The organism is Saccharibacillus endophyticus (assembly GCF_013185185.1).
GTDB classification, from domain to species: Bacteria; Bacillota; Bacilli; order Paenibacillales; family Paenibacillaceae; genus Saccharibacillus; species Saccharibacillus endophyticus.
In genome coordinates, this window is sequence record NZ_JAAZWE010000001.1 from 288,358 (window position 1) to 403,700 (window position 115,343).

At 54.2% G+C, this 115,343-nt stretch carries 95 protein-coding genes (2 of these 95 only partly in view); 80 read left to right on the forward strand and 15 right to left on the reverse strand.

Annotated elements, in window-relative coordinates; genetic code table 11:
- The 17 genes from HRQ63_RS01400 to HRQ63_RS01480 form a co-directional block, all read left to right on the forward strand.
- Positions 1-212 carry the end of a phosphodiester glycosidase family protein gene (locus HRQ63_RS01400; RefSeq protein WP_229714035.1) on the forward strand. Its footprint begins 778 nt before the window's first position, so 212 of the gene's 990 nt are visible here — the last part of the coding sequence; its start codon lies off the left edge, out of view; its stop codon occupies positions 210-212.
- A gap of 3 nt (positions 213-215) precedes the next feature.
- A complete protein-coding gene (locus tag HRQ63_RS01405) occupies positions 216-1,229 on the forward strand; it encodes a bifunctional glycosyltransferase family 2/GtrA family protein (RefSeq protein WP_172238020.1) in 1,014 nt (337 codons plus the stop codon).
- Between the two features lie 143 nt (positions 1,230-1,372).
- Positions 1,373-1,828 (forward strand): hypothetical protein, encoded by a 456-nt coding sequence (locus HRQ63_RS01410; RefSeq protein WP_172238023.1) that lies wholly within the window; start codon positions 1,373-1,375, stop codon positions 1,826-1,828.
- A 24-nt stretch (positions 1,829-1,852) separates the two neighbouring features.
- On the forward strand, positions 1,853-2,371 hold the full coding sequence (locus tag HRQ63_RS01415) for a hypothetical protein (RefSeq protein ID WP_172238027.1): 519 nt from the start codon (positions 1,853-1,855) through the stop codon (positions 2,369-2,371).
- Between the two features lie 50 nt (positions 2,372-2,421).
- On the forward strand, positions 2,422-3,234 hold the full coding sequence (locus HRQ63_RS01420) for a class I SAM-dependent methyltransferase (RefSeq protein WP_172238030.1): 813 nt from the start codon (positions 2,422-2,424) through the stop codon (positions 3,232-3,234).
- Between the two features lie 171 nt (positions 3,235-3,405).
- Complete coding sequence (locus HRQ63_RS01425) at positions 3,406-5,406, forward strand: heparinase II/III family protein (RefSeq protein WP_172238033.1); 2,001 nt, start codon at positions 3,406-3,408, stop codon at positions 5,404-5,406.
- A 47-nt stretch (positions 5,407-5,453) separates the two neighbouring features.
- A complete protein-coding gene (locus HRQ63_RS01430; RefSeq protein ID WP_172238036.1) occupies positions 5,454-5,915 on the forward strand; it encodes a DIP1984 family protein in 462 nt (153 codons plus the stop codon).
- A gap of 266 nt (positions 5,916-6,181) precedes the next feature.
- Entirely contained in the window at positions 6,182-6,565 is a 384-nt protein-coding gene (locus tag HRQ63_RS01435) for a hypothetical protein (RefSeq protein ID WP_172238039.1), read from the forward strand.
- A gap of 163 nt (positions 6,566-6,728) precedes the next feature.
- Entirely contained in the window at positions 6,729-6,950 is a 222-nt protein-coding gene (hfq, locus tag HRQ63_RS01440) for an RNA chaperone Hfq (RefSeq protein WP_172238042.1), read from the forward strand.
- A gap of 166 nt (positions 6,951-7,116) precedes the next feature.
- The gene (locus HRQ63_RS01445) at positions 7,117-8,487 is read left to right on the forward strand and encodes a dihydrolipoyl dehydrogenase family protein (protein ID WP_172238045.1); all 1,371 of its coding nucleotides are present in this window, start codon (positions 7,117-7,119) and stop codon (positions 8,485-8,487) included.
- Between the two features lie 139 nt (positions 8,488-8,626).
- Positions 8,627-9,409, forward strand: coding sequence for a DeoR/GlpR family DNA-binding transcription regulator (locus tag HRQ63_RS01450; protein WP_229714093.1), 783 nt, complete (start codon positions 8,627-8,629; stop codon positions 9,407-9,409).
- An 87-nt stretch (positions 9,410-9,496) separates the two neighbouring features.
- Positions 9,497-11,257: a class I mannose-6-phosphate isomerase gene (locus tag HRQ63_RS01455; RefSeq protein ID WP_172238051.1), complete on the forward strand. Its 1,761-nt coding sequence runs from the start codon at positions 9,497-9,499 to the stop codon at positions 11,255-11,257.
- A 12-nt stretch (positions 11,258-11,269) separates the two neighbouring features.
- Positions 11,270-12,205, forward strand: a complete 936-nt coding sequence (locus HRQ63_RS01460) for an ROK family protein (protein WP_172238054.1) — start codon at positions 11,270-11,272, stop codon at positions 12,203-12,205.
- 41 nt (positions 12,206-12,246) lie between these two features.
- Positions 12,247-14,712: a glycoside hydrolase family 38 N-terminal domain-containing protein gene (locus HRQ63_RS01465; protein WP_172238057.1), complete on the forward strand. Its 2,466-nt coding sequence runs from the start codon at positions 12,247-12,249 to the stop codon at positions 14,710-14,712.
- Positions 14,713-14,758: 46 nt separating this feature from the next.
- Positions 14,759-16,426, forward strand: a complete 1,668-nt coding sequence (locus tag HRQ63_RS01470; protein WP_172238060.1) for an extracellular solute-binding protein — start codon at positions 14,759-14,761, stop codon at positions 16,424-16,426.
- A 5-nt stretch (positions 16,427-16,431) separates the two neighbouring features.
- On the forward strand, positions 16,432-17,322 hold the full coding sequence (locus HRQ63_RS01475; RefSeq protein WP_172238063.1) for an ABC transporter permease: 891 nt from the start codon (positions 16,432-16,434) through the stop codon (positions 17,320-17,322).
- A gap of 15 nt (positions 17,323-17,337) precedes the next feature.
- Complete coding sequence (locus HRQ63_RS01480; protein ID WP_172238066.1) at positions 17,338-18,219, forward strand: carbohydrate ABC transporter permease; 882 nt, start codon at positions 17,338-17,340, stop codon at positions 18,217-18,219.
- Between the two features lie 97 nt (positions 18,220-18,316).
- Here the strand turns inward: HRQ63_RS01480 and HRQ63_RS01485 are convergent, their stop codons facing one another.
- A complete protein-coding gene (locus HRQ63_RS01485; RefSeq protein WP_172238069.1) occupies positions 18,317-18,601 on the reverse strand; it encodes a hypothetical protein in 285 nt (94 codons plus the stop codon).
- 369 nt (positions 18,602-18,970) lie between these two features.
- Between HRQ63_RS01485 and HRQ63_RS01490 the strand changes: the two genes are divergently transcribed.
- Entirely contained in the window at positions 18,971-20,563 is a 1,593-nt protein-coding gene (locus HRQ63_RS01490; protein WP_172238071.1) for an acetate--CoA ligase, read from the forward strand.
- Between the two features lie 76 nt (positions 20,564-20,639).
- Here the strand turns inward: HRQ63_RS01490 and HRQ63_RS01495 are convergent, their stop codons facing one another.
- Complete coding sequence (locus tag HRQ63_RS01495) at positions 20,640-21,422, reverse strand: AraC family transcriptional regulator (protein ID WP_172238074.1); 783 nt, start codon at positions 21,420-21,422, stop codon at positions 20,640-20,642.
- 20 nt (positions 21,423-21,442) lie between these two features.
- Positions 21,443-22,018, reverse strand: coding sequence for a LysE family translocator (locus tag HRQ63_RS01500; protein ID WP_172238078.1), 576 nt, complete (start codon positions 22,016-22,018; stop codon positions 21,443-21,445).
- 235 nt (positions 22,019-22,253) lie between these two features.
- On the opposite strand from HRQ63_RS01500, the gene HRQ63_RS01505 reads away from it, so the two are divergent.
- Positions 22,254-23,153 (forward strand): DMT family transporter, encoded by a 900-nt coding sequence (locus HRQ63_RS01505; protein ID WP_172238081.1) that lies wholly within the window; start codon positions 22,254-22,256, stop codon positions 23,151-23,153.
- Here the strand turns inward: HRQ63_RS01505 and HRQ63_RS01510 are convergent.
- Complete coding sequence (locus tag HRQ63_RS01510) at positions 23,083-23,676, reverse strand: GNAT family N-acetyltransferase (RefSeq protein WP_172238084.1); 594 nt, start codon at positions 23,674-23,676, stop codon at positions 23,083-23,085. The two genes, HRQ63_RS01505 and HRQ63_RS01510, sit on opposite strands and share 71 nt — an antisense overlap.
- 121 nt (positions 23,677-23,797) lie before the next feature.
- Here HRQ63_RS01510 and HRQ63_RS01515 point away from each other — a divergent pair, with 121 nt between their 5' ends.
- The 8 genes from HRQ63_RS01515 to HRQ63_RS01550 all read left to right on the forward strand — a co-directional run bounded on the left by HRQ63_RS01515 (position 23,798) and on the right by HRQ63_RS01550 (position 30,903).
- Complete coding sequence (locus HRQ63_RS01515; RefSeq protein ID WP_172238087.1) at positions 23,798-24,109, forward strand: DUF3219 family protein; 312 nt, start codon at positions 23,798-23,800, stop codon at positions 24,107-24,109.
- Between the two features lie 21 nt (positions 24,110-24,130).
- Positions 24,131-24,598: a DinB family protein gene (locus HRQ63_RS01520; RefSeq protein WP_172238090.1), complete on the forward strand. Its 468-nt coding sequence runs from the start codon at positions 24,131-24,133 to the stop codon at positions 24,596-24,598.
- Between the two features lie 59 nt (positions 24,599-24,657).
- Positions 24,658-25,590, forward strand: coding sequence for a LysR family transcriptional regulator (locus HRQ63_RS01525; protein WP_172238093.1), 933 nt, complete (start codon positions 24,658-24,660; stop codon positions 25,588-25,590).
- A gap of 42 nt (positions 25,591-25,632) precedes the next feature.
- A complete protein-coding gene (locus HRQ63_RS01530) occupies positions 25,633-26,757 on the forward strand; it encodes a 5-methyltetrahydropteroyltriglutamate--homocysteine S-methyltransferase (protein WP_172238096.1) in 1,125 nt (374 codons plus the stop codon).
- Positions 26,758-26,992: 235 nt separating this feature from the next.
- Positions 26,993-28,138, forward strand: a complete 1,146-nt coding sequence (locus tag HRQ63_RS01535) for a 5-methyltetrahydropteroyltriglutamate--homocysteine S-methyltransferase (RefSeq protein ID WP_172238099.1) — start codon at positions 26,993-26,995, stop codon at positions 28,136-28,138.
- Between the two features lie 636 nt (positions 28,139-28,774).
- Entirely contained in the window at positions 28,775-29,182 is a 408-nt protein-coding gene (locus HRQ63_RS01540) for a hypothetical protein (protein WP_172238102.1), read from the forward strand.
- A gap of 301 nt (positions 29,183-29,483) precedes the next feature.
- A complete protein-coding gene (locus HRQ63_RS01545; RefSeq protein ID WP_172238105.1) occupies positions 29,484-29,966 on the forward strand; it encodes a GNAT family N-acetyltransferase in 483 nt (160 codons plus the stop codon).
- Between the two features lie 70 nt (positions 29,967-30,036).
- On the forward strand, positions 30,037-30,903 hold the full coding sequence (locus HRQ63_RS01550) for a DUF4362 domain-containing protein (protein ID WP_172238108.1): 867 nt from the start codon (positions 30,037-30,039) through the stop codon (positions 30,901-30,903).
- A 76-nt stretch (positions 30,904-30,979) separates the two neighbouring features.
- Here HRQ63_RS01550 and HRQ63_RS01555 read toward each other — a convergent pair whose 3' ends face one another.
- Positions 30,980-31,807, reverse strand: a complete 828-nt coding sequence (locus HRQ63_RS01555) for an AraC family transcriptional regulator (protein WP_172238111.1) — start codon at positions 31,805-31,807, stop codon at positions 30,980-30,982.
- Between the two features lie 213 nt (positions 31,808-32,020).
- Between HRQ63_RS01555 and HRQ63_RS01560 the strand changes: the two genes are divergently transcribed.
- Entirely contained in the window at positions 32,021-33,739 is a 1,719-nt protein-coding gene (locus tag HRQ63_RS01560; RefSeq protein WP_172238114.1) for a glycoside hydrolase family 2 protein, read from the forward strand.
- Positions 33,740-33,895: 156 nt separating this feature from the next.
- Here the strand turns inward: HRQ63_RS01560 and HRQ63_RS01565 are convergent, their stop codons facing one another.
- Positions 33,896-35,536: a diguanylate cyclase domain-containing protein gene (locus HRQ63_RS01565; RefSeq protein ID WP_172238117.1), complete on the reverse strand. Its 1,641-nt coding sequence runs from the start codon at positions 35,534-35,536 to the stop codon at positions 33,896-33,898.
- Positions 35,537-35,779: 243 nt separating this feature from the next.
- On the reverse strand, positions 35,780-36,211 hold the full coding sequence (locus tag HRQ63_RS01570) for a VOC family protein (protein WP_172238120.1): 432 nt from the start codon (positions 36,209-36,211) through the stop codon (positions 35,780-35,782).
- 268 nt (positions 36,212-36,479) lie between these two features.
- Between HRQ63_RS01570 and HRQ63_RS01575 the strand changes: the two genes are divergently transcribed.
- From HRQ63_RS01575 to HRQ63_RS01585, 3 genes are all read left to right on the forward strand, one after another.
- Positions 36,480-38,318 (forward strand): assimilatory sulfite reductase (NADPH) flavoprotein subunit, encoded by a 1,839-nt coding sequence (locus HRQ63_RS01575; protein WP_172238123.1) that lies wholly within the window; start codon positions 36,480-36,482, stop codon positions 38,316-38,318.
- Positions 38,319-38,387: 69 nt separating this feature from the next.
- On the forward strand, positions 38,388-40,115 hold the full coding sequence (cysI, locus tag HRQ63_RS01580; RefSeq protein WP_172238126.1) for an assimilatory sulfite reductase (NADPH) hemoprotein subunit: 1,728 nt from the start codon (positions 38,388-38,390) through the stop codon (positions 40,113-40,115).
- A 263-nt stretch (positions 40,116-40,378) separates the two neighbouring features.
- A complete protein-coding gene (locus tag HRQ63_RS01585) occupies positions 40,379-41,374 on the forward strand; it encodes an NADP-dependent oxidoreductase (RefSeq protein ID WP_172238129.1) in 996 nt (331 codons plus the stop codon).
- 16 nt (positions 41,375-41,390) lie between these two features.
- Here HRQ63_RS01585 and HRQ63_RS01590 read toward each other — a convergent pair whose 3' ends face one another.
- Positions 41,391-41,984: a TetR/AcrR family transcriptional regulator gene (locus tag HRQ63_RS01590; protein ID WP_172238132.1), complete on the reverse strand. Its 594-nt coding sequence runs from the start codon at positions 41,982-41,984 to the stop codon at positions 41,391-41,393.
- A gap of 426 nt (positions 41,985-42,410) precedes the next feature.
- Here HRQ63_RS01590 and treC point away from each other — a divergent pair, with 426 nt between their 5' ends.
- The 3 genes from treC (at position 42,411) to treR (ending at position 47,093) form a co-directional block, all read left to right on the forward strand.
- Positions 42,411-44,120: an alpha,alpha-phosphotrehalase gene (gene treC / locus HRQ63_RS01595; RefSeq protein WP_172238135.1), complete on the forward strand. Its 1,710-nt coding sequence runs from the start codon at positions 42,411-42,413 to the stop codon at positions 44,118-44,120.
- Positions 44,121-44,159: 39 nt separating this feature from the next.
- Positions 44,160-46,220 (forward strand): PTS system trehalose-specific EIIBC component, encoded by a 2,061-nt coding sequence (gene treP / locus HRQ63_RS01600; RefSeq protein ID WP_172238138.1) that lies wholly within the window; start codon positions 44,160-44,162, stop codon positions 46,218-46,220.
- Positions 46,221-46,367: 147 nt separating this feature from the next.
- On the forward strand, positions 46,368-47,093 hold the full coding sequence (gene treR / locus HRQ63_RS01605) for a trehalose operon repressor (protein WP_172238141.1): 726 nt from the start codon (positions 46,368-46,370) through the stop codon (positions 47,091-47,093).
- A gap of 78 nt (positions 47,094-47,171) precedes the next feature.
- On the opposite strand, the gene HRQ63_RS01610 is transcribed toward treR, so the two are convergent.
- Positions 47,172-48,059, reverse strand: a complete 888-nt coding sequence (locus HRQ63_RS01610) for an amidohydrolase family protein (RefSeq protein WP_172238144.1) — start codon at positions 48,057-48,059, stop codon at positions 47,172-47,174.
- Positions 48,056-51,253: a GNAT family N-acetyltransferase gene (locus tag HRQ63_RS01615; RefSeq protein ID WP_172238147.1), complete on the reverse strand. Its 3,198-nt coding sequence runs from the start codon at positions 51,251-51,253 to the stop codon at positions 48,056-48,058. The genes HRQ63_RS01610 and HRQ63_RS01615 overlap by 4 nt, the downstream gene beginning before the upstream one ends.
- Before the next feature lie 228 nt (positions 51,254-51,481).
- Between HRQ63_RS01615 and HRQ63_RS01620 the strand changes: the two genes are divergently transcribed.
- The 6 genes from HRQ63_RS01620 to HRQ63_RS01645 all read left to right on the forward strand — a co-directional run bounded on the left by HRQ63_RS01620 (position 51,482) and on the right by HRQ63_RS01645 (position 59,304).
- Entirely contained in the window at positions 51,482-52,756 is a 1,275-nt protein-coding gene (locus HRQ63_RS01620) for a S1C family serine protease (RefSeq protein ID WP_172238150.1), read from the forward strand.
- Between the two features lie 131 nt (positions 52,757-52,887).
- Positions 52,888-53,367, forward strand: a complete 480-nt coding sequence (locus tag HRQ63_RS01625; RefSeq protein WP_172238153.1) for a CBS domain-containing protein — start codon at positions 52,888-52,890, stop codon at positions 53,365-53,367.
- Between the two features lie 352 nt (positions 53,368-53,719).
- Complete coding sequence (locus tag HRQ63_RS01630; protein WP_172238156.1) at positions 53,720-54,652, forward strand: EAL domain-containing protein; 933 nt, start codon at positions 53,720-53,722, stop codon at positions 54,650-54,652.
- A 52-nt stretch (positions 54,653-54,704) separates the two neighbouring features.
- Positions 54,705-55,670 (forward strand): GGDEF domain-containing protein, encoded by a 966-nt coding sequence (locus HRQ63_RS01635; protein ID WP_172238159.1) that lies wholly within the window; start codon positions 54,705-54,707, stop codon positions 55,668-55,670.
- A 582-nt stretch (positions 55,671-56,252) separates the two neighbouring features.
- The gene (locus tag HRQ63_RS01640; RefSeq protein ID WP_172238162.1) at positions 56,253-56,954 is read left to right on the forward strand and encodes a response regulator transcription factor; all 702 of its coding nucleotides are present in this window, start codon (positions 56,253-56,255) and stop codon (positions 56,952-56,954) included.
- Complete coding sequence (locus HRQ63_RS01645) at positions 56,941-59,304, forward strand: sensor histidine kinase (protein ID WP_172238165.1); 2,364 nt, start codon at positions 56,941-56,943, stop codon at positions 59,302-59,304. Before HRQ63_RS01640 ends, HRQ63_RS01645 begins: the two co-directional genes overlap by 14 nt.
- Positions 59,305-59,582: 278 nt before the next feature.
- Here the strand turns inward: HRQ63_RS01645 and HRQ63_RS01650 are convergent, their stop codons facing one another.
- Entirely contained in the window at positions 59,583-60,494 is a 912-nt protein-coding gene (locus HRQ63_RS01650) for a LysR family transcriptional regulator (RefSeq protein WP_172238168.1), read from the reverse strand.
- 125 nt (positions 60,495-60,619) lie between these two features.
- On the opposite strand from HRQ63_RS01650, the gene dapA reads away from it, so the two are divergent.
- The 10 genes from dapA (at position 60,620) to HRQ63_RS01695 (ending at position 74,227) form a co-directional block, all read left to right on the forward strand.
- Positions 60,620-61,519 (forward strand): 4-hydroxy-tetrahydrodipicolinate synthase, encoded by a 900-nt coding sequence (dapA, locus tag HRQ63_RS01655; RefSeq protein ID WP_172238171.1) that lies wholly within the window; start codon positions 60,620-60,622, stop codon positions 61,517-61,519.
- A 216-nt stretch (positions 61,520-61,735) separates the two neighbouring features.
- Complete coding sequence (locus HRQ63_RS26245) at positions 61,736-62,059, forward strand: glycoside hydrolase family protein (protein ID WP_308809898.1); 324 nt, start codon at positions 61,736-61,738, stop codon at positions 62,057-62,059.
- Entirely contained in the window at positions 61,978-63,150 is a 1,173-nt protein-coding gene (locus HRQ63_RS01660) for a family 43 glycosylhydrolase (protein ID WP_308809899.1), read from the forward strand. Before HRQ63_RS26245 ends, HRQ63_RS01660 begins: the two co-directional genes overlap by 82 nt.
- Before the next feature lie 148 nt (positions 63,151-63,298).
- On the forward strand, positions 63,299-64,282 hold the full coding sequence (locus tag HRQ63_RS01665; protein WP_172238174.1) for an ABC transporter permease: 984 nt from the start codon (positions 63,299-63,301) through the stop codon (positions 64,280-64,282).
- A gap of 15 nt (positions 64,283-64,297) precedes the next feature.
- Positions 64,298-65,179, forward strand: a complete 882-nt coding sequence (locus tag HRQ63_RS01670) for a carbohydrate ABC transporter permease (RefSeq protein ID WP_172238177.1) — start codon at positions 64,298-64,300, stop codon at positions 65,177-65,179.
- A gap of 96 nt (positions 65,180-65,275) precedes the next feature.
- Positions 65,276-66,841, forward strand: a complete 1,566-nt coding sequence (locus HRQ63_RS01675) for an extracellular solute-binding protein (protein WP_172238180.1) — start codon at positions 65,276-65,278, stop codon at positions 66,839-66,841.
- Between the two features lie 114 nt (positions 66,842-66,955).
- Positions 66,956-68,692 (forward strand): sensor histidine kinase, encoded by a 1,737-nt coding sequence (locus tag HRQ63_RS01680; RefSeq protein WP_216673833.1) that lies wholly within the window; start codon positions 66,956-66,958, stop codon positions 68,690-68,692.
- Positions 68,689-69,417: a response regulator transcription factor gene (locus HRQ63_RS01685; RefSeq protein WP_172238186.1), complete on the forward strand. Its 729-nt coding sequence runs from the start codon at positions 68,689-68,691 to the stop codon at positions 69,415-69,417. The genes HRQ63_RS01680 and HRQ63_RS01685 overlap by 4 nt, the downstream gene beginning before the upstream one ends.
- 47 nt (positions 69,418-69,464) lie before the next feature.
- Positions 69,465-71,873, forward strand: a complete 2,409-nt coding sequence (locus HRQ63_RS01690) for a glycoside hydrolase family 31 protein (RefSeq protein ID WP_229714036.1) — start codon at positions 69,465-69,467, stop codon at positions 71,871-71,873.
- Between the two features lie 80 nt (positions 71,874-71,953).
- On the forward strand, positions 71,954-74,227 hold the full coding sequence (locus HRQ63_RS01695; protein WP_172238189.1) for a glycoside hydrolase family 95 protein: 2,274 nt from the start codon (positions 71,954-71,956) through the stop codon (positions 74,225-74,227).
- 24 nt (positions 74,228-74,251) lie between these two features.
- Here HRQ63_RS01695 and HRQ63_RS01700 read toward each other — a convergent pair whose 3' ends face one another.
- Positions 74,252-75,451, reverse strand: a complete 1,200-nt coding sequence (locus HRQ63_RS01700; RefSeq protein WP_172238192.1) for an acyltransferase — start codon at positions 75,449-75,451, stop codon at positions 74,252-74,254.
- 108 nt (positions 75,452-75,559) lie between these two features.
- Between HRQ63_RS01700 and HRQ63_RS01705 the strand changes: the two genes are divergently transcribed.
- On the forward strand, positions 75,560-76,153 hold the full coding sequence (locus tag HRQ63_RS01705; protein WP_172238195.1) for a GNAT family N-acetyltransferase: 594 nt from the start codon (positions 75,560-75,562) through the stop codon (positions 76,151-76,153).
- An 87-nt stretch (positions 76,154-76,240) separates the two neighbouring features.
- On the opposite strand, the gene HRQ63_RS01710 is transcribed toward HRQ63_RS01705, so the two are convergent.
- Complete coding sequence (locus tag HRQ63_RS01710; protein ID WP_172238198.1) at positions 76,241-77,200, reverse strand: DMT family transporter; 960 nt, start codon at positions 77,198-77,200, stop codon at positions 76,241-76,243.
- 160 nt (positions 77,201-77,360) lie between these two features.
- Here HRQ63_RS01710 and HRQ63_RS01715 point away from each other — a divergent pair, with 160 nt between their 5' ends.
- The 20 genes from HRQ63_RS01715 to HRQ63_RS01810 all read left to right on the forward strand — a co-directional run bounded on the left by HRQ63_RS01715 (position 77,361) and on the right by HRQ63_RS01810 (position 102,143).
- On the forward strand, positions 77,361-78,251 hold the full coding sequence (locus tag HRQ63_RS01715) for a LysR family transcriptional regulator (protein ID WP_172238201.1): 891 nt from the start codon (positions 77,361-77,363) through the stop codon (positions 78,249-78,251).
- Positions 78,252-78,350: 99 nt separating this feature from the next.
- Positions 78,351-80,201 (forward strand): glycoside hydrolase family 35 protein, encoded by a 1,851-nt coding sequence (locus HRQ63_RS01720; protein ID WP_172238204.1) that lies wholly within the window; start codon positions 78,351-78,353, stop codon positions 80,199-80,201.
- Between the two features lie 360 nt (positions 80,202-80,561).
- Positions 80,562-81,938 (forward strand): AraC family transcriptional regulator, encoded by a 1,377-nt coding sequence (locus HRQ63_RS01725; RefSeq protein WP_172238207.1) that lies wholly within the window; start codon positions 80,562-80,564, stop codon positions 81,936-81,938.
- A 112-nt stretch (positions 81,939-82,050) separates the two neighbouring features.
- Positions 82,051-83,532, forward strand: coding sequence for a response regulator (locus tag HRQ63_RS01730; protein WP_172238210.1), 1,482 nt, complete (start codon positions 82,051-82,053; stop codon positions 83,530-83,532).
- A 59-nt stretch (positions 83,533-83,591) separates the two neighbouring features.
- On the forward strand, positions 83,592-85,340 hold the full coding sequence (locus HRQ63_RS01735) for a sensor histidine kinase (RefSeq protein ID WP_229714037.1): 1,749 nt from the start codon (positions 83,592-83,594) through the stop codon (positions 85,338-85,340).
- A gap of 2 nt (positions 85,341-85,342) precedes the next feature.
- Complete coding sequence (locus HRQ63_RS01740) at positions 85,343-86,890, forward strand: response regulator transcription factor (RefSeq protein WP_172238216.1); 1,548 nt, start codon at positions 85,343-85,345, stop codon at positions 86,888-86,890.
- A gap of 189 nt (positions 86,891-87,079) precedes the next feature.
- A complete protein-coding gene (locus HRQ63_RS01745; RefSeq protein WP_172238219.1) occupies positions 87,080-88,729 on the forward strand; it encodes a type 2 periplasmic-binding domain-containing protein in 1,650 nt (549 codons plus the stop codon).
- Between the two features lie 207 nt (positions 88,730-88,936).
- Entirely contained in the window at positions 88,937-89,836 is a 900-nt protein-coding gene (locus tag HRQ63_RS01750; protein WP_172240483.1) for an ABC transporter permease, read from the forward strand.
- 19 nt (positions 89,837-89,855) lie between these two features.
- Positions 89,856-90,761 carry a carbohydrate ABC transporter permease gene (locus HRQ63_RS01755; protein WP_172238222.1) on the forward strand — a complete coding sequence of 302 codons (906 nt, stop codon included), beginning with the start codon at positions 89,856-89,858 and terminating at the stop codon, positions 90,759-90,761.
- A gap of 24 nt (positions 90,762-90,785) precedes the next feature.
- Entirely contained in the window at positions 90,786-91,799 is a 1,014-nt protein-coding gene (locus HRQ63_RS01760) for an endo-1,4-beta-xylanase (protein WP_172238225.1), read from the forward strand.
- Between the two features lie 111 nt (positions 91,800-91,910).
- Positions 91,911-92,915: a glycoside hydrolase family 43 protein gene (locus HRQ63_RS01765; protein WP_172238228.1), complete on the forward strand. Its 1,005-nt coding sequence runs from the start codon at positions 91,911-91,913 to the stop codon at positions 92,913-92,915.
- 492 nt (positions 92,916-93,407) lie between these two features.
- Complete coding sequence (locus HRQ63_RS01770) at positions 93,408-94,358, forward strand: phosphate ABC transporter substrate-binding protein (protein ID WP_172238231.1); 951 nt, start codon at positions 93,408-93,410, stop codon at positions 94,356-94,358.
- A gap of 83 nt (positions 94,359-94,441) precedes the next feature.
- A complete protein-coding gene (pstC, locus tag HRQ63_RS01775; protein WP_172238234.1) occupies positions 94,442-95,365 on the forward strand; it encodes a phosphate ABC transporter permease subunit PstC in 924 nt (307 codons plus the stop codon).
- Entirely contained in the window at positions 95,362-96,258 is an 897-nt protein-coding gene (pstA, locus tag HRQ63_RS01780; RefSeq protein WP_037288078.1) for a phosphate ABC transporter permease PstA, read from the forward strand. The genes pstC and pstA overlap by 4 nt, the downstream gene beginning before the upstream one ends.
- 13 nt (positions 96,259-96,271) lie before the next feature.
- Positions 96,272-97,039, forward strand: coding sequence for a phosphate ABC transporter ATP-binding protein PstB (gene pstB, locus HRQ63_RS01785; protein WP_037288081.1), 768 nt, complete (start codon positions 96,272-96,274; stop codon positions 97,037-97,039).
- A gap of 239 nt (positions 97,040-97,278) precedes the next feature.
- Complete coding sequence (locus HRQ63_RS01790) at positions 97,279-98,154, forward strand: (2Fe-2S)-binding protein (protein WP_172238237.1); 876 nt, start codon at positions 97,279-97,281, stop codon at positions 98,152-98,154.
- Entirely contained in the window at positions 98,151-98,717 is a 567-nt protein-coding gene (locus HRQ63_RS01795; RefSeq protein ID WP_172238240.1) for a metallophosphoesterase family protein, read from the forward strand. The genes HRQ63_RS01790 and HRQ63_RS01795 overlap by 4 nt, the downstream gene beginning before the upstream one ends.
- A gap of 550 nt (positions 98,718-99,267) precedes the next feature.
- Entirely contained in the window at positions 99,268-101,250 is a 1,983-nt protein-coding gene (locus HRQ63_RS01800) for an LTA synthase family protein (RefSeq protein ID WP_172238243.1), read from the forward strand.
- 35 nt (positions 101,251-101,285) lie between these two features.
- The gene (locus HRQ63_RS01805) at positions 101,286-101,894 is read left to right on the forward strand and encodes a DNA-3-methyladenine glycosylase I (RefSeq protein WP_172238246.1); all 609 of its coding nucleotides are present in this window, start codon (positions 101,286-101,288) and stop codon (positions 101,892-101,894) included.
- Between the two features lie 93 nt (positions 101,895-101,987).
- Positions 101,988-102,143, forward strand: coding sequence for a hypothetical protein (locus HRQ63_RS01810; RefSeq protein ID WP_169833783.1), 156 nt, complete (start codon positions 101,988-101,990; stop codon positions 102,141-102,143).
- Between the two features lie 96 nt (positions 102,144-102,239).
- Here HRQ63_RS01810 and HRQ63_RS01815 read toward each other — a convergent pair whose 3' ends face one another.
- Positions 102,240-103,892, reverse strand: a complete 1,653-nt coding sequence (locus tag HRQ63_RS01815) for a putative bifunctional diguanylate cyclase/phosphodiesterase (protein WP_172238249.1) — start codon at positions 103,890-103,892, stop codon at positions 102,240-102,242.
- Positions 103,893-104,099: 207 nt separating this feature from the next.
- Here HRQ63_RS01815 and HRQ63_RS01820 point away from each other — a divergent pair, with 207 nt between their 5' ends.
- The gene (locus HRQ63_RS01820; RefSeq protein WP_172238252.1) at positions 104,100-104,819 is read left to right on the forward strand and encodes a general stress protein; all 720 of its coding nucleotides are present in this window, start codon (positions 104,100-104,102) and stop codon (positions 104,817-104,819) included.
- A 125-nt stretch (positions 104,820-104,944) separates the two neighbouring features.
- Here the strand turns inward: HRQ63_RS01820 and HRQ63_RS01825 are convergent, their stop codons facing one another.
- Positions 104,945-106,153, reverse strand: a complete 1,209-nt coding sequence (locus tag HRQ63_RS01825) for an MFS transporter (RefSeq protein ID WP_172238255.1) — start codon at positions 106,151-106,153, stop codon at positions 104,945-104,947.
- Between the two features lie 237 nt (positions 106,154-106,390).
- Between HRQ63_RS01825 and HRQ63_RS01830 the strand changes: the two genes are divergently transcribed.
- From HRQ63_RS01830 to HRQ63_RS01865, 8 genes are all read left to right on the forward strand, one after another.
- Positions 106,391-106,813, forward strand: coding sequence for a hypothetical protein (locus HRQ63_RS01830; RefSeq protein ID WP_172238258.1), 423 nt, complete (start codon positions 106,391-106,393; stop codon positions 106,811-106,813).
- A 123-nt stretch (positions 106,814-106,936) separates the two neighbouring features.
- Entirely contained in the window at positions 106,937-107,659 is a 723-nt protein-coding gene (locus HRQ63_RS01835; RefSeq protein ID WP_172238260.1) for a YebC/PmpR family DNA-binding transcriptional regulator, read from the forward strand.
- Positions 107,660-107,868: 209 nt separating this feature from the next.
- On the forward strand, positions 107,869-109,347 hold the full coding sequence (gene rhaB / locus HRQ63_RS01840; protein ID WP_172238263.1) for a rhamnulokinase: 1,479 nt from the start codon (positions 107,869-107,871) through the stop codon (positions 109,345-109,347).
- Positions 109,344-110,621 carry an L-rhamnose isomerase gene (rhaA, locus tag HRQ63_RS01845; RefSeq protein WP_172238267.1) on the forward strand — a complete coding sequence of 426 codons (1,278 nt, stop codon included), beginning with the start codon at positions 109,344-109,346 and terminating at the stop codon, positions 110,619-110,621. The genes rhaB and rhaA overlap by 4 nt, the downstream gene beginning before the upstream one ends.
- A gap of 492 nt (positions 110,622-111,113) precedes the next feature.
- Positions 111,114-111,953, forward strand: a complete 840-nt coding sequence (gene rhaD, locus HRQ63_RS01850) for a rhamnulose-1-phosphate aldolase (RefSeq protein WP_172238269.1) — start codon at positions 111,114-111,116, stop codon at positions 111,951-111,953.
- Positions 111,954-112,055: 102 nt separating this feature from the next.
- Positions 112,056-112,508, forward strand: a complete 453-nt coding sequence (locus HRQ63_RS01855) for a chemotaxis protein CheW (RefSeq protein ID WP_172238272.1) — start codon at positions 112,056-112,058, stop codon at positions 112,506-112,508.
- Positions 112,509-114,102: 1,594 nt separating this feature from the next.
- Positions 114,103-114,672, forward strand: a complete 570-nt coding sequence (locus HRQ63_RS01860; RefSeq protein WP_229714038.1) for a GNAT family N-acetyltransferase — start codon at positions 114,103-114,105, stop codon at positions 114,670-114,672.
- A gap of 223 nt (positions 114,673-114,895) precedes the next feature.
- Positions 114,896-115,343: the 5' portion of a biliverdin-producing heme oxygenase gene (locus HRQ63_RS01865; protein ID WP_172238275.1), read on the forward strand. Its footprint extends 152 nt past the window's final position; the window shows 448 of its 600 coding nt (coding positions 1-448); its start codon is at positions 114,896-114,898; the stop codon falls past the right edge of the window.

Below are 115,343 nucleotides of genomic sequence, written 5' to 3' on the forward strand. Positions count from 1 at the left end.
TCGTCGTCGACGGCCGTTCGAGCGACAGCCGCGGGATGACGCTGGACGAGCTGGCGAGCGTCATGCAGGGGCTCGGCGCGACCGAAGCGTACAACCTCGACGGCGGCGGTTCCTCGACGATGTATTTCATGGGCCGGGTCGTCAACAATCCGCAGGGCGAGAACAAAGAACGCGGCGTCAGCGATATCCTGTATGTCAGCGAGGGGGAATAAGCCATGACCATTCTGATCCCCTCCTACGAACCCGACGTCCGTTTGCTCAATCTGATCGTCAAGCTGCAAGAGTACGGTCCGGGCGATATCGTCATCGTCGACGACGGCAGCGGTCCGGCTTACCGGGGCATTTTCGATTCGGCAAAAGCCTACGGCTGCACGGTGCTGACGCATACGCATAATCTGGGCAAAGGCTGCGCGCTCAAAACCGGTTTCCGCCATATCCGAGAATGGGATTCGCAAGAAGCCGTGATCTGCGCCGACAGCGACGGACAGCATCTGCCGCATGATATCAAGCGCGTCGTCGACGCGATCCAGCTCCATCCGTCGGCGGGCATGGTGCTCGGCAGCCGCAAGTTCACGGGCACCGTGCCGCTGCGCAGCCGTTTCGGCAACAGCGTAACCCGAGGCGTGTTCGCGGTCGCGACCGGCAGCAAGGTGTACGACACCCAGACCGGACTGCGCGGATTTCCGCATCATATGCTGGATTGGTTGTGCGAGATTCCGGGCGACCGTTTCGAGTACGAGATGAATATGCTGCTTGCGGCACGGCGCGAAGGGTACGCGATCCGCGAAGTGTTTATCGAGACGGTGTACCTGGAAGAAAACAAATCGTCGCATTTCCGCCCGCTGGTCGACTCGATGCGGATTTACCTGCCGATCCTGGCGTTCAGCGCATCGTCCGCCGCTTCGGCGATTATCGACTTCACGCTGCTGTTCCTTTTCCAATACATGACGCATAATTTATTCTTCTCCGTCGTGGCCGCAAGGCTGTGCAGTTCGATCTTCAACTACTCGATGAACCGCAAATACGTCTTCGGCGGCAAAAACGCGGCGAAAGTTCGCAAGTCGATGCCGAAGTATTTCTCGTTAGTGGTATTGGTGCTGCTGCTCAATTACGGATTGCTGTACTTCTATAACGAACAGTTGATTTTACCGCTAGCGGTGGCGAAGATTTTGACCGAGGTGTCGATTTTCGTATTCAGTTTCTGGGCGCAGCGGCGGTTCGTGTATTGAGGGTGCATTGAAACACAAGCTTCTCCGGCTGCCCGTCGGAGGAGCTTTTTGCGTGATGCGTCGATTTAACAAACGATTTTGTTTTTGAAGCGTTTATAATAAGGAACAAGATATTTATGGGCAAAAGAATGGAGGACGGATCAATGAGCGAAAAAAGAAAAATGTGGATATGGCTGCTGATTCCGTTTCTGTACGGAGCACTATCTTTCGTATTATCTTGGGTTGTTCCTCCGCTTGTGGCACAGATCGTGTTCGGTGCTTTTTGGCTATGGGTCGGCATGCGATTCGCGCGTTTGAGCGGCAGTTCGATCAAAAACTTCGTATGGGGAAACAGTTTGTGGTTGATCTCGTTTTTGCTATTGATATGGCAATTCGTGCTGGTGGAAGATGAGAACCGGAATATGGCGATCGCCGCCGTCAGTCAAAACTATATGCTGTCTTTTGTTCTGTCGGGTGCTTGGATATACCGGTTATTCGATACAACCATAATTCAAACTACGCCTATCATGATCTTGGCTTACACCGTCATGTTTGCGGTGTTCGCGATCGGGTTCGTGTGGGGAAAAATCAAAAAGAAAACGCAAGTCGAACATGTCTGACGACTTGTCTGAATAGGAGGCAGTATGAGAAGAAAAATTCAAGTTCTATTCGTGGCGGCCTGCGCCGCCATGATCGTAAGTGCCTGCGCCGATCCATCGTTCGAAACAGAACCGTCAACGGCTTCTTCAACGTCCGATACAACGGAAAAAACGGAAAAGCAGCTAAATGAAACCCCGTTAGCCAATAACAATACGCCCGAGATGACTTCCGGCGTGAATATCGATTGGGACGATATCGACAGTCCGCTTTGGAACGAAGAGATGCGGGAAGAGCTCGAAACCGTTCTGCATGCAATCGTCGATAAAGACGCGGAAGCGTTAAATAAGGGTTTGGGTCCCGATGTACAAGGCGTTTTCGATTACATGCTCCAAAACGAATACGATTTTCAAGAAGTGAGCTCGATTCATGAGGAATACGGAAAAGTTCTGGTTCAGGTGGGTTCTATATTGGGATTGGAAGGCGAAACGCCCAAGCCGTACAATTGCACGTTTTATTTCGAGCAGGATGAAACGGGAGAATGGCGAATTGTTTCGATAGACTGAAGCTGAATGCAGTATCAGCATTACAGAATGAGATAGGAGACTATGATGAGATGGACCACTTAATCACCTACTACAGCGCCTTCGACGAATGGGGCAGATTACAGCGCGAACCGCTCGAATTCACCATTAACCTTCACCACATCTTTGCACACCTGCCCACTGCGGGCCGCATCCTGGACAACGGAGCCGGACCCGGTCAATATTCAATGGCGCTGGCCGAAAAAGGCTACTGCATGACGCTGACCGATTTGACGCCGAGGTTGGTCGAGATCGCGGAAGCGAAAGCAAACGACCTCGGCCTGCACGGCAGCTTCGACGGTTTCCATACCCGAGATGCCCGCGATCTGGACGGACTTCCGGACGAGCGCTTCGACGCAGCTTTGCTGCTCGGCCCGATGTACCATCTGCAAGAGGAAAAAGATCGCGTCCGCGCCATTCAAGAACTGCATCGCGTGACGAAGCCCGGCGCGACCGTGTTTGTGGCATTCATGCCTCGAACCGCTTTTTTACGCACATCACTGGCTCAGCCGAATAACTGGAAACCCAATCATACGGCTGAAGGATTGGACCGATTGATGACCGCAGGCGCTTTTGACCATGCCGACGAAGGACGATTCACGGGCGCTTATTATTTCGGCGTGAGCGAGATTGCCCCTTTCATGCACGCGCAGGGTTTTGAAAGTATCAAAACCATCGCATCCAGCAGCGTTGCAGGCGCGATAACACCCGAGCAATGGGACTACTGGCGCCAGCGCGGCGAGGAAGAGTTCAACCGAGTCGTGCAGCATCTCATCGACGTATCGGACGACCCGCATATTTTAGGCATGTCGCCGCATGTGCTTTACATCGGAAGACGAACATAGAGCCTGCGCAAATTGCAGCAACCGTACAAGCAAAAAAAGCGTAAACAAGAACCCGGGAACGTCTCCGGGTTTTTGTTTTGCGGCGTGTCCGATTTATGCAGGATTTCCGCTGCAAAACGAGAAGTACATACGATTGATAACGCTACCAAATAACGATCAAGGAGGATCGTCATGATTGCCTACCATCGTTTGAGAGAAGCTATACTGCGGGTAGAACGTCGACCGAATGATTTGACCGGAGCCGCGATTACGCCGGAGAAGCTGGAGCAGATCCGCTCTTCGCAACATCTGCGGGAACTGTTGGACGAGATCCGGGCGGAGGCGACGCTTGGCGTAACCGAGCCGCTACCTTCACTGGATTTCGATGTGTTCAAAACGTTTCACGAAAAGGGCACTCGTCTGGAATACGAACAACCGTATTTCCGTCGTCGCGCACGCTTGTTATCCCTTTCGCTTGCTTTGCTGATCGACGGGGATGACGAGTATCGGACCGCTTTGCAGCGAACGGTCTGGGAGATTTGCGGGGAGTACAGTTGGGCGATTTCCGCTCATTTGCCTTATGGCGCGGACGAAGCGGGAGAGGATCGACTTCCGCCTGACCGCATTGTCGATCTGTTCGCCGCCGAGACTGCCCATGCGTTGGCGGAAATGTTGACGCTGGTGGGCGATCAGCTGCATCCTTGGATCGTGCAGCGGGTTCGCGGCGAGATCGAACGCCGGGTATTCGAGCCGACTTTCCGGAATGAACGGCCGTTCTTCTGGTTCTCGGCGGATCACAATTGGTCGGCTGTCTGCGCGGGGGCGGTCGGCATGGCAGCGATGCTGTTGATTGAAGATCGCGAGCGGCTGGCCTGGGCGCAAGCCAAAATTGCTGATGCGATGGACAGTTTCCTGTCCGGTTACGGCGACGACGGCTGCTGCATGGAAGGCGCCGGTTATTGGACGTACGGCTTCGGCTATTACGTCTATTGGGCGGAAGTGCTGCATACTTACACAGACGGTCAACTGGATTTGCTGCAAAACGGCAAGGTACGCCGAATAGCCGAATATGCGGGCAGCGTGGCACTGACTTTACCCGCCTGCGTGAATTACTCGGATTGTTCGTCGGAGATTCGCCTGCATCCGGGGTTGATCAGCCGCCTGCAAATCCGAATCGGAATCAGTGCGCCGGTCGTCGTCAAGCCCCCTTCTTTCCATGACGATCATTGTTACCGTTGGCCGCATCAGGTACGCAATCTGCTCTGGTCGGAAGAGCAAACGGTCGAGGAAGTTCCGCCGTCCGGAACGATTCGTTTCCCGGATGCGGGTTGGGTGATCGACAAGCGGAGTACGTCGGCCGGATTATTTGCTTTTTCGGCTAAAGGCGGAACCAATGACGAACCGCATAATCATAACGATCTGGGACACTTTATCGTGCATGCGGCGGGGGAGACGCTGCTTGCGGATCTGGGACCGGGCATGTACACGCAGGAATACTTCAGCACTGCCAGATATGAACATCTGCATACCTCGTCGCTCGGACATTCGGTTCCCGTCGTGAACGGCTGCGTGCAAGAAAGCGGGAAAAGGCACCGGTCCGAGATTATCCGCAGCGTAAGCAATGGCGATCGTCTGCATTTTGACCTGGATCTGACGCAAGCGTATGGAAAAGCAGCAGGTCTGTCGTCGTATATTCGGCACTTTACCTGGACATGCCAAGGCGGCGTGCCGTCTGCCGTATTGGAAGTTCGGGACGTGTTCGAATTCGTAACGGAAAAGGCAGATCCGGAATCCAGGTTGGCCGAGGTACGTTTAGCGGCAGCCGACGAAGCACGTTTGCAAGAAGACGGACACCCGCTGATCGAGGACGAATCGGCTCCGCTGACGGAAGGAGGCTCCGGGCACCGCGTAACCGAACATTTTATCAGCCTATATCGTCCGGAAACCGAGCCGGGTTCGATCATCTGGCAGGGCGAGCAAGGTCGGGCTGAATTGCAATATGATCCGGCATGCTTCGAAGTAGTCGTGGAGGAGCTGGATACGCGTAAGCACTTGGGTGAAAAGCAGCAAGTTTACCGAACGGCACTCGTAGCCACTCGATTAAAACGCAGATTCGTTGCCGAATGGACGCTGCGCTGTTCGACCAAGCAGGAGAAGCATCATCCTGAGGGTGAAGTGGCATCTTCCATCTAATATTAGTTATAATGAAACGGTCAATAAACAGACAAGGAGGCGGTTCCATGAGACTGGCGGAAGCGCTGGTACAACGTGCCGATCAGCAGCGAAAAATCGCCCAATTGAAGCAGCGGCTTGAACGTGTCGTGAAGGTGCAGGAAGGCGATGTTCCGGCGGAAGATCCGCATGTGCTGCTCGCCGAATTGCATGAGACGATCGGCAGCTTGAGCGAACTGGTGAAAAAGATCAACAAAACCAATTCTTTTACCAATTTCAGCGAAGGCAAGACGTTAGCTGACGTTCTGGCCGAGCGTGATCGGATCATGCAGGAACGCAGCGCGCTGAACGAAATTCTGGAAGCGGCTTCGGTCAGGCAGGATGTGTTCAGTCGTTCGGAAGTCCGTTTTTACCGCACCATCGAAGTCTCTGAGCTGCAAAAGAAAGTCGACGAGTTATCCAAGTCGTACCGCGAACTGGATTTTAAAATTCAGGAGAAGAACTGGACGGTTGATTTGATCGAAGGCTGACTTTATTGAGTTGTCTATTGAGCTATCCATCGCGCAAGCAGGTAATCCGCATCATCGAAGCGAGCATAACCCCTCAACGGGCATGTTGAAAATGGATCGGGTGCCGGGCCAAGCCCGAATAACTAACCTTTTAGCCCAATACCGTAACAAAAGTGCGTGCACGGATGTATCGGGAACTTCTTATTGTAACTACCGTATGCTGGTCGATGAACGGATGAGGGCGGGTCAGGGGATTTGCGCGAAATGTTGGAAGCGGAGGGATCGTATTGCGAACACGAGTCATAGGGGCAGCGGTCGGTTGCATAGGGCTGGCTGTGCTTCTGGCCGCGTGCGACGAATCGGAGCGACAGAAGACGACGGTTCAATCGCAGGCGGCGGAAGTCAAGCCGAAAAAAAGTGCAGAGGCTGCTTCGCTCCCGGATAGCGGATTAAGTTGGTCAACCTTCGACGAATATCCGTACGAGGATATCGGTTCGGGATTGCATATTCGAATCTACGAGATCGGCGGAGGCGAGCAGTTGCGGGTAAGCGGCACAAGCATGAAGCTGAACCCGACGGGCATTGCGCGGATTCGCCGCGACGGAACGGAGACGACGATCAAAAGTCAGGAAGAGTGGGAACGCGTACGGGAACAGATCGCCATGAACTGATTCCGGTAGCGCGTTCTTTTTTTATATAAGCATAGCTTCACGCTAACAAAAATTTCATTATCGAATTTTTGAGAACGGGGGGCTTTAAATGGTATAATGGCTGGGAGCCGATCCGAACAAGCACGGAGAAACTCATCCCAATACATCAGAGAGAGGGATCACAATGGCTAACGGACCAACAGCAGGTTTTCAACAAGACGATCGGCTTCAGCAGCTGAGCGAGAACGCAATCGATTGCACGGTCATTACCGTAAACGGAGCACGGATTCAAGGCAAGATCGAAGCGTTCGACCGTTTCGTGATCGTCGTTCGTACGCCCGCCAGCAAGCAGAGCCTGATTTACAAGCACGCCGTTTCGACGATTGTCGAAGGCATGGGTAAATAACGAGTGATCGCAAAAAAAAGGCCCGATGAAGCGGAACGCAACCTCCGTTTCTCGGGCCTTTTACGTGCGTGCGGCAAACCGACAGCATCGGTAGCCGGAGATTCGGGTAATGAGTAGCAGAAGAGAGAGCAATACCCATCATACACAGAGAGCAGGGAACTTTTCTATGACATCATCATCTCAAACCCATTTCGACCTGATCGTACTCGGAACCGGCAGCGCGGGACAAAGCGTCGCCACTTCGTGCCGGGAAAAAGGCTGGAGCGTGGCGATCATCGATCCGCTTCCGTTCGGCGGCACTTGTTCGCAGCGCGGCTGCGATCCCAAGCGCGTACTGGCCGGAGCAGCCGAAATTATCGCGCGCAGCCGGAATTTGAAAGGCAAAGGAATCGTCAGCGAGAACGCGCTCGACTGGTCGGATCTGATGGCCTTCAAAACGACGTTCGTCGAAGACATTCCGGAATCGACCGAAGAGAAATTCAAAGAAGCAGGCATTCATTACGTACACGGCACGGCTTCTTTTACGGACACGAACAAAATCCAGGTCGGCGAGCAGGAGCTAACCGGCGGAAAAATCCTGATCGCGACAGGCGCCAAGCCTGCCACGCTCGATATTGAAGGCGAAGAGCTGCTGATGAACAGCGCGGGATTCCTCGACCTGGAAAAGCTGCCGGAAAAGATCGCATTCATCGGCGGCGGCTACATCTCGTTCGAATTCGCGCATATCGCGGCCGAAGCCGGAGCGGAAGTGCACCTGATCCACAACAACGACAAGCCGCTCAAAAACTTCGATCCCGATCTGGTGGAAGCTTTGGTGGACAGCATGAAGAAGCTCGGCGTTAACTTCCATCTGAATACGAAAACGGAGAAAATCACGCAGTCGGGAGACCTATTCGTATTGGAAGCGAAAGAAGAAGGCAAGTCGCTTCGCTTGGAAGTCGGAGCCGTGATCCACGGAGCCGGACGGGTGCCGAATATCGACGAGCTGGATTTGGAAAAAGGCGGCGTCGAAGCGGATAAAAAAGGCGTAACCGTAAACGAACAAATGCGCAGCGTCAGCAACCCCGGCGTTTACGCCGCGGGCGACGTATCGGGTTCGCCAGGGCTTCCGTTGACCCCGATCGCCGGGCTCGAAGCGCGTGCGGTGACGGCGAACTTGTTGAACGAAGGAAACAAGACGCCGAACTATACGGCTACGCCGTCCGTCGTGTTCACTTATCCGATGCTGGCTTCAGTAGGCATGACCGAAGCCCAAGCGAAGGACAGCGGCAAAGACATTAAAGTCAACCTCTTCGACATGTCCGGTTGGTACACCTACAAGCGCATGGGCGAGAAGCACAGCATGGCAAAAGTCATCCTGGACAAATCCGACGGTTCGATCCTGGGAGCACACGTGCTGAACAGCAACGCCGAGCATCTGATCAATTACTTCACGATCGCGATGCGGCACGGCCTGACGGCGGAGCAGCTCGGCGATACGCTGTTCGCTTATCCGTCGGACGGCAGCGACGTGCAGTATTTGTTGGAATTGGAGTAATTTTTGCCAAGCTAAAGTAGAGACGCCCCTTGGTCAACCTGCTTTTTGAAACGAACGGGTTCCGTGCCGCTTTCCTATAGCTTGCTGCCCATCTCAATGTTCGTTTATGTTAGAATAGGAACAAAGAGAGGTGTCGAAAATGCTGCCGCTGCAAAGAAAACAGGAATTGGCCGCTTATCTGGCGGACAAAGGCGCCGCTACGCTGAAAGAAATGAGTCTTCGGTTCGGCGTTTCGGAAATGACGATCCGCCGCGACCTCAATATGCTGGAGCGCGAAAACGTGATCCGGCGATCTCACGGGGGTGCCGTGTATCAAGGCATGACGTTGCCGGCGGAACGTCAGGAACCGGCAATTCCCGACAAGGAAGCGGCCAACCGGGAAATCAAAGAACGTTTGGCCGCGTATGCCGCCCGTCATTTCGTGCGAAGCGGCGATACGATCGCGCTCGAAAACGGAACGACCGTATCGCGCATGGCCGAGCACTTGGGACATCTGGATGAACTGACGCTGTTGACCAACGGGATGGATACGTTCAACCTGTTTCGTCCCCACGTCGATTCAAAAAGAACGATGATCAGCAGCGGAGGCATTTTGCGAGGGAAATCGGGGACGTTGGTCGGACCGGAAGCGGAAAAGTTTTTCTCGCATTACCACGCCGATACGCTATTCTTGTCCGCCCTTGGATTCACGGTCGAAACCGGCTTCACCGACCCTAATTTGTTGGACACGCAGGTTAAAAAAACGATGCTCCGTTCGGCTCGCAAAGTGGTGATGCTGCTCGATTCTTCCAAAGTGGGTCAACGCTTTTTATCTCCCGTCGCTTCACTTGGCGAAATTGATATCCTGATTACCGACGAAGGCATGGATCGCGCAACCCGGCAAAAGATCGAACAAAACGACGTGGAACTTCACGTCGTTTAATTTTTTGCTTATTTGCGCAATTTAATGTTCGTTTGTGTTAATTTGTGTTATATTATGATAAATCAATCGAAAGGAGTGGGAATCGATATGTCACCAGGCTACGATAAAGAACCTTTTATCGCGATTCGGGGAGTCACAGACCAAGCCTGGACGGGATACGAAGAGATCGGGCGGGAGCTTATTTCGGCAGTCGGGGCAACAAGAACGGGGAAAACCGTGATCGTGCTGGAATGTTATCCGGGCGTACGGCAGGAGGAAATCGAGGGCGGTTTGCGCGAAGCGTTCGAACCTGTCATGCCGACGACGGTTATACGGGCCGAGGAGGCGGCGTTGAGTCCACGGCAAGTCGATCGCAAAACGAAGCGGTATATGACCGACGATCGCGTGTTCGGTTATATGGCGCCGTTCCGCATCGATGAATTTTATGACGCGGACAAAATCGACGAACTGCGCGAAAAGATTCGATCGGCGGAAAACGGAATCGTGCTGGTCGTCGGATTCGGCGCTTCGCTGATCGCGCGCGGCGACCTGCTGCTGTATGCCGATCTTCCGAGATGGGAGATTCAGCAGCGGTATCGAAGCGGGGAAACGGGCAGTTGGCGAAGCGAACATAAGGAACGGGACCCGCTGCGGCTTTTTAAACGCGGATTCTTTTTCGAATGGCGGATGGCGGACCGGCTCAAAAAAAGACTGTTGCAAGGCATCGATTACTATTTGGATACCGCTGCGTCAAACTCGCCGAACATGCTTACCGGGCATGCGCTGTTCGAAGGCATGAAGCAGGCATCGCGTCGGCCGTTTCGTTTGGTTCCTTATTTCGATCCCGGCGTTTGGGGCGGGCGATGGCTGGAAAAGCATATCGGGCTGCCGCGACGCGAGCATCCGTATGCGTGGGGATTCGACGGCGTACCGGAAGAAAACAGCCTATATTTTCGTTACGGAACGATTCGCGTGGAACTACCGGCGATCAATTTGGTGTTTTTCGAATCGATCGCGCTGCTGGGCGAAAAGGTCTATACGAGATTCGGCGCGGAATTTCCGATCCGATTCGACTTTCTCGATACGATCGGCGGGCAAAATTTGAGTCTTCAGGTACACCCGACGACCGAATACATTCGCGAGCGCTTCGGCATGACCTACACGCAGGACGAAAGCTACTACGTGCTCGATGCCGCGCCCGGCGCGAAGGTTTATCTCGGCTTGCGGGAAGGCATCGTGCCCGGCGAGATGCTGGACGATTTGCAAAAAGCGCAGGACGGCCGGGCGCATTTTCCGGCGGAACGGTACGTCGAGGCGTATCCGGCGAGCAAACACGATCATTTTTTGATTCCCGCCGGTACGGTTCACTGCTCCTCGGCCGGATGCATGGTGCTGGAGATCAGCGCGACGCCTTATATTTTCACGTTCAAGCTGTGGGATTGGGATCGATTGGGGCTTGACGGCAGTCCCCGTCCCGTTCATACGGAACATGGAGCCAACGTGATCCGTTGGGACCGGACCACCGACACGGTTCGCGAACAATGCGTCAATGCGGTTGCGGCCGTAGCACAGGGCCCGGGATGGAAAGAAGAACGAACCGGACTGCACGAGCTTCAGTTTATCGAAACGCGGCGTCATTGGTTTTCCGAACCCGTCGTGCACAAACAAAATGGAAGCGTTCACATGCTTAATCTGGTCGAAGGCGAAGAAATCACCGTGGAAAGTCCTACAAACATGTTCGATCCTTTCGTCGTGCGGTATGCGGAAACGTTCATCATGCCGGCCTCGGTGTCCGCGTACACGATCCGTCCTAGCGGTCCGAGCGAAGGGCAAACGGTCGCCACGATCAAAGCCTATGTGCGCGGATAGGAGGCTGCGGTCATGGCTTCGACGGTAATCATCGCGCTGGATGTCGGAGGTACGCAGGTCAAAGCGGCCGCGGTCATCGGCGGAGAAATCGCATCGCATACCATCGGCTACCATGATTCGCGGGCCGACCGCCCGGTCGGCCCGTTGATCGAACATTTGGTTTCAATTTTCGCGGAAACGCTCGCCAAAGCCGGTCCCGACGCGGTCGCGGACGGACTCGGGCTCGCTTTTCCGGGACCGTTCGATTACGCGCAAGGGGTCAGCCTTATCCGGGGACTGGGCAAGTTCGACGGCTTGTACGGGCTGCCCGTCGGGGAGCTGCTGCGGCGCGGGCTGGCCGGCGACGAACGCACGCGATACAGGTTGGCTCCGCATTTTCGCATTTTGTTCGAGAACGACGCTGCCCTGTTCGGACTCGGCGAATCGCTGCCGGGAGGAGCGGCCGAACGCGCCGGACGCGCGGTCGGGCTGACGATCGGGACAGGGCTGGGCTCGTGCTTTTTGGAGAACGGACGCTTGATCAAGCATCGAAGCGACGTGCCGGACGAAGGCTGGTTGTACAAGACGCCGCACGAAGAAGGCATCGCCGACGATTACGTTTCCCGAAAAGGCATGTTGAGCTTGGCCGACGCTTTGGGGCTGGATTCGTCTATTGACGTTCGGGGACTCGCCGGGCTTGCGGATGCCGGGGACGAAAAAGCACGGAAGTCGTTCGAGGAATTCGGTCGCCGCGCTTTCGTCGTCTTGGGTCCTGCGCTGCTGGAATTCGGGCCTCATATCGTCGTGTTCGGCGGACAAATTTCCAAAAGCGCTCATTTGTTTCTTCCCGCTTTTGCCGCGGAAGCTTCGCGGGCGGGACTGAACGCGCAGCTTCGAATCAGCGCCGATACGCTTCGAGCCGCGCTGCGGGGGATCGATGTTCTTTTGAGAGGAAGCCTGTTCGAATAAAATCCGCACCATCAAATTCAAGACGCGATCGGGGGTACCCTATGCAAACCGGAACGAAAAAATGGAAGATTTACGTCATTCATCATTCCCATACGGATATCGGCTACACGGAGCGCCAAGAGAAGATCGAGCAGTATCACGTCGATTTTATCCGGCAGGCTTTGGAAATCTGCGAAGCCGCGCGAACGGAAAAACGTCCCGAATGGCAGGGCTTCAAGTGGACGTGCGAAACGTTCTGGGCGGTCGAACGGTTTTTGGAAAGCGCGTCGGAGCAGGAAAAAGAGGCATTCGCCGACGCGCTGCGGCGGGGAGACATCGAGCTGTCGGGCAGTTATTTGAACATGACGGAGTTGGCCGGGTACGACCTGCTTCGGGAAATGGCGTCGAGGGCCGGAACGTTCGCGGAACCGCTGGGCGTCAAGGTCCGGTCGGCGATGACGGCGGATATCAACGGATACAGCTGGGGATACGCGCAGGCGCTGGCCGACGCGGGCGTCGAAAACCTGCTCAGCTGCATCCATACGCATCACGGCATGTACGCGATCGGCCGCAAGCAGTTTCCGTTTTATTGGGAAACGCCCGGCGGTCAAAGGCTGCTCGTATGGAGCGGCGAGCATTACATGATGGGCAACGATCTGGGGCTGAATCCCGACGGGATGCTGTCGTATACCGTCCAGGACGAACATCGGATATGGGGCATCGCCGAAGACCCTATGAAAGTAGCGGAACATCGCATATCCCGCTATCTGGAGCAGTTGGAGAAGGAAGGCTATCCGTACGACTTCGTGCTGCTTAACGTGATGGGGCTGCTGCGGGACAACGCGGCGCCGAACGGACGGATCATGAGTTTTATCCGGGAATGGAACGCCGAGCACGGCGATGCGGCCGAGATCGAGATGACGACGCTGAACCGGTATTTCGATCTGCTGCGGGAGCAGGAATTCGAGATCCCCGTATACAGGGGGGATTGGCCGGATTGGTGGTCGGACGGCGTCGCTTCGACGGCGATGCACACGCAGATTTTCCGCGGCGCGCAGCGCACGCTGTCGCTAGTCGATCGCTTGGACCGGCAGCGCGGCGAACAAAAAGAAGCCGACGATACCCGGGAAGCCCGGCAGCAGCTTTTGATGTACGCCGAGCATACGTGGGGCTACCATTCTTCGATCTCCGAGCCGTGGCATCCGATGGTGCAGGAGTTGGCGGTACGCAAAGAAGCTTATGCCGCCGGAGCGAGCCGCGCGGCATTCCGCTGCCTGGACGCAAGGCTCAAGGACCGCGGAGACGTCCTGCTGCGGGCGGGGCGGACTTTTACGTACGCCGCGTTGAACACGTTCGATCGTCCGGTGACCGATCTGGCCCTTTTTTATCTGGAAGAACAATGGGAAGCGGATTATTTTCGGGACGGTCTTGAAGTGGTGGACGAACAAACGGGACAGGTCGTGCCGCATCAGCAGGAAGCCGTCAGCCGCGGGTATCAGATCGCGATCATGGCCAGCCTGGAAGCCGGAGAAGAGAAGCATTACTTGATCCGGGAAGCTTCGAAACCTGCCGCCGGGCGCACGACGAGCAGTACCCGGTTGGTCGGAGCCGACCGCGTGCACGATATCCGGGACCTGATTCCGCCGCTCGCGAAAGAACCGGGCAGCGGCATCCTCGTTACGCAAAACGGCATCGAATCGGCCGACACGAAAATTTCGTGGCGCCAGGGGGAAGGCATCGTGTCGTGGATCGACAAAAAGACCGGCGCGGAAATGATCGACGGCCGTCAGGAGCACGGCGCGTTCACTCCCGTTTACGAAGTGACCGAAGGCGAGCGCGGCGATCAGATGACGGTTCGAAGAATCATGGGGCGCAACCGAAAAGGCATGAACGTCCGCCGCTCCGCCGGAACGCTGATCGGCGTCAAACCGATCGCGAACGGCGCTTTGTACGCGATCGTCGAGCTGACGTACCGGGTAGAAGGCATGGCGCATTATTCTTTGTTCCTCAAAGCGTACGTCGGGCAGCCTCGCGTCGACGTGGCCGTGCGCATACACAAAAACAGCGTGTGGGAGCCGGAGAACGTGTATATTTCGCTGCCTTTTGCCGGTCCGGACAGCGGCCAACTCTGGCTCGACAAAGCGGGTGCCCCGATTCGGCCGGGCATTGATCAGATTCCGGGAACGTTGACCGATTTTTACTGCATCCAGGAAGGTTTGGCTTTTGCGCGAGAAGACGGCGGGCTTGCGTTGGCGACGCCCGATACGCCGCTGATCCAGACCGGACCACTGGATTTCGGCGAACGCAAAGTGCATGGGCAGCAGTCTGCGGACGACGTGCCGTCGCTGTATGCCTGGGCGATGACGAATTACTGGGAAACCAATTTCAAAGCGACGCTGGGCGGGTTTTACGAATTCCGGTATACGCTTCAATGGGGAGAACCGTTTCATCGGGCGGAATCGGCGCTTGAAGCCAATGCGAGCGTAAATACGGGAACGACGGCGTTCCGTCGCCGTTCGAACGGATGAGCCGCACGCAGGTCGCAAGGCAACCTAATCAGGGGAGGAAACCGGCATGAACGCGAAAAAATGGCTGGCTTTGTTTTGCGGAAGCGCGCTGCTCGGAGCGACGGCGTGCAGCGGGGGCGGATTGATGGGAAGCGACGAACCGGCCGTCAGCGATTCCGCGCAAACCCGATCGAACGTGACGGGAGAAGACGGACCGTTTGCCAAGTATGACGAGACCGTGAAGCTGACGCTGGGACGGCAGGGCGTTTCGGGCAACAATCTGCCTGACGGAGACACGTTAGAAGATAACGAATATTTGAATTACGTGGAAAAAAGATTGAACGTGGAGATCGGATACGACTTTTCGATCGAGGATTTGGAAGCGTACAATCAAAAAGTGACGCTCGCGATCGTCAGCAACAAAATCCCGGATGTCATGGTCGTCGACGAGCAGCAGTTTCAGCGTTTGGCGAAAGCGAACATGCTGGCCGATCTGACGGACGTTTACGAGCAGTACGCGTCGCCGCTGATCAAAGAGTATTACGGTTCGTACACCGACGACCGGGTACTGGAAACCGGTCGCATCGACGGAAAATTGTATGCGCTTCCGAACACGAACATCGACGGAAGCTACCAATTGCTTTGGGTGCGCAAAGACTGGTTGGACAACCTCGATCTTCAGCCGCCGAAAACGATGGACGAGGTAAAAAGCGTCGTCGAAGCTTTCATGCGCGACGACCCGGACGGCAACGGAAAAGACGATACGATGGGACTTCTCGGAGATACGGCGGTCGTGGGCGACGGAGGCTTTTTCACGTTCGATCCGGTCTTCAACGCCTATCATTCTTATCCGGGCAGTTGGTTCAAAGACGACGCGGGCAATATCGTGTACGGTTCGACGACCCCCGAAACCAAGCAGGCGCTCGGCGCGCTGCGGGACCTGTACGCGGAAGGCTTGATCGACAAAGAATTTTTGACCCGCAAATGGGAAGACAACGCCGGGCTCGTATCCAGCGGACGCGCGGGCATCCTGTTCGCGCCGTGGTTCGCCGGATGGGCCATGTCCGACGCGGTCAAAACCGATCCGAACGCGGATTGGCTGCCGCTCGCGGTACCGCTCGACGAAGCCGGGAAACGCAATATCGTGCCGTCTGTACCTGCCGGATCGTTCCTGGTCGTCAATAAGCAGACGGAACATCCGGAAGCCGTATTGAAGATACTGAATACGGAGTACGAAGGCATCCGGCTGCTTGATCCGGCCGCGCAGGAACTGTACAAAGGCCAAGGCGTCGGTTGGTTGAATTATCCGCTCAACCTGCAATTGGATTATCAGGATTCGCTGGCGCGGGATATCCCGATCTACGACCGGGCTCTGGAAGACGGGAACACGGAAGGGCTGCCGGAACGCATCCTGCCGCGCGTGGAGTCGGTACTCAAAAACGCCGAGAATCCGAAGCGGGACATCGCCGCTTATGCGGATACGCTTGCTTACTACACGGCGGCTGCCGTAACCGGATCGAAAGAGTTGAACAAGGTCGAACCCGTATTTTACGGCAATACCGAGACGATGCTCAAACGCGGCTCCAATTTGGAAAAGTTGGAAAACGAAACATTCCTCAAAATCATTACCGGAACCGCTCCTTTGGACGAGTTCGATACGTTCGTGACGACATGGAAATCGATCGGCGGCGACGCCGTTTCCAAAGAAGTCGCGGATATCGCGAATAACCGGTAACCGCCATGAAAAATCGCGCGTTCATCGGTCATTACCATCTGATGCTGCTGCCCGGAATCGCGCTCCTGCTCGTGTTCAGCGTGATTCCGATGCTCGGCATCGTGATCGCTTTTCAGGATTTTCAACCGACGCTGGGCATTTTTCGTTCGGATTGGGTCGGCTGGGACAACTTCCGCTATATGTTCTCGCTGCCGGACAGCCGTCTGATTTTCGTCAATACGCTGGTCATCGCTTCGCTCAAAATCGTGTTCGGCATGCTGGTTCCGTTCGTGTTCGCGCTGCTGCTGCACGAGGTCATCCATATCAAATTCAAACGGATCGTGCAAACGGTCGTCTATTTGCCGCACTTTATGTCATGGGTCATCCTGTCCGGCATTTTGATCAACATGCTCAGCCTCGAAGGAATCGTCAATCAGATCGTCGGCTTGTTCGGCGGGGAACCGATTTTGTTTTTGCAAAGCAATTCCTGGTTTCGGGGAGTGTTGGTCGCGAGCGACGTGTGGAAAGAGTTCGGGTTCAACACCATCATCTACATCGCCGCGCTGACCGGAATCAATCCGAACTTGTATGAAGCGGCGGCGATCGACGGCGCGAACCGTTTTCAACGGCTGATCTACATCACGATTCCGGGCCTGCTGCCGACGATCATTTTACTGGCGACGCTGAGCCTGGGCAACGTGCTGAACGCGGGTTTCGAGCAGATTCTCAACTTATATAACCCGATCGTATACCAATCGGGCGATATCATCGACACGTACGTGTACCGCGCGGGTCTTCAGGAAGTGCAGTACGGGTTGGCGACGGCGGTCGGCCTGCTCAAATCCGTGGTCAGCTTCCTGCTCATTGCCGTTTCGTACACGCTGGCCGCCCGCTTCGCCAATTATCGCATCTTTTAAAAGGAGGGAACGGCCATGATCCGCGGAACGAACCGGTTCGTCGATTGGACGATCTACCTCATTTTGACGCTCGTCGCTTTCGTGTCGATCGCGCCGATCGTCAATACGCTGGCGATTTCGTTCAGCGGCAAAATCCCGGCCATGTCCGGTCAGGTATTTTTTTGGCCCGTGGAATTCAACCTTAGCGCTTACGAATCCATTCTCAGCGACCGCGATTTTTTCGTCGCGTTCGGCGTGTCGATTCAAAGGGTCCTGCTGGGCGGCGCAATCAACTTCATCATCACCGTCCTGATGGCGTATCCGCTGTCAAAGCCTGCCAGGATGTTTCCCGGACGCAACGCGTACATGTGGTTCGTCATTTTCTGCATGCTGTTCAGCGGCGGTTTGATCCCGTGGTACATGACGATCTATTCGTTGGGATTGCTCGATACGATCTGGGCGCTTGTTTTGCCGACCGCCGTGCCGATCTTCAACGTGATTCTGCTGATGAACTTTTTCAGGGGCATTCCGAAAGAACTCGAAGAGGCGGCGAATATCGACGGAGCCGGTCCATGGAAAACGCTGTTTGTCGTATTCCTGCCGATCTCTCTGCCGTCTCTCGCCACCGTGACGCTGTTTTCGATCGTAGGCCATTGGAATGCTTTTTTCGACGGGATGATCCTGATGCAGCACAAAGAAAACTGGCCGCTGCAAACGTATATCCAACAGCTCATCATCAGCGTCAATTCGATCATGAACACGACCGATCCCGAAGAAATCCGCCGGCTGACCAATATGTCCAGCCAACTGCTCAACTCCGCCAAAGTCATGGTATCGATGGTTCCGATTCTGCTGATTTATCCGTTCCTGCAAAAGTATTTCGTCAGCGGAATCGTGCTCGGAGCGGTGAAGGAGTAAGTTCCCGAATCTTGAACGGCCCGGTCCGCTTTTCGGCGGCCGGGCTGTTCGTCTGTCCATCGCGTTCCGCTTCCGTTTCGAAATGAATTTGCCCTCTTCAACGAGCCGCAAGTTCTTTCTCGGCCGCCGAATCATAACGCTGCCAAGGAATCGATGCTGCGCCCAGCTCGTCAAGATACGCCACGTACTGCGAATCTCCGCAATACTTGGGAACGCCGTCCGCATCCTGCGACATCAGAACGATCGGCATGTCCGGAAAATAAGGCTCGTACTTCGCCGCTGCTTCTTCGCAAGTCCCCGAAAATCCGAGCACATGCAGCTTCACCGCAACCACCGCGAACTTCCCGCCCTGCCGTTCCATCACTGCGCCGTCAAAACTCATCTTATTCGCCTCCGATTAAAATAGGTTACACCTTTATTAAAACAGATTCGAAATTTTATGTTGTGAACCATATCACAAATTATAATAAAAATTGCAAACGTTTTAATATCTTGTCAGACTTAAATCAATGGATTGCGAGAAGCTAAAACGCGCATGGTTCAAGTGCGTTTTAGCTGGGCGTAATCCAACTTTTATATCTGACAAGGTATAAATTTGAAATGTAATCGCTCTCCGCTTCCGCAGATGACACCTGTCACTTAACACCTGGTCCTAATACATGCTATACTAAAAACCATTCACTCCTAAGAGCGGACAGCTGCTTATCAGTGTCAATTTCACCACTAAGTTTTCACAAAGGAGAAGGATCGGATGAACTACAACGAATGGGTAGCCCCCGAACGCTATAACATGACGGAAGAAATGGAGCGCCACGCACCGGACAAGATCGCGCTCAAATGGCTCGGGGAAGGCGAAGAGAAAGCGGAAATCACGTACGGCGAGCTGCTGAAGCAGGCGAACCGTCTGGCCGGAGGCCTTGCGCAGCAAGGGCTGCAAAAAGGCGACAAGGTGCTGGTTACGGTACCGCGCCGGATTATCGCTTACGTTACTTATCTCGCTTGTCTGAAACTCGGCTTGGTCATCATTCCGTCTTCGGAAATGCTTCGCGCCAAGGACCTCTCGTACCGCCTGCGCCACTCGGAAGCGCGCGCGGTCATCTCCTGGCCGTCGGTGACGGGCGAAGTGGACCGGATCGAAGACGAACTGCCGGAGCTGAAGCATCGCATTCTGGCTACGGAAGCCGGAGACCTGTCGACGCAGGAAGGCTGGTTGAACCTGAATGCTTTGATGGAAGGCCAAGCCGATACGTTCGAGTCCGTGGAGACGTCGCGCGACGATATGGCGATCCTGGCGTATACGTCGGGAACAACGGGAAATCCGAAAGCCGTCGTGCATACGCACGGCTGGGGATTCGCGCACCTGCGCATTACCGCTTCATGGCTGGATATCAAGGAGACCGATACGGTCTGGGCGACGGCAGCTCCGGGCTGGCAAAAATGGATCTGGAGTCCGTTCCTGTCCGTGCTCGGAAGCGGAGCGACCGGATTCTTCTACAGCGGATCGTTCGAACCGAAGCGTTATCTGCATCTGCTTCAGGATTATAAAGTCGGCGTGCTTTGCTGTACCCCGACCGAATACCGCCTGATGGCGAAAACGCACGGGCTGGACGAATACGACCTGACTAATCTGCGCAGCGCCGTATCGGCGGGCGAACCGCTCAACCAGGAAGTCATCAACGTATTCCGCAAGCATCATAACCTGACCATTCGCGACGGCTACGGCCAGACCGAAAGCACGCTGCTGATCGGAAATCTGGTCGGCTCGGAGATTCGTCTCGGCGCGATGGGCAAATCGATGGCGGAAGGTTTAGCGCTGGTCGTCGACGACGAAGGCATTCCTGTAGCCCCGGGCGAAGTCGGAAATATCGCCGTGCACGGCGAGCTGCCGGCTTTATTCCGCGAATACTTCAAAGACCCGGATCGCAAAATGCAGTCCATGCGCGGCGAATACTTCATTACCGGCGACCGCGCGAGCCTTGACGAAGAAGGGTACTTCTGGTTCGAAGGCCGCGGCGACGATATTATCATCAGCTCGGGCTACACGATCGGACCGTTCGAGGTGGAAGAAGCGTTGATGAAGCATGCGGCGGTCAAGGAATGCGCGGCGGTCGCGAGTCCCGACGAGATTCGCGGCAGCATCGTTAAAGCGTTCGTCGTCCTGCGCGAAGACGCGGAAGGCACGCCGGAACTGATCAAAGAACTGCAAACCCATGTCAAAGAATGGACCGCTCCTTACAAATACCCGCGCAAGATCGAATTCGTGACCGATCTGCCGAAGACCGCTTCGGGCAAGATCCGCCGGATCGAACTGCGCGAGCAGGAGAAGCGGAACGCTTCGAATTGATTTTCCCAATCGCATAAATAAAAAGCGGCTCCGCGTCGTTAGACGCAAGGGCCGCTTTTTGATTGGTCATTCGCCTTTATTTCAGCAGATGGCATAAATACTCGTGGGCGGTTATTCCGTAAATGCTTTTAAAGTGCCGATTGAGATGCGTAAGATCCGTTAGGCCGCATGCAGCGACAGCCGCATAGACGTCTTTTTCTTTTTCGATAATATGCTTGGCTCGTTCAATCTTGGCATTCAGGAAATATTGATAAGGAGAGCTTCCGACCTGGGATTGAAACATACGGATGAATTGATATTTGGACAGCCCCAATGCAGTGGATACCTTATCCAGCTGCAATACTTCGCTCAAGTCGGCATGCAGCAGTTCCTTAGCTTTATTGATCAGCCCGCTCTCCTTCCTTTGGGAAAACACATCAGTATTCATACGGGTCAAGCGCTCAGCTAACAACATCGTAAGCTCCGTGCACCGCGCCTCGTCTTGTTTGCCGGAAATAGCGGACCCTAAGTTTAAAATAGCTGTGCGCAATGTTCGATCATAAACAATCGGTTCATCGAAAAGAACAAGTTCTTTTTGCCCGGCAGCATCCAACATGACTTGAGGATCGATATAAAGCATCACGTAATCCAAGCCTTGGCGATCATGAGCGGTTCCGTCATGGGCTTGCTCGGGGTTAAACAACATTACGCCGTTTTGATGAGACAATTGCAGCGCACCGTCCATCGTATATTGCTGAATGCCGCGTAACGTAACGCCGACTGCATATTCCTGATGAGCGTGTTTTTTATACGAAAAATCGGTTATGCTGGCGGATAACATCGTAACGTCGGCCGATTTGCGGTAAACGAATTTGTCCATTTGCCTTACCTCCTGTTACGTCAAATCCAGATCATGGCGGTAGCGTACAATAACAAAAGAGCCATCACGAGCTTGGTCGCAGTGTCATGTTTTTGCAGGAACGTTTTGAACAGTGTACCGAAACCGAGCCAACTTGCAAAGGCCAGAGATCCGATTAGCGTGACGGAAGCCACTGCCCAAACGACCGAATGGACTGAGGTGTAATAGGGCAAAACGAAGCTGGGAATAACCGTAGCCGTGAACAAAACGACCTTTGGATTAAGAAATTGCATAAGAAAACCGGCACGAAGCGAGCCCGTTGTTTCCGATGTATCTTTTTCATGACCATTTTGTAGGATTTTATAGGTGAGATAGAGCATATACAAAGTTCCCAGTACGCGCATCACAGGTAGCAACCGAGGCAAGATCGTGGCTAACGCCGTATTCAACATCGCCGAAAGAACGAGTAACAATCCAAAAGCGAGTGTTGCGCCGTACACATAACGGAGAGCCTGGCGTGTCCCGGAGCTTTTGAGCGTAGACAGGATCATAATATTCGTAGGGCCCGGTGTAAAAGTAACGATAAAGCAATAAAGTAAAAAAGAAGCGGTATTCATGCGACTTACTCCCTTCGATGTCTTTTGACATCTATCCTAGATCTGGTTCGCTTCGGGATATAGTACATTATTGCAGTTTCGATTTTTAAAGGGACGCCCTGTATTAAGGAAAACGAAGATATTTCGATACTTTTAAGTGATATCCATGTACATTTTTCTTCGTAACGCTGATATTATTATATTCGGTCGGCGCAAGCCGAAAAAGAGAGAACTTGGTTGGGAGACTAGAGAGAGCATGAAAAAATCAATTGCAATTCCGCTGACGATCTCGATTATCGCGATTTCGTTTTCGGCCATTTTCGTGAAATGGTCGGACGCGCCGTCTTCGATCATCAGCATGTACCGAATGTGGTTCGCGTGCATTCTGATGCTGCCGATCGTCTGGGTCAAGCGGGGAGAGTTTAAAAAGCTCAGCCGGAAAGAAGCGTTTCTGCTGATCTTTTCCGGATTGTTTCTGGCGATGCATTTCGCGTTATGGTTCGAATCGCTCAAGCTGACCACCGTCGCGAGTTCCACGATCATTTTGGCGCTTCAACCGCTCGTCTCGCTGCTGGTCGGATTCCTGCTGTTCAAAGAACGCACCACGCGGGCCTCGATCGCGGCGCTCGCCGTGGCGACGTTCGGAGTCGGCTTGATCGGATGGGGCGATATCGGGCTGAGCGCGCAGGCGATCCGCGGCGATATTTTGTCGTTCTTATGCGTGATCGCGGTAGTGGGTTACTTGTTTATCGGACAGAATGCGGTGAAAAAAGTATCGCATTGGATCTACAGCTTCAGCGTTTTCTTCTCGGCGGCTGTTTTTTTGACGATCTTCAACGTCGCGACGACGCAGGAGTTTTTCGCTTATCCGGCCAAAGAATGGGGCGTGTTCGCGCTGCTCGCGGTCGTGCCGACGCTGTCGCATATCATTAACAACTGGCTGCTGAATTACGTGAACGCGACGACGATTTCCATGAGCATCCTGGGCGAGCCGGTCGGCGCTTCGCTGCTGGCGGTATGGCTGCTCGGCGAGCATATGACCGTGATTCAACTCGTGGGCGGCGTGCTGGTATTGGCGGGCATGTCTATGTTCCTGATCCGTCAATCGAGCGCGGCCCGTCCGGCATTGGAACGATCTTCGGACGCGCCAGCATAGACAGCGGAAACCCCATAAACCGGCTGTACAGACGCAGGTATTCCTCGCGTCCGACAGGCCCTCCGATCACGAGCGCTTCGTACCAGACGCCGAATTCTTTCATTAAAAACCCGGAACCGGCATAGCCGTTGCGCACGTAAAATTCGCGTCTGCGCAATCGTTCTTCCGCGTTCGGCGAATCTTTTTCCGCGGCCTCGATATTGAGCACGATCCGGCTGTCCGCGTACGTCAGGCGAAGCTGTTCCAAAATTCGGCTGCCGTAGCCTTTCGACCGAAGCGCCGGATCGATCGCCAGATACATGACGAATGCCAGATCGCGATCGCGGGATAAGGACAGATAGGTGAATCCGATGAACGTATCGTCTTCGTAATAAGCGGTAAAATCGACGAAGGGCTTCCGTGCTTTCCTGAGAAGGATCGACATGGGGGCCCTTTCGTTTGCGGGAAAAGCTTCTTCATATAACATTTTGATTGTAGGAAGAGCAGGAGACTGCTTGGTGATCGCTTCGGTTCGTAAATGCATAAGAAGGCTCCTTTTTTTCGAATAGGATCTGTTCTTCAAGTGTAAAGCTATGGAAACCCGGCCGCAAATCCTTTATAGTAAAAATGCTTTTACATAATTCGAGTACCGAGGAGGCGATACGATGAATACCGAAAGCACGAACATCGAAATCCGGATCGACGAGCGAACATTCGACGTGGCCGGATTGCGGGAATTTGCAGTCGAAGGACCGGATGGTCGCAAGCGGCGGGCGTTCGCCTTCGATTTTAAGGTGACGCATGAAGAGTACCACGACGTGGCGACGCTGCTGTACAAAGGAACGTTTCGCCTGCGCATTCCGCAGCTTGCATTCGACGGCGAGACGGACATGCATAACTATTCGACGTCGCTTGATAATTTGTATGAAAAAGACGCGGTCGGCGATTATCATCTCGAATTGGCCGAGCGCTTGTAACGATCAAAAAGGAGGCAATTCATGACGGAACGCGAGATTTTTCTGGAACAGCTTCAAGCTTGCCGCAGCAAAAACGGATGGTTCACTTCGATGGCCGCCGCGATCAAAGGATTAACGCAAAAGCAGGCCGATTGGAAAAGCAACGGGGAAATGAACAGCGTGCACGAGACCGTGCGCCATTTGGACTTTTACAATAAACGGTACCTGAATCGGTTTCTCGGTCAGGACGTTCCGTCCTTCGAAGGAGACAACGACGATACGTTCGAACCTTTGGACGGCGCAGAAGGCACATGGGCCGAAGCGCTGCAAGCCTACGACGCCACGATGGAAAGCTGGATCGAAGCGGTGGAACAGGCCGAAGACGGTAACTTGGAAAAATGGGCCGGCGACCTGACTCATTTGACGATGCACAATGCTTACCATATCGGCCAAATCGTATTTATCCGCAAGCAGCAAGGCTCGTGGGACAAGAAATACGGCGTCAGCTAAATGCGCATGAACGCCATGAATAACCGGGAGCATGGGTCTCGGAAAGCGGGGGAACGGAATTGACTTTACAGCAGCTCAGGTATGCAATCGAGGTGGCGGGCTGCGGCTCGATCAACGAAGCGGCCAAACGCCTGTTCATCTCGCAGCCGAGTCTGTCCAACGCGATCAAAGATCTGGAGCAGGAACTCGGCATTACGATTTTCGATCGGACCAATCGGGGCATTACGTTGTCGGCGGACGGCGTCGAGTTTATGGCGCACGCCCGGCAGATCGTCGAACAGGCGGAACTGCTGGAAGGCCGCTACAAAAACAAACGCCGCACGGCGGTACATTTTTCCGTGTCGACGCAGCATTACGCTTTCGCATCCGAAGCGTTCGCCGCATTGATGGAAGGCAGCGACGAAGAGGAGTATGCGTTCTCGCTTCGGGAAACGCAAACTTCGGACATCATCGAAGACGTGCGGACGCTGCGGAGCGATCTCGGCATCCTTTATCTATGCGATCGGAATGCTCGGGTCATGAACAAAATGTTCAGCGACGGAAGCCTTAAATTTACGCCTCTATTCAATACGCAGCCGCATATCTTCGTCGGCGTGTCGCATCCGCTCGCGCGTCGCGGGATGGTTACGGTGGAGGATCTTCAGCCGTATCCGTACGTCACGTTCGATCAGGGGGAAAATAGCTCGCTGCATTTCGCGGAAGAGATGCTGAATTTGCCGGAGGCGGCGCGCAGCATTAAGATCAACGACCGCGCCACGTTGACCAGCTTGCTTGCGAGCACGCATAGTTACACGGTCGGAAGCGGCATTTTGCCTGCGGAGCTTGACGGTTCGGTGTTGAAGTCGGTGCCCGTCGAGACGGGCGAACTGTTCACGATCGGCTGGATTGCGCACAAAGACCGGCGTCCGAGCCGGGTAGCGGCTTCGTATGTCGAGCTGCTCAACGATCTGGTGGCACGGCGGTATTTTGCGGCCAACCAGTTCTTATTCTAGTCGGGTCAGACTCATTTTTATTCAAGAATTCGGGAGGAACGTATGCAAAGTCCAGTGATCGGCACAACCAGAACAAACCCGCCTTTTCGCTGCGATCTCGTCGGCAGCTTTCTGCGGCCGCCGGAGCTGATTGAAGCCCGGAAGCTGCATCGGGAAGGAGCGCTTACGGACGAGGGGTTAACGGAGCTTGAGACGGCAGAGATCATTAAGCTTATCCAGCGTCAAAAAGAAGCCGGGCTTCCCGTCGTCACCGACGGCGAGTTCCGGCGCTCATGGTGGCATCTCGATTTCTTTTTCGGCGTTGAAGGCACGGAAAAGATTGATCTGAATGCAGCCGCAGGTCGCGTGGATGCCAAGCAGCGGGCAGAAACATTTCGCGTAGCGAATAAAATCTCGTTCGGTGACCACCCCATGCTGCGGCATTTCGAGTCCTTGCGCGATCTAGCGGCGGGAAGCGGCATGATGCCTAAAATGACTATTCCTTCGCCGGCCCTGTTCCATTTCGTTCAGCGTTACAACGGCGGGGATGCGTACGAGGGAGACGAAGAACTGTTCGCGGACATCGTGCAAGTGTACCGGGATGCGATCCAAGCCTTTTACGATGCGGGTTGTCGATACTTGCAGCTTGACGATACATCTTGGGGAACGCTGTGCAGTTTGCTGCATCGTACGCAGCTTCGCAGCCAAGGCACGGACCCGGATCGGCTCGCGGCCGATTACGTGCGGCTGATCAACGAATCGATCGCCGAGCGTCCGGACGATATGGTCATTGCGCTGCATGTCTGCCGGGGGAATTTCCATTCGACATGGTTCGCTTCGGGCGGTTACGAACCTGTGGCGGAAGCGTTATTCGGCGGCTGCAAAGTCGATGCTTTTTTCCTGGAGTACGATAACGAGCGTGCGGGAGGCTTTGAACCGCTGCGCTTTATCCAGAATCAATACGTCGTGCTGGGTTTGGTCACGACCAAGCATGGCGGTTTGGAAAGCAAAGAAGTGCTGAAATCGCGCATTGCGGAAGCTGCTTCTTTTGTTCCGATCGATCAGCTCTGCCTAAGCACCCAGTGCGGCTTCGCTTCGACCGAAGAAGGCAATCTGTTGACCGAAGACGAGCAATGGGAAAAAATCCGACTCGTTGCGGAGACGGCTGCGGAAGTGTGGCCGGGTTAAGCCTGTTTGCGTCGCAATCTGCACATAAATCCGACTGCTATACCCCGTTATACGAATCGCGTATAACGGGGTATAGCTTTTTGGCGTTATGCGGGCTTTTTTTGAAAGTGGTATAGTGAGTTTTAATATTACCGTCCAAGCAAGCAAGTTGAGCCTTGGCGGTTAAAGGTTTACTGGACGATACACTTGCCTAAACATGAAACTATATTGCATATTCCCGAGGAGGAACTTATCCATGAGCACGATTTTCGAGCAAGCCGTTCAACGCGACACCGTACCTTTCCGTCACGACATCGTGGGCAGCTTCCTGCGTACGCAAGCGATCAAGGATGCGCGGACCAAGTTTGCCGCAAGCGAGATCGATGCAGCGGCTCTGCGCAAGATCGAAGACGAAGAGATTATCAAGCTGGTTGAAAAGCAAAAAGAAGTCGGTCTCAAAGGCGTAACGGACGGCGAATTCCGTCGTTCATGGTGGCACCTCGACTTCTTCTGGGGACTCGGCGGCGTTAGCAAGAAAGCATCGGATACGGGTTATCTGTTCCATGGCGTAGAATCCCGCGCGGAAACGGCTCTGCTGATCGGCAAAGTCGGCGAAGGCGCCAAGCACCCGATGGTCGAGGACTTTAAATTCCTAAAAAGCGCAGCCGGCGACGACGTCGTAGCACGCCAAACGATCCCGGCTCCGGCGCAGCTGCTGTTCGAACTGTTCCGCGGCGACAACATCAAGACGGTGGACGAGTTTTACCCGAACCGTCAAGATCTGTATACGGATGTCGCGACGGCTTACCGCGATGCGATCCTGGCCTTCTACGAAGCCGGATGCCGCAACATCCAACTCGACGACTGCACATGGGGCGCGCTGAGCGACCGTCAGTTCCGCGCGATGCAGGAAGAAGCAGGCGTCGATATCAACGAGATGGCAAAAGGTTTCCTGTTCGTCAACAACCTGGCGATCGAGAACCTGCCTGCCGACCTCGTCGTGACGACGCACGTATGCCGCGGCAACTTCAAATCGACTTACGCGGGCGAAGGCGGCGGCTACGATCCGATCGCGGAAATCTTGTTCGGCGGATCGAACGTATCGGCCTTTTACCTGGAATACGACAGCGAGCGCGCAGGCGGCTTCGAGCCGCTGAAATACGTTAAAGACCAACAAGTCGTGCTCGGTCTGTTCAGCTCGAAATTCGGCGAGCTCGAAGACAAAGAGCAGATTCTCAAACGGATCGAGGAAGCTGCGCAGTACGTGGACATCAACCAACTGTGCGTCAGCCCGCAGTGCGGATTCGCTTCGACGGAAGAAGGCAACGTGCTGACGGAAGAGCAGCAGTGGGCGAAACTTCGTTTTGTGAAGGAAGTCGCAGAGGAAGTATGGGGAGCTTAAAACCCCTGTTCGTTGAGGAAGCTTAGGGCGCGCTGCGGGAGAAATTCGTTCAAGTCGCTGTCTCACCCGAAAATTGAAGTTTGAATGTGCATTCAAACTTCAATTTTCGGGTTCAAAGGCGACTTTCACTGAATTTCTCCCTCCGCTTGAAGCTTCTGTTAAGGACAGGACTTTTTTAAGGGAAAAGAAAAAATAAACAAAAGCATAAAATGAAAAAGTCTCGGTTCTTTCGACCGAGGCTTTTAAGTTATCGAAAACAAGTGACGTAACTGGAAGGGAGAAGACGTAGAGGGAAGTTCAGTGAAGGAGCGCCAGCGATCGCCTTTGAAATCGGGAAAATTCCACTTTGAATTCAATCCTTTTCCCGATTTCAACACGCGACCTACAGCCTTTCGGAGAAAGGCACATCGGAAGCATTCGCTAACGAACTTCCCTCGGAGTCTTCTCCCTTCCAACACCTACGTCGTTTTTTCGAAAACCGCAAAAGTTTCGGTTCTCACAGCCGGGACTTTTTTTATGGGGAGAAAAAGAGTAGAATAGGGAACCAAATAGACCGACAGCGTGGGCGTACAAAAGAATCGAGAGAATCGGATTCAAGTCCAAGGAGCTGCAAGGAAAAGGAGCGAAGAGAATTCCATGAATGTTCATGTTCCCGATAATGCCCGGCGCGATCTGGCGCTGGTTGGCTGCCCGCAGTGTATGTTTCGGTTCGAAACGCCGAACTACCGCTTGGGCATGCGTCATAGATGTCCCGAATGCGAAGCGGCGATCAAGCCCAAATATGTACGCAGGGCGCAGGATTGCGGCTATTCGCTGAGCTTTCATACTTTCCTGCAACTGCTGACGATGCGCCCGTATCGCGATGATATTGTGCCATTGATCGGGGCTTGGTTCGGTTATGAGGCGGAGTACGAGGGACGATCGTTGACGATACGCAATGCGGCCGGACGGGCGGTGGATGTGGAGCAAATGCATGAGATGATTCAGACCAGCAGCCGGTGGCAGGAGATTTTGTATCGGAAGGCCGGGAAGTTTTTTAGATAGGTTTTAAAATTGAGCTGAATGCTTAAGGTAAGTTTCTAATAAGGGTTTAATGAGGGCTATTGAGACTTGAATCTTCAATAGTCCCTTATGGCATGCACGCAAACTCAACGCCCGCACCTTGACCTGCCTTTTCGCCCTCTGCGGATGTCTACTTGAAGCGTGTAGTCATCTAACAATGGCGGCGTCATTTTCCTTTTGCTCCCGACGGAGTTTGCGTACATGCCCCTGGGAAATAATTAACAGTTTATATAACTGGCCTCAAAATGATTATGTTACAATTTACGACGAGAGGAAAATAAGAATGATCAAAACTTATTCCGATAAATATAAAGAAGAAGTTGTTAACCTGATATTGCATGTACAGAACGTTGAATATGCAGTGGGGATCAGTGCCGAAGAACAGCCGGACATTTTGGATATTCAATCTGCCTACATAAAAAGCGGAGGAAATTTTTGGGTGGCTTTGAATGCTAATGATGAGGTCATAGGTTCTATAGGTCTGCAAAAGAAAACAAACGAGGTTGCTGTACTGAAGAAGTTTTTCGTCTATAAAGATTACCGCGGTAAAGAGTTAGGGATTGGTGCAGAACTATATCAAGCTTTAATCGATTTTACTAAACAACAGGGTTTTTCAAAGGTGATTTTGGATACTCCTTCCAAAGCGACCCGGTCACACGGTTTTTACAAAAAGGTAGGATTCAAAGAGATTTCTAAAGAAAATTTGACTATTACATATGATTATCCTGATAGGGATTCGCTTATTTTTGAATTGGATTTACGTTGATGTCACTCTTTCCTTTCTGAGTGCAACTCTTTTCTTCTTTCGAGCGTCCAGAAAGACAGGAGGCGTCACCATGCCCAAAACCATCTTATCCATCTGCATGCTTTGCTCATTGTTCCTTCTAAACGCCTGCACGCCGAACGAAACGTCATCCCGGGAGTCTGTCGAAGAACAACCCGCCCAAGCAGTTGCTCCGATCCTGCAGCCCGCGGACAACGAAGTCTTCGTCAGCCGCAACTTGGACTTCGGTCGGATCAATCCTCGAGTCCATCTCAAACTCGAAGGCGAAGAATCGGTAGAAGCCTTCCGCGAAGCCGATCGGACCAAGCATCAGCTGCTGGGAGAGATGGACGTCAGGCACCCTGATTTTGACCTGGTTTTCAATAACGACGGCGAGATTCGGGAACTGCATCTGTGGCTGCCGGACAATGAAGAGGATCGGGGAATGGTGACGGAGATCGACAAGACGGGAACGGGTTATCAATTGACCCCGAAATCGACGCAGGTTCTGCGGGGGCTGATCGAAGATTATCGTTACGATTACGAGCAGGCTGTAGACAATGGCGATATCGTTCAAATTTTTGGGGAAATGTACAACTTCGATAAGTGGGAAGATTTTCTGACCGATATCGAACAATCCCGACCTGCTTCCGTTCAAAGGGTCGGTTACACTATCGAGGGTGATCCGATCTTCGATAATCTCGACTTCGACGGGCAAAGCATACATTATGTCTCCGAAAATACGATGGATCGATTCGGCTTGCCGAAGAAAGAATTCGACACCTGCGAAAAAGTCATCACCGAACCGATTCCGGCAGAACACAACACGCCCGGAATCGTTTACCGGCTTGACGGATGTTCCGGAACGGACGGCGGCCTGAACGAGAACTTTTGGTTCGCGATACCTGATGAAGCCGAAAAAGTAGAGCAACACGGTTGACGCCGACTCCGGCAGCTTCCCCGAAATGAACGGAAATCCGCCATTCAAACGATACCCATGACGGATTTTTCCGATTTCAAGCATGCCCGCCCTGACTTTCTTTCCGAAACACGGACGGCGACACGCCTTTGCTCTTTTTAAACGTCCGGCTAAAATGAAACTCGTCGCCGTACCCGCAAGCTCCGGCGATCGCATGCAGCGTCAAGTCGGTATACAGCAGATAACGCTCGGCCTGTCGCAGACGCAGATTGGACAGAACCTGCTTGGGCGTTTCTCCCGCATAACGAAGAAACAGCTTGCGCAGGTAAGAGACGGATACATGCAGCTCTTCGGCCAGACGTTCCGCGGTCAGCGTCTCCGCATAGCGCAGTCCTATCACTTGCAGCCCTCGTTCGAACAGAACGCGGGCTTTTTCCTTTTCCTGCGAAAGGTCACCATGCAATCTGGCGATCAAAGTGAGCAGCACGGCATTCGCTTCAAGCTCTCGCGCAGGCAATCCTATGCTCCACAGTTCGACCAGCCGATTCAACGCCGCATCCAGCTCGATAGCCGCTTCGCCCGAAAAAGCCGTCGAATGCGCGATTTCCAGCGTAGACACGGAGGAAGGCGTCGGCCAAATCTCGGATTTGCCGGATAAGCGAACAGCGTCGAACAGAATCATCACTATCTCGAGCCCTTGATCGCCCACGGCGGCCATGCGCATATTCAACCCCGTCTTCAGATAAAAAAGATGCCCGCCCTCGACCTCATACGTTCCCTCGTCCGATTGGAACTTTCCTTTTCCCGAACGTACCCAATAAAAGCTATGTACCGCTGTCGTGCGACGGATATCCGTCCAGCCCGGCAACGTATGTTTGTCCGCCGCCCAGCCGATTCTTACCGCAAGCTCGTGCAGATCGTTCATGACGTTCCTCCTTTCTCCGCATTCGTCTTTTTTATCAGTATAGGAGGATCGCCAGCGGAAGCCAAGTTGGATTCGAATCATTTTTGACATGAAACGGATCGAAATAAGCATGGAGAAAACGAACGTCCTTGCATAAAATAAGCCTGAAAAGCATGAAACAGAACAATAAATCAGGCATACGGAAAAATCAAAACAGACATGGAGGGAATCGAAATGATCCGTTTGTTCGACACGCATGAGATTCGTCCGATCAAAGAATTGGAAGGGATGTGGGAGTTTCAACCCGTTAATCGGGTGGGAGAAATTCCGGCTGAAATGAATTACCGGTTACCCGTGCCCGGTTGTTGGGAGTCGCATCCGAAGTTCGGCACCTATCAAGGCATCGGCTTGTATCGTCGAACCATCCGAACCGAACGCCGAACGCATCTGCGTCTGGAATTCAAAGGCGTGAGTCATACGGCGGACGTTTATTTTGACGGAAAAAAGGTTGCTCACCATTACAATGCCTATACGGCGTTCGAAGCGATCATGGTCGATGTCGAACCGGGAGAGCATGAAATTCGTCTTTACGCGGACAACTCTTTCGGCGAGCAATCGGCGCTGCATGTCGAGAACGATTACTACACTTATGGTGGCCCGATCCGTCCGATTGCGTTGGAAGAGATTCCGGACGTACATATCGAACGAGTCGCCTTTTTCCCGGAATTCAAACAAGGGGTCTGGCGTGGACGCTGGCAGGCAAAGGTTCGCAATCTGGCCGCCGAGGCGCGCGAAGTCGAGCTGCTGCTCGGATTAGACGGGCTGAACGCGATCGGGGAAACGGTACGGATCGACGCACAATCCAGCGCAACCGTCGAGCGAACCGAAGCTTACGAGGCAGCAATGCCATGGAACCCGGAAAAGCCGAGTTTATACACGCTTCGGGTTCAACTGCGGCAAAACGAAGACGTCTTCGACGACTGGATCGACCGTGTCGGATTCCGCAGCGTTGATACCGAAGGCGGAGAGCTACGGGTCAACGGAAAGGCCGTCCTGCTAAAAGGCGTAAACCGCCACGAAGATCATGCGATTGCCGGCGCGGCTTTTTCCTTCCCTGATTTAGCGCGGGATATCGAGCTGATTGCAGACCTCGGCTGCAACTCCGTGCGAACCAGCCATTATCCGAACGACGAACGTTTCTTGGATCTGTGCGATGAAATGGGCATATTCGTCTGGGAAGAAAACCATGCGCGCGGCTTGACCGAAGAGCAGATGCGCAATCCGAATTTCAGAAAACAAAGCGAGGCCGTCACGAGGGAAATGGTGGAGCAGCACCGCAACCATCCGGCGATTATCATCTGGGCGATCCTGAACGAGTGCGCCAGCGATACGCCGTACGGCCGCACCGTATACGAGAGCGAGCTCTCGCTGATCCGCAGCCTCGATTCGACGCGCCCGAGATCGTTCGCCACGCATCATCGGAACCGCGATATCTGTCTGGACCTGGCCGATATCATCTCGTTCAATCTATATCCGCTCTGGTATACCGACGAAGATCCGGGCGAGCTGATGCGGCAGGCGAGAGGATGGGCGGACGAACTCGGCGGCGCGGGCAAACCGATGATCATCAGCGAATTCGGCGCGGACGCCTACTATGGGTTTCGCAGCCGCGATCGGGTAAAAGGTTCGGAAGAACGTCAGTGCGATATTTTGGAAGAAAATCTAAAAGCCTACCTCGCCGCGGACTCCCCGCTCTCCGGCGTCTATATCTGGCAGTTCAGCGATTGCCGCGTAACCGAAGCGACAGGATGGCTGCTTTCCCGAGGCTGCACGCGCAACAGCAAAGGGCTGGTCGACGGCTATCGCCGACCGAAGCTGGCTTACGACACCGTTCAAGCTTATTTCAAAGCAAAAACAACGGAAGAGAAGTCCACAGAGAAGCAGCGTGCATGATCGACAACGGCCTAGCGCCATGACCGCACTGCATCCGAGGTTTGAGGCGGCGAACCGTCGGTTCGATTCGCACGCAAACTTCGACCTCCTTTATCGAATAGAATTTTGGCAATAACAAAAGCGCGATCTCCAAGTCTCTGGGAATCGCGCTTTTAATCACCCCGGCGTAACGTCTTCCTCGTGGAACGTCACTCGATTTTTACCCGCCTTTTTCGACAAATACAAGCATTCGTCCGCGGTCTGAATCACTTCGGTCACGCTGTGATTGCGGCGCGTATAGAAGGCAACCCCGATGCTGCATCCGATCGACAATTGATTCATTTCCACGATAAACGGATTATTGATCAGCTTCAGCACTTCATTGGCCAGCTGCTCGGCTTCGGCATGAGCGTCGAGAAGCGTGCTGCGCATGATCAGCAAAAATTCATCCCCGCCGAGACGAACGGTGATGCCGTCCGGACGCGTAGTCGTTTGAAGACGCTGCGCAACCTTTTTCAACAAAACATCGCCGACTTGGTGGCCGAACGTATCGTTGATCTTTTTAAAACCGTCCAGATCCAGATACATCAAGGCCAGCGTCTCCGAAGCGGGGTCGAAGCCTTCGATCGTTTGCTCCAAATAACGCTCCAACGCCATGCGGTTCGGGAGTTCCGTAAGTTGATCGCGAAGCGCGGCGTTTTCCATGTGACCGAGCGCGTTTTCCGTGCGAAGCAAGGAATCAAGCAAACTGCGCAGAGCGCGCGACAGGCTCAGGATATCGTTGAAACCTCTCGTCTCCGGAATCTCCGGCGCGCCGCCTTGACGAATCCGATCCGCGGCACGGGTCAGCTTGCGAATCGGGCGGGAGATGAATTCTGCGGTCAATAGGCCGATGCCTGCAAACAGAACGGAAGCGAGTACGGCAGCTATGATGATGTCCTGCTGAATTTTATTGACCGGTGCAAAGGCGACGGACTCCGGTTGGCGAACAAGCACCGTCCAGCCGAGTCCCGGGTAATCGAGATAGCCGTCGCCGGAAGCGTAACCGGTCAAATAATTTTTTCCGTCCGGCCAACGTTCAAGCACCCAGGAGTTCAATCCGCCCTGTGCGCTGCCGACGCTGCCGAGATTGACCGGGCGACCTGCCCAGCCGTCCGGCCCGAGCAGCACCGTATTGTCTTGCTTGCTGACGATGAATAGCTCAAAATCTTTGTCGTGGTCGATTTGCGGCCCGAGGAGTGTCCGTTCGACTTCTTTCGCCCATTCCCAACTCAGATGCGCAGCCAGAACGCCGACGGTATCTCCCGCATCGTTTTTAACGGCGTAGCTGACATCGACGAATTGAAGAGGTTCGCCGCTCGGATTCGGGAGCAATTTGGCGAGAAGCACCGCTTCATGAACGTCTCCGGTGAAAAAGCCTTTGATGCCTTCCGTGAATACAGGGCGTTCCGCAATGTTGTTGCCGACCAAAATACCGTTCGTCGCCGCTAACACTTCTCCTTCGGCATTCGTGAATCCGATCCAGGAAAATGAGGAGAAGCTGGATTGCAATTGATCAAGCAGCACCTGAATAGCCGCTGGATCCGAAGTGTCTTTGAGCGGATCGAGTTCCGTCAATAACTTCACCTCGCTGGCGCGAGACCACATGAAATTATCCATTTTGTCCGACATCTGATAAGCCGTTCCGGCCAGGGAATCCCCGATTTCTTGCTCAATGGCAGCAGTGGAACGTTGGCTCATCAGAGAGCCTAGGGTCGCGCTAAGCAGAATAACGAATGCGACAAAGATCAGAGCCAGAAAAGTTCTTATTTTAATCATTCAACACCCTCCGCAAGCCATATACCAAATTCTTTACTACCTATATCGTGCGAAGGTGACCGAATATGAAGAGATTTTGAAGGATTTATCAGAAAATTCGACAAAAATTGCGTAAATCGTCGAAAAACATGTGTTAATCGGTACATATCAAGCAAAATGAGGCGAAAAGGCGCAAAAAAAGACGCTTCTCCGAAGATGGCGTCCGAGAACTTTAAAGTCGATATTGACGCATATAAAGAAAACTCAGGCCTTGGCCGGAGGCACGTTAACTTGGAAAAAGACGCCGAATTTATCGACCACCTGACCGTAAGCAGGACTGAAAAACGTTTCTTGCAAAGGCAGAACGATCTTGCTGTCGCCTTCGCACAGAGCGTCGAAAATCTCGCGTGCGCGCGCGGCGTCCTCGATGCCGATCGAGACGGTCACATTGTTGCCGATCTGATAAGGCATGCCCGGGTACGTGTCCGACAACATCAGCTGCTGCGAACCCGCGACTACCCGCACGTGCGTGATCCGCGATTTGACTTCTTCGGGCGCGGGGCCGTTCGGGCCGTCGGGCATATCGCCGAAAGTCATTTTGTCGACGACTTCGCCTCCGAGGGCATCGGCATAAAAGTCGGCAGCTTCTGCGGCATTGCCGTCCATCACCAGATAGGGAACCCATTGCATACTCATGATCGGTTCAGCTCCTTTTAATTGAAGTCATGCTTTCCGTTTCATTCTACAAATCGAACGCGTGTTTGTGAAGATTTATTTTTTGTTAACCAATTATCAGAAAAACTGATGAATGTCATAAAATGAATCGAATTGACCCCTTTTTGCCTGTATGATACCGTCAAGGTAGCAAAATAAATTCTGATCGAATAACTAGGAATTCAAATGATCGGCAGACCATCGAGACCATGAATCGATAAGAAGTAAGCCGTGCGAGGTGGACAAAACCATGGAATTGAACGTAACCAACAGCCCATTTAATCAACAGCAGACTGAACTGCTCAATCAACTTCTCCCTACCTTGAACGGCCATCAGCGAATCTGGTTGACCGGCTATCTGGCGGCTCAAGCCGCAGTCGGCGGGGAAGCGCAAGCTCCGGGCCAAGCTATCTCCCCTGCTGAAACTACCGTAGCTGTGATCCCGGCACAACCTGCCGCTCCGCGCGAAGTTACCATCCTGTTCGGTTCGCAGACCGGCAACGGCAGCGGACTCGCCAAGAAGCTGGCGAAGCGTCTGGACGAGCAGCACGTGAAGACGGAAGTGCTGTCGATGTCGGACTTCAAGCCCGCGAATCTGAAAAAGCTGGAAAATCTGCTGATCATCGTCAGCACGCACGGAGAAGGCGATCCGCCGGATAACGCGCTGGCTTTCCATGAGTTCATCAACAGCAAACGCGCACCGAAGCTGGACAGCCTGAACTATTCCGTGTTGGCGCTCGGCGATACCTCTTACGAATTCTTCTGCCAGACGGGCAAAGATTTCGATAGCCGATTGGCGGAACTGGGCGCTTCGCGCCTGGTTGACCGAGCGGATTGCGACGTGGACTTCGACGAGACCGCGGGCGAATGGATGAAGGCGGTAACGGAATCGCTGAGCGCGACTCCGGCCGCTGCGACGACCGCGGCGGAATCGGCGGCTCCGCTCAGTGCCGATCCCGAATCGGAATACTCGCGCAGCAACCCTTTCCGGGCTGAAGTGCTGGAGAATCTGAACTTGAACGGTCGGGGTTCCGCGCGGGAGACGCGCCACCTGGAGCTGTCGCTCGAAGGATCGGGACTGACCTACGAACCGGGCGACAGTCTCGGTGTTTACCCGGAAAATCATCCGCGTCTCGTGGACGAAATCATCGAAGAGATGGGATGGAATGCGGAAGAACAAGTGGCAACAGGCAAAAGCAGTACTGCCGCATTGCGGGAAGCGCTGCATCATTATTTCGAGATTACGGTATTGACCAAGCCGCTGATCGAACAAGTGGCAAAGCTGACGGACAACGAGCGGCTGTTGAAACTGGCTTCGCCGGAATCGGCCGAAGAGCTGCGCGCTTACCTTGGAGAGAACGATCTGCTGGACCTGATTCGCGACTTCAGCCTCAAGGGATTGAGCGCGGCGGAACTGACAAGCCTTTTGCGCAAAATTCCGGCCCGCTTGTACTCGATCGCCAGCAGCTCGAAAGCCACGCCGGACGAAGTGCATCTGACGGTGCGCACCGTGCGTTACGCTTGCGGCGGACGCGACCGTTACGGCGTCTGCTCCGTGCAGATGGCGGAACGGCTGGAGCCGGGCGACGCGCTTCCGGTATTCGTGCAGCATAACCCGAACTTCAAGCTGCCGGAGAACCCGGATACGCCGATCATCATGATCGGACCGGGTACGGGCGCGGCGCCTTTCCGCTCTTTCCTGGCCGAACGCGAAGAGACCGATGCGCGCGGCAAAACATGGATGTTCTACGGCGACCAGCATTTCGCGACGGACTTCCTGTACCAGACCGAGTGGCAGCGTTGGATCAAAGACGGCGTGCTCACAAAGATGGATGTCGCTTTTTCCCGCGATACGGCCGAGAAGGTGTACGTCCAACATCGCATGATGGAGAAAAGCCGAGAGTTGTACGAATGGATCAATAGCGGAGCCGCGGTGTACGTCTGCGGCGACGAGAAAAATATGGCTCACGACGTGCATGGAGCTTTGGAAACGATCATCGCGCAGGGCGGCGGCTTGAGTCCCGAACAGGCTTCGGAGTACCTCCTTCGCATGCAGCAGGAGAAGCGTTACCAACGCGACGTATATTAATTTCAAAGCACGGACATACGGACATATAGATGGAAAAGGGCCGTTGGAAAGCGAAAGGGGAAGCTTGATATGACGCAGCAAACCGAATGGAAAAAGTATCCGCCGCACGATCGGCCGCATAGCGATGTCGAAGATATTAAGCGCAACAGCGATTATTTGCGGGGCAGTCTCGTCGAGACGTTGAAAGATCCGTTGACCGGTTCGATTCCGGAAGACGATAACCGCCTGATGAAGCACCACGGCAGCTATATGCAGGATGACCGCGACTTGCGCAACGAACGCAGCAAGTCGAAGCTGGAGCCGGCTTACCAGTTCATGCTGCGCGTTCGCGCCTCCGGCGGCGTGGTCACGCCCGAGCAGTGGCTCATGATGGACAGCATCTCGCATAAATACGGCAATGAAACGATCCGCCTGACGACGCGCCAATCGTTCCAGCTTCACGGCGTGCTCAAGTGGAATTTGAAAAATACGATCCGCGAAGTCAACGACGCGCTGCTCAGCACGCTTGCGGCCTGCGGCGACGTTAACCGGAACGTGATGTGCAATCCGAATCCGTACCAATCCGAGGTGCATTCCGAAGTCTATGAATGGGCGGACAAAGTCAGCCGTCACCTCGATCCGCACACCCGTGCTTATCACGAGATCTGGCTGGACGAGGAAAAGGTCGTGGACAGCCGCGAGCAGGACCCGGAGCCTATTTATGGACCTGTATATCTGCCGCGCAAATTCAAGATCGGCATCGCCGTCCCGCCGTCCAACGACGTCGATGTGTTCTCGCAGGATCTGGGCTTGATCGCGATCGTGGAAAACGGCAAATTGGTCGGCTTCAACGTCACGGTAGGCGGCGGCATGGGCATGTCGCACGGCGATAACAAGACCTATCCGCAGCTCGGCAAGCTGATCGGCTTCATTACGCCGGAGCAGTCTATCGATCTGGCGGAAAAAGTCGTGACGATTCAGCGCGACTACGGCGACCGCGCGGTGCGCAAACACGCCCGCTTCAAATACACGATCGACGACCGCGGACTGGATTGGTTCGTGAACGAACTGCATACCCGCCTCGGCTGGGAACTTCAAGCGGCGCGCGACTTCAGCTTCGACCATAACGGCGACCGTTACGGTTGGATCAAAGGAAGCAACGGCAAATGGCATCAGACGCTGTTTATCCAAAACGGACGGATTGCCGACTTCGAGAACTATCCGCTGATGACGGGCTTGCGCGAGATCGCCAAGGTTCATGACGGCGACTTCCGCCTGACCGCGAACCAGAACTTGATCATCGGCAACGTCAGCAGTCAGAAAAAGCGCAAAATCGAAGCCCTGATCAAACAGTACAACTTGACGGACGGCGCGCATGATTCGGCTTTGCGCCGCAGTTCGATGGCCTGCGTGGCGCTTCCGACCTGCGGTCTGGCCATGGCCGAATCCGAACGCTATCTGCCGGGATTGATCGATAAGCTGGAGCCGATGCTGGAAGAAGCCGGCTTGCGCGAAAAAGAAATCGTGATCCGCATGACGGGCTGCCCGAACGGCTGCGCGCGTCCGATGCTGGCGGAATTGGCCTTTATCGGCAAAGGACCGGGCAAATACAATATGTATCTCGGCGGCGCGCATGACGGAGCGCGTTTGAACAAGCTGTACAAAGAAAATATCGGCGAAGAAGAGATCTTGTCTTCGCTCAAGCCGATTATCGGACGTTATGCGAAGGAACGCCTGGACGGCGAGCATTTCGGCGACTTTACGGTACGTTCGGGTTACGTGGAAGCCGTTCATGACGGACGGCAGTTCCACGCGTGATCGAACCAAGCCGACTCGATCGGAAATGATCCGGTCATGCCGGGCGATTTGAAGTCCGAAGCACTGGGAAAGACGAAAAGCAGGGCCGCCGCGCCGACTGCTTTTCGTCTTTTTTTGTCGATTCAACGTATCGAAATGCCGAACGCTCAACAAATCGCTTGTCTTTGTCGATTGTATGTCTCCGACGTCCGTTTTACGCTAAAAAGGCAAACGGCACCGATTCGGAGGCCGTCACTATTCGATAACGGAAAGAGGTCGTTCATATGGGAAATCAACAAATTGCAGACGGTTCGCACAAGACGATGAAAGCCGCGTTGTATCGCGAATACGGAGGTCCGGAGCAAGTCGTGGTAGAACGCGTTCCGATGCCGGTTCCCTCCGCCGGGGAAGTATTGGTTCGGATCGCGGGCAGCGGATTCAATATCGTGGACAATGTGCTGCGAGCCGGTTATATGAGCGGTCAATTTCCGCAAGTCTTCCCGTTCGTGCCCAACATCGAATTGTCCGGCACGGTCGCGGCGGTCGGTGAAGGCGTCACGCGCTGGAGCGCGGGCGACCGCGTGTATCAATCCAGAACGTTGATCCAAAGCGGAGGCGCGGCGGAATATGCGATCGCCGAAGCAGGCGGCTTGGCGGCGGCGCCGCAAACGCTGGATTTGGCCGACGCGGGCGGCGTGCCGCTGTGCGCGCTGACCGCTTGGCAAGCGCTGTTCGAACACGGAGCTCTGAAGGCCGGGCAGCGGGTGATGATTGTGGGGGCGTCAGGCAGCGTCGGGCATTACGCCGTTCAGTTTGCCCGGAATGCGGATGCTTGCGTGATCGGGATCTCGTCCGCTTCTTCTTCGGCACAGGTCAAAGAGCTGGGCGCGGACGCAGTGCTCGATTATGCGGAGGACGATTGGATGCGGACGATCGTCGAACCGCTGGACCTGATCGTCAACGTATCGCTGGCCGAGCCGGATCAGGTCAACGCTTGGCTGCCGCTGCTTCGCGAAGGCGGGGCGCTGATCAGTGCTTGGTCGCCTGTCGACGAAGAAACAGCCCGGCGCCACGGCGTCACGGGCAAACTGATCCATATGCACGGCGATGCCGGACAGTTGGCGGACATTACGCGGCTGATCGACGACGGCGTGGTGAAGATCCGCATCGACGAACGCATCGGATTGGACGGCTTGCGCGGCGTGCATGCGCGAAGCGCCGCAGGGAAGCTTCGCGGCAAAGTGCTGGTCATTCCCGCGGAAACCGGAGAGCACGTTTAGGCGCGAAGTCGAACGTCTAACGCAAAATACGCTGCATCGCCATCAATTCGTTGTAAATCAACGCCAACTCCTCGGCTGATTCGTTTTGCCCCCGTTCCAGCCAGGCTTCCGTGATGCCGAGCAGCAGCGAAGCGGTATAAGCCGAAAAATAATCGGGAGGAACGGAAGGGTGCCGCTCGAAAATACGACTGTTGTCCAGCTTTCTGTGAAAGCTTCGGATAACGGTCTTTTTGAGTTTCGCGGGAAAACCTGCTTCTCCTTTTTTGCCGGACAGAAGTTCGAACAGTTCGGCATGGCTGGCGAAATAAGCAAAGATCGCGGCGAATTGCGGATAAGGCTTTTTTTCCAAATGATAGCGGTAAGTCTCCCCGAAATCGATCGCCACAATCAGAACTTGACGGAATCCTTCTAACAACTCGTTTTGGATCTGTTCCATCAGGTCGTATTTGTCCGAAAAGTGCAAGTAAAACGTTCCGCGATTGATTCCCGCTTTTTCTACGATTTGGCGGACAGTCACTTTGCCGAAACCCGATTCTCGGACCGATGCGATAAACGTTTCGCGGATGGCTGCTCGGGTTCGATCGTTCATTTGTTGGTGGATGGACGGCATATTTCGCTCCTTTGACAGCCGGATTCTTTTCTCCATTTAAACATGAAACCCGAACGGTACAAACAGCGAAAAAGCAACTTTGCGAAAAAGCCGCCGGCTCGATGTTCTTTTTTTATCGGCTTCATGTCTTGAATTTGGGGTAATGGAAAAAATAGAGGGCTTTTTAACTTGCAACAAGAAAATTCTCGAAAAATGTTTGCTTGCTTTGTCGGCGGGTTATATATTACACAGGTTGACTTCTTGTATATACAAGGTTACAATTCTTTTAGAAACATACTTGTATATACATGAAGGGTATCATACGTTGGATTTATTTACGCTGCGGGTCAAACGCGCTCAACGTATCGAGGCTGTGGATATTCGCTGTCTGCGAACGGACTTCCGAAAAGTCTGCGGCCTCTGGGAATACCCGAAGGAGGTACGCAGATGGCAACCAAGAAGTCGAATAACCAAGCGGAATGGTGGCGCAGATCGGTCGTTTACCAAGTGTATCCGCGCAGCTTCAACGATACGACGGGGAGCGGAGTCGGCGATATTCGGGGACTTACGAAAAAGCTCGACTACCTCAAGGATCTCGGGACGGACATCGTCTGGCTGCAGCCGGTATACGATTCGCCGCAGAACGACAACGGCTACGACGTATCGGATTACCGTTCGATCGACCCGATGTACGGAACGATGCAGGACTTCGACGAATTGACGGCCGAATTGAAAGCTCGCGATATGCATCTGATGCTGGATATCGTGGTCAACCATTCGTCGACCGAGCATGTCTGGTTCCAAGAGTCGCGCAAGTCGAAGGATAACCCGTACCGGGATTACTACATCTGGCGCGACCCGGCTCCGGGCGGCGGCGTTCCGAACAACTGGCAGTCCAAGTTCGGAGGCTCGGCTTGGCAGTACGACGAAGCAACGGGGCAATACTTCCTGGCGCTGTTCGACAAAACGCAGGCCGATCTGAACTGGGAGAACGAGAAGGTTCGTCAGGAAGCCGCAGATCTCATGCGTTTTTGGGCAGACAAAGGCGTTGACGGTTTCCGAATGGACGTCATTAACCTGATTTCCAAAGACCAGGATTTCCCGGATGACGACGGCTCGATCATGACGGGAGACGGAAGACGGTATTACACGGACGGACCGAGGGTGCATGAATACATCAAAGAGTTATATGAGCGGGTATACGGTCCGTACGATCTGATCACCGTCGGAGAAATGTCGTCGACGACGCTTCAGCACTGCATTCGGTATTCGAATCCGGAAGAGCGGGAGTTCTCGATGACGTTCAATTTCCATCACCTGAAGGTCGATTATCCGGAGGGGAAAAAGTGGGAGCTGATGCCGTACGATTTCGAAGCTTTGAAAGGCTTGCTGTCCTCCTGGCAGATCGGGATGCACGAAGGCGGCGGCTGGAACGCGCTGTTCTGGAACAATCACGATCAGCCGCGCGCTTTGTCCCGTTTTGCCGACGACGGCCGCTGCCGGGTCGCGAGCGCCAAGATGCTGGCGACGACGCTGCACGGTCTGCAAGGCACTCCGTACGTTTTCCAGGGCGAGGAGATCGGCATGCCGAATCCGAATTGGAACGAGATTTCCGAATTCCGCGACATCGAGTCCAAAAACATGTACCGCATCATGGTCGAGATGGGCAAGACGCCGGAAGAAGCTTTCGAGATCATCGCCAAGCGTTCCCGCGACAACGCCCGTACGCCGATGCAGTGGAACTACGGCCCGCAAGCCGGTTTCACCGACGGTACGCCGTGGATCAAGGTTGACGAACGTTATCCCGAGATCAACGTCAAAATGCAGCGCGAAGATCCCGAATCGGTATTCAGCCACTACAAGAACCTGATCGCGCTGCGCAAGACCGAAGACGTGCTGACCGACGGGCGTTATATCCGGCTGGATGAGGCGCATCCGCAGGTATTCGCTTATGCGAGAATGAACGATCGCGACACGTTGATCGTCGTCTCGAATTTCACTTCGGAGGAAGCGATCTTTACGCTTCCGGAAGCGTATGCCGAATGGGGTCATTCCAAACTTGAGCTGTTGTCCGGCAACAGGCCGGAAGTACCGGTCTGGGGCGAGCAGCTCGAACTTGAATCGTACGCATCGTTCATGTGGATCATCCGGGGGTAAATCCCCCGGCATTTCATAACAAAGAATGGGGTTGGGAAAATGTCCGTAAAAAGAGAGGATGTCGAGAAGATCGTCCAGGCCATAGGCGGCAAGGACAATATCGAAGTCGCGACGCACTGCGTCACGCGGCTGCGCTTCTCGCTCGTGGATGAAAGCAAGGTCGATAAGCAGGCGTTGGACGATAACGAGCTGGCAAAAGGCTACTTTTCCACGCAAGGTCAGTTCCAGGTCATTATCGGTCCGGGCATCGTCGACAAAGCTTATGACGAATTGATAGCGATTACCGGAGGCCAACGCGCCACCAAAGACGACGTGAAATCGGCGGCGATCAAGCATAAGAGCCCGGTGCAGCAGTTTATCAAAACGCTGTCCGATATCTTTATCCCGCTGCTGCCGGCACTCGTTACCGCGGGTCTGCTGCTCGGTATCAATAACCTGCTCACCGGTAAAGACATCTTTTTCGCCGCCAAGTCGCTGGTGGAAGTTTATCCGCAATGGGCCGACTTCGCCGCAATCGTGAATACGATTGCAAGCACCGCGTTCACCTTCCTGCCTGCACTCGTCGGTTGGTCGGCGGCCACTAGGTTCGGAGGCAGTCCGCTGCTCGGCGTCGTGCTCGGTTTGATCCTGGTGAACCCGGGTCTGATGAGCGCTTACGATTATGCCGCGGCTCTCAATGAAGGAACGGTACCGACCTGGAACCTCTTCGGCCTACATATCAATGCGGTCGGCTACCAGGGACAAGTGCTGCCGATGCTCGTCGCGGCTTACGTATTGGTCGTGATCGAAAAATGGTTGAACCGAAAAGTTCCCGATTCGCTCAAACTGCTGGTGGTTGCTCCGGTCGCTCTGCTCGTTACGGGCTTTCTGGCCTTTGTCGTCATCGGTCCGGTCACGTTCACGCTCGGCAACTGGTTGACTGACGGAGTAGTATGGTTGTTCGATACCGTGCCTTGGCTCGGCGGTTTGCTCTATGGCGGTCTTTATGCTCCTCTCGTCATTACGGGGATGCACCACACGTTCCTTGCGGTCGATTTGCAGTTGATCAACTCCACCGGCGGCACGTTCCTATGGCCGATGCTGGCGTTGTCCAATATTGCGCAAGGCGCCGCGGCGCTGGCGATGATGTTCGTCATCCGCTCGCAAAAAATGAAAAGTTTATCGGCTACGACTTCCATTACAGCCTTCCTGGGCGTAACGGAGCCTGCGGTATTCGGGGTTAACGTCCGCTTCAAATATCCGCTGTTCATGGGCATGATCGGTTCCGCGATCGGCGGCGTGCTGCTGACCATGAACGACGTTCGCGCATTCGCGGTCGGCGTCGGCGGTCTGCCGGGCTTCCTGGCGGTTAATGTCGGCGATTGGAGCATCTTCTTCATCGGCATGGGCATCTGTCTGGTGCTTCCGTTCGTCGGTACGATCGTTTACGGCAAGATCGTGACCCGCAAGCAAGCCGCTGCCGGAGAGCCGGTAGACGAAGAGGACTTGGCGGAACGCGACGTGAAAACGGTAGAAAACGCGCAAAGCCCGATTCCGAACACCGGAAATACAGTTGTGTCCCATGCTTCGTCTTCGGCGAACACGGACTCTTCCCCTGCGGCAGCAGGAAGCTCGGATGCCGTTGACGTGCTTGAGCTGTCTGCTCCGATTCAAGGCAAAGCCGTTCTGCTTGAAAACGTGCCGGACCCTGCTTTTGCCGAAAAACAAATGGGCGAGGGCATCGCGATCGAACCGTCCGAAGGCCGGGTTGTCGCTCCGTTCGACGGTACCGTTGCTCATGTTATCGACAAAAGCAAACACGCCGTCATTTTAGAGCATGCGACCGGCGTACAGGTGCTGATCCACGTCGGAATCGATACGGTCGGCCTCAAAGGCAACGGCTTCAACGTTCACGTCGCGACGGGCGATGTGGTCAAAGAAGGACAACTGCTGCTCGAGTTCGATCAGGAGATTATCAAAGCCGGCGGATATGCGACGATTTCGCCGATCATCATTCCTGCAGGACAGGATATCGTCGAGAACGTCGAAGAGATTCCGGGCAACGCAACCGAAGGAAAAACGCCTGTGATCCGGGTTCACTTGAGCCGTGCGGGAGTCTAACGCAAGCTATCGCATGAAATCATCAGGTATAGCGTATGCGCTTGGCGAAACTCCCGGCGCATACGTCGTACGGGCGCAACGGGAAACATGACAAACTTCTTTGCTTTTTCACAAAATCCCCCGTAAAATGGGTCACGGTGATTAACGATGAACAAAAACATTTTCTCGCAAATTTATACCGATTATACGCAGCGGATCGAGACGGGCCTGCTCAAGACGGGAATCAAGCTCCCTTCGGAGAACGAGATTGCCGAAGAGTACGCCACGTCGAGAGAAACGGTGCGCAAGGCGCTCCATCTGTTGTCGCAAAACGGTTATATTCACAAGATTCGGGGCAAAGGTTCTTACGTGCTCGACATCAACCGCATGGAGTTTCCGATCTCGGGTCTCGTCAGCTTCAAGGAGTTATCCGAACGTCTGGGTCGCCCCGCGCGTACATTGGTGCACGAGACGATTCGGATTCCTTGTCCGCAAAACGTGGCGCGGCAGCTTCAGATTACCGAGCAGGAAGAGGTCTGGAAGGTCGTCCGGGCGCGGGAGATCGAAGAAGAGAAGGTCATTTTGGACAAAGATTATTTTCTTGCCTCGGTTATTCCCGCGTTGACTGCGGAGATCGCCGCCGATTCGATCTATGCGTATCTGGAAGGCGATTGTTCGCTCAAAATCGCGTATGCGAAAAAAGAGATTTCGGTGGAAAAAGTATCTGCCGAAGACAAACGGCTGCTCGACCTCGGCCGGGATACGCATATCGTCGTGGTGCGCAATTATGTCCATTTGGAAGACACGACGCTGTTCCAGTACACGGAGTCCCGGCATCGGCTGGATAAGTTTCAGTTCGTGGATTTCGCTCGTCGCGCGGTGGCGGAGGAGTAATGGGTTAGGGTACGACAAAAAAAGAAGCCCCGACATTTCGCATGATGCGAAGGTCGAGGGCTTCTTTAAGTCGTTGCATTATTCAGCTTCAAGTTCCTTGATCGCGTCTTTCAGCTTAGGGAACACGTCCAGCGCATTTTGATAGAACACGTGATGCCAGTATTTTTCCGGAATCAAATGCTTCACGAAACGAATATACGAATCGATCGGGATCAGCGGCCAGTCGGTTCCGAATACGAGGCGATCGTAACGCTCGGCGAACACGATCGCGCGTTTGAAATGATCGACGTAGGTCTGTTCGGTCAGCAGGCGGGTGATTTTGTTGTCGTCGCCCACGATCCAACCGGACAGGTCGGCGTACAGATTCGGGTTCTTTTCCAGCATCGCCGCAGTATCCATGACCCACGGATCGCCGAGATGACAGATCATGAACGTGATATCGCGGTGCGCGAGCAGCGCTTCTTCCATGGACAGGGGGTGCGAGTATTTCAACAGTCCGCGATCGGAATAAGTAAGACCGCCGTGGATCACGATCGGCAGCTTATATTTGGAAGCCAACGCGTAGACCGGATCATAGATCGGGTCGTTCACGGCAAAATGGTAATATCCCGCGTACAGCTTAATGCCCACCGTTTTAGGATGTTGAAGAGCTTTTTCCACAGCTTCTAATTGTCCCGGTTCATGCAGCGTGTGCGGGTTGATGCCCGCGCATTCGAACACGGTCTTGGGCAGCGTATCGAGCGTGCCGCCGCCCAGATCGAGTCCCATCGGGTTCGCAGCGGCATTGTCGGGGAATCCGCCGGGAACCGTCTCGGTTACGCCCATACCGACCGCAGCGATCACGCCGGCCCGACGGAATTCGTCAGCGAGACCTTCCGGCGTATAGCTGAGCAAAGCCACCTCGTCGGCGGTCTGATGGAAGCTTTCTATCTCGGAGTAGTGAATATGGGCATCGATGATTTTCATGCTTGCGGTTCCTCCTTTTCAAAACGAATGCGGCGCAGGTTCGATAATTCGTTGTCCTGCGGATCGAGATCGGTCAATACGTAGAAATAAGGACGAGTGAAGCTGACGCTGCCATCGCGTCCGTCGAACTTGTCGTTGTACATGATGCCGGACAGTTCGTTGACCAGGACGGCATACTGCTGCAAGGCTTCTTCTTCGCCGGGAATAACGAGCAGCTTTTCTTTGCGTTCATCAGAGGAGAGTCGAAGCACGCCTTCGAATTCCAGGTCGGTATCGTAACGTCCTGTTTTATACGCGATTCGGTCTCCGCGAGTATCGCTTACCTCGAATCTTCCGTCGCGCAGATCGGCCGAACTGGAGTAGTAAGCTCCTTTTTGCATGGCGGCATGCTCGATCGGTTTGCCGGAAAGCTGTTCGATCTTCGTCACGTAGGCCATTACCGGCGATCCTGGTCGAATCAGGAAGTATTGATGGTAGTTCAGGCCTTTGAGGGCTTCGCTTTGCTTGATGGCAACCGATATGCGAATACCCGACCAGACATTACCCAGGCTATCCGTCAACTCGTCGAATTCGGCCGTGATTTCTTCTTCCGACAGCGAACGGAGCGTGATGCCGGACGGAGCGCTGGCGATCCCGCCGAACCACGGATTCCAAAACGATTTCGGTCCGGCTTGAGGGAAGGAAGAATGCAACCATTCCCGCCCGTGATAATTCAGCGAATGCAGGGCGGGCCCGAATGCCGGAGAAACGCGAAGCGACAGAATGCCGTTTGTGATCTCATACGTATCGAGTCCTTCTACAGTCAATCGTCGGGTACGAATGGCTCCGATATCCGACGCCGGAGCAGGGAATACAAGCTGTCTGCGGCGGAAAGAGAAGGCGTCCATGTCGAAATTAAAAGTCGCGATGTCGCTTTCGTTGCGGTTGTCCAGTTCGAACTTTTCCGTAACTTCGCGCAATTTCAAGGCCGGATCGGCTTTCAACACCGAAGCTGCGATCGAACCGAGATCGGAAGACAGCTCAAGCGTACCGTTCAAACTGACGTCTTTGCGTTCGATCAACTTGGCCTCGAACCGTTCCGGCAGGAACGGGTTCTGGCCGTTCAACGAAGCAGCAAGATGATCGGTAGTTTGCGAAGCTCCGTGTTCCCGGCGGTTTTCAGCCGATAGCGGCCACGGATGGTGCGGTGACAGCGTGCTTTTGCCTAACGCGCGGGCGCGCAATTCTCTCCAGTCGTCGAAGGTTCCGACAAAGAGCTGAAGCGGGGCGGTAGATACCGACTCGCCGGCCGCAAGCGAACCGATCGCATGCTCGAACGCATAACGCCAGCCGTTTCGTACGGGGCGAAGCTCTTTCGGCCATACGACGCCGCACGCCGCGCTCGGCCAGCGGAAGAACATCCAGTTTTCCGTCAGTTTCTCGGGTCTCCAATATTCCCGATGGATCGCGTCCGCGCCGGTTCCCAGATCGACGAAGGTGCCGTCGTAAGGCAGTACGGCTTGCAGGAACGAGATCGGGAGCGCCAGCTTGAGTTTCAAGTCGTTCGCCAAAGCGTCTCCTTCGATTCGAAGCACGCGATGGAAAAGCTTCAATGATCCGTTCGGCGAAAGTTCGGCTACCACGGTCAGGCGAACGCCTTCGGGCTCCAGCCAATCGTAGTCCGCTTCCAACGTAATAAGCAGTCCCCGCTGTTCAAAACGGACATCGGTCGGTTTGCGTTCAATAAACCGATCGCTGAAAGGAGGTCCCAGTTTCGGCAGGTCAAACCAGAACGGCGCCTGCTTTTGTCCCGCGACGCGAATGCCTAATTGATTATTCGATTTGCTCAAATGAACGGTTGCCGATCCGCTGCCAGCGATCCATTCTTGGGAGGTTTCGCCCCAGAATGTACCGGAAGGCGAAACGAAATAGGCTTGAAGCTCTCCGCGTACCGTGAATGTTTCGTTGTTGTCCGCAACTGCGATATCTACATGCGAAGCTGCGATTCCCGGCTGCTGCACGTGCGCTTGCACGGCGGCTGAAGCCCGACCTCCGGCAGGCAGATGCAGGTTGAGTGTCGAAGGGCGGAAAGATACAGCCTCCGATTCGGGCAGTGCGACTTTAATTTCGACATCTTCGGCGAAGCGGCTTTCGAAGCCGATTTGAACTTCGCTTTCGCTGCCCGGCTCGAATAGGGTATCCGCTGCGACGGTCGTCAGTTTGATCGGGAATACAGGGGCTACACCGGTTTTGAATGAAGCTTTTTTTCCATTGATCGAAAGCTCCGCTTCTACGCCCGGATGCGTGCGCCATGCGCTTGGTTCTTCCGGCGTTTCGAGCAGCTCGAATGCGCCCGTTATTTCCTTGGTGCTGCCTGCTTCATCGAGAGCAACATGCTCGTCAAGAGCGAAGCGCACGCCTTTTCCGTCTCGGCCTGCGATGCGCACGTCCAGCGGCGCGCCGCTTTTGTTCGTGATGCGGTACGTTACGGGGTAGCTGCGCCCGAACGGCAAACGGTGGCGTTCGATCACCGCTTCGATCGAATAGTCGTCGTTTTCGATTTTCCGCAATCCGCGTCCTGTCCGTTCAAACTGCATGAGCAGGGCGCGGCCGTCTTTTTCCCATTGATAGGTAAAGAAATCGAAGCCGTTCTCTTGGTCGCCGTCAGGACGCAAAGACAGGTCCCGCGTGCCGTCCGCGTACCAATCGGCATATTCGAAAAATTCCGAGACGGCTTCGGTCGCGAGGACGCTCGGAATGAAATTCATCAGGTGCGTCGTGTCTTCGCGTTTTTCCCAGAAAAATCCGCACTTTTTATAAGCGGGAACCGCCTTGATATTGCCTGCCCAAGTGTACAGGTCAAGACGCGGCCAGCCCATCTCGATCGTGCGGCGTACGGCATTGAGGACCAGCATTTTTCCGACTTTGCGTCCGTGGTAATCCGGTCTTACGTTCAGCAGCGGAATATACATGGCGCCTTCGTCTTCCTGATAATACGAGAAGCTGCAAAAGCCGACGACCGTATCGCCGTCCAGCGCGAGAAAGGTCTGCAGGTCGCTGCTGCGCGCCCGTTTTTCAAGCATCTCTTCTTCGGTATGTACGTAAGCGTCCCCGCCCCAGCTGTCGCCGCTGAGATTCCACATCTCGGCTAGAGAAGCCGCGTGCTCGGGTTTGTATTCGACGATGCGCATGCTTTTCGTCTTGAAGGTATTCATGTCTTGCCTCCCTTGCCTGACTGACATCGGGCATAAATTGATTAAACAACTTAATTATAAGCGGAAACTGGATCGGATTCCAGAAAAGCCCGTTTTGTTCAACAGGAAATGAAATGACTGTAAAATCAAAAACGCCTGTCGACGTTTTATTGGCAAAAAGCACGGGTATGTGAAAGTAGAGACGAATGAGACAAGGAAATATGACTATCGACAGAAAGGGTGGATCGCATGGAGCATCGGAATGACCAATCGGGCGCCGGAAATCGCCGTTCCAAAGGAGGCAGCCGCTTCGGATATTTTTTGTCCAGCTTAATCGGACTCGTCGTCGGAGCTTTACTCGTGGCGTTGATTCTGCCGAGATTAGGATGGATGGACGGCGGCGGTTCGCCGGCCGCTTCCCGGCAGCCTCAAGCCGTTCAGGAACAGGCGGAGAGCGACACGGTCGGAACGGCGGAAGCGCCGAACGAAGAAACTGCCGATCCGGCTTCGTTGACGCTTGCCGAAGGCGCTGACGTGCCCGCGGTCGTGGAACGCGTCGGCAATGCCGTGGTAGGCATCACGAATATCCAAAGCCGGCAGCAAAACGGACTGTTCGGCATTCCGCAAAGCGCCGAAGACGTTCCGGCCGGCACGGGATCGGGCGTTATCTATAAAAAGGAAGGCGACTTGGCTTATATCGTGACCAATAATCACGTGGTCGCGGGCGCCAATCAACTCGAAATCACGTTGGCCGACGGCACGAACGTGCAAGGGAAACTGGCCGGAACCGATATTTGGACGGATCTGGCCGTCGTAACGATGGAGGCTTCCGCAGCAGACGCCGTGATCGAATTCGGGGATTCGTCTGCGCTGAAAGCCGGTCAACCGGTCATCGCGATCGGCAATCCGCTGGGACTTGAATTTGCCGGATCGGTCACGACCGGCGTCATTTCCGGGTTGGAGCGGATCGTTCCGGTCGACGTGAACGGAGACCAGCAGCCGGATTTCCAATCCGAAGCCATTCAGACGGACGCGGCAATCAATCCAGGCAACAGCGGCGGCGCGCTGCTCGATGCGACCGGCAAGTTGATCGGCATCAATTCGATGAAGATCAGCACCGAGACGGTCGAAGGCATCGGATTGGCGATCCCGATCGATTACGCGATCCCGATCATCGAACAGCTGGAGGCCAACGGCGAAGTCCATCGCGCGACGATGGGGGCGACGCTTGCCGATTTGGCTTCGATCCGTTCCGCGTACCGCGCCGAATTGGGATTGCCGCAAAATCTCGAATCGGGCGTTATCGTGGATCGCGTATTGGAAAACTCCGCAGCTTCGCGCGGAGGCCTGCGATCGCTTGACGTCATCACCGCCGCCGACGGTCAGCCGATCGAAAACACCCAGCAGCTCAGACAGTATCTGTTTACCGAAAAACAGGTCGGAGACGATTTGCGATTGACGATCTACCGCGACGGAAACGAGACGGAGCTGACATTGTCGTTGACCGACAATCTGCAAATTTAAACGATTCCGGGAGGGGGGACCTTCCCGGGATTTTTGCGTGACTTATTTTAGAGAGCGTTTACAGTTAGAGGATCGAGGAGTAAAATGAAGGCATAAAGCATTCATCTTCACGACAGAAAGAAGGAGAAGAGATGAAGGTACGCGACTTTATGATCAAAGATGTTCTTACGGTGAATCAGAATGCTCCTTTGTCCGAAGTGCTGCAACTTTTCGTAGCCAAACGGATCAACGGCGCACCGGTAGTGGACGCGGACGGGAAACTTACGGGCATGGTCAGCGACGGAGATATTTTGCGTTACATCAATCCTACTAGGCAGACGGTCTATGACATGTTCAGCTATGTATTCGTCAGCCCGCCGGAAGAGTTGGCCGAGGCGCTGGCGTACAAGGTGGAGACGCCGGCGAAGAAGATCATGAAGAAGAATGTGCAGTCCGTTTCTCCCGAGCAGGATTTGGAAGAAGCGCTGGGCATTCTGGCGAAACACCATTTCAAGAAGCTCCCTGTCGTCAATGAAAAAAAAGAAGTGGTCGGAGTCATCAGCCGCGGCGATTTGCTCAAGCAGATTGCCGGACGCCTGAACGAACTGAATGCGAAAACCGTCAGTCGCTAGGGCGTGTCTTCAAACCTCGAGGGAAGCAGATTTTGCCGATTTTTCGTTCTCGGCAAGGAACTTTTCCGCAGTCGTGCCGGGGCACGTCAAGGGGAAGTGACGCAGAAGAGGGCGAAAAGGCGGTAAAAGATGCACGTTGGCAGGTTTGAAGACATGCCCTAGGGCGATATCGTTCCTTATACCCGTTCTGGCCTGCCCGATCAGGGGCAAAAGGCCGAAACGGGTTTTCAGCGGTTTACACGGATTTTACACAGGCTTGACGCTTGCTTGGTATCCAAGTGGTACGATAGGCGCATAGAGATGCTCGAATTCCAACTTCAGCCTCGATTCCTAAGATATAAGGTGAACGAACATGAAACTTCCGCTATTAATGCCCTGGATGGCCGCGGCCTGGGGAGATCTTTTGGAAAGCATTCTTTCCTCGGCCCGGGCGTATGGAAGATCCAGGGAGCTGCACCGGATTGTTCAGGGCCGGAAGCTGTCCACGTTTTTCCAACCTATTCTGAACTTGCAGAGCGGAGAATGCCTCGGTTACGAAGTGTTGAATCGTCCGCCCGTCTCCGGCAGTTTTCCGAATACGGAGATGTTCTACGATTACATCGGACAAACAAACCGGGTCTTCGCGTTTGAACGTTACTGTCGGGAAACTTCGTTCGAACGTTTTGAAGCCGCCAGAAGAAGGGCTCGTCAGCCGGAGGATATTCAGGGGGATGTCGTATTTATCAATGTGCATCCGCTCGTGCTCACCGACTCGGCTTATCGGAGCGGAGAGACCGTGCGATTGTTGAAAAGGTACGGCCTGCCGCCGGAACGCGTAGTCTTCGAATTGACGGAAAAGCAAGCCGTAACGGATTACGCGGAATTTGAACGCGTGCTCTCGCATTATCGCGCACAAGGCTTCCGAATCGCCGTGGACGATGCCGGATCAGGTTACAGCAGCCTGAAAACCATCGTAAATTTAAAGCCGGAGTTCATCAAGCTCGACAAGTCGTTGATTCGGGACCTGCATGAGCACGAAGATCGGCGACGTATCGTGAAATTGCTTCAAGAATTCGCGCAAGGCTCGGGTACGTCGATTATTGCCGAAGGCATCGAAAGCCGCGCCGAAGCGGAATTTTTACGCGCGGAAGGAATTGAGTACGGGCAAGGTTACGCGCTCGGCCGCCCTGATGCCGAACTGAAGCCGGCCGCTTTTCCCGAAGAAGAACGAATGGCCGTTTGGACAGAGCCAGGCAAAAATCCGATTCCGAAAGCGGATATCAAGCCCAGGGGCCGCTTCGCCTGAAGCTGCTTTTGGGTCGTTTTTCCGAATAAAGAAAAGAGAGGGGACGCAGCGGTTGCTTACAAAAATCGGAGAGATTGCGGAAACGATTCCGGTCGTCGACGAACGCGCGAAGTGCGAAGCGGTAGATGACTTATTCAAACAAAACCCGAAGCTCGAAGGCTTGGCGATCGCCTGCGACGACGGGACGACGGCATTGATGATGCGAGTCCAGTTCTATCAGCAAATCGGTACAAGATACGGATTTACCCTGTTTATGAATCGTCCGGTCGGCGTCATGTCGAACTCTCGTCCGCTCATGGTGGACGAAGCCGAGTTGATCACGGATGTGAGTATTCAAGCGATGAATCGTCCGGAGCAAGAGCTGTATGATCTGGTACTGGTCAGCGGCGGAGGAAGCTTGCGCGGAGCGGTGAGCGTGCGGCATTTGCTGCTTTCCGTCGCCGATGTACGGACTCAAATCGCCACCTTCATGAACCCGCTGACCGGACTTCCCGGCAACCGGATCATCGAAGATCGCCTGAACCAGACGCTCGGCTTGGAAAAGTTCAGCGTGCTCTATATCGATCTCGATCAATTCAAGTCCTATAACGACGGTTACGGATTCAAACAAGGGGACCTGCTCCTTCAAGCGACAGCGAACATTCTAAGCGGGATTTTCGGTCAACAGGACGGCTTCTTCGGTCATATCGGCGGCGACGACTACGTGGCGATTCTGCATAGCCATGACTACGAAGAAGCATGCAGTCGCGCCGTCGACGAGTTCGAAAAGTTGAAACGCGACTTTTACCGCAGCGAAGACCTAATGCGTGGTTCCATAACCGGCGAAAACCGCTTCGGCAGCCGCGGACTCATCCCTCTCGTCTCCCTTTCTATCGCGGTCGTCACCAACCGAAGCCGCCGCTACGACACCATCGACGAAGTCGTCGAAGAATCCGCCCGCATCAAAAAACGCTGCAAATCCGTCCAAGGCAGCATCGTCTTCGCCGACGGCCAAACCGCAGCCCAGGTCGGTCTATAAACGCTCCATGGCTCTATGAACCTCCCCTCATGTGTTTTTGAGCTTCTATTATGTCGAACGAATAAAAAACGATACGTTTTAAAACGCTTCGACCAATCCCTTGCCTTTTTACCCTAAACAAGATCTTGTCCCAAGCGACCCGGCGGAGGGGGAAATTCAGTGAAAGACGCCTTTGAACCCGGAAAGATTCCTTGCTCAAATTTAATTCAACTTTCCGGGTGAGACAGCGTCTTGTGAAGCATTTCGAAGAAATGCACTTCGGAAGCATATGCTGGCAACTTCCCCCGCATCGCCACCACGCTCAAACAAATCCTCCCCGCCCGATTTGACCATGGAGCGGCTTTTTTTCGTTCTTTCGTTTTCTTTCGAATTTCTTTCGTTTTTCACCCTGCGTTCATTAAGAAGCCCGACGTACGATAAAAAGGCGAAGAGCGAATATCGCCTTGCCGAAGCTGCTTGATTCTCGAGTCTTCCGATTGCGCTTCCTGCCGTCAAAAGGCATAATCGAACAGGAAGGTTTTGGCGTTCGAGGGAATCATACATAAGCAAGCAAGAGGGATCGCGCGGAAGAAAGGAGTCTTTATGACGTATCGGATATTGGTAGTGGAAGACGACAAAGAAATTTTGGAGGGGGTATGCATCTACCTGCGCACGCAGGGATATGAAGTGCTGCAAGCGGCGGACGGCGTAGAGGGATTAGAGCAGCTGGAACGCGAAGAAGTCCATCTGGCCGTCGTCGATGTCATGATGCCGAGGATGGACGGAATCGCGATGACGATGCGTTTGCGGGAGAAGTATGATTTTCCGGTCATTTTCCTCAGCGCCAAGTCCGAAGAGATCGACAAAATCGCGGGGCTTAACATCGGCGGGGACGATTATGTCGCCAAGCCTTTTGCCCCGATGGAATTATTGGCCCGGGTGAACTCCCAGCTGCGGCGGTATTCGAGGTATCTGTCCGTGCTGTCTACGCGCGAAGCGAAAGCGGGTCATTATACGGTCGGCGGGTTGGAGTTGGACGAAGAAACCGTTACGGTTTGCGTGGACGATGTGCCGATCCGGCTTACGCCGTTGGAATTCAAAATACTGAACCTGCTGATCCGGCATCCGGGTCGCGTTTTCCCGGCGGAAGAGATTTATGAACGGGTATGGAACGACCGCGCCGTCTCGACCGAGACGATCATGGTGCATATCCGCAATATCCGCGAGAAAATCGAAATCAATCCTAAAGATCCGAAGTATTTGAAAGTCGTATGGGGGGTCGGGTATAAAATTGAAAAACAATAAAACGCCGCTGTCGGAAAAGCTGGAAGCCGAAACAAAAGCGTCCGAGCCGGAGAAAAAGACAAAAACGAAACCGAAAATGAAATTTCCTTCGGTGCGTCCTTGGCTCATTCGATCGGTCCTGCTCGGAATCGTCGTCGCGTTCGTGATCCTGCAGTATCCGTCCATGCAATACCGGGCAGCGGATTGGACGCGGCAAGAAACGTCCGATATTTCGCTGAACCTGAACGAGCCGAGAGACTGGATCGAATATATGCAAAAAGCCAACTACGTGCTGCCTTTTACGCTTGCGCAGCAAAATTGGCGAAAAGATCAAGCGGTCGGCGTCGTGCCCGCCGATATCCTGCTGCCGGGCGGTTGGAACACTTACAATCCTTATCCTTCGGGAGCGCCGATTCCCGAAAGCTTCAAAAATCGGTTCGATACGCTGGTTACGGGTTGGCAGTCCAAAATGATGGGCGGAGGCACCGCCTTATCGGATATGCAGTACATGGCGAAACATGAACCAACCGGACAGCAGCTCATTAACGGCTCCGACTGGTTAGGGGTTTTGGATACCGTTTACAATGCTGAATTGAAAACGAAGATGTCCGAAGATTACGCGTTTTATGCCGTAATTCGTTTTGATCGGAACGGAGCGATGAGCATACCCGTTTGGTATGGACTTCCGGACAGTTGGAAAGACCGGATGACGGTGAATCAACTGAACCGTCAAGATTTCGTATCGGGACTTGGCAGGGTCGAACCTGCCATGCAGCAACTTTCCGCAATCGAACCTTATATCAAGCGGATCGAAGCTCCGTCCGAATTCACGATGGTTTACGCGCTGCCGCGCGGTTCCCATTCTTCTTTATCGAGTCTCGATTCTTATCACGGTTATGCGATGGAGGAAGCCGGCTTCAGGCAGGTAGCGCTTTTGGCGCTGGGCTGCGCGATTCTGATCGGTTTGCTGCCGCTGGAGAGAAAGTTGCGCGCTCCGCGCAAAGACGGCCGGTTACTTGAAAGCCAAGAGGCGGACGCGCGCTTTTCAAACCTTGCCATGCCGCGCTTGCCTTTGGAGTTTTGGTTGTTCGGAGCCGTGCTCCCTGTCCTTTTCTATATCGAATTTGCCAGATATTCTTACGCGGCCGCAGAAGCTTTTCGATCGGCGGAAAGCATCGTTCCGATCACGCTGGCGATCTGCGCATGGATATGGACTTTGATTTTCTGGTGCGGATCGGCGTGGTTTTTGATGATGGCTTTGCGTCGAGGATTCGGATCGACGTTGGCGCAAGGGAGCTTATCGGTGCGCGGCTTTAACTGGCTGCATGCCTTCGACCCGGCTGACCGAAGCGACCGTTCGTTAATCAAGCTGACGGCAACGCATTTCTTGATGCTGGCCGCGATCGTGTCGTCGGCCGTATGGATATGGTTTTACGCGCTGATTCCGTTGGCTGTGTATTTGCTGGTTCTGCTTTATTTATTCAAAAAGCAAAAAGACCGGCTGCGTCAGGATTACGATCGTCTTTTCGATTCTGTCCGCGCTATGGCGCAAGGCGACCTAGGCATCGAAATCGACGGTCGCATGGGAATGTTCGATCCGATGAAGCAAGAACTGCAAAAAGTTCGCGAAGGCTTCAAGCATGCGGTCGACGAAGAAACGAAAAGCCAGCGAAGCAAAAGCGAACTGGTAACCAACGTCTCGCATGATTTGAAGACTCCTGTGACGGCGATCCTGACGTACGTCAATTTGCTCCAGCAGGCGGATCTCACGGAAGAAGACCGCAAGGCTTATATCGAGGTATTAAGCGGAAAGTCTCAACGCTTGAGCCGGCTGATCGAAGATTTGTTCGAGTATACCCGGGCATCCAGCGGCAATACGGAAATCGCGCCCGTCAGCGTTGATTTGGCGGAGCTGCTGAAGCAGGCGCATATTGAATTGGAAGACAAGTTAACTGAAGCAGGCGTTCAGTTGCGATTCCGTCTGCCGGATCACAAAGTGATTGTACCGTTGGACAGCGAAAAGGCGTTCCGCGTATTCGAAAATCTGTACCTGAACATCGCCAAATATGCAGCACCGGGATCCCGCGCCCATATCGAGTTGACGGAGCTGGAGCATGAAGTCGTCGTTTCGTTCAAAAACGTGTCCGCCGCCGAACTGGATTTCAAAGCCGACGAGATCACGGAACGTTTCGTTCGAGGCGATCGCTCCCGTCATACGGAAGGTTCGGGTCTGGGCCTTGCGATCGTAAAAAGCCTGGTCGAGCTGCAAGGCGGGACATTCGATCTTCAGCTTGACGGCGACTTGTTCAAAGCGGTCATTCGCTGGCCGATGCCGAAGCGCTCTTTAGAGACAGACGATGTTTCCGATTGATTTTTGATGAAAAAAACGCCCTTAAACAGGGCGTCAACGTGTCTAGAAAGTCCGACGAAACTGGAAGTGAGACGGCGGAGAGAGAAATTCAGTGAAGGAACGATAGTGATCGCCTTTGAAATTGAGAAAATTCTGCTAAAAATTTAATCCTTTTCTCAATTTCAACACGCGACCGGAACGAATTTTTCTCGGAGTCGGCTCGCTTCCTGCGTCGAGCTGACTTTTGCGCCAGCCTGACGCCCTTAAAACAGGGCGTTTTTTCATTCAAAACAAACAGCTCAAAGCGCTTCGCTCAAGCGTCGGTTCACCTGCTCGGCATCTTCGTCCGTCATCAGTCCGATCAACGTGAGCAGCATCTGCGACATCCACTTTTTCGGGTGCAGCAGCAGTTGAAGATGGAATTTCAAATCCGGATGTTCGAACGGAATGCTCGCAAGCGTTCCGCGCTGAATTTCTTCCTCGACCGCGATTTGCGGCAGCAAAGCGATGCCCAGGCCGTTCATGACGCAGTGCTTGATCGCCTCAAGGCTACCTAATTCGAACCCGATGCGGTAGCTGACTTCATGTTCGCGCAGAACCTTTTCGAAGGTGCTTCGGTACAGGCAGCTTCCTTCCGAGACGATCAGCTCGCAGCCGTTCAGATCGTTCAGGCGAATGGTTTCTTCGACCGTCAACGCATGGCCCGGCGGCGCGACCAGCACCAACGGTTCTTCGCGGATGACGATGCAGCGGAGCGAAGGGTCGGCAGGCTTGCGGTCGAGCAGCAGTGCCAGATCATATTCGCCTTCCTTGAGCTTGTTCACCAGATTGCTTTCGCTGTCGGGCAGCATTTGAATTCCGATTCCGGGATGCTTGAGCCGAAGCTTTTGCAGATACGGAGGCAGATAGTAGGCGGCGAGCGAATCGATGGTACCGATCGTGACGGCTCCGTCGAGCTGATTGCCGATCGCTTCTTTGGATTCGTCGTACAGCTCCAACATTTGCACGGCCAGCTTCAGCAGCGCCTCGCCGGGAGGGGTCAGGCGAAGCTGGCGGCCGAAGCGTTCGAACAACGCCACGCCGTATTCGCGTTCCAGCTTCTGCATCTGCATCGTTACGCTGGATTGGGCGTAGCCGAGCTCTTCGGCAGCCTTCGTGAAGCTTTGACGCCGAGCGACTTCCCGGAAGGTGCGGAGGTAAGTCAGTTCCATGAAACATGCTCCTTTTTGTCGAATCATCAAAAACTTTGATGTGATGTATCATTTATTATAGCTAACGCTGATCGATTTTTCCATGATACAGTAGAGCTAACAAAAGTCTGCTGGGAGGAAACCCAATGTTAACCGAACAACAGCTACATGGTATCTACGTGCCCGTCGTCACTCCGTTTTTGCCGGGAGGAGAGCTTGATTTGGAATCGTTCCACAAGCTGTCCGCGTCGCTTGTTTCGCAGGGGATCAACGGTTTGGTCGTGAACGGCACGACCGGCGAGTCGCCGACCGTAACCTGCGAGGAATTAAGCCTGCTGTCCGCCGCCGCCAAATCCGCGATCGGAGCCGCGAATGTTCCGCTCGTTCTCGGAACCGGTACGAACGATACCCGGTCCTCGGTCCAAAAGACAGAGCTTGCCGGCAAACTGGGTGCCGATGCCGTGTTGGCCGTTGTTCCCTACTACAATAAGCCTTCCCAGCAGGGGATCGTGGCGCATTTTCGCAAGATTGCCGAAGTCGGCCTTCCGGTCATCGCCTACGAGATTCCGGCTCGTACGGGCGTTCGGATGGAAACGGACACGGTACGGACGATTTTGGAGATCGACGGCATCACCGGGCTCAAAGACTGCTCGGGCAGCACCGAACTGATCGACGCTTTGCAAGCTTCCGGTCATCGCAAGCCGGTCCTGTGCGGCGACGATACCCGGCTGCTGGAATTCATGGAGGCGGGCGCGGCCGGAGGGATGCTTGTGTCGGCACATGTTTGCGCCGAAGATCTTTTGACGGTATACCGTCGTTTCCGCTCGGGAAGACCGGAAGAAGCGCGCACGGCGTTCGAAAAATTGATTCCGCTGATGAACTTGATGTTCGAAGAACCGAATCCGGCGCCGGTCAAGTGGCTGCTTGCGGAAGCGGGTCAGATCGCGCACGGCACGCTCCGGCTTCCGATGGTCGAGATCGGCGAAGAACTGCGCGGCAAACTGCGCGGGATCGGCGTATTGCCGGGAGACGCGTTGACTTTGTAAAAAAAGATATCGGCCGGAACGTTCGAACAGGGCGTCAAACTTTCATGGTTTCATGAAGGCTTGACGCCCTGTTTGCGGTGCGGAGGATTGAGCGAAAAGACGTACGTTTACAAATTTTCCATTGACAGGCGGGAGAGCCTGTCTTTATTCTTTGAATGCGGAAAGCGCTTACTTAATGCGCTCTCGGCGATTCCATACAGACGAGGATGAAAGAAAATGGCCAACAAGCAAGGATTCAATCCGTATCTTCCTTCTTGGGAGTATGTTCCCGACGGGGAGCCGTACGTTTTTGAAGGTCGCGTGTACGTCTACGGTTCGCACGACCGCTTCAACGGTCACGTATTTTGCTTGAACGATTACGTGTGCTGGTCGGCTCCGGAAAACGATTTGACCGATTGGCGCTGCGAAGGCGTGATTTATCGGAGTACCGACGACCCGCTCGATCCGGACGGAAAGATGTGTTTGTACGCTCCCGACGTCACGGTCGTTATTATCTGTATTACGTTTTGGACAAAGTGCCGGTCGTGTCGGTTGCGGTGAGCGATACGCCGGGAGGCCGGTATGCGTTTTACGGATACGTGCGGGATTCTGCCGGCATCCGGTTGGGCGAGCGGGAAGGAGACGAACCCCAATTCGACCCCGGCGTCCTAACGGAAGGAGATCGAACTTATCTGTATACCGGATTTTGTTCCGCGGGAGACAAGTCCAGGCACGGAGCGATGGCCACGGTACTCGGGACGGATATGCTGACGATTCTCGAAGAACCGAAATTCGTGCTGCCCAGCCAGCCTTACAGCGAAGGCAGCGGATTCGAAGGATACGAATTTTTCGAGGCGCCGTCTATCCGTAAACGGGGCGAAATCTATTATTTGATCTATTCGTCGATATCCATGCACGAATTGTGTTACGCCACCAGCTTGCATCCGACCCGCGATTTTACGTACGGCGGCGTAATCGTCAGCAACTGCGACCTGCATGTGGGAACTTACAAACCGGCGGACAAACCGATCTATTACGGCGGCAACAACCACGGCAGCCTGGTCGAAATCGACGGGCGTTGGCACGTCTTTTACCACCGTCATACGAACGGGACCGCCTTCTGCCGCCAAGGCTGCTTCGAGCCGGTGAAGTTCGACGGCGAAGGCCGCATTCCTCAGGTCGAGATCACGACCAGCGGTCCGAACGGCGGCCCGCTCGAAGGATGCGGCGAATATCCGGCTTATTTGGCCTGCCATCTGTTCCGCCGCGAAGACGCGATGTATACCGGCGGTTTCGGTCCGGAAGGCGCATGGATGGACGCCCGTTTTCCGAAAATCACGCAGGACGGCCGGGACGGGGACGAAGAGATCGGCTATATCGCCAACATGACCGAATCGTCGACGGCGGGATTCAAATATTTCCGCTGCGAAGACGTTCGCAAGGTCAAGATCAAGACCCGCGGCTACTGCCAAGGCGCATTCGGGGTGAAAACGTCTTGGGACGGCCCGGTTCTGGGAAGCATTCCCGTGCGGTCGACGAATGTGTGGGTCGAATCGGAAGCGGAGATCGCGATCCCGGACGGCGTGCAGGCATTGTACTTCGCCTACGTCGGCACCGGCGGTCCCAGTCTTGCTTCGTTCACGCTCGAATAAACGGAATTCCCGGCTCCTTTCCTTCGGGGAAGGAGCTTTTTTAACGGAAAAAGCCTTCGATGTTAAAAAATGATAACGCTTTCTTAAGAATGTCGGCTTATGTTGGGCCTTTTTCCGGTAGTAAGCTTGAGGCAAGGGAGGAGAGCGCATGAACTTGAATACGCAAGCTACCGGATCGGGCGTCGCCGAAAAATCGGGATCGCGGTTGTGGAAGCGCTTTAAGAAACAAGCAACATTGCATGTTTTCGTCGGAATGGGTATCGCGTTTTTGTTGGTTTTCGCATACACGCCGATGTTCGGCATCCTGATGGCGTTCAAGGATTATTCCATTTCGGACGGCATCCGGGGCATCTTCACCAGCGAATGGGTAGGATTTCGCCATTTCGACGAATTTTTTCGCGATTACCAGTTCGGCATGATCGTCAGAAACACCATCGCGCTCAGCCTGCTCAAAGTGCTGTTCACGTTTCCGGCTCCGATTCTGTTGGCCGTTCTGCTGAACGAAGTCAAAAACAACGGGTTCAAACGGGTCGTGCAAACGATCAGCTATTTGCCGCATTTCATTTCCTGGGTCGTGGTGGTGGGACTCGCTTTTTCGCTGCTGTCCACGGATATCGGCATGGTCAATAAGCTGCTGCTCGGACTCGGCGTGATCGACCGGCCTTTGGACATCCTGACGAATCCGAATTCGTTCTGGGGGTTGGCGGTCGGCAGCGCGGTATGGAAAGAGGTCGGTTGGTGGACGATTATTTTCCTGGCGGCCATTGCGGGAATCAATCCTTCGCTTTATGAAGCGGCGCAGATCGACGGGGCGGGCCGCCTCGCGCGCATCCGGCACATCACGCTGCCCGGCATGAAAGGAACGATCGTCGTCGTGCTGATTCTCACGATCGGCAGCATTCTGGGCGGCGGCATGGTCGGCTCCAATTTCGAACAAGCTTTCCTGTTCGGCAACAGCATCAACAACCCGACTTCGGAGATCGTGCAGACCTATGCGTTCAAAGTCGGGCTCAAGGACGGACGGTTTTCGTACGCGGCCGCCATCGACCTGATTCAATCCGTCATTTCGGTCATCTTGATTTTTTCCAGCAACTATATCGCCAAACGGAGCTCGGGCTCGAGCCTGTTCTAGAAAGGAGGAGAACCGTTGAACCTCGATCAAAAGCAAAAAGACCGCGTCATGGACACGTTCGTCAACGTCACGTTGTTCGTCATCATGCTGTCGATGCTGTATCCGTTTTATTACGTGCTGATCTTGTCCTTCAACAAAGGCACCGATTCCCTGCTCGGGAACGTCTATCTATGGCCGCGAAGTTTCACGTTGGAAAACTACGCCCAATTTCTGAACGACGCGGCATGGTACAAAGCGTTTCTGGTCACGGTGGCGCGAACGGTGCTCGGAACGGTATCGGGCGTGCTGTTCACCTGTTTGGTGGCCTACGGATTGTCGCATCGCGATTTGCTGTTCCATAAAGCCTATTTCACGATCATCATTTTCGCCATGTATTTCTCGGGCGGCTTGATTCCGTATTACGTGGTGCTGCGCTCGATCGGCCTGCTGAACTCGTTCGGGGTCTACATCGTGCCGTCGCTGCTGAATACCTTTTTCCTATTGATCGCGATCTCGTTTTTCCGGGACATTCCGGGCGAATTGAAAGAATCGGCCCATATCGACGGAGCGCGCGAGCTGGTGGTGTTTTACCGGATCGTCCTGCCGGTGTCGATGCCGCTGATCGCCACGATGGCGCTGTTCGTCGGAGTCGGTCAATGGAACTCCTGGCTCGATTCGGCGTATTTCGTCCAATCGGAAGAGCTGCGCACGCTGGCGTTCCGGATGATGGAAGTCATTAATCGGAGCAATGCCCCGATGGACGCGATCGCCGTGGCCAACAGCTCGTCCGCCGGCGTGACCAGTTACTCGCTTCAGGTCGCGGCCATGGTCATCTCCATCGCGCCGATCGTCTGCGTATACCCGTTTTTGCAAAAGTATTTTATACAGGGCATCATGCTCGGCTCGGTCAAAGGCTGACGTTCGAAACCCTGCGGGCAATTGCCGGACATTCGACGCGGTATGAAGATATTCGTTTTGATCCATCATGATGACGAAAACGGAGGGGTTTTGAAGATGAGCGCAAAAAAAAGCAAAAGGTTCTCGCTGTTGCCGGTAACGGGCTTGCTGGCGGTGTCACTGCTGTCCGCGTGCGGTTCGGGAGGCGGAGAAAGTCAAGGCGCTTCCGGAGACGCGCCGAAAGTCGAAGCCGATGCGAACGGAGTCAAGGAATTGTCGATCTTTATCGATGCGCCTTGGTACCCGGTAAGAGAATGGAAAGGTTCGGTCGCCGACGAAATCACCGAAAAAACGGGCATCAAGCTGAACGTGACGGTGGCGACGGACGACAAGCAGCTTCCGCTGATGATTTCGTCCGGCGACCTGCCCGACCTGGTATTCACGTATTCCAATATCGATCGCATGTCCGATTCCAAACTGTCTTATCCGTGGAACGAACTGATCGAACAATATGCGCCGGATTTCAAAATCGACAAGACCCGGATCGCGATCCATACGATGGACGACGGCAACTTCTACACGGTACGCAATTCGTTCGCGACCCAGGAAGAGATGGCCGAAAACAAATACGCGATCGGCAGCGACGGCAATCCGGGCATCGCGGTGCGCGAAGACATCATGGAAGAACTGGGCAGCCCCGCGATTCAATCTCCCGAGGACTTCATGAAGGTATTGGGCATGGCGAAGTCGAAGTATCCCGATATGGTTCCGCTGATCATGGACAAAGATTGGCTGGAGCAGTATTTCCTGCAGCAGTTCGGCGTAGAAGCGCTGCTGGACGGTTGGTACGAAAAAGACGGCAAAGTCGATTACGCGATCCGTCAGCCGGAAATGCTCGAGTTTTTCAAATTCATGAATGCGCTTTACCGAAACGGTTATATCTTGGGCGAGAACTTCGCGTACACCAACGACCAGATCGACGACCAGTACGCGACGAGCGGAAAAGCGTTCGCCCACAGCCATACGGTCAGCGTGGCGGACACGGACAATATCAAGCTTAAGAACAGCGGACAGTCCTATGCGTTCAAGATGCTGCCGAGCGCGCTTTCGGACCGGACGAAGATCGTCAGCACGGGACTCGGTTTCGCGGGAACGTTCATCACCAAGAAAAACAAAGATCCCGAAGCCTCCATCAAATTCCTGCAATACCTGGCGAGCGACGAAGGGAAAAAGCTGACGATGTTCGGCGTGGAAGGCGAGCATTGGACCTGGAACGACAAAGGTTATCCGAACCTGAAGTACGATCCGTCCGATTCCGATTTCATCAACGCCAACGGCATCAAATGGTGGTATCTGTACAACGACGGCGTCACGGAAGGACTGCAAGGCTATGTGGAAGGCACCCAGAAGACCAAAGCTTTAATGGAAAGAAAAGAAGTCACGGTCTACAAGCCGCAGCTCGGATTGATCCAGACCCAGCCCGATTCGCAGCAAAAAACGACCAAAACCAAAATCGACGAAATGATCAAAAACGAAAAGGTCAAAATTTATTTGGCCAAGTCGGAAGAAGAAGCGGTCGCGAATTACGAACAAATGATCAAAACGGCCGAATCGATGGGGCTGAACGAACTGGTCGATTGGGCGAACGGCATCTACCAAGAGAAAAAAGGCTTGTTCGAATAAAAGGAATCCGCCGGCAGGGAACGGTTCCCTGCCGGGTTTTCTCGATGGCGGGAGCGAAAGGCGCAGCGCCGCGGCAGGCCGAAACAAGGAGGAACGAAGCAACCCGTGAGCATCATGCGAAAAATCATTCTCGGCTACATGCTCCTTATTTTCATTCCGGTAATCGGTTTCGGCTATCTGTACTACGCGCAAACGTCCAAAAACCTGATCGATCAGTTCGTGGGCAGCCGGCAAAAAGTATTGGAGCAGGCCTACGCGAATCTGCGAACCGACTTCGCCCGCATTCAATCGGTGCACCGGATGATGCAGTACAATCCGTATTTGGTCGATTATCTCGACGGGGCGTACGACTACGAAGGAGACAGCGTCTATGCGTTCATTCGTTATATCCAGCCGGTGTATACGCAGTCTTATTTCGCCGACCCGGCCATCGAATCGTTATCCGTCTACAAAACGAAATCCGACGTGTTTACCATCACCGGGTATTTCGCGGATCTTTCGGCGCTCGATCCGCCGCTGCTTGCTCAAACGGAAGGCTTGAAAGCCGGAACGGGCGTCTGGCTGCGGCGGAACGCCGAAGGGGCTTTGCCGCAGCTCAACTATTATCAGTACCTGTATAACGCGCAGTTTACGGAACGGATCGGGCTGCTGGAACTGCGGACGAATCAAGAGTTGTTCAAGCGGTTTTACGAGGCCGCCGGGATCGAAGGGAAATGGCATGCGGCTTTGCTGACCGAACAAGGGGAACCGTGGGCGGGCGAAGCGTCGGCGGGCCTGGACGCGGCGATGCGGAAACGGTTGAGCGGCGGCGAACTTTTTTTCGTCGAACGCAGCACGATCGTCAATCAGGTGAAACTGGACGAACTCGGCGTGCGGCTGGTCGTGACGGGAACGGTCGACGAAGTTTTTCATTCCGTAAAAAAAAGGGAAACGGTACTGGTCGCCGTCATCGTCTCGCTGTTGATCGGGTTATCGGCGCTGTATTACGGTCTGGCTTCCACCATTACCAAGCGGATTTTGGCTTTGGCCGGACATATGCGTGCCCTGAAAGACGACAACCTGAGGCAGTACGCGATCGGATCGGACGCGCCGGGCGCGAGGGACGAGATCGGCTTTTTGACCGATACGTATAACGCGATGATCCAGCGGATGGACGAGTTGATCAACAACGTGCACCGCGCCGAACTGCGCAACAAAGAAGCCGCGTATAAAGTGCTTCAGGCGCAGATCAAGCCTCATTTTCTGTACAATACGCTGGAAACGATCCGCATGTTGGCCGAATCCAACGACGACCGCGAAGTGGCGGACATCTCGTACTGGTTCGGCAAACTGATGCGCTACAGCCTGTCTTCGGAAGGCGATCAGACCGTGCTGGCCCAGGAGATCGAGACGGTGGCTTTTTACCTGAATATTCACAAGATGCGCCTTCAGGACCGCCTGACTTACGAGATCGACGCGAAAATCGACGTGAGCCGCATCTTTTGTCCGCGCTTCATTCTTCAGCCTCTGGTCGAGAACAGCGTCGTTCACGGCGCGTCCGCCACGCTAAAGCCGGTGCATATCCGGATCGAAGCGGCGGAAGAGGAAGGCCGGACCGTCATTCGCGTCTCGGACAGCGGAAACGGGATTGCTCCGGACAAACTCAAAGCGCTGCGCGGCTGCCTGGCCGACCCGGAAGAGGAAGCGGCGGGACGTTCGCGCGACGGGGAGAAGAACGTCGGCCTTGTCAATGTCAGCGAGCGGGTCAAATCGTTTTTCGGCGCCGGGTCGGAATTGGTATTGGATAGTCGCGAAGGAGAAGGAACGAGCGTCACGATCCGGATTGCGAAAGGAGCGGAAGAATCGAGATGAAACTGTTGATCGTGGACGACGAACCGATTATTTTGCGCGGGTTGGTCAAAGTCATCCGGGATTCGGCGTCGCCGGGCAGCGACGTGCGTTCGGCCGGCAATGCTTACGAAGCTATCGAATTGATGAAAACGTACAGGCCCGACGTGACCGTAACCGATCTGCATATGCCGGAGCGCAGCGGTTTCGAATTGATGAAAGAAGCCAAAGAAGTCGGTTTGTGCGAACGGTTTATCGTATTGACGGGCCACGACGACTTTGAATACGTCCGGCAAGCGCTCCGGTACGGCGTGGTGGATTATCTGTTGAAACCGATCGACAAAATCGAAATGTCGGTGCTGCTGAGCAAAATCGAAGACCTGCTGCCTTCCGATGCCGATCAAGAAGGCAAGCAGCACGCCAAACGCATTTTGTCTTATACCAAAGCGAATTACATGAACGATCTTTCCCTCGATCATCTTGCCGACCTGATGAAGCTGCACCCGAGTTATATCAGCAGCCTGTTCAAAAAAGAAACCGGGGATACGTTCGTCAATTACTTGAACGCTTTCCGTATCAAAGAAGCCCAAAGCCTTTTGGAAACCCATCGGCATTTGTCGGTCAACGAGATCGGCCGCCGCGTCGGAATCGAAAACAAACATTACTTCAATAAAGTGTTTAAAAAGTACGCGGGCTTGACGCCCGGCGCTTACCGCGACAAAAAAAACGATGAGCGCTGCGGCGGTTAGCCGGGCAGCCGAACGCTTCGATTTTATTGCAAAGGGGTCTGACCGTTTTGAAATGGATCAATCATGTCAACGGACCGGAAGGCGTGGAACTGGAGACGACGGCGGGCAGGATGCATATCGGATTCCGTACGTCTTCCATTGCCCGAATCCGCTACACGCTGGAAGAGTCTTTCGGCAGCAAGCCTAGCTTGACCGTAATCGAGCGGCCCGCGATCGACGTTCGGTGGACCGTTTCCGAAGACGAGACAAAGCTTTTGATCTCGACGGGAGCGCTTACGATTCATGTCGACAAAGCCACCTGCTCGTTCCGGTACGCGAATGCCGACGGGGAATGGTTGGTTCGGGAACCCGACAAGGGAGGCAAAACGCTGGAACGCGTCGACCTATATCGCACGCGGTTCGATTCCGACTCTTCCGACACCCAAAACGATTACGGGGCCGACGGACTGCGGGCGAAAAGCGAAGGCGGACAATCGGTGTGGGACAGACACGCTTTCCGTACCCGTTTGGCGTTCGAATGGGAGGAAGGGGAAGCATTGTACGGGTTAGGTTCGCATGAAGAAGGGATGTTGAATCTGCGGGGCAAGCATCAATATTTGTATCAGCAAAACCTGAAAGCGGTCGTGCCGGTATTGCTTTCTTCGAAAGGTTACGGGATTTTGGTCGATTCCTGTTCGTCGATGAGCTTTCGCGACGACGAATTCGGCTCGTACATTCAGACCGACTTCGACGACGAAATGGAATTTTATTTCGTGTACGGGCCGGAATTCGACGAGATCGTGGCCGGAATCCGTTATCTGACGGGGGACGTTCCGATGCTGCCGAGATGGGCATACGGTTATATCCAGTCCAAAGAGCGTTACGTTTCGGCCGACGAACTGATCGAGATCGCGCGCGAATATCGGCAGCGCAAGCTTCCGTTGGACTGCGTCGTGCTCGATTGGCAGTCGTGGACCGGGAATCTCTGGGGACAAAAAACGCTCGATCCCGAACGTTTTCCCGATCCCGAAGCATTGGCGCGGAAGCTGCACGGGATGAACGTCAAATGGATGGTATCCGTATGGCCGATCATGAGCGAAGGCGGCGACAACCATCGCGAAATGGACGAAGGCGGATTTTTGCTGGGCAACCGCGCCACGTACGACGCGTTCGACCGCGAAGCGCGCGAACTTTATTGGAAGCAGGCCCGGGACGGCCTGTTCCGGCACGGAGTCGACGCCTGGTGGTGCGACTGCACCGAGCCGTTCGAAGCGGATTGGACGGGAGCCGTCAAACCCGATCCGGAACGACGAATGGCGATCAACACGGCCGAAAGCCGGCGGTATCTCGATCCGGAATACATCAATGCGTATTCGCTGCTGCACTCCCGGGGTCTGTACGAAGGGCAGCGCGCCGAACATTCCGGCAAACGGGTCGTCAATCTGACGCGCTCCGCTTATGCGGGCCAGCATCGGTACGCTACGGTCACTTGGTCGGGCGATACGTCGGCCACTTGGGACACGCTGCGCAAACAGATCGCGGACGGATTGAATTTCTGCATGACCGGCTCGCCGTATTGGACGATGGACATCGGGGCTTTTTTCGTCCGCGACAAGAAAGACCTCTGGTTCTGGAGCGGCGATTACGAAGACGGGACGGCCGACGCCGGTTACCGCGAGCTTTACGCGCGCTGGTTCCAGCTGGGGACGTTTCTCCCGATGTTCCGCGCGCACGGCACGGATACGCCTCGGGAAATCTGGCGTTTCGGTTCGACCGGCGAACCCGTTTACGATACGCTCGAGAAGTACCTCAAGCTTCGTTATCGGCTGATGCCGTATATCTATTCGCTTGCCGCAGCCGTCACGCATCGCGGCGATACGATGCTGCGCGCGCTGGCTTTCGATTACCGGACGGACCCTTTGGTCCATGAAATCTCGGATCAGTTCATGTTCGGACCGGCTTTTTTGGTCGCTCCCGTCACGCGTCCCATGTATAACGGACCGGGTTCGGTGCCGCTCGATGTCGCGGACAAAACGCGCGGCGTCTATCTGCCGCAAGGGGTCTGGTACGATTACTGGAACGACGACGCGATCGAAGGCGGCAAACGAATCACGGCCCTGGCGGATTTGGAGACGATGCCGCTTTACGTTCGGGCCGGCTCGATCGTTCCTCACGGACCGGACAGGCAATACGCGGACGAGCCGTCGGAGAAGCCGCTCCGACTGAAAGTGTATCCCGGCGCGGATGGCGCATTTACGCTGTACGACGATTCCGGGGACACTTACGATTACGAAAAGGGGGCGTATGCGGAGATCGAACTGCTGTGGTCCGAATCGCACCGCCTGCTGACGCTCGGACAACGCCGGGGCGCTTACGAAGGCATGGAGGACACGCGGTTGTTTACCGTCGAGATCGCGGGCGTAGCGGGAACGAGAACCGTGCACTATGAAGGGAACGTTTTGGAAGTCCGTTTTTGAGCGGAATCGAGGACATGTCGTTTCGATATTATGCGGCATGTTGAGATGACGCGCCATCATGACTGAAGGAGGGAAGGACCTTGACGAACGCAGCATCCGAACACGGCGCCGGGAGATCGAAGGGTCGCCGTTTGTGGTACAAGCAGCCTGCGGCGATCTGGAACGAGGCGCTGCCGATCGGCAACGGCAGGTTGGGCGCCATGATTTTCGGCAGGATCGCCCAAGAAAAAATTCAGCTTAACGAAGATTCCGTCTGGTACGGAGGACCGCGTGATCGCAACAACGAAGACGCTTTGCCTCGTTTGCCTGAAGTCCGCCGTTTGATTTTGGCCGGCAGGCTCAAGGAAGCCGAGGAATTGGCGGCCATGTCCATGGCCGGATTGCCGGAAGCCCAACGGCATTATCTGCCGCTGGGCGATCTGCTGCTGTTTTTCGACGGGCACCGCGAGCCGACCGAAGATTACCGCAGGGAGTTGGATCTGGAGAACGGAATCAGCCGCGTGCGTTACCGAATCGGCGGCAAAGAATACGAACGCGAGCTGTTCGCGAGTTACCCCGATCAAGCGATCGTCATTCGCGTGTCGACCGCGCATCCCGACGGGATCAAGCTCAAAGCCAGGTTCGATCGCGGAGCTTGGCGATATATGGAGAAAACGGAGAAGTGGCGCAATGACGGAATCGCGATGCGTGGAAACTGCGGAGGCGAAGAAGGGAATACGTTCGCGGCGGTATTGAGAGCGGTCCCGGAAGGCGGAACCTGCCGAACGATCGGCGAATATTTGTGCGCGGAGGGAATGCGCTCGGTTACGCTGCTGCTCGCCGCCGGAACGGATTTTCGGCATCCCGAACCTGAAACGGACGCTAAAAGCCGCTTGGAGCGTCTGGCGCGAATACCGTTTTCCGAACTTCGGGAACGGCATACCGCCGATTACCGGAAGCTGTACGAGCGGGTGGAATTGGAACTGTCCCGCGATCCTGCGCGAAACGAACAACCGACCGACGAACGGCTGAAGGGTTTCGCGGCAGGAGCGGACGATCACGGGCTTATCGCCGATTATTTTCAATACGGCCGATACTTGCTGATATCGTCCAGCCGTCCCGGTTCGCTGCCCGCGAATCTGCAAGGGATCTGGAACGACAGCTTCATGCCGCCTTGGGACAGCAAATTCACGATCAATATCAATACGCAAATGAATTACTGGCATGCGGAGACCTGCAATCTTGCGGAATGCCATGAGCCGCTGTTCGATCTGATCGAACGGATGCGCGAACCGGGACGCGCAACGGCCAGGGTCATGTACGGATGCGAAGGATTCGCGGCGCATCACAATACCGATATTTGGGCGGATACCGCTCCGCAGGACACGTATCTGTCGGCTTCCTTCTGGCCGCTCGGTGCCGCTTGGTTATGCCTGCATCTTTGGGAACATTACCGGTTCGGCGGGGATCGGCGTTTTCTGGAATCCCGTTACGGAACGATGAAAGAAGCGGCCCGTTTCCTCCTCGACTATTTGATCGAAGACGAACAGGGCCGCCTGATTACGTGTCCGTCCGTTTCCCCGGAAAACGCGTATATCTTGCCGGGAGGCGAGTCCGGCGTACTCTGCGCGGGAGCCAGCATGGATTTTCAAATTATCGAAGCGTTGTTCGAAGCCTGCATCGAAGCGTCGGACATGCTCGGAGACGATAAGGATTTTAGCGCCGAGCTATCCGAAGCGTTGACGCGAATGCCCGGCCCGAAGATCGGCAGGCACGGACAGATTCAGGAATGGATGGAAGATTACGAAGAAGCCGAACCGGGACACCGCCATATTTCGCACTTGTTCGCTTTGTATCCGGGAGATTCCGTCCATCCCGAGCGAACGCCCGATCTGGCCGCGGCCGCCCGAACGACGTTGGAACGCCGATTGGCGGCCGGCGGCGGGCATACGGGCTGGAGCCGGGCATGGATCATCAACTTTTGGGCCAGGCTTCGCGACGGGCAAAACGCGTACGCGAACGTACGGGCGCTGCTCGAGAAGTCGACGCTGCCCAATTTGTTCGACAATCATCCGCCTTTCCAGATCGACGGCAATTTCGGCGGCACGGCGGGCATCGCAGAAATGCTGCTGCAAAGTCATGCCGGCATGATCGAACTGCTTCCGGCTTTGCCCGCGGAATGGAGCGACGGACGGGTGACGGGACTGCGGGCCAGAGGCGGCTGCACGATCGGGATGGCCTGGTCGGACTCCAGACTGACGAGCGTAACGGTGAGCTGCTCGTCCGAAGGTTCCTTCCGCCTGATCGGTCCGGGCCTTGAACCCGTCGAGTGCGCCGGAACGGCGGGCGTCACCTACAGATTCGGAGACGCCTGAGACCGATCCGGCGATCGCAAGCCGCTAGGTTTTTCGTTTGCCGCGTCCGGCTCCGCCTGTCAGCCAACGGCCGCCGGGCAAACGCGACAGACCCGCGCAGAGCAGCAGGGCGGTCGAAGCAACGATCAAAGCCGTCAGCACCGAGACAAGCAGATGCCAGCCGGGGAACAGCCAATCGCGGGTGATTACGGCAATTCCGGTCAGCAGCATCGCATGGCTCAAATACGCGCCGAACGAATATTTGCCGCAGAGGGCGAGCAGTTTTTTCCACCACCCTCCTTGTTTTTGCAGCAGAAGCACCCAGCCGTACAACATCAGGATCTGAACGGTGACGGCGACGAAGCTGCTCGGCTTGAGGTAGGTGGAGTAGTTGAGATTGATCTGCTCGCCCGAGCTGCGCAGCATGTCGAGGTTCATCCACAGGTACATTCCGATAAAAGCAAGCGTGCTCCACGGCAGCATTTTAAGCACGAATGCGCGCCATTTTTCCAGATAAGTCCCGCAAATGCCGCCGAGCACGAAGTAGAAAGCGTAATAAGGGAACTCGTAGGTCCGGTAATCGAGCAGCGTTTTCCAAAGTCCCGACGTCTGCCATTCCGGCATCCGATAGTAGGAAAGGTACATAAGCCAGCCGTAGGCGATCGCCAGCAGCACAATCAACAACCCGATTCTTCCGAATTTCGCGCGCTCGTCATTTCCGGACCCGGTCCATCGGCCGATACCGGAAGCGGCGGAGCGAAAAAGCGGAAAGAACAGATAGAATTGGAAGATCATCACGACAAACCACAGATGATAGCCGTAAGTGGGCGCGATAAATTGTTGGAGAAAAGCAGGCCAGTCGCCCGATGCGAACAGCGGTTGTTTGGACAATATTTTGGTCAATATCCAATACAGCACGGTCCAAAAAGCGAACGGGACATAGATATCCCCGATTCTTTTGGTTAACACCGGAGCGTAACGCCGATCGTTCCGTCCATACTGATAAAAAAGGATCGCCCCGGCGAGAAAAACGAACGTTAGCGTGCCGTAGCGAATCAAATGATACAGCATCGCGATCGCCGCGGCGTCGGGATACAGGATATCGGCGCGATATATGAATTCTCCCAGACTATGCTGCATCACGATAGCAAAAAACGACAAGCCGCGCAGCAAGCCCCACTCGTCCACCCGTTGAAGGGAAGCGCGCGGAGACTTTTGGACGGCCGCCCCGGTAAGTTGAGACATAACGAAATAACTCCTTCCGCAGCGTTTCTTCATTTATAATAAATCAGTAGGCGGGTTTCAGAACCAAGCCGGCTACAATTATAAACGAAAAAGGAGAACAAGTTAAACATGAATTCGATCGACTTTGCGAAAAAACCGGTATTGACCGGAGAAAAGGTACTGCTGCGCCCGTTCGAAGCGGCAGACGGCGAACGGATGCTGGACATTTTGTCGGAGGTCGACGTCCAGCGATTGACCGGATCCGTACATAACGACGAGGAAGCGCGACGTGCGCGTACTGCGGAACAGGAGCAGCAGATCAAGGATTGGTATGCGGGCCGCAGCGCGCAGACCGATCGGCTGGATCTGGCTATCGTGGATCAAGGCAGCGGAACGGTGGTCGGCGAAGCCGTGTTCAACGAGTACGAAGAATATTCGGGCAATGTCAGCTTTCGGATATTGATCGGCTCGGACGGGCAAGGAAAAGGATTGGGAACGGAAGCGATCGGGTTGTTTTTGCAATACGGGTTCGAGACGTTGGGTCTGCACCGCGTATGGCTGGAAGTGTACGGCTTCAATCCGAGAGCCGAACGCGTCTATATCAAAAGCGGATTCGTGCTCGAAGGCGTGAAGCGCGAAGACTTCCGTTATGAAGGCGAGTATATCGATACGAAAGTGTACGGGATGCTGCGCTCGGATTATGTCCGGAGCACCGGGAAATGAAGTTATGAAAAAGCCGCTGGCTTCGTCCCAAGACGATAACAGCGGCTTTTTCTGTGATCGGGATATAAAAAATTTCGACTGCGTTTCTTATGCTCCGGTTCCGCTCTCCGCTTCCACTGCGCGTACGCGCTCCGCGGAACGGCGAGAACGTCCGGGAATTCTCGGCGGACGCGGAATGGAACGGGCGGGTGCTTGTTTCATCCCCGATACCAGCACGCCGCCCAGAATCAGCAGAGCGCCGACGTAACCTTGAATGCCCAGTATTTCGCCCAGGAAAACGAATCCGAACAACCCGGCGAAGACCGGCTCCAGCGAAAACAATACGCCGATTCGTTCGGGTGTTGTATATTTTTGCGCAACCGTCTGCATGATGAAGCCGAATGCGCTGCAAATGACGGCAAGCCCGATGACCGAAGTCCACTGGGAAGCGCCTTGCGGAATCGTCGGCGTTTCGAACAGGAAGCCGAAAACCAGGCCGAATAATCCGATGAATCCGATCTGAAGCACGCCGAGGGTCAGTCCGTCGGAACGTTTCGTAAAGCGGTTGGTCATCAGGATATGTACCGCGTACACGAAAGCCCCCAGCAGGCACAGCAGCGATCCGCTCTCGAAAGATAACGAGTGCCGGAGCGTCAGCATGGCGATTCCGCCCATCGTCAGCACGATTCCGCCGGTCATGGCGAGGCTTGGTTTGCGTTTGGTGATCGCAAACTGAAGAATCGGCACGAATACGACCATGGCGCTGGTTAAAAATCCGGCCGTCGAAGCGGTTGTTGTCTTCAGGCCCGTAATCAGCAGGCTCAACATGATAAACATGACGAAGCCGAGCAGGGCGCTTTGCCCGACGGTCTTCAAATCAGCCAAGCGAACGCGCCGCCAGAATAACGGGAGCGTCAGCGCGAAGGCCAGCAAAAATCGCCAAGCGAGCAGGGTAAAAGGTTCCATGCCCTCCATTCCCATTTTCATCAATAAATAGGACGAGCCCCAGCCCGCCGAAACCAGCGCGATCGCGATATCGGCTGTTCTTTTCGTCATGCGCAGTTCCATTTTTCTTGTCATCCTCTTTCGGTCGTAAGGTCGATGCAAAAGCTGCATAAAAATCCGTTGCAATTTCGCCTTTCCCAGTATAAGTTGGAGAAAAGCATGAGAAAAGCGAATGTTTTTCATGCTTAACATGAACAATTTTAATGATGGAAAGAGGCGCAAGATGTCCACCCACAGATACGAAGCTTTTCTCAAAACGCTCGAGACCGGCAGCTTGACCAAAGCCGCGGCCGCGCTGGGATATACCCAATCGAGCATCAGCCATATGTTGAACGCGATGGAGAAGGAATGGCGTCTGACGCTGCTGATCCGCGACCGTTCCGGCATCCGTCTCACCTCCGACGGACAGCGTCTGCTTCCCTATATTCGCAACATGGTACAGGCGCATCGGGAGCTGATCGACGAGACGGCGAACCTGCGAGGGCTGCGTTCCGGATTGATCCGTCTAGCCACCTTTACCAGCGCCGCCGTGAATTGGCTTCCGGGGCTGATCCAGACGTTTCAACAGGAGCATCCGGGCGTTGATTTCGAGCTGCTGCACGGGCATTACACGGATATCGAGAATTGGCTGGACACGGGGCAGGCCGACTGCGGCTTCCAGCGCCTGCCTGTTCGATCGGATTTCGAAAGCCGCTTTCTGGCGCAGGATCGGCTGCTCGTCATTTTGCCGGAAAATCATCCGCTGGCGGGCGAAGAACGTTTTCCGATCGAAGCGCTCGGCGACGAATCGTTTCTTCTTTTGGAAGAAGGAACGGTCAACGAGATCACGGAAATTTTCAATCTGCACGGCATTCATCCCAAAGTGCGTTTTACCGCAAGGGACGACTACGCCATTATTTCGATGGTCGAGAGCGGGCTCGGAATCAGCATTTTGCCGGAGCTGGTATTGAACCGCACCCCTTACCGCGTCGTGCAAAAAGAACTCAGCATCCCGGCTTACCGCAAGCTCGGCATTTGTCTCAAAAGCAGCGAACACGCGTCGCCGGCGCTGCGCAAATTTCTGGAACACGTCGCCGACTATCCGTCATTCCGTCAGGCCGAAGCGACAAAGTAAGGTCTTTTTTCGGAAAAGGAGGAACCCGGGGCAGGCAGGGCGAAATGGTTAAATTGAAAGAGTTCCAACAAATCTATCCGCTCAAACGGGAGGTCGCTCATGCCTGTATTCGAAACGCGAGGCAATCACTTTTATTACGAAAACGAACCGATTACTTTACGCTCCGGCGCTATCCATTATTTCCGTGTCGTGCCTGAATATTGGGAAGATCGCCTGCGCAAACTGATGGCGGTCGGTTTTAATACAGTCGAGACGTATGTCGCTTGGAACGTGCACGAGCCGAAAGAAGGCACGTTCGTGTTCGACGGCATCGCCGATCTGGAAGCGTTCGTCAAGTTGGCCGGATCGCTCGGTCTGCATGTCATCGTTCGTCCGAGTCCGTATATTTGCGCGGAATGGGAATTCGGCGGACTGCCGGCCTGGCTGCTGGAAAACGGCGATATCCGCCTGCGCGTTTCCGATCCCGCCTTTTTGGAAAAGGTAGACGCTTACTTCGACGAGCTGCTGCCGAGGCTCGTTCCGCTGCTGTCGACGAACGGCGGCCCGATCATCGCCATGCAGATCGAAAACGAATACGGAAGCTACGGCGCGGATCACGCGTATCTGGAATATTTGCGTGACGGGATGATTCGCCGCGGCATCGACGTGCTGTTATTCACGTCCGACGGTCCGGAGACGGCCATGCTTCGCGCCGGATCGGTCGAAGGCATACTGGCGACGGTCAACTTCGGTTCGAGAACGCGGCAAGCCTTCGAGATTTTGCGCAAGCATCAGCCGGAAGGCCCGTTGATGGTCATGGAATTCTGGGACGGCTGGTTCGACCGTTGGTTGGCACCGCACAACACGCGCCCGTCTTCGGAAATCGTGACGGAGCTTGAACAGATGCTGGAGCTGGAAGCGTCGTTCAATTTCTATATGTTCCACGGCGGCACGAACTTCGGCTTCATGAACGGAGCCAACCACGTGAACTACTACGAGCCTACGGTCAACAGCTACGACTACAACGCGATCTTGAGCGAGGACGGGGAACCGACCGAGACTTATTTCGCCGTGCGCAAGCTGCTTGGCGAACGTCTCGGCTTGACGCCGCCCGAGCTGCCGGCTCCTTTGCCGAAAAAAGCGTACGGACGCGTGGAGCTGACCCAATCGGCGGCCCTGTTCGAAAGCGCCGATGCGCTGTCCGGCGGAGCGATTCGAAGCGTGTGCCCGGAACCGATGGAAAAAGTCGGACAAGCTTACGGCTTCATCATGTACACGACAACGATCGGAGACGAGCATCACGGCGGCAATCTGATCCTGCAAGAAGTGCGCGACCGGGCATTGGTATTCGCGGACGGCCGGCAGATCGGCCTGGTCAACCGCTGGGAACCGCAGCCGGGCATCAAGCTGAACGTGCCGGCCGAAACCCGCGTCCGTCTCGATATTCTGGTCGAAAACATGGGCCGCATCAATTACGGTCCGCTGATGCGCGACCGCAAAGGCATTACCGAAGGCATCCGCGTCGGCAACCAATTCCTGCACGACTGGGAAATCCGCCCGCTGCCGCTGAGCGATCTGTCGTCTTTGGAATTTGCTCCTTTAGCACAAGAAGGACAGCCGGCAGAGCACCGATCGAAAACCAGAACCGGCGACGAATACTCGGCGGAAGGCTGGGGAGAAACCTCCGATGCACAACCTGCCTTTTACCGCGGAACATTCAACGCTGACGACACGGCCGACACCTTCATCCGCACCGACGGCTGGGGCAAAGGCGTCGTCTGGATCAACGGATTCTTGCTCGGCCGCTACTGGCAGGCCGGCCCGACTAAAACCCTCTACGTCCCGGCCCCTCTGCTCCGCAGCGGCGAAAACGAGATCATCGTTTTCGAACTGCACGGCTTCGGCAGCACGGCCGATTCCGGCACTCCAGCTCCTTTCGTCGAATTGACGGATGTACCGGACTTGGGCTAGAGAATAAAAGATCTTATTAAAAATTAAAGCAGCAGCCTGTCTTTCGGCAGAAAGACAGGCTCGATGTTTCAAGAAACTCCAACGTAGCTGGAAGCGAGAAGACGGAGAGAGAAATTCAGTGAAGGAGCGTTAGCGTTCGCCTTTGAAATCGGGAAAATTCCAATAAAATTCAATCCTTTTTCCCGATTTCAACACGCGACCGGAAGCATTTCGAAGAAATGCACTTCGGAAGCCTATGCTGGCAATTTCTCTCGCAGTCTTCTCGCTTCCCCCCGCCGAAGCAACTTTCCCGAAAACCCGAGCCTGTCTTTCATAAAGAAGACAGGCTTTTCCCCATAGCCAAGAAAGGAGCCCGAAATCATGTCCTGGACATCCGAAGCCGGAGGCGGAAGAGAGTTCAATCTCGACCAGTACGCCCTGCCGGACCTCAGATTTTCTTTTCAAATGTGCGGCACCCATTGGCGCGAAGTATCGACCGGCTGGTCGTATCCCGCGCATAACCATGCCTTGTTCGAACTTAATTACGTGATGGAAGGCCAACAGCTCATGAGCATCGGAGAGCAGCGTTACGTGCAGGAGGCGGGCGAATTGCTGCTGCTCGCGCCCGATTGCATGCACGAAAGCCGGATCGGGCGCTGTGCGTCCATGTCCTATTTTTGCATGCATTTCGATATCGAAGACGCCGTGATGTACGAACGATTCGCGGCGCTCGGCAGCACGCTTTTTGCCGATAACGCCGAATTAACCGTCAAGCTGAAGCCCGAACTCGAACAGTTGGCGCTTTTATGCAGCGAGCAGACCGAAGCAGAAGCGGACGAATCATTCGCGGTTCGGGCCTCGGTGCTCAAGCTTCTGCTGGAGCTGTCCCAATATGCGTTTTCGCTGCCCGAAGAGGTCAGCAAGCCTAGCGCGCCTGACGGGCGCGGGACGGAATCCGCCCGGCGTCTGCGCGAGCGTTACGCTTTGGAAAAGAAGATCCAGGATTTTTTGAGCGGCCCGGAAACGGACGGTTCATGGAGCGAGCGTACGCTGCTGCCGCCCTTCAACTGGGTGGGTTTATTCACGATCATGGTGCCGGACCGAAGCTTTTGGGCCAAGCCGGACCGTTTTCTGGCTAAAATATTGCTCGACGACGCTTTGTCCGAACACGGAATTCCGGCGGTGGCAACGGGCGAACAGCGTTTGACCGCCGTATTGTTCATGAACGGTTATAGCGTACCGCCTTTGGAAGAATACGCTGCCGACTGCCGCAGGCTGCTTGAGCGCAGACTGGGCGAGACGGTGAAGCTGGGAATCGGCGGCGTGGCCGTATCGCCGGGCGAATTGAAGGGATTATACCGCCAAAGTCTGCGCGGACTCGGCCTGGACGAAGCGTTCGAATCGCTCCCCGACTTCGAATTTACCAACCGTACCGTTCGATTGGCGCTGCTGGCGATCGAATCGGAATATGCCGAGCCGGGATTGACGTTGAAGATGCTCGCTGAGCGGCTGCACATATCGCCCAATTATTTGAGCGGATTGTTCACGGCGGAGACCGGGCATTCGTTTACCTGGCACTTAACGCGGATTCGTATCGATCGAGCTTGCACATTGCTTAAAGGAACGCCGATCAAGGTGCATCAGGTGGCCCGTCAGGTCGGGTATTCTGATCAGGCTTACTTCAGCCGCTGCTTCAAGTCGGTCATCGGAATCAGCCCGGTCGCGTACCGGAATAAAATGCTTGCCTATACCTTTTAAGAATACGCTTACAATTCGGCGTAGAATTGTCCAATAAAGCGTAGATGCGTACATTGTTCGTTCTTCCTTGCGATGACATACTGGAACAAATAGGCAGGCGGGAGGAATGGCCGTGTACAAAGTCATCGTGGCGGACGACGAACCGTTGATGCTGGAAGGTTGGAAAACGATCATCGACTGGAACAAATTCGGTTACGAATTGTGCGGGGCGGCTTCGGACGGCGACGAAGCGCTGGAACTGGTCGAACGAATCGGGCCGGATTTGCTGCTGACCGATATTCGCATGCCGGGACTGAGCGGGCTCGATCTGATCCGAGTGCTTCAGGAGCGGCGCGGCCTGGACATGAAAAGCGTTATCGTCAGCGGCTATGCGGAGTTCGATTATGCCCGTCAGGCGCTGCGTTTCGGCGTAGACCGTTACGTATTGAAACCGATCGTGTCCGAAGAGATTCATGAGCTGCTCCAAGAACTGAGAGCGCCGCTGGATTCCGTTATGGAAACGCGACGCTCAAGTGCCGAACTGCGCGGCGCAGCCGTGCAGTCCTGCATATCGGGATTGCTTCGGGGCGAGCCGGCCGCCGTCAAGGAAGCGGAGATGCTGCTCGGTCCCGACAACCGGCCGCTCTGCATGCTGTTGGCTGAACCCGGGCTGGAAAAACGGCAGGAAAACGGACCGTCCGCGCGGGCTGTTCTTGAACGGGCAGCGGAACGTTTGCAGGCAAAAGGGGTAAAAGCCTGGGCGTTCGATGACGCGCCGAGCCGAGCCGGGCTGATGGCCGCTTGTTCAACGCCCGCTTGGCTCAGCGCTTCGGTACGGTCGGAAGGGCATATGTCGGACTTGTCCCTGTATAGCGGCGCCGGCGTGCAGGGGTACGGAGCCGTTCCTTTACTGCATGCTCGGGCGATGGCCGCGAGGGAGCAGTCCTACTTGTTTCGACGCACACAAAAAGAAGGCAGCTACACGGAGATGCTGACAGCCGCTCAAAACATATTGACGCATATCGAATCCGGCCGACCGTCGGCAGCCGAGCAATCGGTTTCCGAATTGTTCAAGCTGTTCGCCCAAAAAGAAGTGCCTTCGGGCTGGATCGACTCGCTGATCCGTCATATTCTGGACAGGTTGTCGGACATTCGGCCGCATGCTACCGAAATTTCGGCAGTATCTGCCCGGTCGCGTATTTCCGCAGAAAAAGAGCTGAAGCTCCGATGCAGGATCGAGGCCGAGCGGATCGCGGAGTCGCTGGCGGCAAAGGCGGAGATTCCCGAGCATCCGCTTCGGGCCGCGATCGCGCACGTCAACGAACATTATCGCGACAAACTGCAGCTGCGCGAATTGGCCCAGAAGCTTGGGATGAGTCCGGTCTATCTGGGTCAAGCTTTCAAAAAAGAGACGGGCTGCTGCTTCAATGACTATGTCCATCGGCTGCGCGCGGAGGAAGCACAGCGGCTGCTGCGGCGAACCGACATGAAAATTTCCGAAATCGCCGAACGGCTGGGCTATCACGATACCGAGTATTTCAGCGCGAAATTCAAAGCGGCGACGGACGAACTGCCTTCGGCCTATCGGATCAGGGAGCAGGTGACGGTTTCGTGAAACGTCGCCGATCTTTGATACCCAGACTCAACGATATACCTCTTAAACGAAAGTTTCTGTTGATTTATCTGCTCTGCGTACTGCTGCCGATCATGACGATCAATCTGTTTTTTTACTTTCGGACATTATCCGATATTCAAACGCGCGAGCAGGAAAATCTCGGGCGTTCCCTCGAACGCGCGCGCGGCGAGCTGATCGGCATGATCGACGAAAGCGTCGCGCTCAGCCGTTCGATTGCCGCCGACGACTCGCTGTACCAAGCTTTGGACCGGACTTATGCTTCGCCTTCGGAGTATTATGCCGTTTACGACGAGTCGCTGAGAGACAAACTGACGCGTTATATGTCGGCGAATATTTTCGAAGTCCGCGTGTATACCGAAAACGCAAGTATTCAAAACGGCTCGAACTACGGGGTAATCGACGACGGAGAAAAAACGCCCGAGTGGATAGAATCGTTGGGAACAGACTCTTCGGCGATCGCGGTCGCCGCGTACATGGATGAGGAAACGCATGATCCGCGGCGCCGAATCAGCGTGATCGGGAGGATGGATGTTTATTCGTCTTTTTCGACGTACTCCAAATATTCGCGAGTTGATCTCGATCTGGGCCGGATATCGGCAATTTTGAATCGGGAGCGCAGCGTGAAGCTTCGGCTGGTCGACGATCGGAACAAAGTGGCGGCGGACGGCATAGGCGGAAGGGACGGGGAAGGCGTGCTTTACGACAATCCTGCGTTCACGCCGGAAGAAGAGGCTTCCGGCTTTGCCTTGGAGCAGCCGCTCGGCAATCTCGGTTACGTGCAGGGATGGAAAGTGGTCGGCATCGCGGATACGCATTATATCGACGGTCTTCGGCTGGAATCGATGCGTTCGATATTATGGCTGGGCATCATCAGTACCATCGTGCCGTCGCTGCTTATTTTTTTTATCTTCCGTTCTTATCACACCCGGGTCAAGCATCTGTATCGGCATATGGAAAAAGTCGGCGATCAGCGCTTCGATCCGATCGTCATCCCCGAAGGCAAAGACGAAATCGGCGGCTTGATTCGCGCGTTCAACGTAATGGCCGAACGGATCCGCTCGCTGATCGACGACGTCTATAAGCTGGAAATCCGGCAAAAAAATCTCGAACTGGACCGGGTGCGGACCGAGCTTGCGATGCTGCAAAGCCAGGTGAATCCCCATTTCCTGTTCAATACGCTGAATGCCGTGATGATCGTGTGCGCCAAAAACGGTTATCTCGAAGTCACCGAAATCGTCAAAAACCTGTCCCTGCTTATGCGCCAACTTCTCGGCAGGCCGGACGATCGCGTTGCGTTAGAGGAAGAATTGAAGTTTACGCGGATGTATCTGGAGATCGAGAAGTTCCGTTTCGGGGATCGTTTCGATTATCGGTTCGAAGTCGAGCCTGCCGCGATGCAGCTGCGGATTCCGCGCATGAGCATTCAGCCGCTGGTCGAGAATGCGTGCAAGCATGGGCTGCAAGCGCGCAAAGACGAACGGAAAATCGGAATCACCGTTCGGATGACCGGAGAAGGGCTCGAACTTTCCGTGCGTGACAACGGGATCGGGATGAATGAATCCAGGCTGCGCGAAGTCGAAGCGTTCATGGATTCGGAGTCGTCGCTCGGAGGCGGCAGCGTAGGCCTGAGGAATGTGCATCGGCGTCTGGAGTTGTTTTACCGCCGGGATGTTCGGCTTCGACTGCGCAGCGAGGAAGGGAAAGGGACGGAGGTCGGGTTCACGATTCCTTCTTTTTGGCTGCACGCCGACGATCGGAATCTGTATGCGTGGGACAAGGAGGCGTAACCATGTACGAAGTATTGCTGATTGATGATGAGCCTTTTGCGATTGAAGGTCTCAAATTGCTGATCGATTGGGAAAAATACGGGTTTCGAATCGGAGGAACTTACGAGAACGGGGAAGAGGCCATCGGGCGCATATGCAGCGACCCGCCGGATTTGGTGGTAACGGATATTCGGATGCCCGGCATGGACGGCCTGCGATTGATCGAAGAAGCGCGAAGCGGCGGCAATCTTTCTACCTTATTCGTCATTGCGAGCGGCTTCGGGGATTTCGATTACGCGCTGCGCGCGATGCATCTGGGCGTATCCAATTATTTGACCAAACCGTTGATCGAAGAAGAAGCGGAAGAAATGTTGGAAAAACTCAGCCGGGAGTTGAAAGAACGGACGCTGAAAGCTTGCATGGCGCGTCGGGCGGAAGCGCTCTTGGAGCAGCAGGCACTGGAGGCCGCGTTATTCGGAAAAGGCGAACAACGCCAAAATCAAGAAGCCGTACTGGAACGGTTGTCGCAAAACTTCTCAAGTTGGTGCTGGGTCAAGATCACTGCCGAATCCCGGATGCTGCCGGCGGTGCGCGAAGCGATCGGCATGATCGAATCTCAAGAACAGGCGGGGTTTTTTTTGAAATGGATCGAAAGCGGCAGCTGCGGAGTCGTGATCGGCTCCGCGGAAAGCCATAACGCCGCCGCCGAAATCCGCCGATTCATCGAGCAGCTGCTTGTTCATCTGCCGACGGAATCCCAAGAACAGGTTCGTTTGGCGGTCGGCCGGAGCGTCATGAAGCCCGAACAACTGCATCTGTCTTTGGACAGCGCCGAGAGAGCAGCCCGATTTTCTTTTTTTGACGGATCGCAGCTCGGTTTTTATGAACGAACGATAGGCATGGAGCTTTCATGCGAAGCGCCGCCGCTCGGTACGGCCGAACGGATTGCCGGATCGACGGAAAAAGGAAGCGAAAACGAGGTTCGCGAGAGCCTGGTTTCGATTTTCGCGAATTTCAAGCAGCGGCGGCTGGACCCGAAGCTGGTGCTGGTATTTGCGGAACAGGTTGTGCTGGCCTGCGCTTCGGTTCTGAAAGAGCTGGGCGGCGATCCCGAATCTTTGATCCGCAGCTCGCCTTTTTGCGGAAATGCGCCGCCGCTGCCTACGATAGATCAAACGCAGCGGCATTTGGAACGCTTTTGCCTGAGCTGCCGGAAAGAAGTTCTGCTGATCCGCGAGTGCAAGGGTGGCGGGGTACAAGGGCAGGTCGCCCATTTTCTTCGAAGCAACTATACGGATACGTTCACCATACAGGAGCTGGCCGAGCGCTTTTACGTGCATCCCGCTTATTTGGGCCAATCCTTTACTCGCAGATACGGCGTAGGGATCTCCGAATTCGTGCACCGATTGCGCATCGAAGAAGCTTGCCGGCTCCTTGAAAGCAGCGAGCTGACCTTCTGCGCAATTGCCGAGCGGCTTGGATACAAGGACTATCGACATTTTCTGAAGCAGTTTGAAAAAAAAACGGGAGTCAAGCCGACCGCTTATCGGACCGCAGTCTCAGCACGTTGACTTTCTTCCATCCATGCGTTTAACCAACGTCCCCTTCCTAACGGATAAAGGGGGCGTTTTAAATATAAAGTTCATGATGAGATCCTTAAATCATGGGGGGAAGAAGCTTGAATCCAGCCATTTTGTAAGCGTATACATGCAATCATAATAAAGGTGCAAGGATGATCACATTTCCAAGGAGGTCAACCGATGGGGGTTTATAAAACGAAAAAGGCATGGGGCGCGGCATCGCTCGTGCTGGCTGCGGCGTTGGCATTGAGCGCATGCGGAGGCGGCGATGCGACCACGGCGGAAGACGGCACGGAAACGCTGACGATTTCCGCGTTCATCAGCACGCCGAACCAGGCGCCGACGGAAGACAACCGGATTTACAAAAAGATTCAAGACGAGCTCGGCGTCAAGCTGAACATGGAATTCCTGGTCGGCGATTTGCAGCAGAAGCTCGGCGTCATGATCGCGGGCGGCGAATATCCCGATCTGATCACGGCCGATACGAAACTGGTCGCGGCCGGAGCGGTCATCCCGCTGGAAGACCTGATCGAAGAACACGCTCCGAACCTTAAAAAGCACTACGAGAAATATTGGAACCGCATGAAGGATTCCAGCGACGGCCATATCTACTGGCTGCCGAACTACGGCGCTTATTCCGGCGAGTTCAGCAGCAACGCGTACAACGGACCGGCATTCTGGATTCAAAAAGCGGTGCTGGCAGACGCGGGATATCCGACGCCGAAAACGCTGGACGATTTCACCAAGCTGATTCGCGATTACGCGGCAAAAAATCCGACGATCGACGGGCAGCCGACCATCGGATTCAGCACGCTCGCTTCCGACTGGCGTACCTTCCCGCTGCTTAACCCGCCGGAACATCTGACGGGACATCCGAACGACGGAGGCGTCGTGGTCGACGACGGCGTGGCGACCGTCTTCGCCGACAAGGACATGTCCAAGCAGTATTACAAAGAACTGAACACGCTGTTCAATGAAGGACTGTTCGACAAAGAAGCTTTCGTTCAGAACTATGACCAATACTTGGCCAAGCTGTCGTCGGGACGCGTGCTCGGGATGTTCGACCAAAAGTGGAACTTCCAGCCGGCCGAAGACACGTTGATTTCCCAAGGGAAAATCGACCGCACGTACGTCGGCTTCCCGCTCGTGTTCGATACGGCGACCAAGGACCATTACCTGGATCGCCCGGTCATCAACTTGAACAACGGCTTCGGCATCAGCAAGAACGCCAAAGATCCCGTGAAGATCATCAAGTTCCTCGACTCGCTGCTGGACGAAAAATACCAAAAGCTGCTGAGCTGGGGCGAAGAAGGCACCGACTACATGGTCGACGAAAAAGGCCGCTTCTACCGTACGCCTGAACAGCGCAAAGAGCAGGAAGATCCGAGCTGGAAACTGGCGAACCGCGCGGACGGTTTCTACGGCGCCGCCCCGAAAACGCAGGGTACCTTCACGGACGGCAACGCCACCGGTCCCGGCGATCAACCGGAAGAATTCTATGCCAGCTTGAAAGACGAAGATAAAAAGCTGCTCGACGCTTACGGCTTCAAAACATGGAGCGATTTCTTCTCGCCCGCGCCGGAAAACGAAGTCTACTACCCGGCTTGGCAGATCGACCTGGTCGAAGGTTCCGACGCTTCGGTCGCCAACAAGCAGATGACCGATACTTCGCTGAAGTTCCTGCCGCAAGCCGTCATGGCGGCGGACGGCAAGTTCGATTCCGTCTGGAACGATTATGTCCAAGCCTTCGGCAAGATCAACGTCAAAGCTTACGAAGACCGCATCAACGAGCAAATTCAGTGGAGAATCGAGAACTGGGCCGCGGAATGACCGCCCGTCTCGCTTCGACGTCGGGCATCGCCTGATATCCGACGGAGACCAGATGTTGATAAAAGCGGCGTCGAAAGTCGGGGGAACGGTTGCCGTTTCCCCGGTTCTTCGCGCCATTCGGGCCGCAGGGCCGGTTAGGGGGAGAGCACAGTGGCCAAAGCCATCTCACGCAAATCCGCATCGGCGGATCTGCCTAAATCTTCGTTAATGAAAAAACTTCGGAGTCAAAAGCAGCTGCTGTTCATGTCGCTGCCGATCGTGATTTACATTCTGATTTTTTCGTACTACCCGATTTGGGGGTGGACGATGGCCTTCCAGGACTACAGTCCGGCCAAAGCTCTTTCGGAGCAAAACTGGGTCGGCTTCAAGCACTTCGCGTTCCTGTTCACCGACGAAGCGTTCCTGCGCGTGCTGCGCAACACGATCGCCATGAGTTTGATCAATATGATCCTCGGCTTCGTGACGGCCATCTTGTTCGCGCTGCTGCTCAACGAGATCAAAGGCCGCTTTTTCAAACGCACGATTCAAACCGTTTCTTATCTGCCGCACTTTCTGTCCTGGATCATCGTAACGGGTATCGTGGCCAGCTCCCTGTCCGTGGACGGAGGCATCATCAATATCCTGCTGCTCAAGCTGGGCATCATCAGCGAACCGATCATGTGGCTCAGCATCCCGGAATACTTCTGGGGCATCGTCGGCGCTTCGCACGTTTGGAAAGAGCTGGGCTGGAACGCGATCATTTATTTGGCCGCGATCACGTCGATCGACCCTTCGCAGTACGAAGCGGCAGAGATCGACGGGGCGAACCGGTATCAAAAAATGCTGTACATCACGCTGCCGGGCATCAAATCGATCGTCGTGATCCTGCTGATCATGAATATGGGTTGGGTGCTGGAAGCCGGCTTCGAGGTCCAATACTTGCTGGGTAACGGCGTCGTCGTGGACTGGTCGCAGACGATCGACATCTTCGTCTTGAAATACGGCCTGCAAATCGGCAACTACTCGCTAGCCACCGCCGCCGGCATTTTCAAAACGATCGTCAGCATCACGTTGATTTTTGCCGCCAACTCCATTGCCAAGCGGCTCGGCGAAGATCGGTTGATTTAGGGAGGAAGGGGAGAAGTTCATGAACACGAAAAGAATGCGGCTGGAGCCGGTTATTTTTCATACGCTGAACGGTCTGCTGATGATCGCGATCGCGGTTATCACGCTGTATCCGTTTTTGAATACCTTCGCGGTATCGCTGAACGCGGGCAACGACACAATCCGGGGCGGCATTTATCTGTGGCCCCGCATCTGGACCGATCAGAATTACAAAGCCGTGTTCGCGAACGGGCATATCCTGAACGCGTTCTGGATATCCGTCGCGCGGACGGTGATCGCGACGGTGCTGAGCCTGTTCCTGACTTCGATGCTCGCGTACACGCTCAGCCGAAAAGATTACGTGCTGCGCAAGCCGATCACCATTCTGGTCGTGCTGACGATGTATTTCAGCGCAGGCCTGATTCCGACGTATTTCCTGATGAAGGATTTGCACCTGTTGAACAATTTCCTCGTGTATATCATACCGGGGTTGGTCAGCGCGTTTAACATGATCGTCATCCGAACGTACATCCAGACGCTGCCGGAAGGCCTGATCGAATCCGCCAAGATCGACGGGGCCGGCGACTTCCGAACGTTCATTTCGATCATTCTGCCGCTTTGCCAGCCCGTGCTGGCCACGGTCGCGTTGTTCGTCGCCGTCGGCCAATGGAACTCCTGGTTCGATACGTTCCTGTACGCTTCGTCGAAACAGGAATTGAGCACGCTGCAATTCGAATTGATGAAGCTGCTGTCGTCTTCGATGAACTTGAACAGCAGCGTGGCGGGCTCCAGCGGAGCCGATCCTTCGGCCGCCGCGCAAAACATGGTCACGCCCGTCTCGATCCGGGCCGCGATCACCATCGTCGCTTCGCTGCCGATCCTGATGGTCTATCCGTTTTTGCAAAAGTACTTCGTGCACGGCTTGCAGTTGGGCAGCGTGAAAGAATAAGCCAAAGAATAAGGAGAATGCAGGATGGACACCAAAACGCCGTCCCTATACGGGGCATATCGGGGTATATTTAATATAGGCGCCGCGGTCGGCACGCGTTCGATCCGCCGGGAACGCGAATTTATCGCTGCCCACTACAACAGCCTGACTGCCGAGAACCAGATGAAGTTCGAAGAGATTCATCCCGAAGAGCAGAGGTACGACTTCGATGCGGCCGACGAAATCGTGAAGTTCGCGGAGCAAAACGGCATGGCGGTTCGGGGGCATACGCTCGTCTGGCATAATCAAACGCCCGATTGGGTGTTCGAAGACGAAAACGGAGCGCCCGCTTCGAGAGGACTCGTGCTTGAACGCCTGGAAAGCCATGCCTACGCGGTGATGGGACGTTACCGCGGCAGGATTCATGCTTGGGACGTCGTGAACGAAGCCGTCGAAGACAAGAAAGAGTCGTATCTGCGCGACACGAAATGGCTGAGTACCGTCGGCGAGGACTATTTGGAGCAAGCGTTCCGGATCGCGCACAAGGCCGATCCGTCGGCCTCGCTTTTTTACAACGACTACAACGAGACCGATCCGGTCAAGCGCGACAAAATTTATCGGCTGGTGCGTTCGCTGCTCGACGCGGGGGCACCGGTGCACGGCATCGGCATGCAAGGCCATTGGAATCTGCATGGTCCGTCGATCGGCGAGATTCGCGAAGCGATCGAGCTGTATGCCTCGCTCGGCGTGCGGCTGCATATTACGGAACTGGACATTTCGGCTTTTGCGTTCGACGATCGCCGAAGCGATCTGCCGGCGCCGACGGAAGAAATGCAGAACCTGCTCGCGCAGCGTTACGACGACATTTTCCGCTTGTTCCGCGACTATCGGTCGGTCATCGATTCCGTGACTTTCTGGGGAGCCGCCGACAGTCATACGTGGCTGGACAATTTTCCGGTGCGAGGGCGCCTCAATTGGCCGCTGCCGTTCGACCGGGAGTTGAAGCCCAAACCTGCTTTTTGGCGCATCGTCGAACATTCCGCCGGCAGCAAAGGATAACGGTCGGAGTCCGCATTCGATCCGGACGTCGGACCGGGACCGAAGAAATGCTCGCAGCGCCGTTTTCGTAAAAAGACGCGTTTCAAATTCGTCCGGCAAAGGAGACAAGACATGCAAACCAAGTTCAACGAGCCTATCGTCACTCATATCTACACCGCGGACCCTTCCGCGCACGTATTCGACGGCAAGCTGTACATTTATCCTTCGCACGATCTGGATCATGACGGTCCGAGCAACGATAACGGCGACCAGTACCGGATGGAAGATTATCGCGTGCTGTCGATGGACGGGATCGGATCGGAAGCGATCGATCACGGCGAAGCGCTGCATGTGCGGGACGTGCCGTGGGCATCTTCGCAGATGTGGGCGCCCGACGCCGCTTTCAAAAACGGGAAGTATTATTTGTTTTTCCCGGCCCGCGACCATGAACACGTTTTTCGCATCGGGGTCGCGACGTCTTCGTCGCCGTCCGGTCCGTTCCGGGCGGAGCCGAACTACATTCCGGGCAGCTTCAGCATCGACCCGGCCGTATTCGTTGACGATGACGGGGAAGCGTATCTGTATTTCGGAGGATTATGGGGCGGCCAGTTGGAAAAGTGGCAAAGCGGAACCTACGAGGCTCATCGAACGGAAGGGCCGGGGACCGACCAACCGGCAATCGGACCGTACACGGCCAAGCTGAGCGAAGACATGCTGTCTTTTGCGGAACATCCGCGCCAAATTGCCGTCATCGACGAAAACGGCAATCCGATTACCGCAGGCGACGAAGAACGCCGCTATTTCGAAGGCCCTTGGGTCCATAAATATAACGGTCTCTACTATTTATCCTATTCCACCGGCACCACTCACCAAATCGTCTATGCCGTAAGCGAAAACCCTCAAGGCCCTTTCGTATACAAAGGCGTCATCCTGACTCCCGTAATCGGATGGACCACCCACCATTCCATCGTCGAGTTCGACGGCAAATGGTACCTGTTCTACCACGACAGCTCCTTGTCCGAAGGCATCAACCACAAGCGCTGCGTGAAATACACCGAGTTGCATCACAACAAAGACGGCACCATCCGAACGATTGACCCTTACCCACATCAATCCGCTATCAAAGCGGAAGCCTAACCTGACGGAGGATCATCGCGCAACAATCATTCTTTATTCGCATTTATATCTTTTTATACAACCCTCCCCGAAAAAACGCCCGGTTATCCGGACGTTCTGCGCGCCGGGCAAACTCCTATTCCGATCAAAGCGAAGCAGCGAAGGGAAAAATTCAGTTTAAGACGCCTTTGAGCGCGAAAAGCCTGCGGCTTTCTGCGCGAGACAGCGTCTAAAACGAATTTTTCCCGCAGCCTTTGATTTGATTTTACGAATAGGACTCCCCGAAGCACCGGAACGCCCGATTCCCCCGGGCGTTTTTCCGCATGCTCTCCGCCACAAACAATTTAGCCGCTTTTTAAACGTATTCCGGAATATTTTACATTCGTTTTACAAAACAAGTGTTTTCCGTTGATTTTCGAATCCTACAATGGGTACTGTAAAGCGGCGCGGACAACTCGGACAGAGAGAAGACGCCCGCAATCGTATGAATCCACTAGGAGGGTCAAACCAGACATGAAATCGAAAAAAACGTTATTCGGCACTTTAACACTTTCCGCAATGCTCGCGCTTACCGCTTGCGGCGGCAACTCCGGCAGCACGGCAGCAACTACGGAGCCGGCAGCTACGGGAACAACTACGACTCCGGCAGCTACCGAGCAACCGGCTGAAGCAAGCGTATCGGGAGAAATCCTGGCAGTTGGATCGACAGCCCTGCAACCGCTCGTTGATCAAGTGGGACAAGAATTCATGGCGAATAACCCGGACGTTGTCGTTCAAGTACAAGGCGGCGGCAGCGGTACTGGTCTGACTCAAGTATCCGAAGGCGCGGCGAACATCGGCAACTCCGACGTATTCGCGGAAGAGAAGCTGGATGCCGACAAAGCAGCCGAACTGGTTGACCATCAAGTAGCGGTTGTCGCAATGGCAACTGTCGTTAACAAAGACGCAGGCGTAACGAACCTGACCAAGCAACAATTGCTGGATATATTTAAGGGTACCGTAACGAACTGGAGCGAAGTCGGCGGCGCGGATCAAAAGATCACGATCGTTAACCGTCCGAGCAGCTCGGGTACGCGCGCTACTTTCGAAAAATACGCACTTGGCGAAAAAGTTGAAAACGTACCGGGCGCAATCGAGCAGGATTCCTCGGGTACGGTTAAACAAATCGTTGCGGATACAAAAGGCGCTGTAGGCTACCTGGCGTTCTCGTACTTGGACGATACGGTTACGGCTCTGTCTTACGACGGCGTAGAGCCTAAGGAAGAAAACGTACAAAGCGGCGACTACCCGATCTGGGCTTACGAGCACATGTACACAAAGGGCGAGCCTGACGGCGCGACGAAAGCATTCCTGGACTACTTCATGACGGAAGAAGTACAAAATGCCGACGTAACCGAACTGGGTTACATTCCGGTATCGAGCATGGAAGTTAAGCGCGATGCTGAAGGTAAAGTGATTCAGTAATCGATTCGACGCACCGGCAAAAAAGAGGCGGTATCTCCGCCTCTATTTGCGCGTTTACCAAGGAATGGAGAGGGTATCCACTTATGGAAAATAATAAGGCTGCCGCCGACAACAAACCCCGCGGCTTCGCAAGGCATCGTCGCGAGGACATGATCGGCAAAATCTATACTTACCTTTGCGTATTAATGCTGATCGTCGTCATCGTGGCGATCGTGTACTTTGTAGCTTCGAAAGGATTGGCGACATTCTTCAAGGACGGAGTCAGCCCGATCGAATTCTTGTTCGGCACAAACTGGAGCCCGGACGGCGATAACCCGTCCTTCGGCGCACTGCCGTTCATCGGCGGCTCGTTCGTCGTCTCGATGTTGGCGGCTCTGATCGCGGGACCGCTCAGCATCTGCGCGGCATTGTTCATGACCGAGATCGTTCCGGGCAAAGGCAAGCGTATCCTGCAACCGGTTATCGAACTGCTGTCGGGCATTCCGTCCGTCGTATACGGCTTTATCGGTCTGACCGTACTCGTTCCGTTCATCTCGGCCTTGACCGGCGGAGACTCGCTCGGTTACGGTGTGGCTGCGGGGGCACTCGTGTTGTCCGTCATGATCCTGCCAACCATCACGAGTATCGCAGCAGACGCATTGGCTTCGCTTCCGCGCGGCATGCGCGAGGCGTCGTATGCATTGGGGGCGACACGCTGGCAGACCATCTACCGCGTCGTGCTGCCGACTTTGGCCCCTTCGCTTTGGACAGGCATTATCCTCGGTATCGCGCGCGCCTTCGGCGAAGCGCTCGCCGTGCAGATGGTCATCGGCAACGCGCCGTTCCTGCCGACATCGCTGTTGACGTCGGCTTCCACGCTGACCAGCGTCATCACGTTGAACATGACGAATACTTCGACCGGATCGGTTCAGAATAACGTCCTTTGGAGCATGGCTTTGATGCTGCTCTTCATGACCTTCGTGTTCATCATCATCGTACGGTTGCTCCAAAGGAGGAATAAGCTGTGAAAGCAAAAACTGCCGATAAAATCGCCACGGGCGTCATCATATTCTTTGCTGTACTGATCGTCGCTATTCTGGGCGGCCTGCTGGGCTTTATCCTGATCCGAGGCATTTCGCATATCGACTGGCACTTCCTGACTTCGCCTTCGCAAAACTTCAAGGCGGGCGGCGGTATCGGTCCCCAGTTGTTCAACTCGCTCTTCCTGCTTGTACTGACCATGATCATTACCGTACCGCTCGGCTTGGGCGGCGGGATCTACATGGCGGAATACGCGAAGGAAAACAAACTGACCGGCTTTATCCGTTTGGTCGTCGAAGTATTATCGTCCTTCCCGTCGATCGTCGTCGGTTTGTTCGGTCTCTTGCTCTTCGTTAACACGTTCGGATTCGGCTATTCGCTGCTGTCCGGCGCGATCGCGCTCGCGATCTTCAACCTGCCGCTGATGGTTCGGATCACGGAGCAAGCGTTCCGCGCCGTGCCTCGCGAGCAGAAGGAAGCCGGGCTTGCGCTCGGTTTGTCCAAGTGGAAAATCATCACGTCGATCCTGCTTCCGGTCGCGCTCCCGAGCTTGATCACCGGCACGATTCTGGCGGCAGGTCGCGTCTTCGGCGAAGCGGCAGCTCTGCTGTTCACGTCCGGCATGACGACGCCGCCGCTGGACTTTACCGACTGGAATCCGTTCCATGCGCGTTCCCCGATCAACCCGATGCGTTCGGCCGAGACGCTTGCCGTGCACATCTGGAAGGTCAACAGCGAAGGACGCATCCCGGATGCGAAGGACGTATCCGCAGGGGCTTCGGCCGTGCTTGTCATCATGGTACTGATCTTCAACCTGGTGGCACGTTGGTTCGGACGCGTCGTGTACCGCAAAATTACCGCTTCCAAACAAGTGAACTAGGAGGGCTTCCGTTATGCAGACCAGTACGCAACCTCGCTTCGGTACGGAAGAACTGAGCGTGTTCTACGGAACGAACGAAGCTGTTAAAAAAATCAACATGGAATTCCCCGAGAAGAGCGTAACGGCTCTGATCGGACCGTCGGGCTGCGGGAAATCGACTTTCCTGCGTTCCCTGAACCGGATGAACGACGAGATCGCGTCCGCGAAAGTCGTCGGCAAGATCTGGATGGACGGACAGGATCTGAACGATAAAGAAACGGATGCGGTCACGCTTCGCCAAAAGATCGGCATGGTTTGGCAGCGTCCGAACCCGTTCTACAAGTCGATCTATGAAAACATCGCTTTCGGACCGAGATATCATGGGACGAAGAGCAAAAAGCAGTTGGACGAGATCGTTGAGCAGAGTCTGCGCCGCGCAGCTCTATGGGATGAAGTCAAAGACCGTTTGAAAGAATCGGCTTTGGCTCTCTCCGGCGGCCAGCAGCAGCGTCTGTGCATCGCGCGCGCACTGTCCGTCAGTCCTCAGATCCTGCTGCTCGACGAGCCGGCATCCGCGCTTGACCCGGTATCGACAGGCAAGGTGGAAGAGCTGATCATCGAGTTGAAAAAAGAACTTCGCATCGTGATCGTGACGCACAACATGCAGCAGGCTGCGCGCGTATCCGATTCGACCGCGTACTTCTATCTGGGCAACCTGATTGAGCACGACGAGACGACGAAGTTGTTCTCGAATCCCTCGAACCAAATGACTCAGGAATACATCATGGGTCGCTTCGGTTAAAAAGCCATACGATCCGAAAGAGACTTCCTGAGTCCGTCTTTCGGCCGCAGGCTTGAAATCATTCATACGATTTGCGTTTGGACCGTTCTCTTCGAAGCGAAGAAGAACGGTCTTTTTTCTTTTATCCCGACAGTCCTTTTTTAATTTTTAACGGGTTAACGATTTTCGTTGAACTCCATCCCGCGATCAAGTACGATAAACCAATGAGAAACATTCCCGATACGGAAAGGATGAACCCCATGTCCGAAGCTTCCAAACCGCAGCAAAGCACAAATGATCCTTATTCCGATCCAATATCCGTTCAATCGAACACGGTCGTTTTCGATCTGTCTTTGATTCAGCCCCAGTTCTACATGAGCGCCGAACCGAAGCCGGATGCGGCGGCTTCGGCGACGCTGGCCGAGTTGTCCACGCCGGAAGGAGCCGGACTTTTCCTTCGTGCGTTTGCCGACGTTTTGCAAGCGCCCGATCTTCAGGCGGCCGTGACCTATTTTTGCAGTTGGTTCAGCGGAACGGTGAATGCTTCCTTGTATTTCCCGGCGGTCGCAGGTTTGCGTCCGGACTTTTCGGCCGGGAACCTGAGCGCGCAGCTGTTCGCTTTGGATAACGGAGGCCATTCGTTCCATATCGTGATCGAGGATCGGTCGGCCGAGCCGGCGCTTGAAGACGCGAGTGCCCGCGATAATTGGACGGAAGAAGGGCTGCGGTCTTTTTATGAAAAAACCTGCCGACCGTTATTCGAAAATTTCGCGGCCGTGTCCGGTCTTGCCGTCGGCATGATCTGGGCGCAGCTTCCGGGACGATTGAATTACTTCGCGGAAACGTGGCGCACCCATCCGGAAATCGGCCCGATGCTCGCTCCGCACCGCGAACGGCTGGAACGCGCCTACGAACAAATTAAGCAGTTGAATCCCGAAATTTTCGGCCGCAAAAAGAATCCGTTCGATCTGCGCTTCCGCTATATCGAGCATCCGACCGATCCGTCCCAACAGATCCAGATGCGTCCAAGCTGCTGCTTATACCATACGCTGCCCGGAGCGGAATACTGCTATAACTGCCCGAAACTGACGGAAAACGATCGGGCCGAACGCAGAGAGAAGTTGAAAGCGCAATGACCGCCCAGATCAATTTGAGCCGATACGCGTCTTTGACGGAGCCGCTTACGATTGTCGTCGTGTCCGATACCCATATGCCGCGCATGGCCAAAGCTTTGCCGCCCGCGCTTGTCGCCGAATTGCCCAACGCCGATCTGATTCTTCACGCCGGCGATTGGACCCGAACGGAGGTTTATGACCTTCTTGCCGCTTACGCGCCCGTCGAAGGCGTAGCCGGGAATAACGACGGTCCCGAGATCGTGGACCGTTGGGATTACCATCGCATCGTCGAGATCGGCGACCGTCGGATCGGTTTGACCCACGGCCATCTGGGACGCGGCAGCACCGCCGACAATGCCAGAGCCGTTTTCGAAAATGAACAAGCGGACCTGATCGTGTTCGGACATTCGCATATTCCTTTTTTATCCGTGCAAAACAACGAAAGCGATACTTTGTCCCGCACGCTGTTCAACCCCGGTTCCCCGACCGATAAACGCCGCCAAGCCCGGTTTTCTTTCGGAATCGTGACTTTGCATAACGACCGGATCGACTGCGAACATCGGTATTACGATTCGAAGCTGTGAGCGGGGAGGCGCCGAGAGCCGGTTTCGACCTGCGCTTCGTTGTCCTTTCCGGGCAAAGGCGCTTCGGTTCGAAACCGGCTCTCGGCTGGGTAGGAGGAAGAAGGGAATTAATACATCAAACATTTAAAGCTTGGACAGGCAATAAGCAATCGAAGCCACTGCATTTGGATCATTTATAGAACCTGATCCCTAATTTTAAAAAACACCTACCAGCTTACGAATCCCTACTCGTAAGTTATTTATCTTTTCCGCAAATTCCAAAACGCCATCTCAAGTTAAAGAAATTTCTGCCCTTCTTTCCTTCCCCTTTCCGAGCGTGCCCAGCGGAGGGAGAAATTCAGTGAAAGGCGCCTTTGAGCGCGGAAAGCCGTAGGCTTTTTGCGCGAGACAGCGCCTTGTGAAGCATTTCGAAGAAATGCACTTCGGGAGCATATGCTTGGAATTTCTCCCGCAGCGCCTACCACGCTCCCTCTCCTTTGACCATATAAACAGAGTGGCTTATAATGGGACTTTAACCCAAAACACTTTATTCAAAGAAGGTAGTCCATTCATGAAGCCATTTTCGTTCCAATCCAAACCGTCGCGCAAACCGGATCGTTTGTTTCTCGCGTCGGTTAGTATTTTGTTCGCGAAGCTGTTGATGCTGCGCGGATTTTTCTACGGCGACTTCGAGTTTAGCGGCGTATTTATCGATTTGTTCACCGCGCTCGGCGTCACTTGTTTGTTCGAACTGATTCTCCCGCGTCGGCTGCGGGTCGGCGTGGCGTGGGGAGTCAATCTGATATTGTCCGCCGTTTTCTTTTCTGCGGCGGTCTACCATTCGTACTTCGGCTCCGTGCCGACGTATGTCGTGCTCGGCTCTCTCGGTCAGGTGCCGGAGGTAGGGAATATGGTCGGCGGCTTGATCAAGCCTGCTTATTTTATTTTCTTTGCCGATCTGCTGGCCGTGGCGCTGCCGTTAGGGATACAAAAAATCCGTCGATCGAAATCGCGCAAGACCTTGTCGTTCGTCGGTTCGCCGAAAAGCTCGCGCGCTTCCTGGGGAGGGACCGCGGGCCGCATGAGCCGGATCGTCGTGTCTGCGCTCCTGGTAGTCTGCTTGCTGCTGTCCGGCGTTTGGATCAACCGGGGTTCCGCGATCAGCAACGAAATCGTTCGCGCGGAAAATATCGGTTTTATCAACTATCAAGTCAGCACGGCGATCGAGAAACGGAAAGAACGCGATTTTCTCGCTTCGACTTCCCCGGAAGAGGTCGCGCGGCAGGTGAAGGAGCTTCAACAATCTTTCCCGTATAAGGATGAGCAGAAGGACGATTCCGCAGGAACGGCTGCCGAAGATTCTCCCGCATATTTCGGAACGGCCGAAGGCATGAACGTGGTCGTCGTTCAGATGGAGTCGTTCCAGAACTTCCCGATCCACTACAAGCTGGACGGAGAGGAAGTGACGCCGAACCTGAACGCGTTGATGAACGAAAGTTTCTATTTCCCGCATATCTATCAGCAGATCGGCCAGGGGAATACGTCGGATGCCGAGTTTATCTCCAATACCTCGATCTATCCGACCGCGCAGATCGCCATGTCTACCGGTTACGGGGATCGCGTGATTCCGAGTTCTCCGAGGCTGCTCGGCGACAAAGGATACAAGACCGCCACGTTCCAGATCAACAACGCGTCGTTCTGGGACCGCAATCAGCTGTATCCGGCGCTCGGGTTCCAGAACTTTTACGACAAGCCGAATTACAACAACGACAAATTCAACAATTTCGGAGCTTCGGACGAAGAGATGTACCGGGTAGGCTTGGAAAAAATCGACGAAATGACCTCGGACGGTTCGCCTTTCTATGTCCAATTCGTCACGACGGCCAGCCATGCTCCGTTCGACGTGCCGGAAGAATTTCCGCAGCTTGCGATTCCGGACCGGTTGCAAAACACGCAGCTCGGCAAGTATTTGAATGCTCAACACTATACGGATTACGCGTTGGGCAAGCTGATCGACGGTTTGAAGGAAAAGGGACTATGGGACAACACGGTGCTGCTCGTCTACGGCGATCACGGCGGACTGTCCACGGCGGAAAACGACCCTGCGTGGGTATCGTCGATGCTCGGCATTTCCTATGACGCCAACGCGAGCCGGTTCAACATTCCGTTGGCGATCCGCGTTCCGGGCGTGGAAAAAGGCGAGACGGTCGAGCTGGCAGGCGGTCAAATGGACTTCGTGCCGACCTTGATGAACCTGCTCGGCATATCGTTGGAGCAAGAATCGTATACCGCATTCGGCCGCGATCTGCTTAATACCGACCGCAATGTGATCGGCATCCGCTATTATCTGCCGACCGGATCGTTCGTGGGAGACGGCGTTCTGTTTATCCCGGGAGAAGGCTTTGATGACGGAACCGCCATTTCGCTCGACACGCATGAAAAAATAACCGACATCGAACCTTATCGCGAAGACTACGAACATATTCTGCAACTAATGAAGCTGTCCGACGATTACGTGAAAGTGCTGCCGAAACGCGGCTTGGGCGGATCATAACGAGAAGGAGAGCGGAATAGGAAGAAGGGACTTACATGACTCAACCGTCAACGCAGCCGATTCGCTGCCGCTGGGTCAATGAAGACCCCCTCTATATTCGTTATCATGACGAGGAGTGGGGCGTACCGGTTCACGACGACCGAAAGTGGTTCGAGCTGCTGACGCTTGAAGGCGCGCAGGCCGGGCTCAGTTGGTATACCGTACTGAAAAAAAGGGATCGGTACCGCGAAGTGATGGACGGCTTTGATCCTGCATGGGTTGCCGAATACGATGCCGGGAAAATCGAAACCCTGATGCAGGACGCCGGGATTATTCGGAATCGGATGAAACTGGAATCAACGGTCAAAAACGCGAAAGCTTTTCTGCGCGTGCAAAAGGAATTTGGCAGCTTCGACGCGTACATCTGGACGTTCGTGTCGGGAAAGCCCGTTATCGGGCATCGCGTCCGTCACGAAGACGTACCGGCCAAGACCGAAATTTCGGATCGCCTAAGCAAAGATTTGAAAAAGCGCGGCTTCGGCTTTGTCGGCAGCACGATCTGCTACGCCCTGATGCAAGCTTCCGGAATGGTCGACGACCATCTTACGGATTGCTTCCGCAGCGACTGCGAAGCTTCCGTGAATCCGTCGACTTCGGAAAATTGAGGCGGCAGGAAGACGAGTCGCCTTGCCCCCGAGCAGGGTAATCAAGAAAGAAGGCGGCAGGAGTCGCGTGATAGCGAAAGGGGCACAAGGTCAATGAAAATCATGATTACCCAACAAGAAGCGATGCAGCGGAAAATTTGGAGCAAGATTATCGATATGTTCGGCCTGGAGCCGGACAAGGAATACTGGGAGACCGAGCAATTTATTTTGACCGAAGAACAGGCGCGGGAAGTCGGGTTGATCCGTTAAGGCATGAAATCGAAAATAAGCGTGCAAAAAAAGCGGTCAGGATTCGCCGATGCGAACCTGACCGCTTTTTTTGCCTGAAAAATTTAACCCGCAAGCTCAGACGACATGATGCTGCATATCCGGGAACCATATGTTCGGAAGATCGTCGACGCTCATGGGACGACAGATTAAGTAGCCTTGAATGCCCGGGCAGCCCATATTCATCAGTTGAATCAATTGGTCTCCATCTTCTACGCCTTCGGCAACCACGTCGAGATCCATCGCGCGAGCCATCGCAAGCAGAGCAGAGATGACGGCGGGATTCATCTGGACGATGAACGAACGATCCAGCTTGAATTTATCGATCGGAATTTGTGCCAAAATGCCGAGCGACGAATATCCGGTTCCGAAATCGTCGAGCGAGATCGTATAGCCCTGCGCACGCAACTGATCCAAAATCGCGCAGATTTCTTCGAGATTGCGCATGACCAGCGATTCCGTGACTTCCAAATCGAAACGTTCGGGGGAGACGCCTTCTTCGGCCACAATGGCATTCAGACGCTCGACAAAATGTTCATCCTCAAACTGCACGCGCGAAATATTGACGGCGACGCGTACATCGGGACCGAACTTTTCGCTGATCTTGGGCAGGTCTTTGCAAGCCTGACGAATGACCCACTCGCCAATCGGCACGATCAAGCCTGTTTCTTCGGCTACCGGGATAAAGTCGGCCGGGGAAACAAGACGCTTATGTCCGAGATTCCAGCGCAGCAAAGCTTCGACTTCCACAACCTGATTGCGCGCGGCATCGAAGATCGGTTGATAATGCAGCAGCAACTCTTCGCGTTCGATACATTGGTTCAGCGCGATTTCATAGTCGAATTTGACAACCTGATCATAGCGCAGGGACTCATTGTATTCATGATAGCGATTCCGGCCTTTGCTTTTTGCGTAGTAGAGAGCGATATCCGCTTGACGCAGCAGCATGGACAGTTCGGCCCGCTCCGGCGATGTTGAAATCCCGACGCTTGCACTGACCCGAATCAGGCGATCGCCGAGCAGGAAAGGCTTATCGAGCACTTCCAGGATTCGTTTGGCCTGCTCTTCCGGTTTTGCAATCGGCGTCTCGCACACAATGATAAATTCATCGGCTCCCTGGCGCGCAATGACGTAAGGAGGTCCGAAAGATTGACGGAACCGCTGGGCCACCTCGATCAACAGCGTATCGCCCGTCTCGTGACCCAGCGCATCGTTGATGTTTTTGAAGTTATCAAGATCGATCAGGAACAAGCCGAATGATTTATGCAAAAATTCGTATAAAAAGCGTCGGTTGAACAACTGCGTCAATTCGTCGTGATAAGCATAATGGTGCAAATGCTGTCTGCGTTCCGAGCTTGTAATCATATCCCGCGTCACGCAGGCAACCGCAGTCACTTCACCCCGTTCGCCGAAGATCGGGGACAGGATGCTTTCTCCGCTCAATGCACCCGTTGGAAGTAAAGTCCCGTCGTCAAAACGAATGCTTACCCGCTCGTCGACGACTTTCATGTATTTATGATGAAGATACTTGCCCATTTCCGGCTCATGCGCGTACACTTCGGCAAAAGTCCGTCCCATATGTTCCGATCCGATCTGACTAAGCACGGCCGCTGCGCGGTTCACGTACCGATAGCGGAATTGCTCGCCGTCCCAGTCCATCACATAGATGCAGTCTTCGAGCGCATGAAGGAACTGGGCAAAGTCCGCATCTTGGTGTTTCAGTTCTGTCATTCCGTAAAAGCCCTCCTCATCCGCTTCTGTCCGAGATACCTAATTTGCATAGTCCTATCATACTATGGGCAAGCGGCTAAGCAAAGGGAAGAAAGGAGGATAGGGCTTTTAAATATGACATCGGGAGTTCCCATTTTTGAGGAAAGTTTGACGTTAATCGGGATCGGGTAAAAATGGGCATGCCGACAACATAGGGAGGAAACGAACATGATGAAGAAAATTTCGGCGACTTTCGCGCATGAAGAACAAGCCGTACAAGCGATTCATGACCTTCAAGAAGCCGGATATGATCGGGAAGATATCTCCGTCGTTGCCAAAGACGCGAAAGAATCGAAAGAAATTCGCAATGAAACGGGAACGAAAGCACCGGAAGGCATAGCCACGGGAGCTTTGACCGGCGGTGCATTGGGCGGAGCCGCCGGCGTTATCGCAAGTCTGGGAGCGCTCGCCATTCCGGGCATCGGACCGCTTCTTGCAGCCGGACCTATCGCGGCAGGCCTTGCCGGAGCAACGGTAGGCGCAGGGATCGGAGGCCTGACCGGAGGTTTTATCGGCCTGGGCATTCCGGAAAAGGAAGCTGAATACTATGATGAAAGAGTGCATGAAGGCGATGTGCTTGTCATGGTGGATGCGGACGAATCCATGCGCAGCCGGATTTACGAGATTTTCGGTCGTAACGGCGCCAATAACACTTCGTACTTCGATCCGGACGGAACTTCGAGAACGCCGGGGATGGCACCCGTGGACGAAAGGGTTGCTCCTGCCGGAGTGGACGATGCCCATTTGCGCGAAGAGCCCCATTCTGATCGAGCGGGCCGTTCCAGCCATGATCCGAAGGACGATGTAGACTTCCGGGACTCGACCGATCCCAACCGCGAAGCTTCGAACCTGATTATCGGTCAAAACGATCGCCCGTATAAACGCTGATGCTGCGAAGGCACGCAAGCCCAGATAGCAAGAGGCCCGCAGTATCGGAATAAGACAAGAGCGCCGGCATCGGGCCGGCGCTCTTTCTTTTGCGCGAATATGAATCGAATGACCCGAGTTCGGAATCAAATCGACGAATGTTGAGCCTTCCGCTGCGCGGAAAGAGAAATTCTCCGCCGTTCTCCCCGATGATACAGTCCGTAATAAGCGACAAGGGATAACAGCACCGTCAAGCCGCCTACCAGATACATGGTCGAATAGCCGGCCGAAGACGCAATCAAGCCCAGCAGATAAGAGCCTAAGCCATAACCCAGGTCGAAAAAGACAAAATACGTTCCGGTTGCCAGTCCGCTGCGGTGCGCAGGCGCCGATTGGATCGCCAGCGTCTGGAAGCTTGGAATGATCGCGCCGTAACCGAGTCCGATGATCGCCGCCGTGATCAGGAAAAAGAGTGCGGAATCCGCCCGGCTGAGTGCGATCATGCCGATCGCGAACAGCGCGATGCCCGGATACACCAGTACATGCGCGCCTCGGCGGTCGAACAAACGACCCGTGAACGGACGGGACAACAGAACCATGGCCGCAAACACGATGAAGAAATAACCGGCGACGCTTTTCAAACCGATCGAATCGGCATAGACCGAAATGAAGGTAGAAATCGCGCCGTATGCAAAAGCAATCAGAAATCCCGCGGCCGCTACCGGAACGGCTCGGAATTCGATGAACCGTTTAATATCCCAGGCACCGAGTTCGCTTGGTCTTCGTTCGTGCCGAGGAATCGGAGTCATGACGCCGAACAGACATGCCAGCGAAGCAAAGATCACCATCAATACGAACAACACGGTATAGCCTGCGCTTGCGGAGACCGATAGCCCGACAAAAGGACCAAATACCATCGCAAGGCTCATAAACAACGTGAAATAGCCGATGCCTTCTCCTTTTCGTTCACGCGGAATTACGTCAAGCACCACTGTGGACGTCGTAGTCGCCGCAATGCCGAAAGAAATCCCGTGCACGAACCGCAATACGAGCAGCAGCGAATAATTGGGTACCCATAGATAGAAGAAACTGCATGCGGCAAACATGGCGACGGAGAAAACCAACAGCTTTTTACGGTTGATCTCATCCAGCCATTTGCCTGTCAGCGGACGGAAGATGACGGCCGCGATAACGAATACGGTGGTCACGAGTCCGATCCCGTCCGCGCTTCCTCCGAGATGCGTCAACGCGTATTCCGGTAGGGTTACGGCTAAAATATAAAAATTGATAAAAATAAAAAAGCTGCTGAAGCTTATCGTCAAAAAATTACGGCTCCATAATCGTTCTTTTTCCAAAAAAATCGTCCTCCCGAATATCACCAAAGCAAAACGGATCAAATTTTTAACATTTAATTGTCTAAACAACTATATAAGAAAAAGAAACTTCTTGTCAATGCAAGAGAATGTGGATCTTAGCTTTTTCTGCATGAAAACAGTCTTAAGGAGACGGCTTTTTGCTCGTTTTTAGCTTTCTTTATGATATGCTGGAAGTATCCGGTTCGCGAGGGCCGATACGGAAGCGGAGGGGAAGCCATGTCGGAAGAAGTCAGTCGGGTGCACCGAATTCCATTCAGCCGGATTCGCGGCGTGCTGGGAATTCGGCAAAAGATCACCAATGTATATGCGGATCACGTGAATCAATGCGTCGTCGTGGAAACGGATAAGAACGTGCGTAATCCGAGTACCATCATCGAAGTGAAAAATACGTATCTCGACGTGCGTACGGTGAGCGCCGAAGAGTATAATCGTATGCCGTATACGCCCAACGTGACCGATAAACTGAAGGCGCTGCTGGATGAGGCGGAGCGCGAAGCGTTACGGGAGAGTTTGCACAGGGCGATCGGGGAGACGGAGCATATTTTGCGAACCGGGATTTCGGAAGAAGAGCGTCAGAGTCAGGCGAGTTTTTTGAAAAACGCGCGGCGTGCTTTCAACAAATTGAACGGCGACTTGTAACGCAAAACGTGCGACTTTACGGACAAACGGCATATAGACTTGTTCCAACCTTCGTTTCACGCTACAATAAATAAGCGTGAAATTCAGGACATAACCAATCAATGGAAAGCGAGCGGGATAGATATGGGTCGTAAATGGAATAATATCAAGGAAAAGAAAGCTTCCAAAGACGCCAACACCAGCCGGGTTTATGCTAAATTCGGCGTTGAAATTTATGTGGCAGCCAAGAAGGGCGAGCCGGACCCGGAATCGAACCGCGCCCTGAAGGTCGTGCTGGAACGAGCCAAGACGTATAACGTCCCGAAAGCGATCATCGACCGCGCGCTTGATAAAGCCAAAGGCAGCGGCGACGAGACGTATACGGAGCTTCGTTACGAAGGCTTCGGTCCGAACGGATCGATGGTGATCGTGGACGCGCTGACGAACAACGTAAACCGTACAGCTTCCGACGTTCGTTCCGCATTCAACAAAAACGGCGGTAACCTGGGCGTAAGCGGATCGGTAGCCTATATGTTCGACGAGACGGCCGTAATCGGCATCGAAGGCAAGAATGAAGAAGAAGTATTGGAGCTGCTGATGGAAGCGGACGTGGATGCGCGCGATATTCTGACTGAAGACGAATCGGTCATCATCTACGCGGCGCCGGATCAATTCCATGCCGTGCAAGAAGCGCTTCGCGCATCCGGAATCGAAGAGTTCACCGTAGCCGAAATTACGATGCTCCCGCAGACGTTCGTAGCGCTCGATGGCGATTCGGAGAAAGCTTTCGAAAAGATGATCGATGCGATCGAAGATCTCGAAGACGTGCAGCAGGTGTATCATAACGTCGATTCTGACGAAGAATAAGTCGACTCGATCTATATAAGAAGAAGCGGAAACCCGTCCGGGTCTCCGCTTTTTTTGTTTGATAGATCAAAAAAAATTTTAGTCATGTCCGAAAAAAAGATTAAACAAACATAAAACCACATAATTAAAGTCTGTATATGTTGACTCACCCACAAGAAACAGGTAGGATAAAAGCGTAAAGAAGATTGCCTTCAGCGGAGGAATGAACAATGACAATTGCAATCGCTGTTGATATCGGCGCTTCCAGCGGTCGTCTCGTAGCGGCTTCCTTCACCGGACAACAGCTTGAGATGAACGAGCTTCATCGTTTTGATAACGCTTTTATGGAGAAGGACGGTCACGATTACTGGGATATCGACGCATTGTTCCAGGAGATTCTGATCGGTTTGAAAAAGGCAAAAGCGGCAGGAATCCACACCTGTACATTAGGGATCGATACATGGGGCGTTGATTACGCTTTGTTGGACTCTTCCGGAGAGCGCTTGCACGATGTATACGCGTACCGCGATGATCGTACTCACGGAGCCGCCGACCGTTTGCATCGCAGTCTGGTCAGTCGCGATTTCGTTTATGCGAAGACCGGCATTCAGGAGTTGAGCTTCAACACGTTGTATCAATTGTATGTGCATGACCGACAGCAGTTGGATCAGGCGAATCGGATTCTGCTTGTGCCGGACTATCTGTATTATGGCTTGACCGGAAAAATGATTAACGAAGCCACCAATGCTTCAACGACGCAGCTTCTAAATTTGCAAACGCGCGAATTCGATTCGGATTTGCTTAACGCGCTCGGACTGAAGCGCGAGCAATTTGCCGAATTGACGCAGCCGGGCAGCCGCCTCGGAGGCTTGAAAGCTGAACTGGCGGCAACAGGCGATTACCCCGAGTGTTCGGTCGTGGTTGTTCCGACGCACGATACTGCATCCGCGGTTGTCGGCGTACCGGCTAAAGCTGACCGAAGCTGGGCTTATATCAGCAGCGGTACCTGGTCGCTGCTCGGAGCCGAGCTGAGCGAGCCGCTTAACGGAGAAGAAGCACGCAAAGCCAACTATACGAACGAGTGGGGAGCATATGGTACGTTCCGTTTTCTCAAAAATATTATGGGACTATGGATGATCCAGGAGGTTCGACGCGAAAACGGGGAGTCTCATACTTTTGCCGAGCTTGCCGAATGGGCCGAGCGCGAAGATGCTTTTCGAAGCCTGGTTCCGTGCAATGATGAACGCTTTTTGAATCCGCCGAGCATGACCGAGGAGATTATTGCGTTTTGCCGAGACAGCGGCCAACCCGTACCGGATACGCCGGGACGTCTGGCCAGGTGTATTTTTGATAGTTTGGCACTGACTTATTTGGATGCCATGCGTGAGCTGGAGCGATTGACGGGGCAAAAATACGAGGTGCTGCATATCGTCGGAGGGGGCTCCAATAACAGATTGTTGTCCCGATTGACGGCCGACCTGCTGGGCATCGAAGTATGGACAGGACCGTCCGAAGCCACTGCGATCGGCAATATAGCCGTTCAACTGATCGCGGATGGGTCGTTGAGGGATATCGCACAAGCAAGGCAAGTTATTGCAGACTCGTTCCCGCCGAATATTTGTCGTCCAAGCCCGGTAGCCGATCGTCATGATCTGGCGGAACGCTGGCAGCGGATCACCCAACTGACTTTGAAGGAGACTTTACAATGAGCGAAGCAACGGAAAAAGCTTATCTGGAAGCCAAAAAGTTATACGCAAAGCACGGGGTCGACGTAGATGCAGCACTCGCCAAGCTGGCGGATATCAAGATCTCGATTCATTGTTGGCAGGGAGACGACGTACAAGGATTTTTGTTCCGCGACAAGACGCTAAGCGGCGGCATTGCCGTAACCGGAAGTTATCCGGGCCGCGCCTCGACGCCGAACGAGCTTCGCACCGATCTGGATGCGGCTTTGGCGCTTATTCCGGGCAAGCATAAAGTCAATCTGCACGCGATCTATGCGGATACGGACGAGGAAGTGGACTTGGATGCGTTAGAGCCGCGTCACTTCAAGGGCTGGATCGATTGGGCGAAAGCAAATGGCCTGGGCCTGGACTTTAACCCGACGTTGTTCTCCCATCCCAAGGCTGAAGACGGCTTTACGCTGAGCCACACGGACCCGGAAATCCGCAAGTTCTGGATCGATCATTGCAAAGCTTCCCGCCGCATCGCCGAGACTTTCGGCCGCGAGCTGGGTCAGCCATGCGTCACGAACCACTGGATGCCGGACGGATTCAAAGATACGCCGGTCGACCGCTGGTCGCCGCGCGCGCGTCTGCGTGATTCCCTTGATGAGATTTTCGCCGAAAAAATCGACGAGCAATACAACATTGATGCGGTCGAAAGCAAATTGTTCGGCATCGGTTCGGAAAGCTACGTCGTCGGCTCGCACGAGTTCTACATGGGCTACGCGATGAGCCGCGGCAAGACCGTTTGCCTGGATGCCGGACATTTCCACCCGACCGAAGTCATTTCCAATAAACTGTCTTCCATCCTGATGTTCACCGACCAATTGCTGCTGCACGTCAGCCGCCCGGTTCGCTGGGACAGCGACCACGTCGTGACGATGGATGACGAACTGCTGGAAATCGCCCGCGAACTTGTTCGCGGCGATCTGCTGCCGCGCACCCATATCGGACTGGACTTCTTCGACGGCAGCATCAACCATATCGCTGCTTGGGTCATCGGTGTTCGCAACACCCAAAAAGCACTTCTGCGCGCCCTGCTTGAGCCGATCGAACAGCTCAAACAGATCGAAGTCGAAAAAGACTATACATCCCGTCTGGCTCTCGTCGAAGAATTCAAATCCTACCCGTTCGGCGCGATCTGGGACCACTTCTGCGATCAAGCCGGCGTTCCTGTTCGCGAAGACTGGCTGACCCAAGTCAAAACCTACGAAAAAGAAGTCCTCCGAAAACGCGGGCAACAAAGTGTAATGCAGTAGCTTCTAAGCAGCTATTCCCGCTGCTCTCGAAAGTTACGTTGGCGGGGGAGGCGAGAAGACTGCGAGAAAAATTCGTTCAAGCCGCTGTCTCACGCAGGAAGCTTCCAGCTTCCCGCGTTCAAAGGCGTCTTTCACTGAATTTTTCTCTCCGTCTTCTCGCTTCCAGCCACGTTGGACTTTCTCCAGACGTTGAATAGCTTCTAAGAAGCTTATATAGAGAGAAGGATAAAAAGGGATATGAGAAAATGAATACAAAGTTTCAGACAGGCGAAGGTTCCGACTTCGCCTGTTTTACCTAAACTACCATTTACGTGCGTGCCGAGCGGAGGGGGAGAAGGAGCCGAAGAAACGAAGTGGTCGCCTTTGAATTTTGATTTTCACCTTATAAAAGTCCAATCAAAAAATCAAAATTCAACACGCGATCGTAGACCCTTCTCCCACGCAGCGCCCCCAGCGCCGCTCCATCTCCACGCACCCAAAGGAGCCCAACTCATGAGCACAATCAACGCCGAACAAACAGCGAAAGCACTCGAAATCCCTTTTATTCGCGAAATGTCCGAAATTACTCAACATATGTGGCGTAACGGTTGGGACGAGCGCAACGGCGGCAATGTCAGCTATATCCTGGACGAAGCCGAAGTTGCCAAGTATCTGGACATCAACAACGTTATTCGCGTAATCGAACCCGCATTCCCCGTCAATGAACTTGCCGGAAAATATTTTATCGTCACCGGCTCCGGCAAGTATTTCAAAAACGTGCTGCAAGACCCGTCCGGCAATCTGGGCGTGCTGCGCGTAAGCAAAGACGGCACCAAGCTGGAACTGCTGTGGGGATTGGACAACGATGCCAAGCCGACGAGCGAGCTGCCTTCGCATTTCATGAGCCATATCGAACGCCTGAAAGCTGATCCGGATCATCGCGTCGTGATTCACAACCATGCGACGAACGTGCTGGCAATGACCTTTATTCACGATCTCGACGAAGCCAAGTTTACGAAAACGTTATGGGAAATGTGCACCGAATGCATTGTCGTCTTCCCGGACGGTATCGGTATTATTCCGTGGATGGTTCCGGGCTCAAGCGAGATCGGTCGCGCGACGGCAGACAAGATGAAGGAGTACCGTTCCGTCATTTGGCCGCAGCATGGTATTTTCGGAACGGGCACATCGATCGACGAAGCGTTCGGTTTGATCGAGACGATCGAGAAGGCGGCACAAATCTATATGCTGATCGCTCATCATGAGATCAAGCAGCGGATTACCGAGCAAGAGCTATCCGACCTTGCGGCAGCATTCGGCGTAACGCCTCGGCCGGGTATTTTAAGCGTTTGATACGATCGATAAGATTATGCGCCCGATTCCCGTATGCGGAATCGGGCGTTTCGTGTAAAATAAGAACAAACGTGTACGAGAAGGCGAAAGGGGCCAAAACGGATGTTCCAGGATCATGCGGAGCAGTATGTCGTGTTTAAGATCGAAGGGGAAGAGTACGGATTACCGATCGAGCATGTGCTGCAAATTCTGACTGTACCGGAGAACGTTCCGGTATCGGATTATTATTCGGCGACTCGCGGGATGATGAAGATTCGAGGCAAGATCATGCCGGTATTCGATGTCCGGTTTGCTTTCGGTTTCGAAGAAGCCTTTCCCGACCCCAAGCAAAGACTTTTGTTGATCGAACTTGGACGGCTTCATGTGGGATTGATCGTCGACGAAGTGACCGAAGTGCTGAAAGTCGGAGCGGAGGCGCCTCAGATCGGAGACGGAAAAAGCCGCGGGAAGCGAAAAGGATCGTTTTTCACGGGTATGTACAAAACATCTGATCGAATCGTGATGCTGTTCGACCTTCAGGAGATGCTGGAAGAGGAAGGACTATTCGCAGAATAACAAAAGAAACTTAAAAAGCACACAAATACCCCCGCATCCTTGAATCAACAAGACTGCGGGGGGCTATTCGTTTTGGTCATTATTCAATTTTATTCGTTCCTCCTGATAATCCAATCCACATGCTTGACATGGCGAACGTATTTCTTTGGTTTCCAGTCTTGCCGATTGGCGTATGCTTCACAGCTTTCGTCAACCGTTTAGCGGTTTGTTTCTTATTTTTAATGCGAATTCTTATTCTTGCCCGGGTCTTGCATCCGTACTCCGTTAAATTCGGAGCTTGTCGCATCTTCGCGACTGTTTCCATGTCGGTTTGCATATGGCAGGTGAGTTCCCGCATACAACGATTCCACGAAAAGTGTTTTCACGGACACCCTTCCTTTGTGTGAATCGAGCCGGTACATTAACCGTATAGCGCTTGAGAGACGGTTCGTCGAATTGTTATTTCGATTCGAACGTAAACTCGTATCGAGCGCGGTCAAAGTACGGGTATGCTTCGCTTTCGCTATTGCATCGGAATCCTGCTCCTTTCCACGCAAGGCTTAATCCTGCTCGAAACGGCCGTTTCCACTGAACAATAGTTTCTCTTTGGTTTGACATCCTTAATGCCCGCATTAAGCGTCTTCTGGACTTGCGGGTCCAGTATGCGTAAGCAAAGGACTGCCTGCCTAACCTATTGCATTGGAATCATGCTCCTTTTTTGCAAGGCTTCTTTCCCTGCTCGAAATCGCGATTTCCTTCTACAATGGTCTTTTTCAAAGCCTATTCACCTTTACCTTGTTCATTTTAGACTAAATCCGTCTTGCGACTCTGAGTTTCCCACATACCTGATTTTACAGAAAGGTGCTGTCACGTACGCCTTCTGAACGTAAAACCACTCAGTATGCTTCGCTTACGTGTTTCATCGGAATCTTCTCCTTTGGAGCGAAATGGGTCTTCGCTGCTTCGGCGTTTTTCCGGCGGTTGAAGATGCTTCTTTCATTTGTTGCGGGTGAGTTCCCACGTACCCTCGATCTCACGAAAAACGTTTTCACTGACGTTTTTCATGCGTGAAAATCGGTCATCGGCACGTTTCGCTAACCTGTGTCATCGGAATCCTGCTCCCTTCGAAATCCAAGATGGTAAGATCTCGTTATCGACCGGTCTTCAATCTTCCGTCCTCTGCAATGGTCTACGGTGAGTACTCTAAGTTTCCCGCATAGCCGTTCTCTCGAAAGACGTTTTCACGGGCGTCTTTCTTTCAACTTAAGAGTTCGGGATATGCTTCGCTTACCCTAGTCCATCGGACTTGTCCCTCCTTCGATGAATGATGGAAAAGTCTTTGAGTGGCACCCGCAATACTTGTGTTGCCGTTGCTTTAAAGTATTGTTGGTGTTGCACCTATATTACCCCCGATCAGCGAAAAGTAAAACGTCTGTAAAAACATCAAGATGTTTGTAAAAGCAGATCTCGTTCATCCAGCTCTTTCGCGCTTCTACACACGCAAGATAGCGCTTTATTTTACGATTTTTCTCGTTTTCGGCACTAAGCAAGCTCTAAATTCGTCTTGATTTTGGGTAATAGAAAAGAAGATAAGCAACATAAGGAGGCATAAAGGATGGCAATGTTAAAAACGATCAAGAAAAGCATGAACGAAATCAAACAAGCGCAGGACGGAATCAAAGCATCCATGGACGGCATCAAAACGGAAATGGATACGTTGAAGGGAAACATGGAACGCGTGCAGGAACAGGTAAAAGACAAACCGGCCAAATTCAAATCTTCCTTATCTTATTTGAAATTGGGAATCGGGGATTTGAAAGCGGAAGCGGCAAGCATCAAACAGGGCTTCGCGCAGGTTAAAGATGCCGGGAAAGATCGGGAGCCGGCAGCTTCTTTGATCGCAGGTGCGGAGTTCGTGCATGAAGCCTCCGGATTCAAATTGAAAAGAGCAGGTCGGATTATCGGAGAAATCACTTATGCCGAAGGACCGGAACCGAATACATGGATGGCGAATCACACCTATGTAGACCCTGACTACCGCGGCGGAAATGTAGCCAAGCAGTTATTGGATCGGCTTGTGGAAGAGGCGCGGATGCAAGAAAAAATGATTTTCCCGGTTTGTTCCTACGTTCGGGCTCAGTTCAAGCGCAATGACGAATACCGAGACGTATGGCATGAATATTGATCAATCTATAAAATAAATATATTTTAGGCCCATATGACATATTGTTGTATGGGCCTGCTCTTTTTTTTGTCCGGAAAATCGGTTATTCTTATAAAGGACAATCTATTGTAACAAATAAAATTTGCAGTAAATAAAATTTTATATAAGAAGAACTTCGTGCGGAAAGCGGTGGCTGAAAGGCCGCCGCTTCATTTTTCGGCGCGGCAGCAGAAGGAGACAATCAATGACCGCAAACATCTTGGAGCGCCTAAGAAACGAAAGTGCGCCTTACCATGATCGGGTGGAAGCCAACCCTTATGCTTCGGCAATCATGGCGGGGACGATCGAATTGAATGAATATAAGCATTATTTGGAGATGTTCTACGGCTTTATCGCTCCGTTAGAACAACGAGCGGCAGAATCGCCGGGCTTGTCCGCATCCGCTTACGATTTGGAGAGCCGCCGCAAAACCCCGATGCTCGAGAAAGATCTTGCCCAGTTGGGAACATCGGGGAATCAACTTCAACAGCTTCCGGTTTGCAAAGAACTGCCTGATTTATCGACGCCGGAAAAGATCCTCGGTTGTTTCTACGTGATCGAAGGTTCGACGATGGGCGGGCAGATGATCACGAAGAAACTTTCGCGCCTGCTGCCGATTTCGACGGATGCGGGTTTGGCTTACTTCAATGCTT

Excerpts from the sequence above, each read along its gene's own strand:
- HRQ63_RS01405 (WP_172238020.1), top strand. The coding sequence starts at position 216 with ATGACCATTCTGATCCCCTCCTACGAACCCGACGTCCGTTTGCTCAAT.
- HRQ63_RS01410 (WP_172238023.1), top strand. The coding sequence starts at position 1,373 with ATGAGCGAAAAAAGAAAAATGTGGATATGGCTGCTGATTCCGTTTCTG.
- HRQ63_RS01415 (WP_172238027.1), top strand. The coding sequence starts at position 1,853 with ATGAGAAGAAAAATTCAAGTTCTATTCGTGGCGGCCTGCGCCGCCATG.
- HRQ63_RS01420 (WP_172238030.1), top strand. The coding sequence starts at position 2,422 with ATGGACCACTTAATCACCTACTACAGCGCCTTCGACGAATGGGGCAGA.
- HRQ63_RS01425 (WP_172238033.1), top strand. The coding sequence starts at position 3,406 with ATGATTGCCTACCATCGTTTGAGAGAAGCTATACTGCGGGTAGAACGT.
- HRQ63_RS01430 (WP_172238036.1), top strand. The coding sequence starts at position 5,454 with ATGAGACTGGCGGAAGCGCTGGTACAACGTGCCGATCAGCAGCGAAAA.
- hfq (WP_172238042.1), top strand. The coding sequence starts at position 6,729 with ATGGCTAACGGACCAACAGCAGGTTTTCAACAAGACGATCGGCTTCAG.
- HRQ63_RS01445 (WP_172238045.1), top strand. The coding sequence starts at position 7,117 with ATGACATCATCATCTCAAACCCATTTCGACCTGATCGTACTCGGAACC.
- HRQ63_RS01450 (WP_229714093.1), top strand. The coding sequence starts at position 8,627 with ATGCTGCCGCTGCAAAGAAAACAGGAATTGGCCGCTTATCTGGCGGAC.
- HRQ63_RS01455 (WP_172238051.1), top strand. The coding sequence starts at position 9,497 with ATGTCACCAGGCTACGATAAAGAACCTTTTATCGCGATTCGGGGAGTC.
- HRQ63_RS01460 (WP_172238054.1), top strand. The coding sequence starts at position 11,270 with ATGGCTTCGACGGTAATCATCGCGCTGGATGTCGGAGGTACGCAGGTC.
- HRQ63_RS01465 (WP_172238057.1), top strand. The coding sequence starts at position 12,247 with ATGCAAACCGGAACGAAAAAATGGAAGATTTACGTCATTCATCATTCC.
- HRQ63_RS01470 (WP_172238060.1), top strand. The coding sequence starts at position 14,759 with ATGAACGCGAAAAAATGGCTGGCTTTGTTTTGCGGAAGCGCGCTGCTC.
- HRQ63_RS01475 (WP_172238063.1), top strand. The coding sequence starts at position 16,432 with ATGAAAAATCGCGCGTTCATCGGTCATTACCATCTGATGCTGCTGCCC.
- HRQ63_RS01480 (WP_172238066.1), top strand. The coding sequence starts at position 17,338 with ATGATCCGCGGAACGAACCGGTTCGTCGATTGGACGATCTACCTCATT.
- HRQ63_RS01485 (WP_172238069.1), bottom strand. The coding sequence starts at position 18,601 with ATGAGTTTTGACGGCGCAGTGATGGAACGGCAGGGCGGGAAGTTCGCG.
- HRQ63_RS01490 (WP_172238071.1), top strand. The coding sequence starts at position 18,971 with ATGAACTACAACGAATGGGTAGCCCCCGAACGCTATAACATGACGGAA.
- HRQ63_RS01495 (WP_172238074.1), bottom strand. The coding sequence starts at position 21,422 with ATGGACAAATTCGTTTACCGCAAATCGGCCGACGTTACGATGTTATCC.
- HRQ63_RS01500 (WP_172238078.1), bottom strand. The coding sequence starts at position 22,018 with ATGAATACCGCTTCTTTTTTACTTTATTGCTTTATCGTTACTTTTACA.
- HRQ63_RS01505 (WP_172238081.1), top strand. The coding sequence starts at position 22,254 with ATGAAAAAATCAATTGCAATTCCGCTGACGATCTCGATTATCGCGATT.
- HRQ63_RS01510 (WP_172238084.1), bottom strand. The coding sequence starts at position 23,676 with ATGCATTTACGAACCGAAGCGATCACCAAGCAGTCTCCTGCTCTTCCT.
- HRQ63_RS01515 (WP_172238087.1), top strand. The coding sequence starts at position 23,798 with ATGAATACCGAAAGCACGAACATCGAAATCCGGATCGACGAGCGAACA.
- HRQ63_RS01520 (WP_172238090.1), top strand. The coding sequence starts at position 24,131 with ATGACGGAACGCGAGATTTTTCTGGAACAGCTTCAAGCTTGCCGCAGC.
- HRQ63_RS01530 (WP_172238096.1), top strand. The coding sequence starts at position 25,633 with ATGCAAAGTCCAGTGATCGGCACAACCAGAACAAACCCGCCTTTTCGC.
- HRQ63_RS01535 (WP_172238099.1), top strand. The coding sequence starts at position 26,993 with ATGAGCACGATTTTCGAGCAAGCCGTTCAACGCGACACCGTACCTTTC.
- HRQ63_RS01540 (WP_172238102.1), top strand. The coding sequence starts at position 28,775 with ATGAATGTTCATGTTCCCGATAATGCCCGGCGCGATCTGGCGCTGGTT.
- HRQ63_RS01545 (WP_172238105.1), top strand. The coding sequence starts at position 29,484 with ATGATCAAAACTTATTCCGATAAATATAAAGAAGAAGTTGTTAACCTG.
- HRQ63_RS01550 (WP_172238108.1), top strand. The coding sequence starts at position 30,037 with ATGCCCAAAACCATCTTATCCATCTGCATGCTTTGCTCATTGTTCCTT.
- HRQ63_RS01555 (WP_172238111.1), bottom strand. The coding sequence starts at position 31,807 with ATGAACGATCTGCACGAGCTTGCGGTAAGAATCGGCTGGGCGGCGGAC.
- HRQ63_RS01560 (WP_172238114.1), top strand. The coding sequence starts at position 32,021 with ATGATCCGTTTGTTCGACACGCATGAGATTCGTCCGATCAAAGAATTG.
- HRQ63_RS01565 (WP_172238117.1), bottom strand. The coding sequence starts at position 35,536 with ATGATTAAAATAAGAACTTTTCTGGCTCTGATCTTTGTCGCATTCGTT.
- HRQ63_RS01570 (WP_172238120.1), bottom strand. The coding sequence starts at position 36,211 with ATGAGTATGCAATGGGTTCCCTATCTGGTGATGGACGGCAATGCCGCA.
- HRQ63_RS01575 (WP_172238123.1), top strand. The coding sequence starts at position 36,480 with ATGGAATTGAACGTAACCAACAGCCCATTTAATCAACAGCAGACTGAA.
- cysI (WP_172238126.1), top strand. The coding sequence starts at position 38,388 with ATGACGCAGCAAACCGAATGGAAAAAGTATCCGCCGCACGATCGGCCG.
- HRQ63_RS01585 (WP_172238129.1), top strand. The coding sequence starts at position 40,379 with ATGGGAAATCAACAAATTGCAGACGGTTCGCACAAGACGATGAAAGCC.
- HRQ63_RS01590 (WP_172238132.1), bottom strand. The coding sequence starts at position 41,984 with ATGCCGTCCATCCACCAACAAATGAACGATCGAACCCGAGCAGCCATC.
- treC (WP_172238135.1), top strand. The coding sequence starts at position 42,411 with ATGGCAACCAAGAAGTCGAATAACCAAGCGGAATGGTGGCGCAGATCG.
- treP (WP_172238138.1), top strand. The coding sequence starts at position 44,160 with ATGTCCGTAAAAAGAGAGGATGTCGAGAAGATCGTCCAGGCCATAGGC.
- treR (WP_172238141.1), top strand. The coding sequence starts at position 46,368 with ATGAACAAAAACATTTTCTCGCAAATTTATACCGATTATACGCAGCGG.
- HRQ63_RS01610 (WP_172238144.1), bottom strand. The coding sequence starts at position 48,059 with ATGAAAATCATCGATGCCCATATTCACTACTCCGAGATAGAAAGCTTC.
- HRQ63_RS01615 (WP_172238147.1), bottom strand. The coding sequence starts at position 51,253 with ATGAATACCTTCAAGACGAAAAGCATGCGCATCGTCGAATACAAACCC.
- HRQ63_RS01620 (WP_172238150.1), top strand. The coding sequence starts at position 51,482 with ATGGAGCATCGGAATGACCAATCGGGCGCCGGAAATCGCCGTTCCAAA.
- HRQ63_RS01625 (WP_172238153.1), top strand. The coding sequence starts at position 52,888 with ATGAAGGTACGCGACTTTATGATCAAAGATGTTCTTACGGTGAATCAG.
- HRQ63_RS01630 (WP_172238156.1), top strand. The coding sequence starts at position 53,720 with ATGAAACTTCCGCTATTAATGCCCTGGATGGCCGCGGCCTGGGGAGAT.
- HRQ63_RS01640 (WP_172238162.1), top strand. The coding sequence starts at position 56,253 with ATGACGTATCGGATATTGGTAGTGGAAGACGACAAAGAAATTTTGGAG.
- HRQ63_RS01650 (WP_172238168.1), bottom strand. The coding sequence starts at position 60,494 with ATGGAACTGACTTACCTCCGCACCTTCCGGGAAGTCGCTCGGCGTCAA.
- dapA (WP_172238171.1), top strand. The coding sequence starts at position 60,620 with ATGTTAACCGAACAACAGCTACATGGTATCTACGTGCCCGTCGTCACT.
- HRQ63_RS26245 (WP_308809898.1), top strand. The coding sequence starts at position 61,736 with ATGGCCAACAAGCAAGGATTCAATCCGTATCTTCCTTCTTGGGAGTAT.
- HRQ63_RS01665 (WP_172238174.1), top strand. The coding sequence starts at position 63,299 with ATGAACTTGAATACGCAAGCTACCGGATCGGGCGTCGCCGAAAAATCG.
- HRQ63_RS01675 (WP_172238180.1), top strand. The coding sequence starts at position 65,276 with ATGAGCGCAAAAAAAAGCAAAAGGTTCTCGCTGTTGCCGGTAACGGGC.
- HRQ63_RS01680 (WP_216673833.1), top strand. The coding sequence starts at position 66,956 with ATGCGAAAAATCATTCTCGGCTACATGCTCCTTATTTTCATTCCGGTA.
- HRQ63_RS01685 (WP_172238186.1), top strand. The coding sequence starts at position 68,689 with ATGAAACTGTTGATCGTGGACGACGAACCGATTATTTTGCGCGGGTTG.
- HRQ63_RS01700 (WP_172238192.1), bottom strand. The coding sequence starts at position 75,451 with ATGTCTCAACTTACCGGGGCGGCCGTCCAAAAGTCTCCGCGCGCTTCC.
- HRQ63_RS01705 (WP_172238195.1), top strand. The coding sequence starts at position 75,560 with ATGAATTCGATCGACTTTGCGAAAAAACCGGTATTGACCGGAGAAAAG.
- HRQ63_RS01710 (WP_172238198.1), bottom strand. The coding sequence starts at position 77,200 with ATGGAACTGCGCATGACGAAAAGAACAGCCGATATCGCGATCGCGCTG.
- HRQ63_RS01715 (WP_172238201.1), top strand. The coding sequence starts at position 77,361 with ATGTCCACCCACAGATACGAAGCTTTTCTCAAAACGCTCGAGACCGGC.
- HRQ63_RS01720 (WP_172238204.1), top strand. The coding sequence starts at position 78,351 with ATGCCTGTATTCGAAACGCGAGGCAATCACTTTTATTACGAAAACGAA.
- HRQ63_RS01725 (WP_172238207.1), top strand. The coding sequence starts at position 80,562 with ATGTCCTGGACATCCGAAGCCGGAGGCGGAAGAGAGTTCAATCTCGAC.
- HRQ63_RS01740 (WP_172238216.1), top strand. The coding sequence starts at position 85,343 with ATGTACGAAGTATTGCTGATTGATGATGAGCCTTTTGCGATTGAAGGT.
- HRQ63_RS01745 (WP_172238219.1), top strand. The coding sequence starts at position 87,080 with ATGGGGGTTTATAAAACGAAAAAGGCATGGGGCGCGGCATCGCTCGTG.
- HRQ63_RS01750 (WP_172240483.1), top strand. The coding sequence starts at position 88,937 with ATGAAAAAACTTCGGAGTCAAAAGCAGCTGCTGTTCATGTCGCTGCCG.
- HRQ63_RS01755 (WP_172238222.1), top strand. The coding sequence starts at position 89,856 with ATGAACACGAAAAGAATGCGGCTGGAGCCGGTTATTTTTCATACGCTG.
- HRQ63_RS01760 (WP_172238225.1), top strand. The coding sequence starts at position 90,786 with ATGGACACCAAAACGCCGTCCCTATACGGGGCATATCGGGGTATATTT.
- HRQ63_RS01765 (WP_172238228.1), top strand. The coding sequence starts at position 91,911 with ATGCAAACCAAGTTCAACGAGCCTATCGTCACTCATATCTACACCGCG.
- HRQ63_RS01770 (WP_172238231.1), top strand. The coding sequence starts at position 93,408 with ATGAAATCGAAAAAAACGTTATTCGGCACTTTAACACTTTCCGCAATG.
- pstC (WP_172238234.1), top strand. The coding sequence starts at position 94,442 with ATGGAAAATAATAAGGCTGCCGCCGACAACAAACCCCGCGGCTTCGCA.
- pstB (WP_037288081.1), top strand. The coding sequence starts at position 96,272 with ATGCAGACCAGTACGCAACCTCGCTTCGGTACGGAAGAACTGAGCGTG.
- HRQ63_RS01790 (WP_172238237.1), top strand. The coding sequence starts at position 97,279 with ATGTCCGAAGCTTCCAAACCGCAGCAAAGCACAAATGATCCTTATTCC.
- HRQ63_RS01795 (WP_172238240.1), top strand. The coding sequence starts at position 98,151 with ATGACCGCCCAGATCAATTTGAGCCGATACGCGTCTTTGACGGAGCCG.
- HRQ63_RS01800 (WP_172238243.1), top strand. The coding sequence starts at position 99,268 with ATGAAGCCATTTTCGTTCCAATCCAAACCGTCGCGCAAACCGGATCGT.
- HRQ63_RS01805 (WP_172238246.1), top strand. The coding sequence starts at position 101,286 with ATGACTCAACCGTCAACGCAGCCGATTCGCTGCCGCTGGGTCAATGAA.
- HRQ63_RS01810 (WP_169833783.1), top strand. The coding sequence starts at position 101,988 with ATGAAAATCATGATTACCCAACAAGAAGCGATGCAGCGGAAAATTTGG.
- HRQ63_RS01815 (WP_172238249.1), bottom strand. The coding sequence starts at position 103,892 with ATGACAGAACTGAAACACCAAGATGCGGACTTTGCCCAGTTCCTTCAT.
- HRQ63_RS01820 (WP_172238252.1), top strand. The coding sequence starts at position 104,100 with ATGATGAAGAAAATTTCGGCGACTTTCGCGCATGAAGAACAAGCCGTA.
- HRQ63_RS01830 (WP_172238258.1), top strand. The coding sequence starts at position 106,391 with ATGTCGGAAGAAGTCAGTCGGGTGCACCGAATTCCATTCAGCCGGATT.
- HRQ63_RS01835 (WP_172238260.1), top strand. The coding sequence starts at position 106,937 with ATGGGTCGTAAATGGAATAATATCAAGGAAAAGAAAGCTTCCAAAGAC.
- rhaB (WP_172238263.1), top strand. The coding sequence starts at position 107,869 with ATGACAATTGCAATCGCTGTTGATATCGGCGCTTCCAGCGGTCGTCTC.
- rhaA (WP_172238267.1), top strand. The coding sequence starts at position 109,344 with ATGAGCGAAGCAACGGAAAAAGCTTATCTGGAAGCCAAAAAGTTATAC.
- rhaD (WP_172238269.1), top strand. The coding sequence starts at position 111,114 with ATGAGCACAATCAACGCCGAACAAACAGCGAAAGCACTCGAAATCCCT.
- HRQ63_RS01855 (WP_172238272.1), top strand. The coding sequence starts at position 112,056 with ATGTTCCAGGATCATGCGGAGCAGTATGTCGTGTTTAAGATCGAAGGG.
- HRQ63_RS01860 (WP_229714038.1), top strand. The coding sequence starts at position 114,103 with ATGGCAATGTTAAAAACGATCAAGAAAAGCATGAACGAAATCAAACAA.